Origin of the sequence: Comamonas sp. MYb396 (genome assembly GCF_037479555.1) — a bacterium.
Lineage (GTDB): Bacteria > Pseudomonadota > Gammaproteobacteria > Burkholderiales > Burkholderiaceae_C > Comamonas.
Genome location: NZ_JBBGYU010000004.1, coordinates 211253 through 326595 on the forward strand (window position 1 = coordinate 211253; position 115343 = coordinate 326595).

General features: G+C 63.2%; 100 protein-coding genes, 2 tRNA genes, 1 other RNA gene and 1 pseudogene (1 of these 104 cut by a window edge). 49 read left to right on the top strand and 55 right to left on the bottom strand.

Going from position 1 to position 115343, the window contains the following annotated elements; all coding sequences use genetic code 11:
• Nucleotides 1-127: 127 nt before the first annotated feature.
• Together WH265_RS11240 and WH265_RS11245 are read right to left on the bottom strand one after the other, a co-directional pair.
• On the bottom strand, nt 128-1042 hold the full coding sequence (locus WH265_RS11240) for an SPFH domain-containing protein (protein ID WP_021028801.1): 915 nt from the start codon (nt 1040-1042) through the stop codon (nt 128-130).
• Nucleotides 1043-1245: 203 nt separating this feature from the next.
• Complete coding sequence (locus WH265_RS11245; protein ID WP_021028802.1) at nt 1246-1686, bottom strand: NfeD family protein; 441 nt, start codon at nt 1684-1686, stop codon at nt 1246-1248.
• A gap of 159 nt (nt 1687-1845) precedes the next feature.
• On the opposite strand from WH265_RS11245, the gene WH265_RS11250 reads away from it, so the two are divergent.
• The gene (locus WH265_RS11250; RefSeq protein WP_312989470.1) at nt 1846-4404 is read left to right on the top strand and encodes an arginine/lysine/ornithine decarboxylase; all 2559 of its coding nucleotides are present in this window, start codon (nt 1846-1848) and stop codon (nt 4402-4404) included.
• A 111-nt stretch (nt 4405-4515) separates the two neighbouring features.
• On the opposite strand, the gene WH265_RS11255 is transcribed toward WH265_RS11250, so the two are convergent.
• Both WH265_RS11255 and msbA read right to left on the bottom strand, forming a co-directional pair.
• Entirely contained in the window at nt 4516-5412 is an 897-nt protein-coding gene (locus WH265_RS11255) for a DNA ligase (RefSeq protein ID WP_339558343.1), read from the bottom strand.
• 141 nt (nt 5413-5553) lie between these two features.
• The gene (gene msbA, locus WH265_RS11260; protein WP_339558497.1) at nt 5554-7284 is read right to left on the bottom strand and encodes a lipid A export permease/ATP-binding protein MsbA; all 1731 of its coding nucleotides are present in this window, start codon (nt 7282-7284) and stop codon (nt 5554-5556) included.
• 211 nt (nt 7285-7495) lie between these two features.
• Between msbA and tolB the strand changes: the two genes are divergently transcribed.
• The 5 genes from tolB (at nt 7496) to WH265_RS11285 (ending at nt 11128) form a co-directional block, all read left to right on the top strand.
• Nucleotides 7496-8809, top strand: a complete 1314-nt coding sequence (gene tolB / locus WH265_RS11265) for a Tol-Pal system beta propeller repeat protein TolB (RefSeq protein ID WP_339517932.1) — start codon at nt 7496-7498, stop codon at nt 8807-8809.
• A gap of 59 nt (nt 8810-8868) precedes the next feature.
• Nucleotides 8869-9405 (top strand): peptidoglycan-associated lipoprotein Pal, encoded by a 537-nt coding sequence (gene pal, locus WH265_RS11270; RefSeq protein WP_312989465.1) that lies wholly within the window; start codon nt 8869-8871, stop codon nt 9403-9405.
• 9 nt (nt 9406-9414) lie between these two features.
• On the top strand, nt 9415-10176 hold the full coding sequence (ybgF, locus tag WH265_RS11275) for a tol-pal system protein YbgF (RefSeq protein ID WP_027011353.1): 762 nt from the start codon (nt 9415-9417) through the stop codon (nt 10174-10176).
• A 1-nt stretch (nt 10177) separates the two neighbouring features.
• Nucleotides 10178-10978: a tRNA threonylcarbamoyladenosine dehydratase gene (locus WH265_RS11280; protein ID WP_339558344.1), complete on the top strand. Its 801-nt coding sequence runs from the start codon at nt 10178-10180 to the stop codon at nt 10976-10978.
• 74 nt (nt 10979-11052) lie between these two features.
• Nucleotides 11053-11128, top strand: a tRNA-Lys gene (locus tag WH265_RS11285).
• Nucleotides 11129-11760: 632 nt separating this feature from the next.
• Here WH265_RS11285 and WH265_RS11290 read toward each other — a convergent pair.
• From WH265_RS11290 to WH265_RS11300, 3 genes are all read right to left on the bottom strand, one after another.
• On the bottom strand, nt 11761-12084 hold the full coding sequence (locus WH265_RS11290; RefSeq protein WP_339558345.1) for a helix-hairpin-helix domain-containing protein: 324 nt from the start codon (nt 12082-12084) through the stop codon (nt 11761-11763).
• A gap of 299 nt (nt 12085-12383) precedes the next feature.
• The gene (locus tag WH265_RS11295; protein ID WP_339558346.1) at nt 12384-12677 is read right to left on the bottom strand and encodes a hypothetical protein; all 294 of its coding nucleotides are present in this window, start codon (nt 12675-12677) and stop codon (nt 12384-12386) included.
• A 590-nt stretch (nt 12678-13267) separates the two neighbouring features.
• Nucleotides 13268-13486: a hypothetical protein gene (locus tag WH265_RS11300; RefSeq protein ID WP_021028274.1), complete on the bottom strand. Its 219-nt coding sequence runs from the start codon at nt 13484-13486 to the stop codon at nt 13268-13270.
• 392 nt (nt 13487-13878) lie between these two features.
• Between WH265_RS11300 and WH265_RS11305 the strand changes: the two genes are divergently transcribed.
• A complete protein-coding gene (locus WH265_RS11305; RefSeq protein ID WP_021028273.1) occupies nt 13879-14088 on the top strand; it encodes a hypothetical protein in 210 nt (69 codons plus the stop codon).
• Nucleotides 14089-14252: 164 nt separating this feature from the next.
• On the opposite strand, the gene WH265_RS11310 is transcribed toward WH265_RS11305, so the two are convergent.
• Nucleotides 14253-14462, bottom strand: coding sequence for a hypothetical protein (locus WH265_RS11310; RefSeq protein ID WP_339517939.1), 210 nt, complete (start codon nt 14460-14462; stop codon nt 14253-14255).
• Between the two features lie 720 nt (nt 14463-15182).
• On the opposite strand from WH265_RS11310, the gene WH265_RS11315 reads away from it, so the two are divergent.
• The 5 genes from WH265_RS11315 (at nt 15183) to WH265_RS11335 (ending at nt 20064) form a co-directional block, all read left to right on the top strand.
• Entirely contained in the window at nt 15183-16307 is a 1125-nt protein-coding gene (locus WH265_RS11315; protein WP_116927355.1) for a branched-chain amino acid ABC transporter substrate-binding protein, read from the top strand.
• 89 nt (nt 16308-16396) lie between these two features.
• A complete protein-coding gene (livH, locus tag WH265_RS11320; protein WP_027011204.1) occupies nt 16397-17320 on the top strand; it encodes a high-affinity branched-chain amino acid ABC transporter permease LivH in 924 nt (307 codons plus the stop codon).
• Nucleotides 17317-18549, top strand: a complete 1233-nt coding sequence (locus WH265_RS11325; RefSeq protein WP_373604934.1) for a high-affinity branched-chain amino acid ABC transporter permease LivM — start codon at nt 17317-17319, stop codon at nt 18547-18549. Before livH ends, WH265_RS11325 begins: the two co-directional genes overlap by 4 nt.
• Before the next feature lie 37 nt (nt 18550-18586).
• Complete coding sequence (livG, locus tag WH265_RS11330) at nt 18587-19354, top strand: high-affinity branched-chain amino acid ABC transporter ATP-binding protein LivG (protein ID WP_021028268.1); 768 nt, start codon at nt 18587-18589, stop codon at nt 19352-19354.
• An 8-nt stretch (nt 19355-19362) separates the two neighbouring features.
• A complete protein-coding gene (locus WH265_RS11335; protein WP_116927423.1) occupies nt 19363-20064 on the top strand; it encodes an ABC transporter ATP-binding protein in 702 nt (233 codons plus the stop codon).
• Between the two features lie 89 nt (nt 20065-20153).
• On the opposite strand, the gene WH265_RS11340 is transcribed toward WH265_RS11335, so the two are convergent.
• From WH265_RS11340 to WH265_RS11395, 12 genes are all read right to left on the bottom strand, one after another.
• On the bottom strand, nt 20154-21017 hold the full coding sequence (locus WH265_RS11340) for an LOG family protein (protein WP_339558347.1): 864 nt from the start codon (nt 21015-21017) through the stop codon (nt 20154-20156).
• 154 nt (nt 21018-21171) lie between these two features.
• Complete coding sequence (gene crcB / locus WH265_RS11345) at nt 21172-21555, bottom strand: fluoride efflux transporter CrcB (RefSeq protein ID WP_027011202.1); 384 nt, start codon at nt 21553-21555, stop codon at nt 21172-21174.
• A 69-nt stretch (nt 21556-21624) separates the two neighbouring features.
• Nucleotides 21625-23445, bottom strand: a complete 1821-nt coding sequence (locus tag WH265_RS11350; protein ID WP_339558348.1) for a peptidase M14 — start codon at nt 23443-23445, stop codon at nt 21625-21627.
• Between the two features lie 134 nt (nt 23446-23579).
• Nucleotides 23580-23957 (bottom strand): monovalent cation/H(+) antiporter subunit G, encoded by a 378-nt coding sequence (gene mnhG, locus WH265_RS11355; protein ID WP_021028263.1) that lies wholly within the window; start codon nt 23955-23957, stop codon nt 23580-23582.
• Complete coding sequence (locus tag WH265_RS11360; protein WP_021028262.1) at nt 23954-24232, bottom strand: K+/H+ antiporter subunit F; 279 nt, start codon at nt 24230-24232, stop codon at nt 23954-23956. The genes mnhG and WH265_RS11360 overlap by 4 nt, the downstream gene beginning before the upstream one ends.
• The gene (locus WH265_RS11365) at nt 24229-24717 is read right to left on the bottom strand and encodes a Na+/H+ antiporter subunit E (protein WP_021028261.1); all 489 of its coding nucleotides are present in this window, start codon (nt 24715-24717) and stop codon (nt 24229-24231) included. Before WH265_RS11365 ends, WH265_RS11360 begins: the two co-directional genes overlap by 4 nt.
• The gene (locus WH265_RS11370) at nt 24714-26486 is read right to left on the bottom strand and encodes a monovalent cation/H+ antiporter subunit D (RefSeq protein WP_339558349.1); all 1773 of its coding nucleotides are present in this window, start codon (nt 26484-26486) and stop codon (nt 24714-24716) included. Before WH265_RS11370 ends, WH265_RS11365 begins: the two co-directional genes overlap by 4 nt.
• Entirely contained in the window at nt 26486-26851 is a 366-nt protein-coding gene (locus tag WH265_RS11375) for a Na+/H+ antiporter subunit C (RefSeq protein WP_021028259.1), read from the bottom strand. The genes WH265_RS11370 and WH265_RS11375 overlap by 1 nt, the downstream gene beginning before the upstream one ends.
• Nucleotides 26852-26863: 12 nt before the next feature.
• A complete protein-coding gene (locus WH265_RS11380; protein WP_339537921.1) occupies nt 26864-29788 on the bottom strand; it encodes a monovalent cation/H+ antiporter subunit A in 2925 nt (974 codons plus the stop codon).
• A gap of 474 nt (nt 29789-30262) precedes the next feature.
• Nucleotides 30263-31429 carry a lipopolysaccharide assembly protein LapB gene (gene lapB / locus WH265_RS11385; RefSeq protein ID WP_339517951.1) on the bottom strand — a complete coding sequence of 389 codons (1167 nt, stop codon included), beginning with the start codon at nt 31427-31429 and terminating at the stop codon, nt 30263-30265.
• Nucleotides 31419-31730, bottom strand: coding sequence for a LapA family protein (locus tag WH265_RS11390; RefSeq protein ID WP_312988353.1), 312 nt, complete (start codon nt 31728-31730; stop codon nt 31419-31421). Before WH265_RS11390 ends, lapB begins: the two co-directional genes overlap by 11 nt.
• Nucleotides 31731-32098: 368 nt before the next feature.
• Entirely contained in the window at nt 32099-32494 is a 396-nt protein-coding gene (locus WH265_RS11395; protein ID WP_339558350.1) for a hypothetical protein, read from the bottom strand.
• A gap of 202 nt (nt 32495-32696) precedes the next feature.
• On the opposite strand from WH265_RS11395, the gene WH265_RS11400 reads away from it, so the two are divergent.
• Nucleotides 32697-33305 carry a recombinase family protein gene (locus WH265_RS11400; RefSeq protein WP_339558351.1) on the top strand — a complete coding sequence of 203 codons (609 nt, stop codon included), beginning with the start codon at nt 32697-32699 and terminating at the stop codon, nt 33303-33305.
• Between the two features lie 448 nt (nt 33306-33753).
• Here WH265_RS11400 and WH265_RS11405 read toward each other — a convergent pair whose 3' ends face one another.
• Both WH265_RS11405 and ffs read right to left on the bottom strand, forming a co-directional pair.
• Nucleotides 33754-35523, bottom strand: a complete 1770-nt coding sequence (locus WH265_RS11405; protein ID WP_339558352.1) for a DUF6538 domain-containing protein — start codon at nt 35521-35523, stop codon at nt 33754-33756.
• Between the two features lie 115 nt (nt 35524-35638).
• Nucleotides 35639-35734: signal recognition particle sRNA small type (ffs, locus tag WH265_RS11410), an RNA gene on the bottom strand.
• A 156-nt stretch (nt 35735-35890) separates the two neighbouring features.
• Between ffs and dnaX the strand changes: the two genes are divergently transcribed.
• The 4 genes from dnaX (at nt 35891) to WH265_RS11430 (ending at nt 40931) form a co-directional block, all read left to right on the top strand.
• Nucleotides 35891-38161, top strand: a complete 2271-nt coding sequence (gene dnaX / locus WH265_RS11415; protein WP_339558353.1) for a DNA polymerase III subunit gamma/tau — start codon at nt 35891-35893, stop codon at nt 38159-38161.
• Nucleotides 38162-38225: 64 nt separating this feature from the next.
• Complete coding sequence (locus WH265_RS11420) at nt 38226-38558, top strand: YbaB/EbfC family nucleoid-associated protein (RefSeq protein WP_021028254.1); 333 nt, start codon at nt 38226-38228, stop codon at nt 38556-38558.
• 101 nt (nt 38559-38659) lie between these two features.
• Nucleotides 38660-39250: a recombination mediator RecR gene (gene recR / locus WH265_RS11425; protein ID WP_021028253.1), complete on the top strand. Its 591-nt coding sequence runs from the start codon at nt 38660-38662 to the stop codon at nt 39248-39250.
• A 367-nt stretch (nt 39251-39617) separates the two neighbouring features.
• Nucleotides 39618-40931, top strand: coding sequence for an MFS transporter (locus WH265_RS11430; RefSeq protein WP_339517953.1), 1314 nt, complete (start codon nt 39618-39620; stop codon nt 40929-40931).
• A gap of 97 nt (nt 40932-41028) precedes the next feature.
• Here WH265_RS11430 and WH265_RS11435 read toward each other — a convergent pair whose 3' ends face one another.
• Nucleotides 41029-42150 carry an EAL domain-containing protein gene (locus WH265_RS11435; RefSeq protein ID WP_339558354.1) on the bottom strand — a complete coding sequence of 374 codons (1122 nt, stop codon included), beginning with the start codon at nt 42148-42150 and terminating at the stop codon, nt 41029-41031.
• A 232-nt stretch (nt 42151-42382) separates the two neighbouring features.
• Nucleotides 42383-43189 (bottom strand): ferritin-like domain-containing protein, encoded by an 807-nt coding sequence (locus WH265_RS11440; RefSeq protein WP_339517957.1) that lies wholly within the window; start codon nt 43187-43189, stop codon nt 42383-42385.
• A 114-nt stretch (nt 43190-43303) separates the two neighbouring features.
• Between WH265_RS11440 and WH265_RS11445 the strand changes: the two genes are divergently transcribed.
• Nucleotides 43304-43831, top strand: coding sequence for a gamma carbonic anhydrase family protein (locus tag WH265_RS11445; RefSeq protein WP_339517958.1), 528 nt, complete (start codon nt 43304-43306; stop codon nt 43829-43831).
• A 67-nt stretch (nt 43832-43898) separates the two neighbouring features.
• Nucleotides 43899-44888 (top strand): Hsp33 family molecular chaperone HslO, encoded by a 990-nt coding sequence (hslO, locus tag WH265_RS11450; RefSeq protein ID WP_339517959.1) that lies wholly within the window; start codon nt 43899-43901, stop codon nt 44886-44888.
• A gap of 24 nt (nt 44889-44912) precedes the next feature.
• Here the strand turns inward: hslO and WH265_RS11455 are convergent, their stop codons facing one another.
• The 6 genes from WH265_RS11455 to WH265_RS11480 form a co-directional block, all read right to left on the bottom strand.
• On the bottom strand, nt 44913-45512 hold the full coding sequence (locus WH265_RS11455) for a hypothetical protein (protein WP_339558355.1): 600 nt from the start codon (nt 45510-45512) through the stop codon (nt 44913-44915).
• Nucleotides 45513-45560: 48 nt separating this feature from the next.
• The gene (locus WH265_RS11460) at nt 45561-45839 is read right to left on the bottom strand and encodes an FtsB family cell division protein (RefSeq protein WP_021028246.1); all 279 of its coding nucleotides are present in this window, start codon (nt 45837-45839) and stop codon (nt 45561-45563) included.
• A gap of 60 nt (nt 45840-45899) precedes the next feature.
• Complete coding sequence (eno, locus tag WH265_RS11465) at nt 45900-47186, bottom strand: phosphopyruvate hydratase (protein WP_021028245.1); 1287 nt, start codon at nt 47184-47186, stop codon at nt 45900-45902.
• A gap of 98 nt (nt 47187-47284) precedes the next feature.
• Complete coding sequence (locus WH265_RS11470) at nt 47285-47575, bottom strand: DUF1330 domain-containing protein (RefSeq protein WP_021028244.1); 291 nt, start codon at nt 47573-47575, stop codon at nt 47285-47287.
• Nucleotides 47576-48433 carry a 3-deoxy-8-phosphooctulonate synthase gene (gene kdsA / locus WH265_RS11475; RefSeq protein WP_021028243.1) on the bottom strand — a complete coding sequence of 286 codons (858 nt, stop codon included), beginning with the start codon at nt 48431-48433 and terminating at the stop codon, nt 47576-47578.
• A gap of 111 nt (nt 48434-48544) precedes the next feature.
• Nucleotides 48545-50200 (bottom strand): CTP synthase, encoded by a 1656-nt coding sequence (locus WH265_RS11480; protein WP_021028242.1) that lies wholly within the window; start codon nt 50198-50200, stop codon nt 48545-48547.
• A gap of 189 nt (nt 50201-50389) precedes the next feature.
• Here WH265_RS11480 and coaBC point away from each other — a divergent pair, with 189 nt between their 5' ends.
• Nucleotides 50390-51604, top strand: coding sequence for a bifunctional phosphopantothenoylcysteine decarboxylase/phosphopantothenate--cysteine ligase CoaBC (gene coaBC / locus WH265_RS11485; RefSeq protein ID WP_339558356.1), 1215 nt, complete (start codon nt 50390-50392; stop codon nt 51602-51604).
• A 57-nt stretch (nt 51605-51661) separates the two neighbouring features.
• Here coaBC and WH265_RS11490 read toward each other — a convergent pair whose 3' ends face one another.
• The 3 genes from WH265_RS11490 to WH265_RS11500 all read right to left on the bottom strand — a co-directional run bounded on the left by WH265_RS11490 (nt 51662) and on the right by WH265_RS11500 (nt 53883).
• Nucleotides 51662-52687, bottom strand: a complete 1026-nt coding sequence (locus tag WH265_RS11490; protein ID WP_339558357.1) for an Ldh family oxidoreductase — start codon at nt 52685-52687, stop codon at nt 51662-51664.
• A 12-nt stretch (nt 52688-52699) separates the two neighbouring features.
• On the bottom strand, nt 52700-53284 hold the full coding sequence (locus WH265_RS11495) for a peroxidase-related enzyme (protein ID WP_339558358.1): 585 nt from the start codon (nt 53282-53284) through the stop codon (nt 52700-52702).
• An 89-nt stretch (nt 53285-53373) separates the two neighbouring features.
• Complete coding sequence (locus WH265_RS11500) at nt 53374-53883, bottom strand: DUF192 domain-containing protein (protein WP_021028239.1); 510 nt, start codon at nt 53881-53883, stop codon at nt 53374-53376.
• A 250-nt stretch (nt 53884-54133) separates the two neighbouring features.
• Between WH265_RS11500 and icd the strand changes: the two genes are divergently transcribed.
• The 9 genes from icd to WH265_RS11545 all read left to right on the top strand — a co-directional run bounded on the left by icd (nt 54134) and on the right by WH265_RS11545 (nt 62809).
• Nucleotides 54134-55399 (top strand): NADP-dependent isocitrate dehydrogenase, encoded by a 1266-nt coding sequence (gene icd / locus WH265_RS11505; protein ID WP_339558359.1) that lies wholly within the window; start codon nt 54134-54136, stop codon nt 55397-55399.
• A gap of 61 nt (nt 55400-55460) precedes the next feature.
• A complete protein-coding gene (locus WH265_RS11510) occupies nt 55461-56099 on the top strand; it encodes a trimeric intracellular cation channel family protein (RefSeq protein WP_312988337.1) in 639 nt (212 codons plus the stop codon).
• A 31-nt stretch (nt 56100-56130) separates the two neighbouring features.
• The gene (locus WH265_RS11515) at nt 56131-56682 is read left to right on the top strand and encodes a DUF1439 domain-containing protein (protein ID WP_339537930.1); all 552 of its coding nucleotides are present in this window, start codon (nt 56131-56133) and stop codon (nt 56680-56682) included.
• Between the two features lie 118 nt (nt 56683-56800).
• A complete protein-coding gene (locus WH265_RS11520) occupies nt 56801-57805 on the top strand; it encodes a sulfate ABC transporter substrate-binding protein (protein WP_021028235.1) in 1005 nt (334 codons plus the stop codon).
• Nucleotides 57806-57877: 72 nt separating this feature from the next.
• The gene (gene cysT / locus WH265_RS11525) at nt 57878-58750 is read left to right on the top strand and encodes a sulfate ABC transporter permease subunit CysT (RefSeq protein ID WP_021028234.1); all 873 of its coding nucleotides are present in this window, start codon (nt 57878-57880) and stop codon (nt 58748-58750) included.
• A gap of 12 nt (nt 58751-58762) precedes the next feature.
• Entirely contained in the window at nt 58763-59728 is a 966-nt protein-coding gene (gene cysW / locus WH265_RS11530; RefSeq protein WP_312988335.1) for a sulfate ABC transporter permease subunit CysW, read from the top strand.
• A gap of 23 nt (nt 59729-59751) precedes the next feature.
• Nucleotides 59752-60885: a sulfate/molybdate ABC transporter ATP-binding protein gene (locus WH265_RS11535; protein ID WP_021028233.1), complete on the top strand. Its 1134-nt coding sequence runs from the start codon at nt 59752-59754 to the stop codon at nt 60883-60885.
• Nucleotides 60886-61019: 134 nt separating this feature from the next.
• The gene (locus WH265_RS11540) at nt 61020-61517 is read left to right on the top strand and encodes a disulfide bond formation protein B (RefSeq protein ID WP_021028232.1); all 498 of its coding nucleotides are present in this window, start codon (nt 61020-61022) and stop codon (nt 61515-61517) included.
• A 218-nt stretch (nt 61518-61735) separates the two neighbouring features.
• A complete protein-coding gene (locus WH265_RS11545) occupies nt 61736-62809 on the top strand; it encodes an alcohol dehydrogenase (protein WP_339558360.1) in 1074 nt (357 codons plus the stop codon).
• Nucleotides 62810-62901: 92 nt separating this feature from the next.
• Here WH265_RS11545 and WH265_RS11550 read toward each other — a convergent pair whose 3' ends face one another.
• On the bottom strand, nt 62902-63222 hold the full coding sequence (locus WH265_RS11550) for an FHA domain-containing protein (protein WP_084635905.1): 321 nt from the start codon (nt 63220-63222) through the stop codon (nt 62902-62904).
• Nucleotides 63223-63737: 515 nt separating this feature from the next.
• Between WH265_RS11550 and WH265_RS11555 the strand changes: the two genes are divergently transcribed.
• Both WH265_RS11555 and WH265_RS11560 read left to right on the top strand, forming a co-directional pair.
• Nucleotides 63738-63920, top strand: coding sequence for a CsbD family protein (locus tag WH265_RS11555; RefSeq protein WP_339558361.1), 183 nt, complete (start codon nt 63738-63740; stop codon nt 63918-63920).
• Between the two features lie 31 nt (nt 63921-63951).
• A complete protein-coding gene (locus tag WH265_RS11560) occupies nt 63952-64338 on the top strand; it encodes a PRC-barrel domain-containing protein (RefSeq protein WP_445228524.1) in 387 nt (128 codons plus the stop codon).
• A gap of 165 nt (nt 64339-64503) precedes the next feature.
• On the opposite strand, the gene WH265_RS11565 is transcribed toward WH265_RS11560, so the two are convergent.
• From WH265_RS11565 to WH265_RS11580, 4 genes are all read right to left on the bottom strand, one after another.
• Nucleotides 64504-64580, bottom strand: a tRNA-Arg gene (locus WH265_RS11565).
• A 310-nt stretch (nt 64581-64890) separates the two neighbouring features.
• A complete protein-coding gene (locus WH265_RS11570) occupies nt 64891-66705 on the bottom strand; it encodes a M14 family metallopeptidase (RefSeq protein WP_339558363.1) in 1815 nt (604 codons plus the stop codon).
• Nucleotides 66706-66919: 214 nt separating this feature from the next.
• Nucleotides 66920-68032, bottom strand: a complete 1113-nt coding sequence (locus WH265_RS11575; protein WP_339558364.1) for an endonuclease/exonuclease/phosphatase family protein — start codon at nt 68030-68032, stop codon at nt 66920-66922.
• A 124-nt stretch (nt 68033-68156) separates the two neighbouring features.
• Entirely contained in the window at nt 68157-69932 is a 1776-nt protein-coding gene (locus tag WH265_RS11580; RefSeq protein ID WP_339535010.1) for a DEAD/DEAH box helicase, read from the bottom strand.
• A 254-nt stretch (nt 69933-70186) separates the two neighbouring features.
• Between WH265_RS11580 and ettA the strand changes: the two genes are divergently transcribed.
• From ettA to WH265_RS11615, 7 genes are all read left to right on the top strand, one after another.
• Complete coding sequence (gene ettA / locus WH265_RS11585; protein ID WP_027010548.1) at nt 70187-71848, top strand: energy-dependent translational throttle protein EttA; 1662 nt, start codon at nt 70187-70189, stop codon at nt 71846-71848.
• 63 nt (nt 71849-71911) lie between these two features.
• Nucleotides 71912-73939, top strand: coding sequence for a DUF1631 family protein (locus WH265_RS11590; protein ID WP_339558365.1), 2028 nt, complete (start codon nt 71912-71914; stop codon nt 73937-73939).
• Nucleotides 73940-74147: 208 nt separating this feature from the next.
• Nucleotides 74148-75170 carry a tripartite tricarboxylate transporter substrate binding protein gene (locus tag WH265_RS11595; protein ID WP_021025452.1) on the top strand — a complete coding sequence of 341 codons (1023 nt, stop codon included), beginning with the start codon at nt 74148-74150 and terminating at the stop codon, nt 75168-75170.
• A gap of 136 nt (nt 75171-75306) precedes the next feature.
• Complete coding sequence (recC, locus tag WH265_RS11600; protein WP_339558366.1) at nt 75307-78939, top strand: exodeoxyribonuclease V subunit gamma; 3633 nt, start codon at nt 75307-75309, stop codon at nt 78937-78939.
• Complete coding sequence (gene recB / locus WH265_RS11605) at nt 78936-82769, top strand: exodeoxyribonuclease V subunit beta (RefSeq protein ID WP_339558367.1); 3834 nt, start codon at nt 78936-78938, stop codon at nt 82767-82769. Before recC ends, recB begins: the two co-directional genes overlap by 4 nt.
• An 11-nt stretch (nt 82770-82780) precedes the next feature.
• Complete coding sequence (recD, locus tag WH265_RS11610) at nt 82781-85015, top strand: exodeoxyribonuclease V subunit alpha (protein ID WP_339558368.1); 2235 nt, start codon at nt 82781-82783, stop codon at nt 85013-85015.
• Nucleotides 85016-85487: 472 nt separating this feature from the next.
• A complete protein-coding gene (locus WH265_RS11615; RefSeq protein ID WP_021026027.1) occupies nt 85488-85817 on the top strand; it encodes a hypothetical protein in 330 nt (109 codons plus the stop codon).
• Nucleotides 85818-85902: 85 nt separating this feature from the next.
• On the opposite strand, the gene WH265_RS11620 is transcribed toward WH265_RS11615, so the two are convergent.
• Nucleotides 85903-86298 (bottom strand): nuclear transport factor 2 family protein, encoded by a 396-nt coding sequence (locus tag WH265_RS11620; RefSeq protein WP_339558369.1) that lies wholly within the window; start codon nt 86296-86298, stop codon nt 85903-85905.
• Nucleotides 86299-86416: 118 nt separating this feature from the next.
• Here WH265_RS11620 and WH265_RS11625 point away from each other — a divergent pair, with 118 nt between their 5' ends.
• The 3 genes from WH265_RS11625 (at nt 86417) to WH265_RS11635 (ending at nt 89024) form a co-directional block, all read left to right on the top strand.
• Nucleotides 86417-86839, top strand: a complete 423-nt coding sequence (locus WH265_RS11625) for a winged helix-turn-helix transcriptional regulator (protein ID WP_339558370.1) — start codon at nt 86417-86419, stop codon at nt 86837-86839.
• Nucleotides 86840-86912: 73 nt separating this feature from the next.
• Nucleotides 86913-88487: a 23S rRNA (uracil(1939)-C(5))-methyltransferase RlmD gene (gene rlmD / locus WH265_RS11630; protein WP_339558371.1), complete on the top strand. Its 1575-nt coding sequence runs from the start codon at nt 86913-86915 to the stop codon at nt 88485-88487.
• 129 nt (nt 88488-88616) lie between these two features.
• Entirely contained in the window at nt 88617-89024 is a 408-nt protein-coding gene (locus tag WH265_RS11635) for a GlcG/HbpS family heme-binding protein (RefSeq protein ID WP_116925544.1), read from the top strand.
• Between the two features lie 101 nt (nt 89025-89125).
• Here the strand turns inward: WH265_RS11635 and WH265_RS11640 are convergent, their stop codons facing one another.
• The 7 genes and pseudogenes from WH265_RS11640 to WH265_RS11670 form a co-directional block, all read right to left on the bottom strand.
• Nucleotides 89126-90211, bottom strand: coding sequence for a metallophosphoesterase (locus tag WH265_RS11640; protein ID WP_339558372.1), 1086 nt, complete (start codon nt 90209-90211; stop codon nt 89126-89128).
• 133 nt (nt 90212-90344) lie between these two features.
• Nucleotides 90345-90860, bottom strand: coding sequence for a dihydrofolate reductase (locus WH265_RS11645; RefSeq protein WP_339558373.1), 516 nt, complete (start codon nt 90858-90860; stop codon nt 90345-90347).
• Complete coding sequence (locus tag WH265_RS11650) at nt 90857-91936, bottom strand: acyltransferase family protein (protein ID WP_339558374.1); 1080 nt, start codon at nt 91934-91936, stop codon at nt 90857-90859. Before WH265_RS11650 ends, WH265_RS11645 begins: the two co-directional genes overlap by 4 nt.
• 112 nt (nt 91937-92048) lie before the next feature.
• A complete protein-coding gene (locus tag WH265_RS11655; protein WP_339558498.1) occupies nt 92049-92696 on the bottom strand; it encodes a glutathione S-transferase in 648 nt (215 codons plus the stop codon).
• Between the two features lie 321 nt (nt 92697-93017).
• Nucleotides 93018-93674: pseudogene (trhO, locus tag WH265_RS11660) on the bottom strand (oxygen-dependent tRNA uridine(34) hydroxylase TrhO); the annotation flags it as partial.
• Between the two features lie 311 nt (nt 93675-93985).
• A complete protein-coding gene (locus WH265_RS11665; protein WP_312987551.1) occupies nt 93986-94516 on the bottom strand; it encodes a DUF3617 domain-containing protein in 531 nt (176 codons plus the stop codon).
• A 147-nt stretch (nt 94517-94663) separates the two neighbouring features.
• Nucleotides 94664-95560 (bottom strand): LysR substrate-binding domain-containing protein, encoded by an 897-nt coding sequence (locus tag WH265_RS11670; RefSeq protein WP_339535029.1) that lies wholly within the window; start codon nt 95558-95560, stop codon nt 94664-94666.
• Nucleotides 95561-95676: 116 nt separating this feature from the next.
• On the opposite strand from WH265_RS11670, the gene bla reads away from it, so the two are divergent.
• Nucleotides 95677-96567, top strand: coding sequence for a class A beta-lactamase (bla, locus tag WH265_RS11675; protein ID WP_445228518.1), 891 nt, complete (start codon nt 95677-95679; stop codon nt 96565-96567).
• A 133-nt stretch (nt 96568-96700) separates the two neighbouring features.
• Here bla and argA read toward each other — a convergent pair whose 3' ends face one another.
• Nucleotides 96701-98047, bottom strand: coding sequence for an amino-acid N-acetyltransferase (gene argA, locus WH265_RS11680; RefSeq protein ID WP_021026037.1), 1347 nt, complete (start codon nt 98045-98047; stop codon nt 96701-96703).
• 264 nt (nt 98048-98311) lie between these two features.
• On the opposite strand from argA, the gene WH265_RS11685 reads away from it, so the two are divergent.
• From WH265_RS11685 to hrpA, 4 genes are all read left to right on the top strand, one after another.
• Nucleotides 98312-99307 (top strand): tripartite tricarboxylate transporter substrate binding protein, encoded by a 996-nt coding sequence (locus WH265_RS11685; RefSeq protein WP_027010698.1) that lies wholly within the window; start codon nt 98312-98314, stop codon nt 99305-99307.
• 79 nt (nt 99308-99386) lie between these two features.
• Nucleotides 99387-99992 carry a flavin reductase family protein gene (locus WH265_RS11690; RefSeq protein WP_339518004.1) on the top strand — a complete coding sequence of 202 codons (606 nt, stop codon included), beginning with the start codon at nt 99387-99389 and terminating at the stop codon, nt 99990-99992.
• A 48-nt stretch (nt 99993-100040) separates the two neighbouring features.
• Entirely contained in the window at nt 100041-100799 is a 759-nt protein-coding gene (locus WH265_RS11695) for a glycine-rich domain-containing protein (protein ID WP_339558376.1), read from the top strand.
• A gap of 81 nt (nt 100800-100880) precedes the next feature.
• Nucleotides 100881-104951: an ATP-dependent RNA helicase HrpA gene (hrpA, locus tag WH265_RS11700; RefSeq protein WP_339558377.1), complete on the top strand. Its 4071-nt coding sequence runs from the start codon at nt 100881-100883 to the stop codon at nt 104949-104951.
• A gap of 55 nt (nt 104952-105006) precedes the next feature.
• Here the strand turns inward: hrpA and WH265_RS11705 are convergent, their stop codons facing one another.
• Genes WH265_RS11705 through WH265_RS11720 form a run of 4 tightly spaced genes read right to left on the bottom strand, consistent with a single transcriptional unit; the run spans nt 105007 to nt 108357 of the window.
• On the bottom strand, nt 105007-105672 hold the full coding sequence (locus WH265_RS11705; protein ID WP_021024937.1) for an isochorismatase family cysteine hydrolase: 666 nt from the start codon (nt 105670-105672) through the stop codon (nt 105007-105009).
• A 34-nt stretch (nt 105673-105706) separates the two neighbouring features.
• Nucleotides 105707-106549: an ABC transporter permease gene (locus WH265_RS11710; protein ID WP_339558378.1), complete on the bottom strand. Its 843-nt coding sequence runs from the start codon at nt 106547-106549 to the stop codon at nt 105707-105709.
• Between the two features lie 2 nt (nt 106550-106551).
• A complete protein-coding gene (locus tag WH265_RS11715; RefSeq protein WP_021024935.1) occupies nt 106552-107340 on the bottom strand; it encodes an ABC transporter ATP-binding protein in 789 nt (262 codons plus the stop codon).
• 9 nt (nt 107341-107349) lie between these two features.
• Nucleotides 107350-108357: an ABC transporter substrate-binding protein gene (locus tag WH265_RS11720; protein ID WP_021024934.1), complete on the bottom strand. Its 1008-nt coding sequence runs from the start codon at nt 108355-108357 to the stop codon at nt 107350-107352.
• Nucleotides 108358-108600: 243 nt separating this feature from the next.
• Between WH265_RS11720 and WH265_RS11725 the strand changes: the two genes are divergently transcribed.
• Nucleotides 108601-109206: a hypothetical protein gene (locus WH265_RS11725; RefSeq protein WP_339535041.1), complete on the top strand. Its 606-nt coding sequence runs from the start codon at nt 108601-108603 to the stop codon at nt 109204-109206.
• A gap of 69 nt (nt 109207-109275) precedes the next feature.
• Nucleotides 109276-111018, top strand: a complete 1743-nt coding sequence (locus tag WH265_RS11730) for a long-chain fatty acid--CoA ligase (RefSeq protein ID WP_339558379.1) — start codon at nt 109276-109278, stop codon at nt 111016-111018.
• 45 nt (nt 111019-111063) lie between these two features.
• Here WH265_RS11730 and WH265_RS11735 read toward each other — a convergent pair whose 3' ends face one another.
• From WH265_RS11735 to WH265_RS11745, 3 genes are all read right to left on the bottom strand, one after another.
• A complete protein-coding gene (locus tag WH265_RS11735) occupies nt 111064-111288 on the bottom strand; it encodes a hypothetical protein (protein ID WP_339535044.1) in 225 nt (74 codons plus the stop codon).
• Nucleotides 111289-111366: 78 nt separating this feature from the next.
• On the bottom strand, nt 111367-111681 hold the full coding sequence (locus WH265_RS11740; RefSeq protein ID WP_339558380.1) for a cupin: 315 nt from the start codon (nt 111679-111681) through the stop codon (nt 111367-111369).
• A gap of 22 nt (nt 111682-111703) precedes the next feature.
• Entirely contained in the window at nt 111704-113752 is a 2049-nt protein-coding gene (locus WH265_RS11745) for an ABC-F family ATP-binding cassette domain-containing protein (protein ID WP_339558381.1), read from the bottom strand.
• A 264-nt stretch (nt 113753-114016) separates the two neighbouring features.
• Here WH265_RS11745 and WH265_RS11750 point away from each other — a divergent pair, with 264 nt between their 5' ends.
• The gene (locus WH265_RS11750) at nt 114017-114904 is read left to right on the top strand and encodes a ferritin-like domain-containing protein (protein WP_339558382.1); all 888 of its coding nucleotides are present in this window, start codon (nt 114017-114019) and stop codon (nt 114902-114904) included.
• 18 nt (nt 114905-114922) lie between these two features.
• Here the strand turns inward: WH265_RS11750 and prmB are convergent, their stop codons facing one another.
• Nucleotides 114923-115343, bottom strand: the final stretch of a protein-coding gene (gene prmB, locus WH265_RS11755; RefSeq protein WP_339558383.1) for a 50S ribosomal protein L3 N(5)-glutamine methyltransferase. 491 nt of this gene lie beyond the right edge of the window; the window shows 421 of its 912 coding nt (coding positions 492-912); the start codon falls outside the window, past its right edge; the stop codon is at nt 114923-114925.

Genomic DNA, 115343 nt, shown 5'->3' on the forward strand with positions numbered 1-115343 from the left:
ACCTCTCCAGTCGGTGAAGCGTGTATTCTAGCCTGAAATTTGTCGCCTTCCAGCAAAGCGGGGCCTTGTTTGGCAAAAATGCAGCGCGGCTCAAGGGGCACGTGCTGCATTTGCGTTGGCCAAGCGGTTACTGGCCCTTGCCGGTCTGGATCATGCGCATGGCCGAGGTGATCAGGCTGGAGACCTCGGTCATGTTGCTCGGGACGACCAAGGTGGTGGTCGCGTCGCTGGCCAGCTTGCCGTAGGCATGCACGGCCTGCTCGGCCACCTTCAGCTGCACGGCTTGCTCGCCGCCGGGCTGGCGGATGGCGGTGGCAATGCGCTCCAGCGCCTGGGCGGTGGCATCAGCCACCGCAGTGATCGATGCGGCCTCGCCTTGCGCCTTGTTGATCGCCGCTTGCTTCTCACCTTCGGAGCGGGCGATGAAGGCCTCGCGCTCGCCGGTGGCGATATTGATCTGCTCCTGGCGGCGGCCTTCGGAGGCGGCAATCAGCGCGCGCTTTTCACGCTCGGCGGTGATCTGGGCTTGCATGGAGCGCAGGATTTCTGCCGGTGGCGTCAGATCCTTGATCTCGTAGCGCAGCACCTTCACGCCCCAGTTGAGCGCGGCCTCGTCGATCGCCGAGACGATCTGCGCATTGATCATGTCGCGCTCTTCAAAGGTCTTGTCGAGCTCCAGCTTGCCGATCACGCTGCGCAGCGAGGTCTGGGCCAGTTGGGTGACGGCCATGATGTAGTTCGATGAGCCGTAGCTGGCGCGCATCGGGTCGGTCACCTGGAAGTACAGGATGCCGTCCACCTGCAGCTGGGTGTTGTCGCGCGTAATGCAGACCTGGCTGGGGACATCCAGCGGAATTTCCTTCAGGCTGTGCTTGTAGGCGACTTTGTCGACAAAGGGAATGATGAAGCGCGGGCCGGGGGCCAGGGTGCCGGCGTAACGGCCCAGGCGCTCTTTGACCCAGGCGTGCTGCTGGGGCACGATCTTGACGGACATCGCAATGAAGATGATGGCGATGACAAATATGATGATGGCGACTTCCATGGGCTCTCCTCATGGACGCACTGCTTTGTACAACGCGCCCGTTTTTCAGTGACTGGCTGGGGGCGGGCCCCTGGCTCAAAGGTCCTGGCCATTACACCATGCGGGTGTGACGGGCCAGGCGGGGGTGTGGGGCATGGATTTGGCTGCGTTTGTTATGTTTGCCATGCCCCGGTGATTGGCATCTGGTTGACGGGAACCAGTGGTTAGTGCGCGGCGGGCTCGGTGGGTTCCACCAGCAGGCGGTTGCCCTCCAGCCGCACCACGCGGTAGGCGCCGGGCAGCGCAGGGTGTTGGCCCAGCAATGCAGCCGTCCAGGGCGCGCCGCGGTAGCGCACCTGGGCTGTGCGGTCGGCCTCCCAGTGCTCGATCTGGACCTGCTCGCCAATGTCCAGGTGCATGTCCTGCTCGCGCTCACCGGAGAGCAGCGAGCCACGGCGCTTTTGGCGCAGGTAGCAGGCCAGCACGGTGGCCGCCCCGACGATGGCGGCGACCAGGATCTGCACCACTTCGTTGGCACCCAGGTGCGCAGCGATGGCAGCGGCAGCCATGCCAATGGCGACCATCAGCAAATACAGCGTGCCGGTGAGCAGCTCGGCGACGACGGCCAGGCCGGTCAGCAGCCACCACACGGTTGACATCTCCATAGCTCCCTCCTTGTTCGATTAGGTTTGTTACCCGATTGTGCGATATGCCGACCAATTTTGCGGCAATTGATGCAGGATACATAAAAAGGGCGTGCAAATTCCGTACACTTCGCGCCTGTTTCGATTGTTTTAGTGAGGCCCGCCCCTGCGGGAACGCCCATGAAGTTTCGCTTTCCCATCGTCATCATTGACGAGGACTTTCGCTCGGAAAACACTTCCGGCCTGAGCATCCGCGATCTGGCACATGCCATCGAGGAGGAGGGCTTTGAGGTGCTGGGCGTGACCAGCTATGGTGATCTGAGCCAGTTTGCGCAGCAGCAAAGCCGCGCCAGTGCCTTCATCCTGTCGATCGACGACGAGGAGTTCCAGCTGGGCGGCGGTGATGACCAGATCGTGCACAACCTGCGTGACTTCATCACCGAAGTGCGCCGCAAGAACCCGGATGTGCCGATCTACATCTATGGCGAGACCAAGACCAGCCGCCACCTGCCCAACGACATCCTGCGCGAGCTGCATGGCTTCATCCACATGTTCGAGGACACGCCCGAGTTCGTGGCCAAGCACATCCTGCGCGAAGCCAAGAACTACCTCGAAGGCATTCAGCCGCCATTCTTCAAGGCGCTGCTGGACTATGCCGAAGACGGCTCCTATAGCTGGCACTGCCCCGGTCACGGCGGCGGTGTGGCCTTCTTGAAGAGCCCGATTGGCCAGATGTACCACCAGTTCTATGGTGAGAACATGCTGCGCTCCGACGTCTGCAACGCCGTCGAAGAGCTGGGCCAGCTGCTGGACCACAACGGCGCGATTGGCGAGAGCGAGCGCAATGCGGCGCGCATCTTCAATGCCGACCACTGCTTTTTTGTGACCAACGGTACCTCGACCTCGAACAAGATGGTTTGGCACCACACGGTGGCGCCGGGCGATGTGGTGGTGGTGGACCGCAACTGCCACAAGTCCATCCTGCACTCCATCATCATGACGGGTGCGATTCCGGTGTTCTTGAAGCCCACGCGCAACCACTTCGGCATCATCGGCCCGATCCATGAGAGCGAGTTCTCGCCCAAGACCATCGAAGCCAAGATCGCTGCCAACCCGCTGCTCAAGGGTGTCGATCCAAAGGCCGTCAAGCCTCGTGTGCTGACGCTGACGCAATCGACCTACGACGGCGTGCTCTACAACACCGAGACCATCAAGCAAAAGCTCGATGGCTACGTGGACAACCTGCACTTTGACGAAGCCTGGTTGCCGCATGCGGCCTTCCACCCCTTCTATGGCAGCTACCACGCCATGGGCAAGAAGCGCGCGCGCCCGAAACACTCGGTGGTGTACGCGACCCAGTCCATCCACAAGCTGCTGGCCGGTATCAGCCAGGCATCGCATGTGCTGGTGCAGGACAGCCAGACGCAAAAGCTGGACTTCAACCTGTTCAACGAGGCGTACCTGATGCACACCTCGACCAGCCCGCAGTACAGCATCATCGCCAGCTGCGACGTGGCCGCTGCGATGATGGAGCCGCCCGGTGGCACCGCGCTGGTGGAAGAGTCGATTCTCGAAGCGCTGGACTTCCGCCGTGCGATGCGCAAGGTCGACGATGAGTTTGGTGAGGACGACTGGTGGTTTCAGGTCTGGGGCCCGGAAGCCCTGGCCGACGAAGGCGTGGGCTCGGCCCAGGACTGGATCATTCGTGGCCCGGACGCATCGCGCAAGACCAAGGGCAAGAACGGCAAGGAGTTCGACAACTGGCACGGCTTTGGCGATCTGGCCGATGGCTTCAACATGCTGGACCCGATCAAGTCCACCATCGTGACGCCGGGCCTGGACCTGGACGGTGACTTTGACGAGACCGGCATCCCCGCGTCCATCGTCACCAAGTACCTGGCCGAGCACGGTGTGGTGGTCGAGAAGACGGGCCTGTACTCGTTCTTCATCATGTTCACCATCGGCATCACCAAGGGCCGCTGGAACACCATGCTGACCGCGCTGCAGCAGTTCAAGGACGACTACGAGAAGAACCAGCCGATGTGGCGCATCCTTCCCGAGTTCTGCCAACAGCACAAGCGCTATGAGCGCATGGGCCTCAAGGACCTGTGCCAGCATGTGCACCAGCTCTACGCCAAGTACGACATCGCCCGTCTGACCACGGAGATGTACCTGTCGGACCTGACGCCTGCGATGAAGCCATCGGACGCGTTTGCGCACATCGCGCGCCGCAAGACCGAGCGTGTCGAGATCGACCATCTGGAAGGCCGCGTTACCGTGGGTCTGGTCACGCCATACCCACCCGGCATTCCGCTGCTGATTCCTGGCGAAGTCTTCAACAAGAAGATCGTGGACTACCTCATGTTCGCGCGTGAGTTCTCCAAGCTCTGCCCAGGCTTCGAGACCGATATCCACGGCCTGGTGGAGCTGGTGGACGAAGAAAGCGGCGAAGTGCGTTACTACGCCGATTGCGTGGCGCTGGACGCCAGCGACCAGGCCGTGCAAACCCAGGTGGTCTCTGCGCCGGTGGCTTCGTCCAAGAAGCGCAGCCCCATGCTGGAAGGCAAGGCGCCCGCCTCGTCGGCCAAAAAGCGCAGCACCGCTGCGATGAAGAAATCGCTCAAGGCAGAAAAGCCCATGGGTGATGCCAGCGAAGGTGTTGTGTCGCCCGTGGCCAAGACCCCGCAGGCAGCGCCCAAGCCACGCCGCGTGGCCAAGCCGCGCTCGCCCAAGGTCTGACCGGGCAGGTGAGGAGCGGCGGGGGACTTTGAGTCCTCTGCGTCACGCTCTCTTTAGCTCAAAAGCAGCGCCCATGCGCTGCTTTTTTTATGCCCGTTCATCGCTCATGGCTCATGGCGTGCTTGCCACTTCGGCAGTTGGGGAGGGCGGCATGCCTTCTTCCCGCACGCGCCAGAAGGTGGCAAAGCGCGGTATACCGCTGTCGTGCAGGCCGCGGTAGCGGTAGGTCACCCAGCTGCCAATGGCAGGTGGATCGCGGCGCTGCGCATCGCTCAATCCACTGCCGAGTTTGAAGTCGATGCCATCGGCCGTGCGGACCAGCAAGGCGCCTGTCATGCCTTCGTATTTGCCACGCCCGGGTGCATAGCCCATCACCTGGGCCTCGGCATCCTCATGCGGTTTGAGCTTGAGCACATCGCCGCTGCGCCCACTGCGGTAGACGGCGCTGGCCCTGTGCAGCATCAGCCCTTCACCCCCTTCGCGCACGATGCGCCGCATCTGTGCCATCAGGCGGGCCTCGTCGGTCTCTCGCCATTGCGGTGCAGCCTGTACCCAGGGTTGCTGCACGGCAGCCACAAACTGCGCAATGGCTGGCAGGCGCTCATTAAAACTGCCTGGTGCTGCGGGTGCGTCAAACACCATAAAGCGCAGGCCCTGCCAGTCGGTATCTTCGGGTGTGGCTTTGCTGGTGATGGATTGCGCGCGGGCAAACTGGCCGCGCCCGGCCCATAGCTCGCCTTCCATCGGCGTGGCGGGCCAGCCGGCGGTGTACCAGGCGGGTGCGTTGATGGCGGTGCCTTGGCGTGTCGAGAGCGCTTGGCCATCCCAGTAGCCGCGCACGCCGTCGTATTTCTCGCTCACCCAGTACTGCTGCAGATCCAGGCCGCCGGGGTATTTTTGCGCAAGCCACAGCGCGGGTGGGTTATTGGCCTGTGCCAGCACAGCCCCGCAGCAAAGCAGGGCGGCCAGCCACAGCTGGCGCCACCAGGGATGGATAGGGACACGCATGCAGCCTCCTCGGGCAGCGGCCGGGATGGCTGCCTATCCGCATGCTAGCGGCGATAGTCCACACCTGCCAACCGCCGCTGTGGTTTGGCGCGGTAAGCAGATGTTGGGGTTGCGCGGGGATGCCTTGGTGGCCTTGCTTGACTAGTGCGGGCGAGATTGCAGGCGCGCGTACAGGCCGCCCAAGTCGATCAGCTGCTGGTGCGTGCCTTGCTCGACCACCTGGCCGCGCTCCATCACCACCACACGGTCGGCATGTTCGATGGTGGACAGACGGTGGGCGATGACCAAGGTGGTGCGGCCCTGCATCAGGCGCGAGAGGGCTTCTTGCACCAGGCGCTCGGATTCTGTATCGAGCGCCGAGGTCGCTTCATCGAGGATCAGGATCGGCGCATCTTTGTACAGCGCCCGGGCAATCGCCAGCCGCTGGCGCTGGCCGCCAGACAGCTGGTTGGCATTGTGGCCGACGATGCTGTGGATGCCCTGGGGCTGGCGCTCGACAAAGTCCTGCAGGTTGGCGGCAGCCAGGCATTCGAGCAGGCGCTTTTCATCGATGTCCTGGCCCAGCGCCACGTTGGCAGCGATGCTGTCGTTGAACATCACCACATCCTGGCTCACCATCGCAAACTGGCTGCGCAGGCTGTGCAGGTCCCAATCGGCCAGGGCCACACCATCGATGCTGATCTGGCCGTCGCTGGGTTCGATGAATCGCGGCAGCAGGTTGACCAGCGTGGTTTTGCCAGCGCCCGAGGGGCCCACCAGCGCCACCACTTCACCGGGGTGTATGGTCAGGCTCAGGTGGCGCAGTGCCGGGGCCTTGTCTTCGCCAAAGGCCACGCTGACATCCTGCAGCGCAATGGCGCCACGTGCTTGTGCGGTCTTGTAGCCGCCGCCTTGCTCGGCGGGGATCTCTTCGAGCAGGCCCAGGCCGCGCTCCAGCGCGGCAACGCCCCGGGTGAGCGGATTGGCCACATCGGCCAGGCGTCGGATCGGGGCAATCAGCATCAGCATCGCCGAGATAAAGGCCACAAAGCCGCCAACGGTCACATCCTTGGCATTGATGCCGGTGGTGCGGCTTTGCCACAGAGCGATGCAGATCACCGCCGACAGCGCAACAGCAGCCAGCAACTGGGTGAGCGGCGTCATCGCCGCCGATGCGATGGTGGCCTTGATGGCCAACTGGCGCAGCTTGCGGCTCAGAATCTGGAAGCGGCCCGACTGGCTGGCCTGGGCAGCGTGGATGCGCACCATGCGGTGCGCGAGCACGTTTTCTTCGACCACATAGGCCAGCTCATCGGTGGCTTGCTGGCTGGCCTTGGTGATGTGGTAGAGGCGCTTGGAGAGCTTTTTCATGATCCACGACACGCTGGGCAGCAGCACGGCCACGATCAGGGTCAACTGCCAGTTGAGGTAGAGCAAATACATCAACAGCGCAATGACGGTGAAGCCATCGCGCGAGAGCATCAGCAAGGCCTGCACGATGAGGGTGGAGCCGTTTTGCACCTCATACACCACGGTGTTGGACAGCGCACTGGCCGACTGCTTGGTAAAGAGCCCCAGGTGCGCATCGAGCACCCGGCCAAAGAGGTTCTCGCGCAGGCGCATCATGCCGTCATTGGCGATGCGTGCCAGCGCATATTGGTTGATGAACTGCGCCAGGCCGCGGATGAAAAAGACGCCAACGATGGTCACCGGCACGGCCCACAGCGGCAAGGTGCCGCCGGTAAAGCCCTGGTCCAGCAAGGGCTTGAGCAGCGCCGGGATGGCGGGCTCGGTTCCGGCTACAACGATGGTCGCGAGAATGGCGAGCACCCAGGTCCAGCGTTGGTAGCCAAAGTAGGGCGCCAGGCGCGACAGGCGTGCGCGCAGTGGCATCTGCGCAACGCTGCCAGCGGGTTTGGAGCCCTCGGTGCTGGCAGATGCCTCAGATGCACGTGCAGAAGATGGTTTTTCAGTTGTGGACATGTAGAGGTGATTCTAAAATGCACGGCTGTCGACGTTGGACGATAATAAAGAATTTGTGGGGTGTGTAACATCCTGCAGCCTTCAAGGCTTGTCATGCATAGCGCATTTATGATGGTCGGTAATGACTAAAACACGCTTCCCATCTCTCATCTCGGAGGCGGCCAAGCCGCTATTCCATCGTCGTCACGTTTTGGGTGCTGCGCTCGCAGCCCCTGCAGTTCCCGCCCTGGCGCAGTTCCGGGTTGAGATCAGTGGCGTTGGTATCAAGCAAATCCCCATTGCCTTGCCCAAGTTCCGGGGCGAAGATGCGTCGCCGCAAAAGATCTCTGCCATCGTGCAGGCCGATCTGATCCGCAGCGGTCTCTTCAAGCCCGTCGATGCATCGGGCGAGCAGCTGGACGAGAGCTCGCGCCCCGATGTGGCCAAGTGGTCGGCCGCCGGTGCCGAGTACCTGTCGGTGGGCAGTGTGAGCCGTGGCGCCAATGGCTTTGATGTGCGCTTCCGCTTGTGGGATGCGGTCAAGGGCGCCGACATGGGCGGTCAAAGCTACAGCGTGCCGCAGGCCGATCTGCGCTTGGTCGCGCACAAGATCTCGGACTACATCTACGAAAAAATCACGGGCGAAAAGGGCGTGTTCTCGACCCGTATCGCTTACGTGACCAAGGCTGGCCCCCGCTACACCTTGTGGGTGGCCGATTCGGACGGCGAGAATGCGCAGTCGGCACTGGCCAGCCCCGAGCCTATCATCTCGCCCACCTGGTCGCCTGCCGGCACGCAACTGGCCTATGTGTCGTTCGAGTCGCGCAAGCCCGTGGTCTATGTACACGAGGTCTCGTCCGGCCGCCGCCGCCTGATCGCCAATTTCCGGGGCTCCAACAGTGCGCCGGCCTGGTCGCCCGATGGCAGCACCTTGGCAGTGACCTTGAGCCGCGATGGCGGCTCGCAGCTCTACACCATTCCGTCGAGTGGTGGTGAGCCTCGCCGTCTGATGCAAAGCAGTGGCATCGACACCGAGCCCACGTATTCCAAGGATGGCCGCTATATCTACTTCGTCAGCGATCGCGGCGGTGCGCCGCAGATCTACCGCGTGGGCGCCCAAGGCGGCAGCGCAGAACGCGTGACGTTCAGCGGGTCCTACAACATTTCTCCTTCCATCAGTCCTGATGGCAAGACACTTGCTTACATCACCCGCGCCGGTGGTGGATATAAATTGCAGGTCATGGATCTGGCTTCCAGCACCGTGTCGTCGGTGACCGACACCACGAGCGATGAAAGCCCCAGTTTTGCTCCGAACAGCCGACTCATCGTCTATGCAACCCGCGAAGGCGGTCGTGAAGCCCTCATGACCACGACGCTGGACGGCAAGATCAAGGCACGACTGGCAGGGCAGAGCGGAGACATACGGGAGCCCGATTGGGGCCCATACCAGCCCTAAGATTGGTTTTTGGCGAGTCAATTATTTTTATACGAGAAATTCGTTTCGGAGAGTTTTACATGTTGTCATTGAAGAAAGCTTCGCTGGCCCTGGTGGCCGCTGCCGTGTTGGCTGGTTGCAGCTCTGCGCCTCCGCTGGATAACGCACCTGTGGAAGACAAGGGTGCTGCTACCGCCGGTCAAGGCGCTGGTGCCGGTGGTGCTGGCCAAAGCACCGTCGGTGGTGTGGACCTGAACAACAGCGCAGCCAACGGCCAAGGCCCTGTCGGCGTTGCACGCATTGTGTACTTTGACTTCGACAGCTACTCGGTCAAGCCCGATGCGCAATCGATGCTGGATGCACACGCACGCTTCCTGAAGGCCAACCCATCGCGCAAGGTCATGCTCGAAGGCAACACCGACAACCGCGGTGGCCGTGAGTACAACCTGGCCCTGGGCCAAAAGCGTGCTGAAGCCGTGCGCCGTTCGCTGAACGTGCTGGGCGTGAGCGACAGCCAACTCGAAGCCGTGTCTTTCGGCAAGGAAAAGCTGGCTGCTGAAGGTAACTCGGAAGACGCGCACGCCCAAAACCGCCGCGTTGAACTGAACTACCGTTAATAGGGCTCCATGAACCTCACTCGCAGTACTCCCCGTTGGATTGCACTGGCCGCCTTGATGGCCTGTGCAAGCACCTCCCAAGCCGCTTTGTTTGAAGATGGCGACGCGCGTCGCGCCATCATTGAACTGCGCCAGCGTGTCGATCAGCTGACGCAAGGCAACAACCAAAATGGTGAGGACACCTCGCAAGTGCGTCGCAGCCTGCTGGATTTTCAATCGCAGATTGAATCCATGCGTGGCGAGATGAACAAGTTGCGCGGTGAAAACGAGACGCTGCGACGTGAGGTTGCCGATCTGAAGCGCGGTCAGACTGATTTGGCCAAGGGCGTTGAAGCCAGGCTCCAGCAGTTTGAACCCGTTTCGGTCACCGTAGATGGGCAGGAGTTCAAAGCCGATCCTGCCGAAAAGCGTGATTTTGAAGCCGCGCTTGGCGTGTTTCGCACTGGCAAGTTTGCCGATGCCGCCGGCGTGTTCAGCAGCTTCATCCAGCGCTACCCCAAGAGTGGCTATGTGCCATCGGCACGCTTTTGGCTGGGCAACGCGTACTACGCCACCCGCGACTATAAGCCCGCCATCGATAATTTCAAGCTGATCCTGGCCCAGGCGCCCGAGCATATGCGCGCGCCTGATTCGGCACTGTCCATTGCCAACTGCCAGATCGAGCTCAAGGACACCAAGGCCGCCCGCAAGACCTTGGAAGACCTGATTGCTGCCTACCCGCAAAGCGATGCGGCAGCGGCCGCTAAAGAGCGCCTCTCCAAGCTGAAGTGATATGAGTGCACCGTCTCCATCGGCGCCCGATCGGCAGGACGCCGAGGCGGACGTTGACACACAAAGGCGCTTTGGCGGCCTGGACCGCCTGTTTGGCGTAGCACCTGCCGCGCAAATGCGCGCAAGCTGTATTGCAGTCATCGGCATTGGGGGCGTGGGCTCCTGGACTGCCGAGGCACTGGCCCGCAGTGGCGTTGCCCGCCTGCGCCTGATCGACTTGGACAATGTGGCCGAGTCCAACATCAATCGCCAGATCCATGCGCTGACCGACACCATTGGCATGGCCAAGGTCGACGCGATGCGCGACCGCATCCGCCAGATCAATCCCCATTGTGAAGTCGAGGTGGTGGAAGACTTTCTCACTGCCGAGAACTGCGCCGCGTTGCTGGATGGCGTTGACGGCTTTGTCGACGCCTGTGACCAGGTGCGTGCCAAGGCCGCGATGGCCAACTGGGGGCGGCGCAACCAGCGGCCTTTTGTCTGCATCGGTGCTGCGGGTGGCAAACGCCTGGCCTGGAAAGTGGAGCAGGCTGACCTGTCGCAGACCACGCACGACCCCTTGCTGGCCCAGGTGCGCTACCGTATGCGCAAAGAATATGGTGCCCCCAAGGATGGCAAGAAGATGCATGTGGCCTGCATCTACAGCCAGGAGGCTGTTGCCGGCCCTGATCCCTCTTGCGCGGTCGATGGTGATGGCTCGCTGAACTGCCATGGCTATGGCTCGTCGGTGGCAGTGACGGCGACCTTCGGCATGTGCGCAGCCAGCTGGATTTTGGAAAAATTGGCGCATTCCCCAAAATGACAAAAAACCTACGCTATAATCTAAGTCTGTTGTGAGCAAGACCAGTTCTTAAGAATTTGTCAAGCAAACGCGGCGGGTCTTTAGCTCAGTCGGTAGAGCAGCGGACTTTTAATCCGTTGGTCGCGAGTTCGAATCTCGCAGGACCCACCATATAAAATTTAAAGAAATCAAGCCCCTGTGCGAATAGCGCAGGGGCTTTTTTCTTGGCGGCTGATCCGTAATGCTCGGCAGTGTTGCGCAAGGCGTTTGCCGCGTTTGATCAGGCGTGTGACGCGGAAAAAAAAGCCACCGGCTGGGGTGGCTTGAATGCCCGCAGGGTAACGGGCGGGAGGGAGCTGTGCAAAGGACTGATGTGGCAGCCAGCCCGATGACTTCAGCTGATCCTATGCAAGCGCTTGGGCAGGAGTTTGTCCTGGGTGTGAAGCACCATGTAACTTTTTGAAACTTTGGCAGTTTGCCCGAAGGAGCCCCGTCTCGCCTGTGCATGGGCAAGGTTGCCGTGTTTAATATGGGAAAGTGCGCTAAGCGGAGCCGTGGGCGCTTGGGCGCAGTCAGGAGGGGCAACTGGTACGAGCCCTTGTCCATGAGCATGCCACGCGGAGGGTGGGCGTTGCAGTCCATCGGCGGTATGGAACGGCCGTGATGGCGGTGCAGGGATTTGCAATAGCCAAAGCCATGAATGCGATGGCAACACAAGGGTGCAGGCTTGTAGATATTGGGTTGGCCGCAAAGCGCCGGTCTGCGCAAGGTCTCCAAGCGCTGTCACCCAAGCGCAGCCTTGGCTACTTGAGGTCGTGCCGCCTCAGGGCATTCTGGGTGCGTCTGAAAAAGGGCAGGGCTTTGGATGGCTGGTCCAGATCGGTCTGTACAACATAGGCCTGCCGGGGGGGTGCATAGCGCTTGCCAGGAAACAGGCTTTCCTCTATTTTTCTAAAGGTCCTGGGGCCCACGCTGGGCATTTGCAGAAGCTTTTCCGGGTAGCTCTGGGCTACCTGTTCAATGGTGGTAATGCCATTTCTTGCGAGCACTCGCCACAAATGAGGCGGAAGCAAGCCTTGCAAGGTAGTGGCCGCATGGAACGATGGGTGTGCAGTGCTGGTATTCATCTCTCGCCATCCAACAAAGTGGAACTGATACTCAGCAGCCGCCTGCACGCGGAGGTGAAGGGCTGCTGAGTTTGAAGCATAGAGAGAGTGCGTAACAATTGTTATCACTGAAAATAGTGATTTTGTTATTGCAGGTGCAGAAAGACGCAGCACGCCCGGGCTGGGATGGGCACTGCGGACGCAGTGTGGCTGTGAGCACGCTGGAGGCTTTGCGGCGCTTGCCCGCAACGACGGACCGTCCACCACCGGTGCTGCCCAGCCTAAGGTACAGGCCGGCAACCCGCTCAGCAGGGCGGTACCTAAGGCTCCAGCCTGGCAGATCGGGAGAGCTGGTCGGTCAGGGTCAGCAGCGATGGTATTCGGTGCGCGCCTGCCATGCTGGCGACCCAGGCACTGGCTACCTGCGGGCTGACGCCGATCGCTGTCACAAACAAGGGGCGCTGCGACTGGCCACGGCGCACTTGAACCACATCCGGGCAGGATGCAACACCATGGAAGGCGGTCTTTGCGACGCCGATGACCGGAGCCGCGCCATCGAGGGCTTGGTAAAGGTGGGCACCCAGGCCGGCACGCTTTTCATCACCCAGCCACACATAGCCGTCGATGACGATGGCCTGGGGCGGAGCGGGCAGCGCTTCTGAACTTCAGCACTCGATGGCCGCAAAAAAAGGCCACCCGAAGGTGGCCAGAGGCGCTGTAAAAAGCCGTTCCTGATCGCTCAGGCATGTTCATGCAAATATAGAGAGGGAGGGAGGATGGTGCATGAATCCGGCAAAATCATTAGATATATTCTATAGATTGATATAAATCGATTTTGCAAGGGTATTCCCTTGGATTAAAAAAAAAAAGAGCCTGCGTTCAGCAGGCTCTCAAGGAATGACTAGCTAATACTTCGTTCTGGCACCCTCCCTATATCCATAAAATCATAAGCTATACCTATTGCCAGCGGGCCTTTGCAAAATAAACAACTGTCACGGCAAGCGTGTCAGAGTGTGAACTGGCGGCAGCGCAATGGCCGGCCTCACAGACCTTAGACTGCTGTGTCCGCTGAGGCCAGCCATTCCGAGGCCCCTTGGCACATCCATGCCGGTGGAACTGGCTAGCGAGCCCTCGTGTCCCCCTGGATGGGTAACAGCTCCTTGGCCTGGCTTGCGCCACCAGCAAACACGGTACTAGGCAAAAATCAACCCAGCAGCAAGCTGCCTGCGTCGAGGGCAGGCGGTCGCAAAAGATCGTCGTTGACCCCCATGGCCAGGCTTGCGCGCTCGATGGCCTGCCAGAGGTTGGGGGGCATTTGCAGAATTTCTTCGGGGGAGCTGGACTGGTCAATCCAGGCGCTGATCTCGCCATGTTGGTCGTGGGTAAGCAGGTCCAGGCTCAGCATTTCGTCGATGGTTTTCATAAGGCTCAAGCGGTGTGCATGGCGAGATAACCGGAGTCACTCGCCCGTCGCAATCAAAAGGGAAATCCGGGCGGAGCGTAGAGAGGGCTAGGCCTGCTGCGAGTGCCAAGGAGGTGCTGCTGACGCAGGCTGGTATCCATGTGCTTGCGTGTCCGGGCTTCGGTTGCGTTGCGCTTGGGTGACCATGGAATCCTCCTTGAGCTATGCCCCACTGTAACCGGTTCCGGCTTGCGTGCAGGCGCATTGGCTGCCATGCAACACAATCGGAGGCAGCAAAGGCTGGGAGCACTGTCGCCAGGCGCGATACAGACCCTGCGTTAGCGCAGGGCGATGCCCATGAACGGGAGGCATTTCGCCCGACAATAGCGGCTGTAGAAAGACAAGGAAAAGCTGTGAGCCCTTCCCAAGAACATGCTGCGTTGATGGCCAGTTACCAAAAGCTGGTGGCCGAGGTGAACCAGAAAACGGCCCTGGTGCGTGTCGCATCGCTCAAAGGGCCTCAAGCCATGCGTGCTGCGATGGCGACTGCCGCAAAGGCTGAACGCCGGCGCGATGTGCTGGCCTCCAAGCTGGCAGCGCTCGGGGTGGTGGTGGGTGACTGACGCCAAACTGGCGCGTGCAGCCAAAAATCTGCCCGTGCCGGCAATGAAGGCGGTGCTGCAGCAAAAGCGCATAGGCGCTTGCCTTGGCGCAGCGATGCGCAAGAGCGGCATGAGCCCGGCGCAGCAGACCGGCACTTGCGGCCAGCGCGCAATGCCCGCAGCGCTTAGGCTGGCGTGCAAAACGCCCGGTTGGGGTAGAGAATATCCGTGAGCACATGGTGTCCACGGGTCTGCAGCAGGTAGGTGCCTGGCCCGCCGTCAGCAATGGCCTGCTCCAGCAGTTGCAGAAATTGCTGGCGATGGTGGGCGTCATCGGGCAGCCAGGCAGAGGCGGCCACGGCGTTGTCCGCGCCGCTGCCTTTGGAATTGATCAACCTAATCTCTTTCATGTTGAACAATTCTCCATACGTGATTGACATTGTGCAAGCAGTTTTTGCTTGAGTTAGCAATGGTTAAAGAATCTCCGAATGAAAACATTCACATGCTGTCAGGTTGTGGCAGCCCCATAAGCCCCTGTGTATTCAGCGTTTTTCGCGTTTCTTGGTTTTTGATCAGTTTTCTGGGCAGTGATGAGTGGCGTGGCTTTTGATTGCGGATGTAACAATAAAACCTGTGGGCTGAACCCGCTATGCCGATCTTGGCTGGGCCTCAATGTGTTTGGGCAGCGCTGAATGCGCGCGCGGCAGGATTTTTCGCGCACAATGCTGCCTCTCGCAATGGTGTGCTTGTATCCTGGGCTTTGTGATGGCCACTAGGCTGTTGGCAAGGGGAGGGGGCAAGCACGCGGCGGATGCCGGGGTGCGCAGGGTTCCATCTGATGGATGGAAAAAATGCATTTGAACGGAGAAGGGCTCAACCACTGCTTGCGGTGGCTTTAGAGACATTTGCACACATTTGGTGCAAAGATGCCGATGGATGCCTCGCATAGGTGCAAAGGTCACTGTCTGCTAGCACATACGTGACATATTTGGCAATCCTTGGCATCCCTCTTGTGAGAGTTGGTTAGACCTATATGCTGTCTCCGCATCGCACTTGATAGTTGCTCTATTGGCAATGGTTGCGATCCATAGCTCGATTAAAAAAAGGATTCCGATATGAAGGTACCGTTTCGCCTCAACTCGATGGTGGTTGCATTTGGTTTGGCCGGCAGCATGCTGGCTGGCGCCGCCCAGGCTCAAAATATCAAGATTGGCGTGGTGATTCCTGCGACGGGTCCGCTGACCCAGTACGGCGACATGGTCAAGGAGGGTGTGGATACGGCGCTGGAGCAGATCAATGCCGCTGGCGGCGTCAATGGCAACAAGCTTGAGGCGGTGATCGTTGACGACGCCTGCGAACCCAAGCAAGGCCCAGTGGCTGCCAACCGCGTGGTCAATGCCAAGATCCATTACGTGGTCGGCCCCGTGTGCTCGGGCGCTGCCATTGCTGCAGCTCCGATCTACAACAACGAAGGTGTGGTGGTCGTGACCCCATCGGCCACGTCGCCCGCACTGACCGAAGGCAAGAACTTCAGCTCGATCTTCCGCACCATTGGCCGTGACGACCAGCAAGGTCCTTTCGCTGCCAAGTTCATTGCCCAGAACGTCAAGCCCAAGAAGGTTGCCGTGCTGCATGACAAGCAATCCTACGGCCAGGGCATTGCCACGGCCGTGCGTGACACGCTCAAGGCCGACGGCGTGAACGTCGCGCTGTTCGAGGGTATCAACGCCGGTGACAGCGATTACTCGGCCGTGATCACCAAGCTGAAAAGCGCTGGCGTGGACTTTGTCTACTACGGTGGCTACCACCCAGAGATGGGCCTGCTGCTGCGCCAGTCGGCCGAGCAAGGCCTGAAGGTCCGCATCATGGGCCCTGAAGGCGTGGGCAATCCTGAAATCAACGCCATCGCCGGCCCTGCCGTGGAAGGCATGCTGGTGACCTTGCCTGCGGACTTCGCTTCCAACCCCAAGAACGCCGCCATCGTGAAGGCCTTCAAGGACAAGAAGCGCGATCCTTCCGGCTCGTTCCAGATGGGTTCGTACACCGCCGTGCAAGTCATTGCTGACTCGATCAAGGCCGTGGGCAATGATGGCGCCAAGGTGGCCAAGCACCTGCATACCGCAACCTTCGAAACCCCACTGGGCAAGCTCGCCTGGGATGCCAAGGGTGACCTGAAGTCCTACGACTTCCAGGTGTTCAGCTGGCACAAGGACGGCAGCAAGTCGCCTGCAACCAAGTAAGTGTTTGGCAAAAGCATGGCTCTAAAACATAGAGCCATGCTTTTTTATTTTGGCGGCCACAAGCGCCAATGGAATTGGGTTGGTACGGTATGAACGATTTTTTGCCCCAATTCATACAACAGTTGTTCAATGGTCTGTCACTGGGCGCGATCTACGCGCTGGTGGCCATTGGCTACACGATGGTGTATGGAATTATCGGAATGATTAATTTCGCCCACGGCGAGATTTATATGATTGCGGCCTATATCGGCCTGGTGACCTTGTCGGCCATCGGCACGCAAAGCGGGCTGCCGGTCTTTGTGGTGATTGGTGCCATGCTGCTGGTGGCCGTGGTGCTCACCGGGGTCTATGGCTATGTGGTCGAGCAGGTGGCCTACAAGCCCTTGCGCAGCAGCCCCCGTCTGGTGGCCCTGATCTCGGCCATCGGTATGTCGATCTTCTTGCAGAACTGGGTGGCCCTGGGCCAGGGTGCGCGCGATATGGCGGTGCCTTCGCTGTTGCCTGGTGCATTCAACTTTCACATGGGTGATTTCGAGGTCTTTGTGCCTTACACCCGCGTCTTGATCATTGTGGTGGCCGTGGTGCTGATGGCCGCGCTGACCTTCTACATCCGCCACTCGCGCATGGGCCGCGCCTCGCGCGCCTGCTCGCAAGACATGCAGATGGCCAATCTGTTGGGCATTGACACCAACAAGGTGGTGTCGTTCACCTTCATCCTGGGCGCGGTGCTGGCTGCCGTGGGCGGCGTGCTGATTGCGCTGGCGATTGGCAAGCTCAACCCCTATATCGGTTTTGTCGCGGGCATCAAGGCCTTTACTGCAGCCGTGCTGGGCGGTATCGGCAGCATTCCGGGTGCGATGCTGGGCGGCGTGCTGCTGGGCATTGCCGAGACCATGGCTGCCGCCTATATCTCGTCCGAGTACAAGGACATCGTCGCCTTTGGTCTGCTGGTGCTGATCCTGCTTTTCCGCCCCACGGGCCTGTTGGGCAAGCCTGAAGTGGAGAAAGTCTGATGGTGAAAGCGAACATCAAGAACGCCATCATCTCGGCCGTGCTGGCCGCTTTGGTGGTGGTTCCCATCTTTGGCCTGCACCTGGAGCGCAAGGGCGGCCAGAACTACATTGAGCCGCACTGGAACCTGGTGATCTGGGGCTTTGTCATCGTGCTGGTGCTGCAGCTGGTCAAGCCACTGCTGGGTAAGCATATGGCCCGGGTGCAGGCGCCGCGCCTGCCCGAGGTCAGCGCCCGCATGCGCATGACATTGATGTGGCTGGTGATTGTGGCGGCCATTGCCTGGCCGTTTTTCAGCGGCCGCAACGCGGTCGATATCGCCACCCTGGCGCTGATCTATGTGATGCTCGGCCTGGGCCTGAACATCGTGGTCGGCTTTGCCGGTCTGCTGGATCTTGGCTTTGTCGGCTTTTATGCCGTGGGCGCCTATACCTACGCCTTGCTGTTCCACTGGGCCGGCTGGTCGTTCTGGGAAGCGCTGCCGCTGTCCGGCGCAGCCGCTGCCTTGTTCGGCTTTTTGCTTGGCTTTCCGGTGCTGCGCCTGCGCGGCGATTACCTGGCGATCGTGACCTTGGGCTTTGGCGAAATCATCCGCCTGCTGCTGGTCAACCTAGTGGACTTCACCGGCGGGCCGGATGGCATCTCGAGCATTCCCAAGCCCACCTTCCTGGGCTTTGAGCTGACCCGCTCGGCCTCGCAGGAGGGTGCGCAGACCTTGCAGCAGTTCCTGGGCATCGAGTTCAACACCATGCACATGGTGGTCTTTCTGTACCTGCTGGCGCTGGGCCTGGCCCTGGTCACCTTGTGGATCAGCAACCGCCTGATCCGCATGCCGATTGGCCGCGCCTGGGAAGCGCTGCGTGAAGACGAAGTCGCTTGCCGCTCGCTGGGCATGAACCCCACCAAGATCAAGCTCTCGGCCTTCACCTTGGGCGCGATGTTTGCCGGTTTTGGCGGTGCATTCTTTGCCGCGCGCCAGGGCATTGTCAGCCCCGAGTCGTTCAGCTTTATTGAGTCGGCGCTGATCCTGGCCATCGTGGTGCTGGGCGGCATGGGCTCGCAGATCGGCGTCGTCGTGGCCGCGATCCTGATCACGGTGCTGCCCGAGCTGGCACGCGAGTTCTCGGAATACCGCATGCTGATTTTCGGCCTGGTGATGATCTTGATGATGGTCTGGCGTCCGCAGGGCTTGTTCCCGATGAAGCGCCACCATGAAGAGTTGAAGCAATGACCGTAAACACGGAAAACGCAAACAGGGAGAAGTGTTTATGAGTCAAAGCATATTGAAGGTCGACGGCCTGTGCATGCGCTTTGGCGGCTTGCTCGCGGTCGACCAGGTCGCGCTCGATGTCAAGCCGCAAGAGGTGTTCGCCATCATTGGCCCCAATGGCGCGGGCAAGACCACCGTGTTCAACTGCATCAGCGGTTTCTACAAGCCCACGGCCGGTACCGTGTCGCTGGGCGGGCAGTCGATTGCCGGCCTTGCCAGCCATGAGGTGGCCAACCACGGCGTGGTGCGTACCTTCCAGAACGTGCGCCTGTTCAAGGGCATGACGGTGCTGGAAAACCTGCTGGTGGCCCAGCACCAGCAGATCAAGCGCAATCTGCTGTCGGGCCTGTTCAAGACCAAGGCCTACCGTGCGGCCGAAGAGCACGCCAAGGAGCAAGCGGCCCACTGGCTGGATGTGATGGGCCTGCGTGCCTTTACCAACCGCGAGGCGGGCAACCTGGCCTATGGCCACCAGCGCCGGCTGGAGATTGCGCGCTGCATGATCACCAAGCCCAAGCTGCTGATGCTCGACGAGCCTGCAGCGGGCCTGAACCCGCAGGAAAAGGTGGAGCTGCAGCACCTCATCGACCGCTTGCGCCGCGAATACGGCGTGACCGTGCTGCTGATCGAGCACGACATGAGCCTGGTGATGGGGGTGTCCGAGCGCATCCTGGTGATGGAGTATGGCAAGCCGATTGCACTGGGTGTGCCGGAGGTCATTCGCAATGACGAACGCGTGATCAAGGCATACCTGGGAGAGTCCTGATGCAGCCGATGTTGGAAATCAAGAATATCAGCACGCATTACGGTGCGATTTGTGCAGTCAACGATGTGAGCCTGCATGTCAATGAGGGGGAGATCGTCTCGCTGATTGGCAGCAATGGCGCGGGCAAGACCACCTTGCTGATGAGCGTCTGCGGCAACCCCTGTGCCACCACGGGCTCGATCAAGTTCGAGGGCGAAGAGCTGGTGGGCCAGTCCTCGCACCTGATCATGCGCAAGGGCATTGCGATCTCACCCGAAGGCCGCCGTGTGTTCAAGGATCTGACCGTCATGGAGAACCTGCAGATGGGCGCGTTCTTCTTGAACAAGCAGGAGATTGCGCACGGCATTGACTATGTCTACGGGCTCTTTCCCCGCCTCAAGGAACGAGCCGAGCAGCGCGCCGGCACCATGTCGGGCGGCGAGCAGCAAATGCTGGCCATTGGCCGGGCGCTGATGAGCAAGCCGCGCCTGCTGCTGCTCGATGAACCTACGCTGGGGCTGGCGCCGCTGATCATTGCGCAGATCTTCGAGATCATCAAGGCCGTGCGTGAGCAGGGCGTGACCGTGTTCCTGGTCGAGCAAAACGCCAACCAGGCGCTGCAGATCGCCGACCGGGGCTATGTGCTGGAGACCGGCAAGGTCACCTTGGAGGACTCTGGCGTCAACCTGCTGCGCAACCAAGACATCCGCAAGGCCTACCTGGGCGGCTGATCCGCGCAGCGGCACGCTCCCGCTACCCAAAGCAAAACCGCTCCTGGCTGCATGGCCAGGAGCGGTTTTTTGATGGTCTGGGCGCTGCGTCAGCGCTGGTAGTAGGCCTGGATGATGCGGCAGGCCTCATGCACATCGTCGGTGATGTGGAAGAGCTTGACGTTCTCGGGCGAGATGGTGCCGTACTCGATCATCACATCGAAGTTCAGCATGCGCGACCAGAAATCCACGCCAAACAGCACAATCGGCACGCCCTTGGCCTTGTGGGTCTGCACCAGGGTCAGCACCTCGAACAGCTCATCCATCGTGCCAAAGCCGCCGGGAAACACCACCAGGGCGCGCGCGCGCATCATCAGGTGCATCTTGCGCAGCGCAAAGTAGTGGAACTTGAAGCACAGCGCCGGCGTGATGTAGCGGTTGCCCGACTGCTCATGGGGCAGGGTGATGTTCATGCCGACATTGGGCGCGTGCTCTTCGGAGGCGCCGCGGTTGGCCGCTTCCATGATGCCGGGGCCGCCGCCGGTACAGATGTAGAGGCGGTCTTCGAGCTTCTGGGTTTCGCTGAACTTGGCCACCAGGCGCGCAAAGCGGCGCGCGGCATCGTAGTAGCGGCTGGTGGTGACGGCGCGCTGCGCCACGGCAATCGCCTGGGCATCGCCCTGGGCCTGGGCGGCAGCCAGCAGTACCTCGGCCTCTTCGGGCGCGACAAAGCGGGCGCTGCCAAACACCACCACGGTGTTGTTGATGCCCTGGGCGGTCAGCTCCAGATCGGGCTTGAGCATCTCGAGCTGAAAGCGGATCGAGCGGGTCTCGCGGCGGCTCAGAAACTCGGGGTCGGCAAAGGCCAGGCGGTAAGAGTCGCGCTTGGCAGCCTGCTCTGGCGACATGTCGGCGCCGAACAGGTTCCAGTCATGCGCCATGACTTGTTCGTCGAGTTGGGTGTTGGCGTCCATGGTCTTCTCCAGCTTTCACAATGCCAGTGCCCGGCAGGCACCAGCGTTCACAAAAAACACAAGCAGCGCAAGCGGGGCCTGCGCTGCTACTGAATATAGAGCGATTTGGGCATGCGCTTGCGCCAATGCCTTAAAAAATACGCCTTGAGGATCCTCAGCGCCCGCCCCACAGCGCCTGGCCGGTCGCCAGGCCCAGGGCTGTCAAGGCCAGCGAGCCCAGCAGGTGCAGGCTGCATTGCAGCAGCGCCAGGCCGTAGCGCTGGGCCTGCAGCATCGATACCGTCTCGGCAGAGAAGCTGGAAAAGGTGGTGAGGGCGCCCAGAAAACCGGTGATCAGCACCAGGCGCCAGACCGGGTCAATGCCCGGTGCGTTTTGGAACAGGGCCACCAGCAGCCCGATGGCATAGCCGCCCACCAGGTTGGCTGCCAAGGTGCCCCAGGGCAGCAAGGCATAGGGCTGGTTGAGCCAGCGGCCCAGTTGCCAGCGTGCCAGCGCGCCCAGGCAGGCGCCAATCGATATGCCAAGTACATTCCACATGGCAGGCAGCTTAGCAGGGCGCAGCTGCACTGCGTGAAAATCGGTGCCAGGCCAGTGATGCTCACCAGCTCAGCGCGTTTGCACAATGTCCTGCCAGGCGGCATAGGCGGCGAGCACCGCAGCGCGTTGCACGGTATGCGCAAATACCAGCGCATCGCCCACCACCGTCTGGTCCGGGAACTCGGTGATCAGGCTCACGGGGGCCAGGCCATGGTTGTCGACCTGCATGGTGCAGGGCGTGCCGTGCCGCAGCTCAAATGGCTGGCGGCCGGAATGGCGTTGGTACAGCGCCAATTGGCGGCGGTTGTATTCTGGCAAACCTTCTACCTGCAGCAAGGCCTGCGCGACCCGCTCGGCGAGAGCCTCTGCCTGCGGCTGCCAGTCTTCCTGGTAGCGCAGAATCAGGAAAAAGCCCTTGGGAATGGTCCAGAGGTCAAAGCCCTGCGGTACATAGCCAGACAGGGGCCGCGTCCATTCATGGGCCGGGTAGCCATGCAGGCTCAGGTGCAACTGCGCGCCACTGGCGGCAATCGCATCACGCCGCAGCGCGCCTTCATACCAGGGGGCATGGTCGCGGTAGGCCAGGTCATCGCCCAGCGCGGTGTAGCGCGCTGCATGGTGCATCTGCTCGGGGGCATAGCGGCAGTACCACTGGTGCAGGTCGTAGCCGTCGGGGTTCTCGACGGGGATATAGGCAAAGTGGCTGTCCGCCTGCTGCGCCAGTGCCAGCGCACCGCGCAGCGCGCCTGTCACGCCCGATATCTCGTTGGCATGCTGGCCGCCACTCAGCACCACCGGGTGCTCGCTGCCCTTTTTGTAGGTGGCGGCAATGCGGCGGCCTTGCACGCTCTGGCCCTGGCAGGCGCTGCCATAGGCGGCAAACAGCGGCTGGACCAGCGCATCCATCTGGGCCAGGCTCGGCGCGCGCTGTAGCTGCGCTGCGGCTGCATCGGCCTGGGCCATGCTGTGGGGGCTGAGGGCAGCCGCTGGCAGGCCGTTATCCACCTCGGGCAAAGGCTCGCTCAGGGCCAGTGCGCGGATCTGCAAGCCCACCGTTGTCAGCTCCAGCGGATGGGACTGGGCGGCGATGCGGATATCGGGCACGATCTGGCCCGGTTGCAGGCGGCGGTCACCGGCTGCGCGGCCTGACAGCTTTTGGAAATGCTCCAGCAGCGAGAAATACAGGTCCTCGTGCATGGCTTCGGGCGTGCTCATGGTCTCGCCGGTGCCGGCAATCTGCTGCTCAAAACCAGGCAGCTGCATGGCAATGTGCAGGCGGCCAAAGAAGGGCTCGGTCTTGGGCCAGGCATGGTGCTCAATGGCCTGCATCGCTTGGGCATAGGCCGCTTCATAGTCGGTGAGTACAGCGGTATCGTGCACGATGCGCCCCTGGGCATCATGCGCCTGTTGCCAGCCGCAGGGGGTGATGCCGCTGCTGCCGTGCGCCGATTCGAAAGCCCGGTTGGGCGCGAACACCTGCAGGCTTTGTGTACGCCCATCCTGGTAGCGCAGCGCCAGTGTGTAGCTGCTGTTGGGCTGGCCAGCCTCCATCTGCAGATCGACACCGGGCGGCAGCATCGCGGCCAGCGGGTAGGCCTCCAGCATGAAGCGGTTGGCGGCAGCATCTGCATGCAGCGGGTAGTACAGCTGCAGGCTTTGCAGCCCGGTGGTGTCCAGATCTTCCAGCACCGCATGTACCAGCGGCTTGTAGGCGCTGCGGATGCGGGCGCTGATGCCCTGTTTGGCCAGTTGTTGCTCCGCCGCCCGGCGCGCATCAACGCCTTCAAAACACCAGAGCTGCCACGCCAGCTCGGGCTGCGGATGGGCCAGGCGTTCAGCCAGCCATTGGCTGAGCGTGCGGTTGAGGGTGTGGGAGAGCAAAAGCGTCATGGCGGGGCCTGGGGTGTGGATGCGGGTGGTCCACCAGCATAGAACAAGCGCGCTCTTCCTGCTGTCCCCTGGCGCTTATTCCCCAATGCGCCTCGCCCGCCGTGGTGGCTTAGCCGTCTATCGCCATCGCCGGCTCAGGCGTCGTTGCCTTCCGGGTTGGCCGAGACGATGCGGCTCAGGCTGGGCGGCACATCCTTGCCCATGCGCCGGTCGCGGAACAGTGCCGCACGCATCAAGAAGATATTGGTGATGGGGACAGCCACCGACAGCAGCACGGCGATCAGCAAGGTGTGAAAGCTGGGCTTGTGCGACTGCAGGCTGAAGTAGAAGACCGAGCTCCAGACAATCAGCCAGCAGCCGGCGCAGGCGATGATCGACGGGGTGTGCACGCGTTCGTAGTAGCTGGGCAGGCGAAACAGGCTGAGCGCGCCGATCAGGGTGATCAGGCAGCCAGCGAGCACCAGCACCGACACGAGAATCTGCACCCAGATGGGCAGGTCGATTTCCGTCATTCGATCACCTCCCCGCGCAGCAGGAACTTGGCCATGGCTGTGGAGCTGACAAAGCCAAACAGCGCGATGAGCAGGGCCGCTTCAAAGTAATTGACCGATGCATAGTGGATGCCCAGCACCAGCATGGCGAGCATGCCGATCAGGTACATGCAGTCCAGGGCCAGCACGCGGTCCTGGGCCTGCGGGCCCTTGAGCAGCCGGATCATCGCAAACAGCATCGCCAGCAGCAGGATGAACAGGGCTGCCGGCATGGTCCAGGCAAGAATATTGTTCATTCAAAAATCTCCATGAGGGGCCGTTCATAGAAGGCCTTGATGTGGTCGATGACGCCCTGCGGGTCATCTGCCTCCAGCACATGCAGCAGCAGGATGGAGCGGTCACGCGATATCTCGGCCCAGGCGGTGCCCGGGGTGATACAGACGATCATCGCCAGTACCGCCAGACCATTGGGGTCGCGCAGTTGCAGGGGCACATGCACAAAGCCGGCGGGCTTTTTGCGGCTGCCCGGCATCAGCAGCAGGCGCAGCACGGCGCCATTGGAGCGAATCGAATCGGCCGCCACGCGCAGGCCCAGGCGAATGATGGTCCAGGGCTTTTTGATGCTGACCGAGCGGGGGCGCAGGCCTTGGGTCAGCACCGGGATCAGCAAGCCGAACAGCACGCCCAGGATGATCTGCCCGGGGCTGATGCTGCGGTTGAGCAGCAGCCACACCAGGCACAGCAGTACGGACAGCAGGGGGGCAGGGAAAAGGCGCTTCATAGCTCGCTACCTCCTGCAGGGGTTGCATCTGGCGCCGCTGTAAAGCCTGATTCAGGCAGCACGGTCGGGATCTCGGGCGCAACCACGGGCTTGGCCGTGGGGGAGGGCTTGGGGCTGGTCTCCAGCACCGCGCGGATGTAGTTGCCGGGCGAGTGGAGGTTGTCGGCCGCGCGCTGGGTAAAGCGCATCACGCTGGCGCCATGGGTCACCATCAAAATGCAGCAGCCCAGCAAAATGGCCAGGGGCAGGCCTTCGATCACCTTGAGCTCGGGCGTGTTGCGGCTGATGCTGGACCAGAACTCGCGAATGCCGATGCGCACCAGGGCCGTCAAGGCCATCAGGCCCGTGGCGATCAGGATGGCCATGAACAGCCAGCCCAGCCAGCCGATCTGTGTGCCGGCCGACGAGCCCAGACCCAGCGGATTGAGCAGCGCCGAGAGCATCGCGAACTTGCCGATAAAGCCCGACAGCGGTGGCAGGCCGGAAATCACCAAGGTGCAGACCATGAACGACAGGCCCAGGAAGGCCATGGCCGCCGGAATGGCCCGGCCAATCAGCACTTCCTCGTCCTCGTCGAGGTTCAGGCCCTCGCGCGGCAACAGCTCTGCCGTCAAAAACGGCGCCTCCTCATCCTCAAAGCGGACACTGGCGCCGTCGGTCGTGCGCCAACGCTCGATCAGGTCGGTGACCAGGAACAGTGCGGCCACGGCCAAGGTGGAGCTGGGCATGTAGTACAGCAAGGCGCTGGTCATCAGGTTCTGGCCAAAGCCGGCAGCGGCGAGCAAGGTGCCGGCCGACAGAATGGCTGCATAGCCCGCCACATAGCCCAGGCGCTGCGTGCCCAGGATGGATACGGCCGCGTACAGCATCGTGGCCAGCCCGCCCAGGATCAGCCAGGCGCTGCCAAAATGGGCCGACGGCCCGGCCTCGCTGCTGAACATCAGGGTCCATAGCCGCACAATCGTGTAGATGCCCACCTTGGTCATCAGCGCAAAAATAGCGCCAACAGGGGCGGTGGCCGAGCCATAGGCGGGCACCAGCCAGAAGTTCAGCGGCCAGACCGCCGCCTTGATCAAGAAGGCGGTCGCCAGAATGCCCGCTGCGGTATGCAGCAAGCCCCGGTCCGCGCTGCTGACGCTGGGGATGATGCGCGCCAGATCGGCCATGTTCAAGGTGCCGGTGATGCCGTAGAGCATCGACACGCCAATCAGGAACAGCGACGAGGCCGCCAGGTTGATGGCGATGTAGTGCAGGCCATGCTGCACCCGTGATTTGCCCGAGCCGTGCAGCAGCAAACCGTAGGATGCCGCCAGCATGATCTCGAAGAAAACGAAGAGGTTGAACAGGTCACCGGTCAGGAAGGCACCGGCCAGGCCCATCATTTGGAACTGGAACAGCGGGTGAAAATGCACGCCCACCCGGTGCCAGCGCGCGCCGGAATAGACTACGGCGCAGAGCGCGACCACGCTGGTGGTGAGCAGCATCAGGGCCGAGAGCCGGTCGAGCACCAGCACAATGCCAAACGGCGCGGCCCAGTTGCCCGAGAGGTAGACGCTCATCGAGGTGGCCATGCCATCCTGGTTGCTCCATTTGACCAGGGCCATCGCAATGACCAGGCCGATCAGGCAGGAGCTGATGTTCATCAGCAGTTTGGTGCGTTGGTACTTCTCGCCCAGGGTCAGCATCAGCGCTGCGGTCAGCATGGGCAGCAAAATCGGTGCCAGCAACAGGTGCGGCATCAGGCGCTCAGTCAGCATCATCAGCGACATCAAGGCGCCTCCTGCACATCGTTGGACAGGGAGCCGTCCACGTGGTCAGTGCCCGTCATGCCGCGCGAGGCGAGCAGCACCACCAAGAAGAGCGCGGTCATCGCAAAGCCGATGACGATGGCCGTCAGCACCAGGGCCTGCGGCATGGGGTCGGCGTAATGCATCAAATCGGTGGGCACACCGGGCTGCAGTATCGGTTCGCGGTCGATCGCCAGGCCCACGCGGCCCATGCTGAAGATAAACAAATTGACCGCATACGACAGCAAGAGCAGACCCATGATGATCTGAAAAGTCCGTGGGCGCAGCAACAGCCAGACGCCGGAGCCGGTCAATACGCCAATGGCAATGGCCAGTACGATTTCCATTTGGTATTGTCCTTAGGGTTGAGAAGCGGAGTCGCTGCGCTCGCCTTGCTGGCGCTCGTGGAAGCGGAATCCCCGGACGGATTGGTGGGCAATGCTGGTGAGCATCAGCATGGTCGAGCCGACCACCAGCGAGAACACCCCAATATCAAAGAACAGCGCGCTGGCGACATGGATCTCGCCCACCACGGGCAAGGTCAGGTGTGCGGTGTGGCTGGTGAGGAAGGGGTAGCCAAAGTACCAGCTGCCCACACCCGTGCCCAGCGCGAACAGCAGGCCGGCGGCGATCCAGCGGCGCGGGTAGATCGGCAGATGCGATTCCACCCAGTGCGTGCCGGAGATGATGTACTGCAGCAGCAGGCCAATGGCCAGGGTCAGGCCGGCCACAAAGCCGCCACCGGGCTCGTTGTGGCCGCGCATGAACAGATACATCGCCACAATCGCGGCAAACGGCAGCAAGAGGCGCACCAGCACCGCCGGCACCATCAGGTAGCCCACAGCGGTATCGGTCGCGCTGCGCGGGTTGAGCAGGTCGGTCTGCAAGTCAGCCGGCAAAAAGCGCTGCTGCTCAGGCACATCCATGGCCTCGGGTGCGGGGCGGAAGCGGCGCAGCAGTGCATAGACGGTGAGCGCCACAATGCCAAGCACAACGATCTCACCAAAGGTATCAAAGCCCCGGAAGTCGACCAGCATGACGTTGACCACGTTGGTGCCGCCGCCCTCGGGCAGGGCACGCTCCAGGAAGAAGGTCGAGGTGCTCTCCGGGAAAGGCCGGCTCATCATCGCAAACGACAGCCAGGCCATGCCACCACCAGCGAGCAGCGCAATCGCCAGGTCACGCCAGCGGCGCAACGTGACCAGTGCACCATGCTGGGAGACTTTCTTGAGCTTCTTGTCGCGCTTGGGCAGCCAGCGCAGGCCCAGCAGCAGCAGCACCGTGGTGACCACCTCGACCACCAGCTGGGTCAAGGCCAGATCGGGTGCAGAGAACCACAGGAAGGTCATGCAGGTGGCGAGACCCGCGCCGCCCAGGGTGACCAGGGCCGCCAGACGGTGGTACTTGACCAGGAAGGCCGCTGCCAGCGAGCAGCTGATACCGATCAGCCACAAAATGCCAAAGGCGGGCGACAGCGGCTGCAGGCCCCGGTTGCCCAGTTGCAGGCCGTGGATCAGCAAGGGCAGGGTGGCGGTCAGCAAGGCGGCCAGCACCAGCCACAGCGCCTGCCACTGCCAGCGGCGCGTGCCCAGCCAGCGGCGCAGATGGCGCGCGCCGTTGGTGATGATCGCCATCACCGCCTGGAACACCCATTGGCCATTGACGCGGCCAACCAGCGGCGCATCATCGAGGTATTGCTTGGATCGCAACAGGCGCAGCAGCAAATACAGCAGGATGCCCGCCAGCATCGCGATGATGCTCATCACCAGCGGTGCATTGATGCCATGCCACAGCGCCAGGCTGAACTCCGGCAAATTGCCGCCCACCACCGGCGAGGCAGCTGCATCCAGGTAGCTGCCCACCGCCCAGGCCGGGAAGATGCCCACCAGCAGGCAGATCAGCACCAAGAGCTCGACCGGCACGCGCATCCAGTGCGGCGGCTCATGGGGCTCATGGGGCAGATCGGTGGCCGGAGGGCCAAAAAACACATCGACCGTGAAGCGCAGCGAATAGGCCACGCTGAAAATGCCGGCCAAGGTGGCGGCCACTGGCAAGGCGGTGGTCAGAAACGGCGTGGTGTTGATGTACACCGTTTCGGCAAAGAACATCTCTTTGGACAAAAAGCCGTTGAGCAGCGGCACGCCGGCCATGGCCGCACTGGCCACCATCGCCAAGGTGCCGGTGATCGGCATCATCTTTTGCAGGCCGGAGAGGCGGCGGATATCGCGGGTGCCGGATTCGTGGTCCACAATGCCGGCGGCCATGAACAGCGAGGCCTTGAAGGTCGCATGGTTCATGATGTGAAAGACCGCAGCGACGGCCGCCAGCGGGCTGTTGAGGCCCAGCAGCAAGGTGATCAGGCCCAGGTGCGATAAGGTGGAGTACGCCAACAGCGCCTTCATGTCGTGCTGGAACATGGCGATATAGCCACCCAGCAGCAAGGTGATGGCGCCGGCACCGCCAACGAGCCAGAACCATTCCTCGGTACCGCTGAGCGCAGGCCAGAGGCGGGCGAGCAAAAAGACCCCCGCCTTGACCATGGTGGCCGAGTGCAGGTAGGCCGAGACCGGGGTGGGGGCTGCCATCGCGCGCGGCAGCCAGAAATGGAAGGGGAACTGCGCGCTCTTGGTGAGCGCGCCGAGCAGGATCAGCACCAGGGTGACGCGGTAGAGCTCGTGGTTGCGGATCTGGTCGCCTGCGGCCAGCACATTGTCGAGCTCATAGCTGCCCACAATGTGGCCCAGCAGCAGCACACCGCCCAAGAGGCACAAGCCCCCGGTGCCGGTCACGGTGAGCGCCATGCGCGCGCCCATGCGGGCATCCTTGCGGTGGTGCCAGTAGCCGATCAGCAGGAAGGAGAACAGGCTGGTCAGCTCCCAGAAGAACACCAGCTGGATCAGGTTGCCCGAGAGCACCACGCCCATCATCGAGCCCATGAAGGCCAGGAAGAACGAGAAAAAGCGCGGCACCGGATCGGCTTGCGACATGTAGTAGCGCGCATACAGCACGACCAGACTGCCGATACCCAGCACCAGGATGGAGAACAGCCAGGCAAACCCGTCCATGCGGAAGTGCAGATCCAGGCCCAGCTGGCCCAGCCAGGCAACGTTGTGGTGCACGACGCCGTTGTTCTGCGTTTCCGGGAAAAGCATGGCGACCTGAACCACACAGAACACCGCTATGGCCCCAGCCAGCGTGGACTCGGTGTTACGCGCGTTGGCAGGCAACAGCGCTGCAATTGCGCTGCCGATGAAGGGGAGGAGGATCAGGTATGAAAGTGCCATTTCTTTGTAAATTCTACAAGCTGGCCCGATCCCAGCTGCTACTAAAACCCGAGCAAGTTCAGGATATTGGTCATGGCTTATCGATAGTCAATACCCCATGTTAGTGACTGCAAATGCGCGAGCAGAGGTGTTTTCTTGATGCCTGTTTTGGGTATGCGCCCATGCATGCTTTGCATGAATAGCCCGGCGCTTGCCCATAGCACAACACTGCAGGCTTGCTGCAGTGTCGGGTGGCTGGTTCAGGGGGAGGCGATGGCGGCGCCGCAGGCCAAAAACACCGGTTGGGCGTGGCGGAAGCGCATATTGCGCCGCTGCTGGCGCATGGCTGCAGAGCGGTGCGGGCGGGGCTGGGCTGCGTGGGGTCCGGTGCCGTGGCATATCAGGGCTCCTGCGCCCCAGGGCAGGGCGTTTGTGCATCCTAGCAGAAGCGACTGGGAAGTCCTATCGCTGTTTGGATAGGTTTAGAACAGGCGCTTACTGTTCTTCCACCCGGCGTGGCGGGTAGCTGTCCCAGGATTGGCAGCCGGGGCACTGCCAGAAGTGCTGGCGCGCCTCAAAGCCGCAGGCAGCGCAGCGGTAGCGGGTGAGAGGCTTGGCGGCATTGTCCAGTGCGCGCTGAATGGCCGGGTGGTGCTCTTCGTGGCTGAGCGATTCTTGCGCGAGCCAGCGGCCGGCTGCAACCAGCGAGGGCTCATGGCGCAGGTGCTCGATGTACCAGTCGCGCCCCACCGGGCCCTCGGCTTGTTCCACGCCGGCAAATTCGTCCAGCTGCACCAGGCTTTGCATCACATCCAGCGATGGCGCGCTTTGGTAGTTGGCCTCCAGCAGCGCACGCACCTGGGGCTTGCGCTCGTCGCTCTTGACCAGCTCCAGCATCAGCGGTGCGACCAGGGGTACCGATGAGGGCGACACCGAGGCCAGCTCCATCAACGATCCCAAGGCCAGCGCGGGATGGCCGCTCTTGTGCTGCAGATGGGCCAGCTCGATCCGGGGGCGCGGCGCGTGCGGCGCCTCGGACTGGGCTTGCTGCAGCAAGTCCTGCGCGGCGTCGAGCTGTCCTTGTGCCAACTGGCCCAGCGCCTGTTCGCACAGGTAATGGGCAATGCGTACGCTGTAGTCGCCCTGGTTGTGGCTGTGCATCAGGCGCGCGATCTGCACGGCTTGCGGCCAGTCATGGGCGCGCTCATAGATCGCCAGACGCGAGAGGCGTGCCTCGTTCTCGTAAGGGGTGTTCTCCAGCCGGGCCAGCGCATCTTCGGCGCGGTCCAGCAGGCCCGCTTTCATGAAATCCAGGGCCAGCGCATGCTGGGCGCGCTCGCGCTCGGGCTTGCTGATGTCGGCGCGCGAGAGCAGGTGCTCATGCACGCGCACCGCGCGGCTGTATTCGCCCCGGCGGCGGAACAGATTACCCAGCGCAAAGTGCAGCTCGGCGGTATCGGGGTCGTTCTGCACGGCCTCGATAAAGGCATCGATGGCCTTGTCCTGCTGCTCGTTCAAGAGAAAGTTCAGCCCCTTGAAGTAGGCCTTGGGGGCGCTGCGGTTCTCGCGGCGGATCTGGCGCAGATCAAAGCGCGAGGCCAGCCAGCCCAGCACAAACGCTGCGGGGAAACCCAGCAGGATCCAGGAGATGTCAAATTCCATGAGGTGGCAGCGGGGTGGTCTCGTCCGCAGGGGCGTTGGTGGAAGGGGTGGGCTCGCCCGCAGCGGTTTGCGCCGCCGCTGCACGCTGCGCGGCTTTGCGGTGCTTCCACCAGCGCGGCACCATGCCGATGATGCCGACAATCACGCCCGCGCTGAAGGCGAGCAGCACCACCAGAACCAGCGGCGCCTGCCATTGGGTGCCAAAAAACAGATGCACCACCACATCCCGCTGGTTATTGAGCGCAAATGCAAACAGGGTGAAGAAGATGACAGCTTTGAGCAGCCACAGCAGGTATTTCATGGCAGTGACAGGAATGGCTTGGGCGCCATTCTACGTGGATTCCCACGCCTGGCCTGGAAAAGCAAATGCCAGCGCGAGGCTGGCATTGGTCGAAAGAAGGTGACGAGCCTGACCGCTGTCAGTTTGCGATAACACCTTATGCAAATCAATGACTTGCAGCATACCCTCTAACCTCAACGTGCACAGTGCTGGGTCACGGTTAAGAAGCGTAGTCTAGCAGGTTGTAGGGGTGAGCCAGTGGAGGATTCCTGGAATGCAAATCTTGGAAAAACTCTCCGAGGGCTTCTCAATAAGACCTTGGGCTCAGATTCCCCCGTGTGCGGTCCTGAGGATGCCCCTCAAGACTTGAAGGGGGACGGGCTAGGGGTCTAAGCTATGTGTTCGAGATAAATGGTCCTAGCCATCTGAATTAACGAAACGTCTCTTGAGTCAAGCTTGAGGGTGCTGCCAGAAGCAGAAATCTCCTTCATGACTGAACTAAGACCGGACATCGCAAGTCTCCTCATCTCTGGCTGGTTGGCTTGCTCCATTGCAACTACAGCGAGCCCCATGCTAATCGCGACTAGAGCTAGCTTGTGGGGTATTGCATTTGATTCTGCGATGTATCGTTCCCAAGCTGTGTCGACCATTTTGTTTGCGGCGTATGAAGGAGATAAGCCGTCAGGAAGATTGCCCAGTTTCTGCTGAAGTTCAAAGAATTTTTGGATTGAAGCAGCCGCCCCTGCTTTGGACCAGTTCGCTTTAACTCCTGAGATGAAACCCATTTTTACTCCTATTCTTCAGGTGTTCATTTGTTTTTAAGTGTACTTTCTTTCGATCTAGTAGCTCTTTTGATCCGCATAGGCGACCACAATCGGTCGTTTACGGTCAGGGGTTCAGAGGGTGTCCAAAAGATAGGGTGACAATGTTCTGTACATGGTGTATATTACGGACATCCATTTAGTACACCCTGAGGAGCCCCTTTCGATGTCCACCAGCGCCAGCAGCACCCCTAGAGTCTTCGCTTACTGCCGTGTCTCTACCTCAGACCAGACTACCGCCAATCAGCTACAGGAGATCGCTGGAGCGGGCTTTGAGGTCTCCCCTAGGAGAGCTATCACTGAGACCGTTAGCGGCTCTGTAGCGGCCTCTGAGCGCCCTGGATGGGCCTCCCTGGTTGCCAAGCTGGAGGCTGGAGATGTAGTGGTGGTCACCAAGCTGGATCGCCTCGGGAGGAATGCTATGGATGTCCGTACTACTGTGGATGATCTTGCTGCTGAGGGGGTCAGGGTCTATTGCCTAGCCCTTGGTGGGATGGACCTCACGAGCCCAGCGGGTAGGATGACCATGGGGGTTATTGCCGCAGTAGCTGAGTTTGAGAGAGACCTGCTGATCGAGAGGACTCAGGCAGGGCTATCCAGAGCGAAGGCTGAGGGCAAGAGCCTGGGGAGGCCCAAGAGCTTGACTGATGAGGAGACTCAGGAGGTCCTCAGGAGGCTTGCTGCTGGTGAGGCTGTAGCTTCAATCGCTAGGGCCATGGGGACCAGTCGGCAGACCGTGATGCGGATCAGGCAGGGTAATCTAGAGGCGGTCTAAACTGCCCCACTGGAGGCCTCCAGGGGCTGCCTGTGAGGCTCTGGGGTCTAGCTGGTGGGGTTGCCTACATGCACGGCTATTGGTGCTCCTGAGGGCTTCCTGTGGGGCTGCCGATTAACCCACACCATTGGTAGGCGTGAGACCCTTCCAGAGGAGCCCAAAGGCACCGGAGTCCCTGTAGAGAATGACCATCATCAGATGAAGCTAGTCAGTCTTGAGGAGAGCCCGTAGTCCAGAGGATAAACCTACAGAGAGACCCAATGGAGTCCATAGGAGCCCTATAGAGAGATGACCATACAGAGATGACCATCACTAGAGGAGAGTCTAGACCCAATGGAGAGCCCTTAAGAGTACCTATAGGGGGCATTTAACCCACACCATAAGGGACTTGAGGCCAATTAGGGTCTCCATCTGTAAAGGCATCAGTACTCCTGAGGAGACTCCTTATCTAGTCTTCTTTGGTCTTGACCTTGTAGCCCTTCTGGCGGCCTCTGGAGGCCTTCTCCAGGCGTGGCGAGGTGTAGACCCTCGGGAGGCTAAAGGAGCTGTAGGAGAGGCTTAGGATGGCTTCTAGCCGGTCCTCTAGGTCAATACCTTGGTAGACCCTGGTTCCTATGCTGCCCTGCGTCTCGTGTCCTGTGATGGCATCCTGGACCTTCTCTGGTATCTTGGCCTTGGACATGCGAGTCCTCACCAGATGCCTGAAGGAGTGGAAGTCTGGATAGGCTTCAGTTAGGCCGCTATCCCTGCGGTATTGACCGAACCAATTGGAAATGTTGAGCCCTGGTCTCTCTGGTGGCAATGTGAGGATCGGCCAGAGGCTTGCATGACCTGCCTTGCGGATGGCTTCCGCATACTCCAGCAGGCCTAGCCGGATCAGTTCGGGGTGAATGGGGATGGACCTCCGAGAGGCATCTGTCTTTAGTCGTTTCCCGTCCTCATCCGTGATGCGCAGGACTGGGGTTCCGTCTTCATCTGTGATGTCTGTGGTCCGTAGCTGCGCCAGCTCTCCTATGCGGGCTCCGGTATAGAGACCTAGCAGGGGAATCCAATAGGCTGAATCGCTTCCACTTTTGGAGCCCTTGGGGGTGTCATAGGCTTGGAATAGGGGTTGACCAAATAGGGTCTGTAGCTCCTCATCCTTCCAGCTCCTTCGGGTGGGAGTTCTGGGGGTCTTGATGTCCAGGCCTTCCCAGGGTTGTTTGTCGATCAGTCCCAGTTCCCTGTAGGCATAGACCAGTAAAGACTTTATGGCCGTGAGTCTGTCCCGAGCGGTCTTCTTGCTGATTGCTCTATCTGGCTCCTGCAGCCATGCCCTGAAGGAATCCCCCTGTTCTCTGGTCATTCGTTGGACATACAGAGGCTTGCCTAGATGCTCCTCGCACCACTCTTCCGCCAGCTTGTAAGCCTGTTCTGTTGACTTGGTTCGGGTCTTGATCTTCAGCCAGCGGCCATAGACCTCCATGAGGGTGGTATTAGTGTGGCTTTTGGAGGCCGCTAGAGCCCCTGTGGAGTCCTTTGGTGCAAAGGTGAGGGGTAGGGGGTTATCCGTCTCAATAGGCTCTCCTGCGTCCCTCTGGGTGGCTTCCTGCCAGCCCATGCGGTAGGCTGATAGGTAGGCATAGAGCGCCTCCTTCAGGCCTCCGGTCTCCCTGGTAACGGTGAAGCCCATGGCCAGAGCATCAGCCTGAAGGAGTGGCAAGACAGATCGGAGATTCATCCGAGCTAGGTCCTCCCCAGCCTCCTGAAACTGCCTGCCGTTCAGTACCTCTAGGCCGATTGTCTCCCATAGCGAGAGACCATCCAGAGGGTCCCTCTCGGGCAGAGTAATGGAGCCATCCGGATTCGGCATGAAGGGGAGCCGGGATAGGGCTGCCTGGGATAGAGCATTGAAGATGGGGTCATTCCCCTGCCTTCGGCTCCGGTCTCCCTGGAGGACTCTACGGCGTGCACCATTGGCTAGGACCTGCGCCAGCTCCGGAGTGATGACCTCCAGAGTCTGGGGATTGAGGGCTTTGCGCTTGGCCTCGAACTCCTCTAGTAGCTCCGTGCGCCTGCGATTTGCCTTGAGGATTGCCTCTTGCCGGTTGGAGGTATGAAGGCTCTCCCGAATGCGGTCAGTGCCGTAGATGCTCATGAGGTCTTCGGGTACTGACGCACGGAACTGGTAAATGGAGGAGTCTTTCCGTAGATGGAGGCCCACCGCTCCTCTTGCCATGTCGTTTCCCTGTCTAGATTTAGATGGAAGTGACACAGCGAAAGGGCACAGTTGAGGAGGTCTAAGTCCTTGCTAGGACTCAAGTTCTTGATCTGAAAGAACTCTAAGGAATGAAGGTGACGAGCCTGACCCCGGCACTGGATCCACAGTTAGGGCTGCTTGGTTCCCCACCTGACCCGGTTGGCCGCTTCCCCATGCGAGGAGGCCCGTCAGCTGTCGATTGTACCTAAAGAATGGGACCCCCTTGGCCAAGCTGGCCAAAAAGTCCTTGTTCGCCTATGCGGCCAGGGCGCAGCGGCCAAAAGTATTGCAAGCTGCGCGCAGCCAGTGCCGCCCATGGCCGTGACTGACCGTAGAATGCGATGCTATGTCTTATCTTGTTCTCGCTCGCAAATACCGTCCGCGAAATTTCTCTGAAATGGTAGGCCAGGAGCATGTGGTGCAGGCGCTGTCCAATGCGCTGGTGCAGCAGCGCTTGCACCATGCCTATCTGTTCACGGGAACCCGGGGTGTGGGCAAGACGACGGTCTCGCGCATTCTGGCCAAGTCGCTCAACTGCACGGGCACTGACGGCCATGGCGGCATCACCGCTGCGCCCTGCGGCGTGTGCCCGGCCTGTACCGAGATCGACAGCGGACGTTTCCCCGATTACACCGAGCTCGATGCCGCCTCCAACCGCGGCGTCGATGAAGTGCAGGGCCTCCTGGAGCAAGCGGTGTACAAGCCGGTGCAGGGGCGCTTCAAGGTCTTCATGATCGACGAAGTGCACATGCTCACCAATACCGCCTTCAATGCGATGTTGAAGACGCTGGAAGAGCCGCCCGAGTACCTGAAGTTTGTGCTGGCGACGACCGACCCGCAAAAGGTGCCGGTCACGGTGCTGTCGCGCTGCCTGCAGTTCAACCTGCGCCCGATGGCGCCAGAGACCATCCAGGAACACCTGGGCCGCGTGCTGGTGCAAGAGCAGATTGCGGCCGAGCCGCAAGCCTTGCGGCTGCTGTCGCGCTCGGCCCGTGGTTCGATGCGCGATGCGCTGTCGCTGACCGACCAGGCGATTGCCTTTGGTGGCGGCCAGCTGCAGGAAGCCAGCGTGCGCCAGATGCTGGGCGCCGTCGATTCCAGCCATGTGTTTCGCCTGATCGATGCGCTGGCGCGCGGTGATGGCGCCGAGGTGGTCGATACCGTCAACCAGCTGCGCCACCAGGGTCTCTCGGCCGCATCCACCCTGGAAGACATGGCCGTGCAGCTGCAGCGCATGGCCGTGTTCCAGGCCGTGCCGGACAAGGCCCAGGCCGCCGGCGCGCAAGACGATGCCGAGCAGCAGGAGCTGCTGCGCCTGGCCCAGCAGATGCCTGCGGACGAGACCCAGCTGCTCTACAGCATTGCGCTGCATGGCCGGGGCGAGCTGGGTTTGGCACCGGATGAATATGCGGCCTTGACGATGGCGCTGCTGCGGCTGCTGGCCTTCAAGCCTGCGGGCTCGGCTGAAAAAAAAACTCTGAATAGTGGGGCTGTGGCCCCGGTGGCTGCTGCGCCCAAGCTAGCAGCTGCGCCGATTGCTGCGCCTGCCCTGGCTGTTGCTCCGCCCGTGGTGACGCCGGTTGCCGCGTCTCCAGCGCCGCAGGTCGCCCCTGCGGTGGATGCGCCCGTGGCGGTTGCGGCGCCTGTTGTTGCTGCTCCGCCATCGGCAGCCATTTCTGCGCCTGTTTCTGCACCGGTTTCAGCGCCCACACCTGTGTTCGCGCCTGTGCCCACACCGGCACCTGTGGCGGCTCCTGTGGCCCAGCCAGCAGCTCCGGCTTCGGAGCCTATCGCCGCCACGCCCACGGTGGAAGCCGTCAAGCTGCCGGTGCGCAGCGCAGAAGATTTGATTCCCGCACGCGCCGCTGCCACAGTGGCGCCTGCCGCGGCCGAACCGCCGACCCCCGCCCAGACCGAAAAAGAGCTGGTGGAAGAGGAGCAGCCGCAGTCCCATGACGATGATGCCCTGCCCGAGCCGGACAGCGATGCCGAGGACGAGACCGCAGCGCCGTACTTTGACGAGGTACCGATGGAGGCCTATGCGGATGACGAGCCAGCAGCGCTGGCCGATCTGCCGGATGCAGCGCCCGCCGCGCAGCTGCCCGCTGCAGCGGCCCCTGACCGTGCCAGCCTGATCGCCTTGCCGGTGCAAACGCCGCAAGCCAGTGAGCTGGACCGGCCAGCGGCCAACTTTGGCGAGAACCTGGGCCGTGTGCCGCCCGAATTCGAGGACACCGAAGAGGGCCGATTCTGGAACGACACGGTCACCGGCCTGGTGCAGGCCGAAGCCATCACGGCGGTGGCGCGCCAGTTGGCGCTGCGCTCCCAGCTCATCAAGCGCGAGGCCGATGCCTGGTGGCTGCGGGTGGACCTGGAGTCGCTCGCCCAGCCCGGCACGATCGAGCGCCTGCGCACCGCGTTGGTGGCCGCCGGTCTGGTGGGCAAGATCCAGGTGTCGGTGGGCGCCGTGAGCGACTGCCCGGCGCGGCGCAAGGCCCATGCCGTGCAGGCCCGCCAGCGCGCGGCCGAGGACACCGTGCGCCAGGATCCCTATGTCCAGTCTTTGATACAGCAATTTGGCGCGAAAATAGTGCCCGGTAGCATTCAGCCTCTATGATGCGGCGTTCGCTGGCAGATGGGCCTCCCCGCCTGCCGCAGGTTTTTATACAAAAGGATTTTCCATGTTCAACAAAGGACAACTCGCTGGTTTGATGAAGCAAGCCCAGGCCATGCAGGACAACCTCAAGAAGGCCCAGGACGACCTGGCCAACATCGAGGTCGAAGGCGAGTCCGGTGCCGGTCTCGTCAAGGTGCTGATGACCTGCAAGCACGACGTCAAGCGCGTGACCATTGACCCCAGCCTGCTGTCCGAAGACAAGGACATGCTCGAAGACCTGGTGGCTGCCGCCTTCAACGCTGCCGTGCGCAAGGCCGAAGAGACCAGCAACGAGAAGATGGGCAAGATCACCGCTGGCATGCCAGGCCTGCCCGGCGGCATGAAGTTCCCGTTCTAAGCTAGTCACTTTGTCGCAAGCTTTTATCGCTACCAAGCCCTTGGCTGCTCTGCACGGCCAAGGGCTTGTCTGTCTGGTGCAGCTGCTGATGGGCCCTGGCCATGTCTGATACCGGCACCCTGGAGGCGCTGGTGCAAGCGCTGCGCCGCCTGCCGGGCGTAGGGGTGAAGTCGGCATCGCGCATGGCGTTTCACCTGCTGCAAAACGACCGCGAGGGCGCCGAGCTGCTCTCGCGTGCCTTGCACGAGGCCAGCAGCCGGGTGCAGCACTGCGAGCGCTGCCACACCTTTACCGAAAACAGCATCTGCGACACCTGCCTGGACGAAGGGCGGGATGCCGCGCGCCTGTGCGTGGTGGAGACCCCGGCAGACCAGGCGGCGCTGGAGCGCACTGGTGCGTACAAGGGCTATTACTACGTGCTGATGGGGCGCCTGTCGCCGCTCGACGGCATTGGCCCGCGCGACATCGGTGTGCAGCAATTGCTGCAGCGCGCGAGCGACGGCGTGGTGCAGGAGGTGATCCTGGCCACCAATTTCACCGCCGAAGGGGAGGCCACCGCCCATGTGATCAGCGAGGCCTTGCAGCGCAAGGGCATTGGCTTTACGCGTCTGGCCCGTGGCGTGCCCATCGGCAGCGAGCTCGAATATGTGGACCTGGGCACCATTGCCCACGCATTGGCCGATCGCCGCTAAGGCCTTGGTGACTGGTGCGGTCAGCGCCTTTTCCCAGTAATTCAGGGGTTTGCGCCGCCTTTGGCGCTGGGCCTCCCGCAGACTGGGAAACGGGGTTTTCCTGCACCGCCGGCAGGGCTAAATCCCGCTGTGGCGCCCGGCGCGCTGCTTGCGACCGATTACAATTCAATGCTGATCTTTATGGTTATTTATGCATTTCATGCATGAATTGACCCCGGTGCAGTCTGTGTTTTCCTGGATTTGCCCGCTTTTCTGTCTCGCACGCCTGCTTCTCTGGCCGCACCGTTGCAAAGATCATTCTCCGTTCTCGTTATTGCATCTAGCCGTGTTGCTGCCGGCTGTGCCTCGTGTTTTTTAGGATTTTTGCGTGCAATCTACTGCTGTATCCAAGCGAAATATTCTGGCCGCTGTCATTGGCAATGCGCTCGAATGGTATGACTTTCTGGTCTTTGCCTTCATGACGCCCATTGTGGCCAAGCTGTTCTTCCCCTCCAACCCCAACGATCCGGGCGATGACCTCAACCGCATCCTGATGACCACGGCCGTGTTTGGCGTGGGCTTCTTCATGCGCCCAGTCGGCGGCATTCTGCTGGGCCTGTACGGCGACCGCAAGGGCCGCAAGGCGGCGATGGTGATGGTCACCGGCATCATGGCCGTGGCCATTGCGCTGATCACCTTTGCGCCCACCTACCAGGGCGTGGGCATCTGGGCGCCAATCTTCATCGTGCTGGCGCGCCTGCTGCAAGGTTTTGCCGCAGGGGGAGAGTTTGGCACCTCGACCGCCTTGCTGATCGAGCTGGCGCCCAAGGGCAAGCGGGGCTTCTATGGCTCTTGGCAGATGACGGGCCAGATGGCGGCGCTGCTGATCGGTGCAGCCGTGGGTACCTTGATCACCGACTTCTTTACCCAGGAGCAGCTGATGTCCTGGGCCTGGCGCATTCCATTCGCCGTGGGCCTGTTGATCGTGCCGGTGGCCATCTATATCCGCCGCCATGTGGAAGAGCCAGAAACCTTTGTGAAGATGCAAGCCGCGCAAAAGGCCGGCACGGTCAAGCAAGTCGGTGTGCTGGAGATGCTGCGCACCCATGCACGTGAAACCCTGGTCGGCATGGGCCTGGTGGTAACGGCCACGGTGTCGATCTACATCACCTTCACCTACCTGGTGACCTATTCGACTGTCACCTTGAAGCTGCCGCTGCACGATACTTTCATGGTGCAGATGGCCGGCGCTGCGCTGATGGTGGTGCTGATGCCCTTCATGGGTGCCTGGTCGGACCGTGTGGGCCGCCGCCCCTTGATGATTGGCTCGCTGCTGGGTTACCTGCTGGTGCTGTACCCGCTGTACGCCTGGCTGACCGATGGCCCGACCATTGCCAAGCTGATGACCGTGCAGGTGGTTGTGTGCCTCTTTGTGTCGGTGTTCTTTGGCGTCTTCAGCACGGTGATGGCTGAGCTCTTCCCCGCCAATGTGCGCTCTGTCGGCATGTCCATGGCCTACAACATCGCCGTGATGGTGTTTGGCGGCTTTGCCCAGTTCATCGTGACCTGGCTGATCAAGACCACGGGCTCGACCATGTCGCCTGCCTTCTATGTGATGTTTGGCGTGACCCTGGGTCTGATTGCGGCGTTCTTTATCCGTGAGCGCGCACACGACGACAACCTGGACGGCGAGATGGTCTGATCACCTGGCCCAGCACCCGCTGCGGTGTGGGCAACGGTGCCAAAAAAAAGCCCGGTGCTGCATCAGCATCGGGCTTTTTATCTGGGGGCTATGTAGCCTAGGCCAGCACGGGCAGCAAGGCCTGCCACTCCTGGGCCAGCAGGCACGCCGATGGGGCCAGCGCCCCGGGCAGCAGCTGGTTGGCGGTTTGCGCAACGCCCATGCCCAAAATATGGCCGAGCAGCAAGGCACCGGCCACCAGTTGCAGGTTGCCGGCGGGCACTTGCGGCCAGAGCGCCTGGGCCTTGGCTGCCAGCTCTGCGCTCAGGCGCGGGTAGAGCTTTTCGCAGTGCTGGATCTGGGGCAGCTGCGGAATCTTGGCCGCCACGGCCTGCAGCATGGTCTCCCAGGCCTTGAGGTGTTCGGCCGGGTAGGCCTGGACCAGCTCGGGCAAGGACAGGTAGGGCGCGCGCGCCTCCAGGTTTTGCGACTGCGCCATGCGCAGCAGATTGAATAGCAGGGCGGGGCGGTGCTGCAGCAGCTCGACCAGGGTGGCGGTATCGGCCTTGTTGTTCAGCGCCTGCGCCAGTGCGGCGACATCGGCGGTGCTGGGCAGCACGACCCGGGCGGGAATGGGCTCGGGGCGGCTGACCGCATAGCCTTGGAGCAGATGGGCCTTGTTCTCCTGCGCCAATTGCAGCTGCGCAGCGGACTCGATCTTGTCGGCGATCAAGGTGGCGCCAGATATGCGGCGTGCCCATTGCAGCATCAGTACCGCGCGCTCGGCAGACAGCACCGAGAAATCGATCTTCAGGTAGTTGACCAGGTCGTGCCAGGGCGCGTAGGCCGAATCGAGCACCGAATGGTTGAACGCAAGCGCAAAGCCCTTGGCGCGCAAGGCTTCCAGCGCAGGGCGGCGTGCCAGTGCCTCTGACGATGCGGCATGGCCCAGCGACGGGATCTCCAGCACCACCTGGCTTGCAGGCAGCAGATTCAGATGGCTGCCGCGCAGGCTCTCGAACGTGGTGTTCAGAAACAGCAGGCCATCGCCCAGCAAGGGGGCGGGCTCGATGTGCGAGAGCACGGCATGCGTCAGCGCCAGGTCCGATTCCAGCGTATGGGACGACGCGCTGCGTGAGCGGTTGAATATCTCGTGGCCGATGACGGCACCGTCGGCATCCTTGATCGGCTGCCAGGCAATGGGGGGTGCGGGTGACGTGAACACCATGGCAGCTGCCATGGAGGGGGGTGTTGAAGGAGGCGCGCTCGTGTGTTGCATGTACGGCTGAACCATTGCATGCATCAGTGGTGCCTCACCAGCAACTGGCGCAAGCAATGTCTGCATTTCGTTATCTCGGGATCGACGTGCATTGTCCTTCATATCAGGCATTTCACGCGTCTGTGGAGAGAGTGAACCTGCTGGTTTTGTAGCAAACTGCACACGCTTTTGGCGTATAAAAAGCGTCTGTTTGTTACAGTTGCCCCTGCAGCCAGTCCAACTCGCTCTGGCTGAACCCGGCTTCGCGGCGGGCAGACAGGTTGATCGGCGGGCGGGGGCGAGGTGCCTCGTAGTGGCTCACAAGCCAGCTGTAGTGCCGCTCCGGGTCCAGATCGCGCTGCGCGCAAAGAAACCGGTACCAGTGGTTGCCGATCGCCACGTGACCCACTTCTTCGCGCAGGATGATGTCCAGGATCGCGACTGCCTCCAGGGCGTCTGGCGCAGCCGTTTGTTGCAATTTTGACTGGATCTGGGGAGTTGCATCCAAACCACGGGCCTCCAGGGTGCGGGGCACCAAGGCCATGCGCGCAACGATGTCATCGGCGGTTTTCTCGCACATGGTCCACAGGCCCTGGTGCGCCGGGTAGTCGCCATAGTCATGGCCCCATTTGCGCAAATGGGCGCGCAGCAGCCGGAAATGCTTGGCTTCCTCGCCCGCCACCTGCAGCCAGTCCTGGTAGAAGGCCTCGGGCATGCCGCCATAGCGCCAGATCGCATCGAGCGCCAGGTTGATGGCGTTGAACTCGATATGGGCGATGGCGTGCAACAAGATGGCGCGGCCCTCGGCCGTGGCGGGCGAGCGCCGGCCCATGGCGGTGTGGACCTTGAGCTCAGGTCTGGCCGGGTGGCCGGGCAGGCTGGTGCCCTCGGGAACAGCCAACTGCGCCTGGGGTGCTATTGAAATAGTGGCTCTTTGCGCATACATGGCAAGGGTGAGCGCGGATTTTTCCTCGGCATCGGCCACACACAGGGCCTGCAAGGCACATTGACGTAATTCCATCCCTACAATTATGAGGCTGGCGCCCCCATGGCGGCGTGCAAGGCAGGCATGGCCCGCGCTGCTGCGAGCACCAAGGGGGTGCTTGACCCAGAACCATAACCCGATGGAGACATGATGGCGAAATATGAACTCGATGGTGTGCAGCCGCAGGTTGCCGCCTCGGCATGGATTGCAGACAGCGCGCAGGTGATCGGCCGCGTGGAGATGGCCGCAGACAGCAGTGTGTGGTTTGGTGCCATCCTGCGGGGGGACAATGACCCGATCCGCATTGGCGAGGGCAGCAATATCCAGGACGGCAGCGTGCTGCACACCGACAAGGGCAAGCCGCTGGACATCGGTAAGCACGTCACCATTGGCCATAACGTCATCTTGCATGGCTGCACGATTGGCGATGCGTCGCTGATCGGCATGGGCGCCATTGTGCTCAACGGTGCCAAAATCGGCCGCCATTGCCTGGTGGGTGCTGGCGCGGTGGTGACCGAGAACAAGGAGTTTCCTGAAGGCAGCTTGATTGTGGGCAGCCCCGCCAAGGTGGTGCGCCAGTTGAGCCAGGAGCAGATCGAGGGGCTGCGGCGCAGTGCAGAGGGCTATATGGCCAATGCGCGGCGTTTCAAATCGGGTCTGCGAAAATTGCCGGATTGAGGCGCTGTGCCCCGGGTGTGAAGCCCGGGCGCAGCAGGCCTGCATGTATTGAATTGGAAGAATTACAGTGTCTGAACTGCATAAATTTTTGTTTGATGGGCTGCCCGTGCGGGGAGCCATTGTTCGACTGACCGATGCCTGGCAAGAGATCTTGCAGCGCCGCGCAGTCAATACCAGTACCGGCCCGTACCCGCTACCGGTGCAGGAGATGCTCGGCGAGATGACCGCCGCTGGCGTGCTGATGCAGTCCAACATCAAATTCAACGGCGCGCTGGTGTTCCAGATCTCGGGCGATGGCCCGGTGAAGCTGGCCGTCACCGAGGTGCTGACCAACCTGAGCGTGCGCTCCACCGTCACGATGATTGGTGATCTGCCCGCCGATGCGACCTTGACCGATATGGTCAATGTGCATGGCAAGGGCCGCTGCGCGATCACCCTGGACCCCAAGGACAAGCAACCCGGCCAGCAGCCCTACCAGGGCGTGGTGCCGCTGGTCGATGTGGATGGCCAGCCGCTCGAGAGCATGGCCGCCATCTTGCAGCAGTACATGCGCCAGTCCGAGCAGCTCGACACCGTGCTAGTGCTGGCAGCCAACGACAAGGTGGCCGCTGGCCTCATCGTGCAGCGCATGCCGATCAAGGGCGAGGCCAATCTGGCAGCGGGTGCGCAGAATACCGAAGAGGTCGACCAGATCGGCCTCAACGAAGAGTACAACCGCATCGCCCACCTGGCGGCCAGCCTGACCCGCGATGAGCTGCTGAACCTCGACGTCGAGACCATCCTGCACCGCCTGTTCTGGGAAGAAAAGCTGCTGCGCTTTGTCCCTGAAGACGGCGAAGGCGGCCCGCACTTTGCCTGCACCTGCAGCCGCGAGCGCGTGGGCAATATGCTGCGCAGCCTGGGCCAGGAAGAGTCCGACAGCATTCTGGAAGAGCAGGGCATGATCGAGGTGGGCTGCGAATTCTGTGGCCAGCAGTACCGCTTTGATGCGGTCGATGTGGCGCATCTGTTTACCGAGCGCGGCAATGACCCGCCGGCCTCCAACCTGATGCAGTGATGCCGGGCGCCGCTGGCCGCGCGCTTAGCTGGCTGGCGGTGTGATCAGGCCCTGGAACAGGCGCAGCTCGCAATCGGGGTCGCTGCATTTTTCGCAGTTCCAGCGCGCACGCGCGCCTGGGTTGGCCTGGCGCAATGCCGTGCGCAAAGCCTGCAAGCCCGGCGCCTGCGGGAACCAGTTGCACAGTGCCGCAAGTGCTTCCTGCTCCCGCCGGTGCCCCTGGCTGAACAACAATTGAAACGCCTGTCCCTGGGCCACCAGGTGCAGGCGTGCTTGCATCAGCAGGGTCTGCGCCGGATCGGTTTGGCTGGCGCTGTCACGCATTGGTGGCGCCAGCAGCAGCACGGCGTCATGCCGCGCCAGGACAGCGGCTGGCATATCTGACGTTGGCGAGGCGGTGAGTTGCGCAAAGCTGCAGGCCTGCAGCACCCATGCCGGGGGCGATGCCGTATCGCCCTGTGCCAGATAATGCGCCAGTTGCTGCGCGAGTTGTGCTGCATCCTCACAAGCTGCCGAGGCCAGATAGACCGTCGGTGGCAAGTCCTGGGGGCAGGGCATCATGGCAGAGGAGGGCGTCGCAGGCATGGCGGCGATGATACGGCCAAAGCCAGGGGCGGGCGACAAAAAAGCGCCTCCGAAGAGGCGCTTGCTGGGGCTGGGCGCTGCGCTGCTTTATTTGCGCGTGTACTGCACAAACACTTCATTGGGCTTGACCATGCCCAGCTCATTGCGGGCCTTGCCTTCGACCATGTCCATGCCTTGCTTGAGGTCGTTGACCTCGGTCTCCAGGCGCACGTTCTCGCGTGTGGCCGCTTCGTTCTCTGTTTTCTGCGTGGCGATTTGCTGCTTCATGTCCTTGACGTAGGGAACGCTGCCGCGCCCACTCCAGAGCTGGGCATGGATGCTGACCAAAATGGCCAGCAGCACAAAGGGAACAATGCGAGAGATCATGGCAAACAGGGCTCGAAAGGGCTGGCGGGGCAGGGCCTGAGGCCATGCCCCGCAGCAGGCTTAGCGCAGATTGTAGAAGGCGGCGCGGCCAGGGTACACGGCCACTTCGCCCAGGTCTTCTTCAATGCGCAGCAGCTGGTTGTACTTGGCCATGCGGTCCGAGCGGCTCAGCGACCCGGTCTTGATCTGGCCCGCATTCAAGCCCACGGCGATATCGGCGATGGTGCTGTCTTCAGTCTCGCCCGAGCGGTGCGAGATCACGGCGGTGTAGCCGGCGCGCTTGGCCATCTCGATGGCGGCAAAGGTTTCGCTCAAGGTGCCGATCTGGTTGATCTTGATCAGGATAGAGTTGGCGATGCCCTTGTCGATGCCTTCCTTGAGGATCTTGGTGTTGGTCACGAACAGGTCGTCACCCACCAGCTGCACCTTCTTGCCCAGGCGCTCGGTCAGCACCTTCCAGCCATCCCAGTCGCCTTCGTGCATGCCGTCTTCGATGGAGATGATGGGGTACTTGTCGCACCATGCGGCCAGCATGTCGGTCCATTGCTCGGCCGTGAGGCTGATGCCGCCTTCGCCTTCGAGCACGTACTTGCCGTCCTTGTAGAACTCGGAGGCAGCGCAGTCCAGCGCCAGAGCGATCTGCTCGCCGGCGGTGTAGCCGGCCTGGTCGATGGCTTCGAGGATCAGCTGGATGGCGGCTTCATGGTTCTCGACCGATGGCGCAAAACCGCCTTCGTCACCCACGGCGGTCGGCATGCCACGGCTGTCGATGATCTTCTTCAGGGCGTGGAACACTTCAGCGCCCCAGCGCAGCGCTTCGCGGAAGCTCGGCGCGCCCACGGGCACGATCATGAACTCTTGCAGGTCCAGCGAGTTGTTGGCGTGGGCGCCGCCGTTGATGACGTTCATCATCGGCACGGGCAGCTGCACACCGCCCATGCCGCCAAAGTAGCGGTACAGCGGCAGACCGGCTTCTTCGGCAGCGGCGCGGGCCACGGCCATCGACACGGCCAGCATGGCATTGGCGCCCAGGCGGCTCTTGTTGTCGGTGTTGTCCAGGTCGATCAGGGTCTTGTCCAGGAAGGCCTGCTCGGCGGCATCCAGGCCCAGAATGGCTTCGGAGATTTCGGTATTGATGTGCTCGACGGCCTTGAGCACGCCCTTGCCCAGGTAGCGGCTCTTGTCGCCGTCGCGCAGCTCGATGGCTTCACGCGAACCGGTCGAGGCGCCCGAGGGGACGGCCGCGCGGCCCATCACACCCGATTCCAGCAGCACATCACATTCCACGGTGGGGTTGCCACGCGAATCCAGAATTTCGCGGCCAACGATATCAACAATTGCACTCACTTTAGAGCCTTTCAGAGATTGAGAAAAGGGTTGGTGCGCTGCAAACGGGTGGACTGCAACTGCACGGAATCAAGGGGTTTGGCAGGGCGATGCAGCGCTTAAACGCCTTCGACCAGCACCATGCGCATGATGGCAGCGCCGGCACGTGCCTCGCGCGCCTTGCTGTATTCGGGGGAGTCGTAAAAACGGCGGGCTTGCTCGCTGTCCTTGAACTTCAGGATCACGGTGCGGCCAGGGTTCCAGTCGCCCTCGATCACCTCGACCTTGCCGCCGCGCACACAGACCTCGGCGCCATAGGTTTGCATGGCGATGGTGCTGTACTTGCGGTACTCCTCGTACTGCTCGGGGTTGGTGACGGTGACCGATGCAATGATGTATGCGCTTGGCATTTAAGCTCCAAAATTGTTTTCCAGGAAACCGTTCTTCTTGGTGATGCTGTCCAGCGCCACCATGGTTTCGAGCAAGGCCTTCATGTGCTTGAGCGGCACGGCATTGGGGCCATCGCTCAGGGCGTTGCAGGGGTCGGGATGGGTTTCCATGAACACGCCAGCGACGCCCACGGCAATCGCTGCACGGGCCAGCACGGGCACCATCTCGCGCATGCCGCCACTCGACGTGCCATTGCCGCCGGGCAGCTGCACGCTGTGCGTGGCGTCAAACACCACGGGCGCATTGGTTTCGCGCATGATGGCGAGCGAGCGCATGTCGCTCACCAGGTTGTTGTAGCCAAAGCTGGCACCGCGCTCGCAGGCCATGAAGCTGTCTTCGGGCAGGCCCACTTCCTTGGCGGCAGCGCGGGCCTTGTCGATGACATTCTTCATGTCATGGGGCGCCAGAAACTGGCCCTTCTTGATATTGACCGGCTTGCCCGATTGGGCGACCGCACGGATGAAGTCGGTCTGGCGGCACAGGAAGGCCGGCGTCTGCAGCACATCGACGATGCTGGCCACGTAGGGCACTTCGGCTTCGGTGTGCACATCGGTGAGGATGGGCACATTCAGCTCTTTTTTCACCTTGGCCAGAATCTCCAGGCCCTTTTCCATGCCGGGGCCGCGAAAGCTCGTGCCCGAGCTGCGGTTGGCCTTGTCAAAGCTGCTCTTGAAGATAAAGGGGATGCCCAGGCTGGACGTCATTTCCTTGAGCTGTCCGGCCACATCCATCTGCAGCTGCTCGGACTCGACCACGCAGGGGCCGGCGATCAGGAAAAACGGTTTATCAAGCCCGATATCAAATCCGCACAATTGCATGGACGGTGTTCCTTAAGGATGGGGTGAGAGCAAAGACGCCATGAAAAACGCAGCGTTGGTGGATGCTTTGTTTGTCATGGCTTCTGTGTGTGCCGCAGCGTGGCCGCAATTTTACTTGGCTGCCTGCTTCTTGCGATCGACTGCCGCCTTGATGAAGGCATTGAACAGCGGATGGCCGGCCCAGGGGGTGGACTTGAACTCGGGGTGGAACTGCACACCGATGAACCAGGGGTGCACCGCCTTGGGCAGCTCGACAATCTCGGTCAGGTGCTCGCGCTGGGTCAGCGCCGAGATCACCAGGCCCGCCTTGCGCAGCTGGTCCAGGTACTGGGTGTTGGCCTCGTAGCGGTGGCGGTGGCGCTCGGTCACTACATCGCCATAGATGCTGTGGGCCAGCGAGTCCTTTTGCACATCGGACGATTGCGCGCCCAGGCGCATCGTGCCACCCAGGTCCGAGTTCTCGTCGCGGGTCTTGATGGTGCCGTCGGCATCCTTCCACTCGGTGATCAGCGCGATCACAGGGTGGGGGGTCTGGCGGTCGAACTCGGTGGAGTTGGCGTTGTCCAGGCCCGCCACATGGCGGGCGTATTCGATGGTCGCGACCTGCATGCCCAGGCAGATACCCAGGTAGGGCACCTTGCCTTCGCGGGCAAACTTGGCCGTCGAGATCTTGCCTTCGACACCGCGCGAGCCAAAGCCGCCGGGCACCAGGATGCCGTCATAGCTCTTGAGCAGCTCGGCCGCATCGCTGTCGTGGATGGTTTCCGAATCCACGTGCGTGATCTTGACGCGCACATGGTTTTGCATGCCAGCGTGCTTGAGCGCTTCGTTGACGGACTTGTAGGCGTCCGACAGCTCGACATACTTGCCCACCATCGCGATGGCCACTTCGCCCTTGGGGTGCTCGGTCTCGTAGACCAGGTCATCCCAGCGCTTGAGGTTGGCCGGTGGCGTGTTCAGGCGCAGCTTGTCGCAGATGAGGCCATCGAGGCCCTGCTCGTGCAGCATGCGGGGCACCTTGTAGATGGTGTCCACATCCCACATGCTGATGACGCCCCAGGACTGGACGTTGGTGAACAAGGAGATCTTGTCACGCTCTTCCTCAGGGACGGCATGCTGGGCGCGGCACAGCAGCGCATCGGGCTGGATACCGATTTCGCGCAGCTTTTGCACCGTGTGCTGGGTGGGCTTGGTCTTGAGCTCGCCGGCCGCTGCAATGTAGGGCAGGTAGGTCAGGTGCACAAAGGCCGAGTTGTTCGGGCCGAGCTTGAGCGACAGCTGGCGCACCGCTTCCAGGAAGGGCAGCGACTCGATATCGCCGACCGTGCCGCCGATTTCGCAGATGGCGACATCGACTGCGTGGTCGGTGCCGATGCCGGCGCCGCGCTTGACGTATTCCTGGATCTCGTTGGTGATGTGCGGGATGACCTGCACGGTCTTGCCCAGGTAATCACCACGGCGCTCTTTTTCAAGAACGCTTTGGTAGATACGGCCGGTCGTGAAGTTGTTGGTCTGGCGCATGCGCGTTTCGATGAAACGCTCATAGTGGCCCAGGTCCAGGTCGGTCTCGGCGCCATCGTCCGTCACAAACACTTCGCCGTGCTGGAAGGGGGACATGGTGCCCGGATCCACGTTGATGTAGGGATCCAGCTTGATCAGGGTGACTTTGAGTCCGCGCGATTCCAAAATCGCTGCAAGGGAGGCTGAGGCGATTCCCTTGCCCAGGGAAGACACCACACCGCCAGTAACGAAGACAAATTTGGTCATGTCTTTTAGGGAGGTGGGAAATTCTGATTATAAAGGCGTATGCCCGCCTGTGCGGACAGCTGCGGTAAATGGGCTTCAACGGCCACGGGTTTGCGGCGCAGCAACCGCCGCCAACATAGCCGCTCTGCCACTGCTCTCTTGTCTGCTGCAGTGCAGCGGCCGCGCTGTGCCTCTGCTACATTGGCGGGCATGAACCAGCTCCATGGAAAACATATTGTCCTCGGCATGTCGGGTGGCGTTGCCGCATTCAAGTCTGCCGAGCTGTGCCGCCGATTGACCAAGGCGGGCGCGACCGTGCAGGTGGTCATGACCGAGTCGGCCACCCAGTTCATGACGCCCGTCACCATGCAGGCGCTCTCCAACCGCCCAGTCTATACCTCACAGTGGGATGCGCGCGAGCACAACAACATGCCGCACATCAACCTGAGCCGCGAGGCCGATGCGATTGTCGTGGCGCCTTGCAGCGCCGACTTTATCGCCCGCCTGGTGCAAGGCCGCGCCGATGAGCTGGTGAGCCTGTTGTGCCTGGCGCGGCCCATTGATACCGTGCCCTTGATCCTGGCCCCCGCGATGAACCGCGAGATGTGGGCCCACCCTGCGACGCAACGCAACCTGCGCCAGGTGCAGGCCGATGGTGCCGTGGTGCTGGGCGTGGGCAATGGCGACCAAGCCTGCGGCGAGACTGGCGACGGCCGCATGCTGGAGGCCGCCGAGATTGAGGAAGAGCTGCAGTATTTTTTCAGTGCCAAGGCGCTGGCAGGCAAAAAACTGCTGATCACCGCCGGCCCCACGTTTGAAGCGATTGACCCAGTGCGGGGCATCACCAACCTCTCGAGCGGCAAGATGGGCTTTGCGATTGCGCGTGCGGCGCAGGCGGCTGGCGCCGAGGTCACGCTGGTAGCCGGCCCCGTGCATGTGCCCACGCCGCGTGGCGTGCGCCGCATTGATGTGCAATCGGCGCAAGACATGCTGCAGGCGGTGCTGGCCAGCGTTGAAGGCGCCGATGTGTTTGTCGCCACCGCTGCGGTGGCCGACTGGCGCCCAGCCCGCGCGGCGGATCAGAAGATCAAGAAAGACGGCAGTGGCGAGGTGCCGCAACTGGCCTTTGTCGAGAATCCGGACATTCTGGCCACGGTCGCGCAGCTGCCTCGCGCCAAAAGCGGTGCTCTGTACTGCGTGGGTTTTGCCGCTGAGAGCGAAAACCTGTTGGCTAATGCAGAGGCCAAGCGACTGCGCAAGCAGATTCCGCTCTTGGTCGGCAATATTGGCCCCGCCACCTTTGGCAAGGACGATAACGCCTTGCTGTTGGTGGATGCGCAAGGCCATAAGGAGCTGCCCCATGCCAGCAAGGCAGTCTTGGGCGAGCAGCTGGTCGCCGAGATTGCCAAGCGCATCGCGCGCTAGTCCGGCCACATGCTTCGCAGATTGCAGCCGCCAAGATGGGCGGCTGTTTGCTGTGCATCAGTTCAACAAGGCCAGGATCTCGGCGTGCAGTTGGCGTGGCAGGCGGATGCCTTGCTGCGCACTCAAAGCCCGCGCGGCATAGCGCCGCTCGGAGGGCAGGCGTGCCCCCTGGCCTTTGATCGCGGCAAACAGGGCCTCGGCACGCGCCTGGTGGCCGGGCCAGTCTTCGCCAGCAAAGCGTTCAGGGTCAAAAGCCAGCACCAGGTGGCCATGGCAGGGCATGCCGCCGGCACCGGCGTCCAGCGCCATCGATTCCTGGCTGCCCAGATCTCCAATCAGCATGCCGGCCATCAACTCGACCATGGTGGCCAGGGCCGAGCCCTTGTGGCCGCCAAAGGTGCGCATCGCGCCCTGGGCTACGGCGGCCGGGTCGGTCGATGGCTGGCCCTGCGCATCGATGCCCACGCCTTCGGGCAGCGGGGTGCCGGCGCGGCGGTGCAGGTCCAGATCGCCGCGCGCAATGGCGCTAGTGGCGAAGTCAAATACATAGGGGTAGGGGCCCGGCCGGGGCCAGCCAAAGGCAATCGGGTTGGTGCCAAACACCCCTTTGCTGCCGCCGGCCGGGGCGACCCAGGCATGGCTGGGTGTCATCACCAGCGCGGCCAGGCCTTGGTCGGTGAGCATCTCCACCTCCGGCCACAGCGCCGTGAAGTGGCAGCAGTGGTTGATCACCAAGGCGCCCATGCCCAGCTTGCGCGTGGCAGCCACCAAGGGCGGCAGGCCCACTTCCAGCGCCCAGGGCGAGAAGCCGCGCTGGGCATCGACCCGGGTAATCGCGCCTTGCGTGGGCTGCAGCAGAGGAGGGGCTTGCAGGTCCACCAGGCCGGTGCGGATGGTGTGGGCCGCGCTCAGGATGCGGTAGGCGCCATGGCTTTGGCAGGCATCGCGCTGGCCTGCGACCACGATGCGGGCGATGGCCTGGGCATGGTCTGCGCTCAAGCCCAGGTGCTGCAATACCTGCAGCGCCAAGAGGTGCAGGTCGCTCTCGCTGATCAGCAGGCAGTCTTCTTGTCCTTGATCCATTCTTTTGCCGCCTCAGGCCTTGCTGCGGGGAATGCGGCCCATCAGATAGAACTCGTCATTGGGCTGCATGCCGGCAAAGCTGGCCATGCGGTTGCTCAGGCCAAAGAAGGCGGTGATGGCCGCAATGTCCCAGATGTCTTCGTCATCAAAGCCATGGGTGTGCAGGGCGCTGAAGTCCGCCTCGTCAATCTCCTGCGAGCGGGTGCAGACCTTCATCGCAAAATCCAGCATCGCGCGCTGGCGAGCCGAGATATTCGCCTTGCGGTAGTTGACGGCCAACTGGTCGGCCAGCATCGGGGCCTTGTCGTAGATGCGCACCAGCGCGCCATGCGCGACCACGCAGTACAGGCACTCGTTGTGCGCGCTGGTGACGGTGACGATCATCTCGCGCTCGGCCTTGCTCAGGCTGCTTTCCTCGCGCTCCATCAGCGCATCGTGGTAGGCAAAGAAGGCGCGCCATTCCGCCGGGCGGCGCGCAAAGGCCAAAAACACATTGGGGATGAAGCCGGCCTTCTCCTGCACCTGGGCGATGCGGGCCTGGATGTCTTGGGGCAGGCTCTTGAGATCGGGCAGGGGGTAGCGCGCAGTTGCAGCCATGGTCTTGTCTCCACAGGGTTGTTCTGCGGACCATCATAGAGGCAAGCCCTGCGCTGGGCCTGCCTGTTGGTGACTACTGCAGGGGATGGTCAGTTTGCGCTAAAAGGGCGGCCGCGCAGCTTGGTGCCGGGCGCAATGCCCTTTTGCTTGAACCAGCCCTGGTTCATCTCCAGCACATAGCGCACCGGCTTGCTCGAGCAGTGCGAGTCTTCCGTCATCGGCTGCATATCGGCCAGGTTGACGATGGTGCCGTCGTCACTGACAAAGGCGGCGGTCAGCGGCAGGATGGTGTTCTTCATCCAGAAGCACTGGGTGCCGGGGCGGTCAAACACAAAGAGCATGCCTTCGTTGGCCGGCATCTCCTTGCGGAACATCAGGCCGATTTCCTTCTCGCGTGCCGTCTGCGCCACCTGCGCATGGATGCGGTGCATGCCGGCGGTCAGCTCGGTGCGGGCCAGCTGCATCTGGGGCTCCCCGGTGGGCGCCGCCTGCTGCGCCGCAGCCGGCAAGGCCGCAGCCAGTGCGCAGGCCAGGGCCGATGCGGCAAGGCAGCGCTGAGCGAGGCGGGAAGAACGGATGGCCAAGGGGGTGGGGAACATGGTGGTCAGGACTCTCACAAAGCAGGGTGCACGAGATGTGCCGTGGCGGCGCAGCGCGCCATAGCCGGTTTTATACACCATGCCAGCCTTGCTGCACGCCCGCTGTGCCATGCCCGGTGCCGGGTTCAGATGTCACAGTTTGTGCAGCCGGGCCCGGCCGGTATTTGTCGATAGAATCGTTGGCGGTAACACATGCGCCTGGTGCCTGGTGTGGGGCTGGGCGAAGAATCAGATTGGGAGATTTGTGACAATGCGTGCTCAACATATCCAGCAGCCCGAGGGCGGACAGGCCATCACGGCCAATGCAGACCACAGCCTGTGCGTGCCCGACCAGCCCATCATCCCCTTTATCGAAGGTGATGGCGTGGGCTGCGACATCACGCCGGTGATGCGCAAGGTGGTGGATGCAGCGGTGGCCCAGGCCTATGGCGAGGCCCGCCGCATTGCCTGGATGGAAGTGTTTGCCGGTGACAAGGCAGTTGGCCTGTATGGCGAGGGCCAAAGCCTGCCCCAGGAAACCATGGATGCCATCGGCCAGTACCTGGTTGCCATCAAGGGACCATTGAATACGCCGGTGGGCGGCGGCATCCGCTCGCTCAACGTCACCCTGCGCCAAACGCTGGACCTGTATGTCTGCCTGCGGCCGGTGCGCTACTTTGAAGGCGTGCCTTCGCCGGTGCGCGAGCCCCATAAGACGCATATGGTGATCTTCCGCGAGAACTCCGAAGACATCTATGCCGGTATCGAGTTTGCCGCAGGCTCGGACCTGGCCGTCAAGCTGATTGCCTTTTTGCAGCAAGAAATTGGTTCGCAGAAGATCCGCTTTCCGCAAAGCTCGGGCATCGGCATCAAGCCCGTCTCGCGCGAAGGCACCGAGCGCCTGGTGCGCCAGGCCATCCAGTACGCGATCGACCATGACAAGCCCAGCGTGACCTTGGTGCACAAGGGCAACATCATGAAGTTCACCGAAGGCGCGTTCCGTGACTGGGGCTATGCGCTGGCCAAGAAGGAATTCGGCGCCGAGGTCATCGACGGCGGCCCCTGGATGCGCCTCAAAAGCCCCAAGGATGGCTCCGAGATCATCATCAAGGATGTGATTGCCGATGCCTTCTTGCAGCAGGTGCTGCTGCGCCCGGCCGATTACTCGGTGATTGCCACCCTCAACTTGAACGGCGACTACATCTCGGATGCGGTGGCCGCGCAGGTGGGCGGCATCGGCATTGCGCCGGGTGCCAATCTGTCGGACCGGGTCGCGGTGTTCGAGGCCACGCATGGCACGGCGCCCAAGTATGCGGGCAAGGACTATGTCAACCCCGGCTCGCTGATCCTGTCGGCCGAGATGATGCTGCGCCATATCGGCTGGAGCGAAGCGGCGGACCTGATCATTGCCGCGATGGAGGCCACCATTGCCTCCAAGCGCGTGACCTATGACTTTGCGCGGCTGATGGATGGCGCCACGCAGGTCAGCACCTCGCGCTTTGGCGATGAGATGATCAGCAATATGCAAGCTGCCTGACCTTCCACCGGTGGGGCGCGCATCTGGCCGCGCCCCGCCTCTTACCTTGTTGCCCATGGCCATGGACACACCGCACATCATCGACACTGCGCGCCAGGTGCTGGAGATCGCCGCGACGATTGCGTTTGCGCTGTCCGGGGTGATCAAGGCGGCGCACAAGAAGCTCGATGTGGTCGGCGTCTGCGTGGTGGCCTTTGTGGCCGCGTTTGGCGGCGGCACCTTGCGCGATCTGCTGCTGGACCAGCGGCCTTTTTTCTGGGTGCGGCAGGAGACCTTTGTCTGGGTGATCCTGGGCATCAGCCTGCTGGCCATCATTTTTTTGCGGCAGCGCCATTTTGCGCTGACCGAGCGCGCCATGCTCTGGCCCGATATGCTGGGTCTGGGCCTGTTTGCCGCGGTGGGTGTGGACATGGCCGCCGAGCAAGGGCTGCCCGCGCTCATTTGCGTGATGATGGGCGTGATCACCGGGGTGTTTGGCGGGGTGTTGCGCGATGTGATGTGCGGCGAGATCCCGCAGGCTTTCCGTGACCACCAGCCCTATGCGGTCTGCGCTTTTGTCGGCGGCTGGGTGGATCTGCTGCTGCGCAGCTCGCCCGTGCCCGAGATGGCGCCGATGCTCGGCTGCGTGTTCGTCACCGCCGGCCTGCGCGCGATTGCGCTGTGGCGGCACTGGCGGCTGCCGAGCTGGCGGGTGGAATAGGCAAGGTTGTAGCAAGAGGAGTTGTGCAGGCATGGGAAAAAAATTTGCATGGTCACTGCTGGCGCTGCTGGCCTTGGTGGGCGCCGCTGCCATCTGGTACCTGGCGGGCAAGACCTATGAAATCCGCATCAGCCAGGCGCAGCTTGAGCAAAAGCTCGCCGAGCGCCTGCCGCTGACCCAGCGCTACCCGCTGGTCTCCGTCACCATGGCGCAGCCCCGGGTGCATTTGAATGAGGACAGCGAGCGGGTCGACTTCGGGCTGAACATGACCGTCACCACCAACACGAGCGGCAGCCAGCTGCTGGGCGCGCAGATCGATGTGTCTTCCTCCTTGCGCTATGACGCCGAGCGCGGCGCGATCTTTCTGGACCAGCCGCTGATGGACAAGCTGGTGGTGCAGGGCCTGGATGAGCGGCGCACGGCGATGGCGCAGGTGGCGCTGGAGGCCGCCATGGCCTCGTACCTGGCCCAGCAACCGATCTACACGCTCAATGCATCGGACACGCGCCAGCGCGTTGCGCGCATGGCGGTGCGCGATATCAAGGTTGACAAGGGCGTGCTCGTCATCATTCTGGGCCTGTGATGCCGCGCTTTTTCTATATTCTCAAAACACCATAAATTAACAAAAATATATTCGTTTGAGTTTTAAGTACAAAAGTCCACAATTTGCTACATCACTTCATACAAACGGGTAGCAGAACATGAAACTGGGTGGATTGAAATCTTTGGTGGTTGCCGCAGCGGTGGTGGCCAGTGGTTCGGTGCTGGCACAAAACCAGCTGCTCAATGTCTCGTATGATGTGGCCCGCGAGTTCTACAAGGACTACAACACGGCCTTTATCGCCCATTACAAGAAGACCAAGGGTGTCGACATCAAGGTCGACCAGTCCCATGGTGGCTCCAGCGCTCAGGCGCGTGCCGTGTCCGAAGGCCTGGCCGCCGATGTGGTGACCTTCAACACCACGACCGACGTGGAGTTCCTCGCCGAAAAGGGCGTGGTTGCGAAGGACTGGGCCAAGAAGTTTCCCAACGACGCATCGCCCACCACCTCGACCATGCTGTTTCTGGTGCGCAACGGCAACCCCAAGGGCATCAAGGACTGGGATGACCTGATCAAGCCTGGTGTGCAGGTGGTGGTCGTGAACCCCAAGCTGGGTGGCAATGGCCGCTACGCCTATCTGGCCGCCTGGGGCCAGGCCCGTGAAAAGGGTGGGTCGGACGCCGATGCGCAAGCCTACATCAGCAAGCTCTACAAGAACGTGCCGGTGCTGGCCAAGGGTGGGCGCGATGCGACGGCCGCCTTCCTGCAGCGCAATGTGGGCGATGTGCTGATCACCTTTGAATCCGAAGTGGTCTCCATTGACCGCGAATTTGGCAAGGGCAAGGTCGATCCGGTCTACCCATCGGTGAGCATCACCGCTGAAAACCCGGTTGCCGTGGTCGAGCGCACGGTCGAGAAAAAGGGCACGGCCGAGCTGGCCAAGGCCTACCTGGACTTCCTCTACTCCGATGAAGGCCAGGAAATCGCCGCCAACCATGCGATCCGCCCCCGCAGCGAAGCGGTGCTGAAAAAGCACGCCGATGTGTTCAAGCCGATCAAGCAGTTCACCGTGGGCAAGTACTTTGGCAGCCTGGGTGAAGCGCAGAAGACCCATTTCAGCGACGGCGGCTACTTCGACAAGCTGTTCACCGAACCCAAGAAGTGATGAGCCAGCAGCAGCGCCCGCCAGCCGGGCGCTGACTGCGTATTTCCTGTAGATTTTTGCCGATCGGAATCCATGTCAGCTGCCATCACTGCCCCGGCCAACGCCGTGCCCAGTGCCAAACGCCGGAGTGCCAAACGGGTACTGCCAGGCTTTGGGCTCACCCTGGGCTACACCATTTTCTACCTCAGCATCATTGTGCTGATCCCGCTGGCGACCTTGCTGTTCAAGACCTTTGAGCTGACCTGGGACCAGTTCTGGACCACGATCTCCGCCCCCATTGCCGTGGCCGCCTACAAGGTCACCTTCGGTGCCTCACTGATCGCCGCGCTGGTGAACCTGGTGTTTGGCATGCTGATCGCCTGGGTGCTGGTGCGTTACAAGTTTCCGGGCAAGAAGATCGTCGATGCGCTGGTCGATCTGCCTTTTGCGCTGCCCACGGCCGTCGCTGGCATCTCGCTGACCGCCTTGCTGGCCGACAACGGCTGGATTGGCCAGTACTTTGCGCCGCTGGGCATCCAGCTGGTGTTCAACCGCGTCGGTATCGTGTTTGCGCTGATCTTTATTGGCTTGCCGTTTGTGGTGCGCACGGTGCAGCCGGTGCTGGAAGATTTTGAAAAAGAGCTGGAAGAGGCTGCCGGCAGCCTGGGCGCCTCGCGCTGGCAAACCTTTTACAAGGTGATCCTGCCCGCGATCGGTCCCGCCTTGCTGACCGGCTTTGCGATGGCCTTTGCCCGCGCGGTGGGCGAGTATGGCTCGGTCATCTTCGTCTCCAACAACATCCCGATGGAGTCGCAGATCACGCCTTTCGTCATCATGGCCAAGCTGGAGCTGCATGACTATGCCGGTGCCACCGCCATTGCGATGGTGATGCTGGTGATCTCCTTCGTGCTGCTGCTTCTCATCAACGGCCTGCAAAGCTGGCAGCGCAAGCGTGCGGGGATTTAAACCATGCCAACCATGTATCTCGTATTGATTGCCATCGTGGTGGTGGTGCTGGGCACAGTGCTGGCGCGCTACCAGTATGTGGCCCGCCATGTGCCCGAAGTGCAAAGCACCGTGACCGAGCCGCGCTGGGTGCGCTGGACCCTGACCGGTATTGCACTGACCTTCATGCTGCTGTTTTTGCTGCTGCCGCTGGTGGCCGTGTTTGTCGAGGCGCTGCGCAAGGGTTGGGACACCTATGTAGCAGCGCTCACCGAGCCCGATGCCTGGTCGGCCATCAAGCTGACCTTGATCACCGCGCTGATTGCGGTGCCGCTGAACCTGGTATTTGGCGTGGCAGCCGCCTGGGCGATTGCCAAGTTCGAATTCAAGGGCAAGGCCTTGCTGACATCGCTGGTGGACCTGCCGTTCTCGGTGTCTCCTGTGGTGGCGGGCCTGACCTATGTGCTGCTGTTTGGCGCCAATGGCTGGTTTGGCAGCTGGCTGGAGGCCCATAACCTCAAGGTGATCTTTGCCGTGCCGGGTATTGTGCTGGCCACCGTGTTCGTGACCTTCCCCTTCATCGCCCGGGAGCTGATTCCGCTGATGCAGGCCCAAGGCAATGACGAGGAGCAGGCGGCCATTGTGCTGGGCGCATCGGGCTGGCAGACCTTCTGGCGTGTGACCCTGCCCAATATCAAATGGGGCCTGTTGTATGGCGTCATCCTGTGCAATGCGCGGGCCATGGGCGAGTTTGGCGCGGTCTCGGTGGTCTCGGGCAGCATTCGCGGCCAGACCAATACCATTCCGCTGCATGTCGAGATTTTGTATGCCGACTTTCAGTCTTCTGCAGCCTTTGCAGTGGCGTCGCTGCTGGCCTTGCTGGCGCTGGTGACCCTGGTGCTCAAATCGATCGCCGAGTGGCGTGCCGAGAAAGAGCACAAAGAGGCAGCCAGCCTGCCGCCCGAGCGGCCGCGCGATGACAGCGCAGCCACGGCATAAACACGGTATTTTCGAGGTCGGATATGAGCATTGAAATCCAAAACATTTCCAAGTCGTTTGGCAGCTTTAAAGCGCTCAATAACGTCAACCTGGACATCAAATCCGGTGAACTCATCGCGCTGCTGGGCCCCTCGGGCTGCGGCAAGACCACCTTGCTGCGCATCATTGCGGGCCTGGAGTCTGCCGACCAGGGCACCATCCAGTTCAGCGGTGAAGACACCACCGATGTGCATGTGCGCAACCGCAATGTGGGCTTTGTTTTTCAGCACTACGCGCTCTTTCGCCACATGACGGTGTTCGAGAACGTGGCCTTTGGCCTGCGCATCAAGCCGCGCAAGGAGCGCCCGAGCGAAGCCCAGATCCGCGAGAAGGTGATGAGCCTGCTCAAGCTGGTGCAGCTCGACTGGATCGCAGACCGCTACCCCTCGCAGCTGTCGGGCGGCCAGCGCCAGCGTATTGCGCTGGCCCGCGCGCTGGCGGTGGAGCCCAAGGTGCTGCTGCTCGACGAGCCCTTTGGCGCGCTCGATGCCAAGGTGCGCAAGGAGCTGCGCCGCTGGCTGCGCCGCCTGCACGATGAGCTGCATGTGACCAGCATCTTTGTGACCCATGACCAGGAAGAAGCGCTGGAAGTGGCCGACCGCGTGGTCGTGATCAACAAGGGCCAGATAGAGCAGGCCGGCACGCCGCAGGAAGTCTGGGACAGCCCGGCCAGCCCCTTTGTCTACGGCTTTCTGGGCGATGTCAACCTGTTCCATGGCCGCGCCACCGGCGGGCATACGGTGGTCGAGGGGGGCGTGCAGATCGATTCGCCAGAGTTCGCCTCGGCCAACAATGCCCAGGCGCTGGCTTATGTGCGGCCCCATGAGCTGGATGTGGAGCGCTATTCGCCCGGCCAGGAAAAAGACGCCGATGGCCGCCAGCGCGGCATCGTCGCCCAGCTCGACCGCGCGATTGTGGTCGGCCCCATCGCCCGTCTGGAACTTATTGCCATTGGCGGGCACCAAGCCCAGGGTGCCGAGGCTTCGAACAGCGACAAACTCATCGAGGCGCAGATTTCTGCGCAGCAGTTCAAAGCCATGGGCCTCAAGGAAGGCGAGACGCTGGTGGTGACACCACGCCAAGCCCGAGTTTTTCTCGATCAAGCAGCCAATATCTAGTGCCCTGACGCTCGCGCCTGCGCCTGAAGCTGTGAGACCCGGTTCTGCCCTTTGGGCGGGGCCGGTTTTCTGGTTTCAGGCCCCTGCAGGTCTGTACGCGTAAGATGGCGGGGTTGGCAGCATAAGGACATGACTTGAACTGGATCTGGAACGCACCGCGCCGCACCTTGGCGCTGATTTTTGTGGCCTGTGCGGCCATGATGGCCTTTGGCATGTATTTGCAGCACGTGGTGGGGCTGGAGCCCTGTCCGATGTGCATCGTGCAGCGCTACTGCCTGATTGCGGTTGGTGTGCTGGCGCTGCTGGGCAGCCTGCGGCCCTCGTCGGCCGGCTGGTGGAAGAGCTTTGGCGGCCTGGCGCTGCTGTTCTCGGTCTTTGGCGCCTTCACCGCAGCGCGCCAAAGCTGGCTGCAATGGAACCCGCCAGAGTTCGCCACCTGCGGGCGCGACTTCTACGGCATGATCGAAAACTACCCGATCAGCCGCTCGCTGCCGATGATTTTCCGTGGCTCGGGCGATTGCACGGCCATCGACTGGACCTTCCTGGGTCTGTCGATCGCCAACTGGTCCTTCCTCGCCTTTGCCGCATTCAGCATCGTGCTGCTGCTGGCCTTGTTCAAGGCCAAGCGCTGAGCTGCTGCGATCTGCCGACCAACGCCCCTTTCTAGGGGCGTTTTTTATGGCCGCTTTGGGTGGATGACGGCTTGGCTGCCCTTTATCGCCAATGCGACTGGTGTGCGTGATAGCCAGCTTGTGCAGAAAAACGGCCGCACTAATATGCTGATCTGACAGGCATCGAGACAGGCCTGATGGCCCGGCTCATTACAACGAACAAGCAACAAGGAGATCGCATGATCAGCTATGACGTCACCGGCTTTGGTGAACCCCTGGTGCGCAGCGAGCGCCCAACCCCCGTACCGACCGGAGACCAGGTGCTGGTGCGCATCGAGGCCGCAGGCGTGTGCCACTCGGACCTGCACATCTGGCATGGCGAATACGACCTGGGCAATGGCAAGAAGCTGTCGATGGCCGACCGCGGCATGAAGCTGCCCTTGACCCTGGGCCACGAAATTGCAGGCGAGGTGGTGGCGATGGGCCCGGACGCCAAGGGTGTCGAGGTTGGCAAGCGCTATGTGGTCTTCCCCTGGCATGGCTGCGGCGAATGCAAGGTCTGCAAGCGCGGTGATGAGAACCTGTGCCTGGCTGGCAAATCGATGGGCGTGTACCAAAATGGCGGCTACGCCGACCATGTGCTGGTCAACCATGCCTACTACCTGGTGGACATCGGCGACATGCCCGCCGAGCGCGCTGCGCCCTATGCCTGCTCGGGCCTGACCACCTACAGCGCGATCAAGAAGATCTCCCCCCAGGTGTTCAAGGACGAGAAGGTCGTGCTGTTTGGCGCTGGCGGCCTGGGCCTGATGGCCATCTTGCTGATGAAGGCTATGGGTGGCGCTGGCGTCGTGGTGGTCGAGCCCGATGCCAGCAAGCATGCGGCGGCATTGAATGCGGGCGCCGATGTCGTCATCGATCCCAAGTCGGCGGACTTTATCGCGCAGGTCAAGCAGGCTGCCGGTGGTGCCGTCTGGGCCATCATTGACTGCGTGGGCTCGAGCCAGACCGTGCAGCAGGGCATCGACATGCTGACCAAGGGCGGCCACCTGGTGCAGATTGGTCTGTTTGGCGGCCATGTGGATCTGCCCACCCCCACGCATGCGATCCGCGCCATTACCTACCAAGGCACCTATGTGGGCAACCTCGGTGATCTGCGCGAGCTGATCGCGCTGGTGCGCGACAAAAAACTGAGCCCGGTGCCAACGACCTGCATGCATTTCAGCAAGGCGTTCTCGGCGCTGGTGGCGCTGGAGCAAGGCAAGGCCGTGGGGCGCCTCATGCTGACCCCCAACGAGGAAGCGGTGGCCTGATTCTCCGGCCGCTGAACCCGATTGCCACGGGCCAGGCCTTGGCCATGCAAAAAGTCCGCGAATGCGGACTTTTTTCGTGGAGCAGCAGGCGCTTATTCTTGCGTCTCCAGGGTCGGCACAGAGCCGGACTTGACGACGATCTGGAAAGGGCCGACGCTGACCTGGTCACCCGCATACAAAACCTGGCGCTTGACGCGGCGGCCGTTGACAAAGATGCCATTGGTGCTGTCATGGTCCTCAACCATCAACAGGCCAATATAGTAACTAAAGGCCCCATGGTCGCGGCTGATGCTCGGGTCGCTCAGGAAAAGACCGCTGCTCGGACCTCGGCCGATGGCCGTGCAACCGCGTTCCAGCTGGATGGCGCGGGGAGGGGATTGCAGATCAGAGCGAACAAGGATTTCCGGCAGCATGGTGAGCTCCTAGAGGAACTGGCTATTAAAAGGTCTGGGCGGATTATGCATCTATTATTCGCTCACAATTGATACACATTGCCAATCATTGTCATAGCTGTGCCAAATGCGCAAAAACTATGAAAAAAACCAAACAAAAACAAATAATCTAAAAGATGGGTGGGCGATTGTAGGGGTTAGTACCCGTCCTCGGTGCCGGCTTTGTGGCAATCCCTACTGTTTTGCTCGGCGGCCTGGGTCTTGGTTTGGCCCCGGTCCTCGGTAGCCCAGCAGCGAGCACGCATCTGCTGCCTCAATAGGCGGGTGGACAAGCTTGATACTTACGCTGTGCACCATCCGCCTTTATCACCACTGCCCAGCAGCCCGCATATGCAAGGGATACGCTGTCCGATAACAAGCGGCTGTAAGCCTTTCCCCACTGCCTGACAAGTGGTGCACCTAACTTTTTCCATTGGGTCGCGCGCTATCGTTGAGCCGTCCCAACGTTGCTTTGCAACACCACTGAAGGAAAAAGCATGAACAAGAACCAAGTTGCAGGTGCCGTCAAAGATGCGGCCGGCAAGGTCCAGCAAAAGGTCGGCGAGGTGGTCAACAGCCCCGAGCAGCAGGCCAAGGGCATTGCCAAGCAGGTGGCAGGCAAGACCCAGAAGGCAGCGGGCCATGTGCAAGAGGCGGTCAAGGACGCCGCCAAGCAATAAGGAGCTGACGATGAAATCCAAGTCTATTTTGATGCTGGGCGCATTTGCGGTCACGGTGGCTGCGGGCTCCGCCTTTGCGCAGACGCAAGTGCCCGTCGCCGGTGGCGTTAGGCTGGGTGTGGAGCAGACCGAGATCCAGGCCGTTGCCACGGGTTGGAGCCTCAAGAAGTCGGTTCTCGGCAAGAGCGTCTACAACGAAGAGGGCAAGTCCGTGGGCAAGATCGACGACGTGATCGTTGCGCCCGACAAGGCCGTCTCTTATGCCATCATCGGTGCTGGTGGCTTCCTGGGCGTTGGCAAGCATGATGTGGCGATCCCTGTGGGCCAGTTCCGCGTGCAAAATGACAAGATCACATTGCCGGGTGCGACCAAGGATGCGCTCAAGGCATTGCCTAAGTTTGAGTACGCCAAGAAATAATTGCTGCGTCGATGATCAGACATGAAAAGCCCCGAAAGGGGCTTTTTTGCATTGCATGACTCTTGCCATCTGACAGCTGCCATTGCCTGACCCATCGCTGTAGCCTTATCAGCGTTTGGGGATGCGATTTTTGGGATTGCGACTGCAGCCTGCCATAGGAGAATATGGCCTGCCCGACTGGGATCGAACCAGTGACCCACAGCTTAGAAGGCTGTTGCTCTATCCAACTGAGCTACGGGCAGATGCTTGATTGATGGAGGTGCCTGCCTTGATGGGCTTTACCTCAACCGAAGATTTGCGGAGCGGTCCGCACTGGTCATCTTTGCTTATATGACTGGGCGTCATTATGCACTGAATCAACCTCTCCAGACTCGCCACAGAGGCGGTCAAGCCAAAAGAGGGAGAGGGCTTGGATTACTAGGCTTGTTGCAGCCAGCGGCCAGCGGCCAGCTGGAAAAAGCAATGCCCGCAGTTCCAAAATACTGCGGGCATTTTCTACGCTGGAGGCAGCCATGCACCGGTCAATGCATAGCGCCCAGGGTCGAGTAGCGCTTATTCGGTCTCTTCGTAAACCAGCGAGGGGTTGTTCATCGAGCGGGCCACATCGTTGAGGCTGGAGATGATGTGGTTGGCGAAAAAGCTGCTTTGCGTGTCGGGCTCCAGCGCCGCAATCGCCACATTGGCCAGCGACTGGTTCAGCGGCACGTAGTAGCTGCCTTCGGGCACATCGATGGCGACGCGCTCCAGGCCGACCTTGACGCGCTCCACGCTTTGCTGCCCTGGACCTAATACATCGCTCTTGGCGCTGCTGCTGCGTTCTTGCTCCTGGTAGGTGTCGGCCAGCAGATTGCCGGGCTCGGCCACGCGCAGCACTTGCAGGCCCAGCGCGCGCAGTTTGTCGACAGCGTCGGTGGCATGGCCCGCCAGCCAGTAACCGCAAGGGCGTGCGCGCTTGGGGCCGGGGTTGAGCTTGACGGAGGAGTGCCAGTCCACTTCCTGCTGCATCTCCTCACCCGTTTGCGGGTCGAGGAAGACCACGCGGCGCTTTTCCGTGGTTTGTTGCGCCTCCAGCGTGAACTCGCCCCGGCAGGCCTGGGAGGCGATGTCGCGGTTTGCGTAGTTGCGTACCTGTTCGAGCTCCTTGGTGCGCTGGGCGGTGGTCTGCAGTGCAGAGGCGAGCGCCACATACTGGCTGTGTACGCGCCGCTGGATATGCGCGCGGCCAATGCCGACACCCCGGGTCTCGACCAGCATCGTCGCGGCGTTCTTGAGCGCGTTCACATTGCGGCCCGTATCGGGGCGCACACCGCCCATGGACAGTGACAGGTCTTGCGGGTCGCGGGTGGTGGTGTAGTACCAGTTGGTGCTCTGTCCTTGCTCGGTCAGCGCCTTTTGCATGGGCAGCAAATACCATTCCGTCGACGCCTTGGCGATGAACTCATGCACATTGGCGGTGGTCGGCGTTTGCAGCAGCGCGTCATAGCGCTGCACGCCCTTGAACTTCTCCAGATAGCGGCCAGCCACGGTGAACTCATGGGCATCAAATACCGCAATGGGGCGGTAGATGCGGCTGAGCTTGGCCAGCGCCTGGGCCTCGGGCGTCTGCAGCAGCAGATGGTCGCGGTTCATGTCCAGGCCATTGGCGGTGCTGCGCCGGCCAGCGGCTGCGCCATCGGGGTTGGCGCGGGGCACCAGCAGCACGTTGATCTTGTCGAGCACTGAGGCCAGCGGGCCTTGCTTGAGGTCCTGGGCCAGGGCCAGCAGCGCTTCGCTGCCGGCAGGCTCATCACCGTGCTGCTGGCCAACCAGCAGCACGGTAGGGCGCTGGCTTTGGTCCAGGTCATGCAAGCTGGTGCTGGCAGCGCGGGTCAGCAGCAGCGCCAAAATGGGCTGGCCATCCTGCGAGGTGCCGGCGGTGACCAGCTCGGCCTTGGTGCCGGACTGGCCTGGCGTGGCCAGTTGGCGCAGCCACTGGCCCAGCTCGGCATTGCTGGTGTAGGTGGTGCGGCCTGCGCTCAGTCCTGGCGTGGCGTAGCTGCGCTCGGGATCGGGAAATCGGGCAGCGACTTCGTCGCTCTCCTTCCATCCGCCCAGAGGGCTGCCTTGCAGCGGAACCGTCTCGACTGGGGTGGAGACCACGCCGGCGCTGCCGATGCCCGGGATCTGCACGGGGCTGGGGCCGCTGGCCGGTTTGGTGGTCACCGTACCTGGCGCTGGCTGGCCGCCCGTGATGGGCGTGCTGTTCCAGGCTGGCAGCGGCGTGCTCGAGCAGGCCGACAGCGCGAGCGCTGCGGCGATGACAGTCAGGCTGGTCCAGCCTGGCATCGCGCGCTGGGTGGATGGGGATACTGCGTCGGGTTTCATCATCGTTGTTGTGCGTGACGAATCACGCCCCTCCTGAAAAATACGTTGCCATTATGCAAAGCCGCGTGGGGCTTTCACGTAGGATGGGTGCGAAACAATAAGTTTCCGTGCGTATCTTGAAACACACTGTGTCGGCGGCGCTATCAGCCGCTGCGGTGCCGCCTGGCGGGCGAGTTCCTCGGAGGCCCCCAAGGGTTCAGTTCCGCGTTGCAGCGAGCTAGGCGCCGTCGTTCGACCGCTCGAATGTACCAGCGGAATCCAGGTCGGGCGATAAATCCCCGGCACTTGCGCCGGGTGTCGTTGCCCGCATGCGCAGCAGCGCGCGCACAAAACCGTGGTCCGAGCGGCTGCGGTCGCGCCCTTCATGCAGGTGGTCGTTGAAGTAATCCACGCGGCGCACATCGCCCACGGCATGGCGGCTGCGTGGGTCGAATTCCTCGCTGACCAGAATCTGGTCGAGCACTGCGGGCGCCCCTTGGTGGATGTGGGAATAGGCCACATCTTTTTTCAGCGCGGCATCACCCAGCAGATCAAAGGCAGTGAACAGCGCACGATCGCGGGCCTTGCGGTCATAGGCCACTTCGGAGCTGGCAGAGATCATCTGCGTGGTGACGCTGTCGGGTGTGTCATTGAAGTCGCCCAGCACCACCAAGGGCATGCGCGTGTGGCGCAGCAGGTCGATCACCAGGCAGCGCAGCGCTGTGGCCTCCACGCCGCGCATCACCAGTGAGCGCAGGGAGGCCAGCGCGGCGATCTTGGGGTTGTCGCGGTCTTCGAGCGGATGGCCGTTGGCATCGAGCAGGAACTTGGGGCGCTTGGATTTGAGGTGGCAGGTCAGCACCGTGAGGATCTGGCCGCGCTTCATCTGCAAGGTGGCCACGAGCGGCGGGCGCTCAAAGCGGGTATGAACGCCCAAGCCCGGAATGGGCTGGCCCAGCCCGGCGGGAAAATCGGTGAACGAGCGCGTGGCCAGTACCTTCAGCCGCGTAGCCAGCCCCACGCGCGGGGTGCCGCTGGCGCCAGACCGGCCCTCGCTGTTTTCTGCACCGGGCACGGCCGCATAGTGGTAGTGCAGGCCGCTGGCGGCCAGCGCCTCGCTGAAGGCCGCTTCATCCCACACCTCCTGCACGGCCAAAATATCGGCGTTCAGCGTCTGAAAGCGGCCGCCCAACCACTGCACTTTGCGCTCGTACTGCGCTCTTGTGTAGGGCGCCTGGTTGGCGTAGAACTCCCGCTCGGGCAGCGCCAGATTGAGCACATTGCAGGTGGCGACCGTCAAGGTATCGGGGGCCAGGGCGGGTGCTGCAGGGTTGGCAGCAGAAGAGGGCATAGAAAAAGGCCGCATGAAACTCGCTTTCGAATGCGGCCTAACCCTAGCGGAATTGGGCGTCCAAATCAACTGCCATCAGCGATGGCGACAGAAATGCGACGACCCAGAACGCTGTTGACGCGATTTATCGCGAGAAGGAGTGGTTGCGGCCACCTCGGCCGCCACCACCGCCGCCGCCATTGCGGTTGCCACCGCCAAAGCCGCCGCGACGGCCGCGCTCGGCCATGCTGTCCACGCTGGTGCGCATCGGATCGGGCTGGGCCGCGCCGCTGCGGCGGTGGTCACGGCCGTCGACCGTGCCGCCAAACTGCGTGCCCAGGTGGGCATCAGCGCGTGGCTGGCGTTCGTTGTCCTGGCGCGGGCCGCGACCTGCACCGGCGCCTGCTGGGCGTGGGCCTTGCGATTGGCGCTGTGGGCCGCGTGCCTCAGCCGATGGGTGGCGTGGGCCTTGGCGGCCGTCGCGGCGTGGTGGGCGCTGCTCGCGGCGTGCCTGGTCCATGCCTTCGCCGCCAAACTCTGCACCGCCCTCGGCGCGCTCAGCGCGTGGGCCGGGGCTGCGCTTGGCATTGCCGCCGCGCTGGCCACCGCCCGCGTTGCCGCCGGGGCCACGTGCTACCTTGTTGGTGCGCACGCGTTCCATCATTTCCTGGCGCGCAGCCTTGGCTGCGGCCTGCATCACATCACGGCCAGGGGCCTTGCCTGCGCCGCCCCAGATGGTCTGGCGGCCCATGGCGATGGGCTCGGCCTTTTCGCCTTCTTCGGGACCAAAGCCTTCGAGCACCTGCACGGGAATGTCCTGCTTGGTGAAGCGCTCGATGTCCATCATGAAGCCTTCTTCATCCATGCACACCAGGCTCACGGCATTGCCTTCGCGGCCGGCGCGGCCGGTGCGGCCAATGCGGTGCACATAGTCTTCCGAGACATTGGGGATCTCGTAGTTAACCACGTTGGGCAGCTCGTCGATGTCGATACCGCGCGCGGCAATATCGGTGGCCACCAGCGCGCGCAGGTCGCCGGACTTGAAGCCTTCGAGGGCCTGGGTGCGGGCGCTTTGGCTCTTGTTGCCGTGCAAGGCCATGGCAGAGACGCCATTCTTGCTGAGGTATTCGGCCACATTGTTGGCGCCGAACTTGGTGCGGGTGAAGACCAGCACCTGGCTCCAGTTGTTCTCCTGCACGATGTGCAGCAGCACCTGCTTTTTCTTGCCGCGGCCCACGGGGTGGATCACCTGCTTGATGCGCTGCACCGTGGTGTTGCGCGGCGTCACCTGGATGGACTGGGGGTTCTTCAAGAGGCCATTGGCCAGTTCGCGGATTTCATCGCTGAAGGTGGCCGAGAACAGCAGGCTTTGTTTGTCCTTGGGCACCAGGGCCAGCACCTTCTTGACATCGTGGATGAAGCCCATGTCGAGCATGCGGTCGGCTTCGTCGAGCACCAGGATCTCGACCGTGGACAGGTCCAGAAAGCCTTGCTGCTGCAGGTCGAGCAGGCGGCCAGGAGTGGCCACCAGCACATCGACGCCCTTTTTGATGCGGTCGATCTGCGGGTTCATGCCCACGCCACCAAAGATGACGGTGGACTTGATGTCCAGGTGCGTCGCGTAGAGGCGCACGTTTTCTTCAACCTGGGCCGCCAGCTCGCGGGTGGGGGCCAGAATCAGTGCGCGGATGGCCTTGTTGCCCCATTTGTTGCGGCTGCCCTCGGATTGGGTCAGGCGCTGGAGCATGGGCAGCGTGAAAGCGGCCGTCTTGCCAGTGCCCGTCTGTGCGCCGGCCAGCAAATCGCAGCCTTGTAGCACGAGCGGGATAGCCTGGGCTTGGATAGGGGTAGGCGTGTCGTAGCCTTGTTCGCGCACAGCCTGCACAATGGCAGGTGCCAGATTCAGTTCTTCAAAGTTCATTGGATCAGATGCGTCCAACCTGGACGCTGGGTATCGGCCTCGTCTAAGCAATTTTTTGGAATAATTGCAGCCAGTCAGGTAGGCAGATGGGTTCAAAGAGGGAGCCCGGAACTGTGTCCATCGTCCCCAGCATTAGCGCTGAAGTCCTAGGCAACTGGAGCCTTTGACTGCAGGTATTGTCGCATGCACCGATAATCCCAGGGTGGCCGCGATCAAAAATCGCATATTTTTTTACTGATTTACCAAAAGAACACATGGCTCAATACGTTTTTTCGATGAACAACGTCACCAAGACGGTTCCTCCGAAGCGACAGATTCTGAAGGGTATTTCTCTGAGCTTTTTCCCGGGCGCCAAGATCGGTGTGCTGGGTCTGAACGGTTCGGGAAAGTCCAGCTTGCTCAAGATCATGGCGGGCGTCGACAAGGAGTTCGAAGGCGAAGCCATCCCGATGGCGGGACTGTCGATTGGCTACCTGCCGCAAGAGCCCCAGCTCAACCCCGAGCACACCGTGCGCCAGGCGGTTGAAGAGGCGATGGCCGAAGTCAACAATGCTAAGGCACGCCTCGAAGAGGTCTATGCCGCTTATGCCGAAGAAGACGCCGACTTCGATGCGCTCGCTGCCGAGCAAGGCCAGCTGGAAGCCGTGATCGCCGCTGCTGGCACCGACTCCGAGCACCAGCTCGAAATCGCGGCCGACGCGCTGCGCCTGCCCGCCTGGGATGCCATCGTCGGCCAGCTGTCTGGTGGTGAAAAGCGCCGCGTGGCGCTGTGCAAGCTGCTGTTGTCCAAGCCCGACATGCTGCTGCTCGACGAGCCGACCAACCACTTGGACGCCGAATCGGTGGACTGGCTCGAACAGTTCCTGCACCGCTTTACCGGCACCGTGGTGGCCATCACCCACGATCGCTACTTCCTGGACAATGCGGCTGAATGGATTCTGGAACTGGACCGTGGTCACGGCATTCCGTACAAGGGCAACTACTCCGATTGGCTGCTGCAAAAGGGCAACCGTCTGGAGCAGGAGCAAAAGGGCGAGGAAGCCCGCGCCAAGGCCCTGAAGAAGGAGCTCGAATGGGTGCGCCAGAACGCCAAGGGCCGCCAGGCCAAGTCCAAGGCCCGTATTGCCCGCTTTGAAGAGCTGAGCGATTACGAATACCAGCAACGCAATGAAACCCAGGAAATCTTCATTCCTGTGGCCGAGCGTCTGGGCAGCCGCGTGATCGAGTTCAAGAATGTCTCCAAGGCCTTTGGCGACCGTCTGCTGATCGACAATCTGAGCATGAACATTCCGGCTGGCGCCATCGTCGGCATCATCGGCCCCAACGGCGCGGGTAAGTCCACGCTGTTCAAGCTGATCGCCGGCAAGGAGCAGCCTGATTCGGGTGAGGTCGAAATCGGCCAGACCGTGAAGATGGCCTTTGTGGACCAGCACCGTGATGCGCTGGCCAATGAAAAGACCGTGTGGGAGGACATCTCCGGCGGTCTGGACATCATCAACGTGGGCAAGTTCCAGATGGCCTCGCGTGCCTATGCGGGCCGCTTCAACTTCAACGGCCAGGACCAGCAAAAGAAGGTGGGCAACCTCTCCGGTGGTGAGCGCGGCCGCCTGCACCTGGCCAAGACCCTGATCCAGGGCGGCAATGTGCTGCTGTTGGACGAACCCTCGAACGACCTGGACGTGGAAACCCTGCGTGCACTGGAAGACGCCTTGCTGGAATATGCGGGTACAGTATTGGTCATTTCCCACGACCGCTGGTTCCTGGACCGCATTGCGACCCACATCCTGGCGGCGGAAGGGGATAGCCAATGGGTATTTTTTGATGGAAACTATCAGGAATACGAGGCAGATAAGAAGAAGCGGTTGGGAGAAGAAGGGGCAGCGCCCAAGCGGATGCGCTACAAAGCCCTGAAGTAAACCCACACCGTACGCCCGTCGCTTTCGCCAAGCGCCGGGCGTTTCAACTGGGAGAGGTGAAGCGTGGAGCAACGGGCCGTATCGGTATTTGACACCTGTCTGGAGCAGGCATTGCATGAGGCCGAGCCTTTGATGGCCGCCATGGGCAATGCGGCTTTGGCGTCTCTGGCTGCGCAGTTGTCGTCTTACAGCAACGCACAAGATCAACAATTGTTGCTGTACGCGCAATCCCAGCTGGCCAGCAAGAAGGCGCAGCTGCCGCTCGCCTATGCACTGCGCCTGCGCCAGGCCGTGTTTGCGATTGCGGAGGGCAAGCGCGAGGACTACCACGCGCAGATGAGCGGCCAGGGCCAGGCCGGTGGCTTGCAGGAAGACCGCAACGCGCTGCGGGCCCAGATCGAATGGGGCCGCATGCAGATCAACCTGCTGCAGCAGACCGAGCAGAGCCTGACGGGTTTGGAGCGCGTCTACCGGCCCTTGCGCAAGATCACCCGCTACTGGCGCAATGGCAACCCCTTGCACCACACCGTCTACCTCGACAGCCTGCAGGCCACCTTGAGCGACGTGGAGATTTCTGCCGATGCAACCGCGCTGTTTCTGCCCGACATGGTGGGCGTCATGGCCGACCATCTGCAGACCAGCTACCAGCGCATCATGACCTTGGCGATGAACAGCTATGCCGAGCTGCTGGCCAAGGCCGAGCTCAAGCGCCGCGTCGCCAAAGACAACACCCGCAGCTTTGTGCAGCGGACCAAGACCTTGTTCGACATCCCCGCGCATTGCCCCGTGGGCGCCGTCCGGGCCTACAAAACACTGATTCCGGTGATGGAGCGCATGGCTGCGCAGGACAGCTCGTTCTGGACTGATGCCGACCACCCCGCCCGCATGCTGGTGCAGACCATTGTCGACAAGGCCACCGTGCTCAAGGAAGAGGGCCGTGCGCTGTCCGATCCGCAGTTCCCGCAGCTGGTGACCGAGACGGTCGAGACGCTGTCGGCCCTGGCCCAGCCCAGTGCGGCAGATTTCGCCCAGGCGCTCAGCCGCTTTGGCGTGCGGCTCAAGCCCCGGCTGTCATCGGCGCTGCAGGATGTCGATGATTCGGGCTACTCCAGCAGCATGCTGCTGGAGAGCCAGTGGGGCGCGTCGGGCCTGATCAGCATCAGCCCTGAATCCGACTGGGCGCAACTGGCCCAGATGCAGGCAGAGCGCGAGGTGCTCGCGCAGCCCGCACCCAAGCCCGGCTATCAGCCCGAGCCTGCGCTGCAGCCGGCGCCGCTGGCAGCCAGCGCCGCCACGCCAGGCCCTGGCGCGTCTGCCAACCTGGAGCAGATCGAGGCCGAAGTGATGCTGCGCCTGGCCACCAGCTTGCACAGCTTTGATGTGGACCCGGCGCTGCTGGCGGCCTTGACGGGCGCCTGGCCCAAGGTGCTGCTGCAGGCGGCCGAGCGCTCAGGCCAGGACTCATCGCATTACCGCGCCTACCAAGAGGCGGTGGACGATGTGTTGGCGCTGGCAGGGGCCAATGCCAGTGCCAGCATGCACAGCGATGCAGACATGCTGATCCCCTCGCTGCTCACGCGCCTGAAGGCCGGCCTGACCAGCATTGGCTGGATGCCCGAGCGCATTGCGCCGGTGCTCACGGCCGTGGCCCAGATGGCGCCCAGCGCGCTGGTGGAACTGCAAATGGTGCAGGAAGAGGGTCGCCATGCGGTGCCGGCCGTGGCCGCGCCATTGCCCGCTGCGGCGGCGGCCACGGCCTTGTCGCCTGCGCCAACCCCATCGGCCTGGGCGCAGCTGCCCGAGGCCGTGGACGCCATGGGTGAGGATGAGCCCGCCATCATCGTGACGGGCTCCATGCTCGATGCCCCCAAGCCCGACAGCGTGGGGCTGTGGATTGGCGGCAAGCGCCTGGAGGCCGGGGTCTGGCTGGAGTTCCTGGGTCAAGGCGGTGGCTGGGTGCCCAAGCAGCTGAGTTGGACCAATGCGCGCTCGACCATGTTCCTGTTTGTGGCCAGCGGCGGCGCGAGCCAATCGATCACGCGCCGCATGCTCGAGAAGCTGGCCCAGGAGCGGGCGGTACGGCCGGTTTGAGCGCTCGCGGACAGCGCTCGCAACTGCCCATTCGCCAACCGCTCATCGCCTAAAGGGTATCTGGGTTTCAGGCCTTTTGGCCGTGGCACAATCTCCGCTTTCGGGGCACCAAGCCCCAGGGGCATGCAGCCACACCAGGCTGCAGCCACCATAAGCCAATAAGCCAATCGCCTGGATGTGCTCAGCGTCCAGGTGCCAAGGAGACACCATGAGCCCATTCTCGCGCAGCCGCATTGCGGCCGCATGCCTGCCCTCGCGCCGCAACGTTCTGGCCGCCACCTTGCTGGGCGCCGCAGCCCTGCTGCCCCTGGCCTCGCAGGCCGCCGATCCCAAGAAGTACCCCGAGCGCGCCGTGCGTGTCGTGGTGGGCTTTTCTGCTGGCGGCACCACCGATGTGGTCGCGCGCATCATGGCCAAGGAGCTGACGGCCGAGCTGGGCCAGTCCTTCGTCGTGGACAACAAGCCGGGCGCCGGCAGCAATATCGCCACCGAGCAGGTGGCCCGCGCCGAGAACGATGGCTACACCCTGCTGTTTGTTGCAGTGACCAGCGCGATCAACCAGACCCTCTACCCCAAGGTGCGCTTTGACCTGGAAAAGGACTTTGCCCCGGTGGCCCTGGGCGCCAAGGTGCCCAATGTGCTGGTGGTCAACCCCAGCGTGCCGGCCAACAATGTGCAAGAGCTGATCGCCTTTGCCAAGGCCAATCCCGACAAGGTCTCCTACGCGTCCTCGGGCAGCGGCACCTCGATCCACATGGCAGGGGAGCTGTTCAAGCTGCGCACGGGCCTCAAGACCCAGCACATTCCCTATAAGGGCAGCTCGCCTGCGCTCACCGATCTGATGGCCGGCCAGGTGCAGTTCATGTTCGACAACATGCCGTCGGCCTGGCCGCATGTGAAGGCTGGCAAGCTCAAGGCGCTGGCCGTGACCACCACCAAGCGTTCGCCCACCGCGCCCGATCTGCCGACGATGGAAGAGAGCGGCATCAAGCCTTTTGATGTCTCGTCCTGGTTTGGTCTGATTGCGCCGGCCGGCACGCCGCCTGAAGTGGTGGCGAAGCTCAATGCCGCGATGAACCGCGCCTTTGACAAGCCCCAGGTCAAGGAAGCCTATGAAAAGCTCGGCGCCGTGGCCGAGAAGAACACGCCCGAGCAGTTTGGTGCCTTTATCAAGTCCGAAGTGGCGGCTTGGGCGCCGGTGGTCAAGTCCTCGGGCGCGACGGTGGACTGAGGCGGGCCCCGCACCACTTCGCACAGGCAGCTTCGGCTGCCTTTTTTCTTGCCCGCGCCGCGCTGGGAGACGCCAGCAGGCGGTGGCCTGCGTTACAGTCCCCAACTGGCACATCCTGACTGATCTTCCTCCTCTGATGCAATCCTCCCCCGTCCATGCGATGACCCCCGGCCTGATGGTGATACACAGCAACCATCCGGAGGCTTTGCGGGACCTGGTCGTGGCCTGGATGCAGCGCTACCCGCTCCGGCCCCTGGAGAGCGAGACGATTCTGGTGCAAAGCAATGGCATTGCGCAGTGGCTCAAGCTGTCGATGGCCCAGCCGGTGGCGGAGGGCGGCTGCGGCATCACCGCTGCTGTCGATGTGCAGCTGCCTGCGCAGTTCCTGTGGCAGGCCTACCGGGCGGTGCTGGGCAAGCACGAGGTGCCCGAGATATCGCCTTTGGACAAGCAGCCGCTCACCTGGCGGCTGATGCGCCTCTTGCCCGATCTGCTGGCCCAGCCCGCGTTTGCCGCGCTGCAACGCTTTTTGGCCGAGGACCATGACCAGCGCCGGCGCTACCAACTGGCCGAGCGCATTGCCGATCTGTTTGACCAGTACCAGGTCTACCGCGCCGACTGGCTGCGCGACTGGGCCGAGGGCCGCGACCAGCTGCGCAGCGCGCGCGGCGATGTCCAGCCGCTCGATGAAGAGCAGCGCTGGCAGGCGCAGCTATGGCGCGCGCTGCTGGACGATGTGGGCGCGGCCGGCATGGAGACCAGCCGCGCCGCCGTGCACCAGCGCTTTGTGCAGTACCTGCAGTCGCCGCAAGCGCCGCAAATGCTGCCTGTGCCTCAGGCGCGCAACCCCGGCCTGCCGCGCCGCGTGGTGGTGTTTGGCATCTCGTCGATGCCGGCGCAGACCTTGCAGGCGCTGGCCGCCATCTCGCGCAGCTGCCAAGTGCTGCTGTGCGTGCACAACCCCTGCCGCCACCACTGGTCGGACATTGTTGCCGACAAGGATTTGCTGCGCCACCAGTACCGGCGGCAGCAGCGCAAGGGCAGCATGCAGGGGCTCATCGATGACGATGACCTGCACCAGCATGCCCACCCGCTGCTGGCCGCCTGGGGCAAGCAGGGGCGCGACTACATCCACCTGATTGACGAGTTTGACCAGCCGGACCAGTACGCCTCGCTGCTGGGCCCCGTCAATGGCGGGCGCATTGACCTGTTTGGCGAGGCCGAGCCCAGCCACATGCTGGCCCAGTTGCAGGACGACATCCTGGACCTGCGGCCGCTGGCCGAAAGCCGCGCGCTGTGGCCGGCAGTGGACCCGGCGCAGGACAGCTCCATCCGCTTTCAGACCGCGCACAGCCCACAGCGTGAGATGGAGGTGCTGCATGACCAGCTGCTCGCCCGCTTGGGTGCAGATCCCAGCCTGCGGCCGCGCGACATCATCGTCATGGTGCCCGATATCCAGGTCTATGCGCCGCATATCGATGCGGTGTTTGGCCGCATCGCGCGCAGCGATGCACGCTTTATTCCGTATTCGCTGGCCGACCAGAGCCAGCGCGGGCGCGAGCCCATGCTGGTGGCATTGGAGCATGTGCTGGCCATGCCCGAAAGCCGCTTTGCGGTGAGCGAAGTGCTGGATCTCCTGGCCGTCGATGCCCTGCGCCAACGCTTTGGCATTGACCCGGACGACCTCGCTTTGCTGCACCGCTGGATTGAGGGCTCCGGCGTGCGCTGGGGGCTGGATGCAGCCCAGCGCGCCCGCATTGGCCTGGCGCAGGCGGGCGGAATCAACAGCTGGCGCTTTGGCCTGCGCCGCATGATGCTGGGCTTTGCGGTAGGCCGTGGCGAGGCGCTCGGCGACATCCAGCCCTACGACGAGATTGGTGGCCTCGATGCCGCTGCGCTGGGCGGCCTAGCAGCCTTGCTGCGCGCGTTGGAGCAGGCCTGCGATTTGTTGGCACAGGACCTGCCGCCCAGCACCTGGGTGGAGCGCGCCCGCGAGGTGCTGGCCTTGTTGTTTGACCCTCAGCAAGAACATGAAAAGCTGCTGCAGATGCAGCTGATCCAGGGCCTGGAGCGCTGGCTGGGCCAGTGCGAAGCGGCTGTGTTTGATGAGGCCCTGCCGCTGTCGGTCGCGCGTGAAGCCTGGCTGGCCGGCATGGATGCCAGCAGCCTGAACCAGCGCTTTATGGCGGGATCGGTGAGCTTTTGCAGCCTGATGCCCATGCGCGCGATTCCGTTTCGCATGGTCTGCCTGTTGGGCATGAATGACGGCGCCTACCCGCGCCCGGTATCGGTGCTGGATTTTGACCTGATGCGCCAGCAGTACCGGCCCGGCGACCGCTCGCGCCGCGATGATGACCGCTACCTGCTGCTGGAGGCCGTGCTGTCGGCGCGCGAGCAGCTCTACATCAGCTGGGTGGGGCGCAGCATCCGCGACAGCACAGCCAGGCCGCCTTCGGTGCTGATCGGCCAGCTGCGCGACCATCTGGCCCAGGGTTGGCAACTGGCCAATGCTCCCGCTGGCCTGGCAGGCCCTGCCGCTGGCGAAGCGCTGCTGCGCGCGCTCACGCAGGAGCACCCGCTGCAGCCCTTCAGCCCACGTTACTTTGCGCAGCCGCCCTCGCAGGCGGGCAGCGATGGCCTCTACACCTATGCGCAGGAATGGCATGGCGTGCATGGCGTGCATGGCGATGGCCTGCAGACCGAGTCGGGCGAAGACGCGCTGGAGGCCTTGCCCGAGATGGGGCTGGAGGCCGCGCTGAACCTGCGCCAACTGCAGGACTTTGCGCAAAAGCCGGTGGCTGCGTTCTTTCGCCAGCGCCTGCGTGTGTATTTTGAGGACGAGGACCTGACCGGCCAGGACGAAGAGATGTTTGCGCCCGATGGCCTGCAGGCCTGGGCCTTGCAGGCCAGCTTGCTGAGCGCCTTGGAGCCCTGGGTGCGTGACAACCCCGAAGCGGCGGGCGATGCGCCCCGCCTGCGCGCGCAGCTCGATGCCGCTGCCCAGCGGCTGCGGCTGGAGGGGCGCCTGCCGCTGCGTGCCTTTGCCGATTGCGCGCTGGAGCCCGCTTGCGACGCCGCCCAGCGTGCCTTGCAGGTCTATGCGGCGGCGCTGCGCTACTGGCCGCAGGCGAGCAGCGCAGCACTGGAGCTGCGCTACAGCGATGGCGCAGAGGGCCCAGCCGTGGCCGACTGGTTGCGCGGCCTGCGCTGGGCCGATTCCGGCCAGCAGCATGCCGCCAAGATCAGCCTGTCTGCCGGCCGCTTGCATGCTGGCGAGCAGCTGCGCTATGACCGCCTGGTGCGCGCCTGGGTCGAGCACCTGGCCTGGCACAACGCGGGCCAGGCGCTGACGACGGTGGTTTGTACCGAATCGGGAATTGCGGTGTTTCCCGCGCAGGCCGCTGGCGCTGCGCAAGCGGCCTGGCGCCAGTTGCTGGTACTGTGGCAGCAAGGCATGCGCGCGCCCTTGCCAGCCGCTGTGCGCACCTCCATCGCCAGCCTGGCGCCCACGGCATCGGCCGGCCAGCTCGCGGCGCTCTATGACGACAGCTACCGGGGCACCGGTGAGCTGCAGCGCTCGGCCGAACTGGCCCGGGTGTTTCCGGATTTTGATGCGCTGCTGGCCGCCGGTCTGCTGGATGTCGCCCAGCAGCTCTATGGCGACATGCTGAACCATGTGCAATTGGTCAATGGCCAGCATCCGCAGGCGCTGGCGCGCTTTGCGGAGGGTGATGCGGGCGATGCGGGTGATGGGGAGGGGCCGCAATGAGCGCGATGCCAAGCGATACCACCTTGCCACTCGAGCCGCTGCGCTTTCCGCTCTGGGGCAGCCGCTTGATCGAGGCCAGCGCCGGCACCGGCAAGACCTATACGATCGCCGCGCTCTACCTGCGGCTGGTGCTGCAGCATGGCGGCGAGCAGGCCTTTGGCCGGCCGCTGGCGCCCCCCGATATCCTGGTGGTGACCTTTACCGATGCCGCCACGCAAGAGCTGCGCGACCGCATTCGCCAGCGCCTGTCCGAAGCCGCCCAGCTGTTTGCGCAGAAGCCGGAAGAGACCGGTAGCGAAGCGGCAGCAGACCCCTTGCTGCTGGCGCTGCGCGCCGACTACCCCGCCAGCCGCTGGCCCGCCTGCGCCCGTTTGCTGCACGAGGCCGCGAACTGGATGGACGAGGCGGCGGTGTCCACCATCCACAGCTGGTGCTACCGCATGCTGCGCGAGCATGCGTTTGACAGCGGCAGCCTGTTCCAGCAAAGCCTCATCACCGACCAGAGCGAGCTGCTGACCCAGGTGGTGCAGGACTACTGGCGCCGCCAGTTTTATGACCTGCCCGCCACCTCGCTGCGCAGCCTGCTGCAGGTTGTTGCCACGCCGCAGGCCTTGCAAGAGGCCATCCAGCCCATGCTCAGTCGCCAGGATGCCGACTGGCGCTACGACGGCGCGGCGCTGGCGCCTGCCGACCAGGTCGATCTGGCCGCATTGCTGGCCCAGGCCAGCGAGGCAGCCGCACGCCACACCGCGCTGGAGAACAGCGCACGCCTGCTGTGGCAGCAGCACCGGGCCGAGCTGGAGCAGCTGCTGATTGCGCTCGTGCCGGGTCTCAACGGCGTCACCTATCCGAAGAAGGACGAACCGGGCGTGTTCGAGGCCTGGCTCGCCGCCATGGCGGCCTGGAGCGATGGCGAGCCGGCGCCCGCCAAGATTCGGGCCTTTGGCCAATCGGGTATCAAGGCCAAAAAGGGCGTGACCGTGCCCGAGCATGCGGCCTTTGCCGCCATCGATGCCTGGCTGGAGGCCGTAGCGCAAGACGCAGAGTTAGCCACACCACTCCAACCGCTGCTGCTGCGCCATGCGATTGCCCATGTGCAGCGCGCACTGGAGGCGGAAAAGCAGCGCCGCGCCGAGCTGGGCTTTGACGACCTGCTGCAGCGCCTCGATAGCGCCTTGCAGGCGCCCGGTGGTGAGGCACTGGCGCAGCGCATCCGCAGCCAGTTTCCGGTGGCGATGATCGACGAGTTCCAGGATACGGACCCGCTGCAGTACCGCATTTTTGAGTGCATCTACCGCATTGAATGCAACGACCCGGCGCAGGGCCTGTTCATGATTGGCGACCCCAAGCAGGCCATTTACGCGTTTCGCGGTGCCGATATCTACACCTACCTGCGGGCCCGCGCTGCCACCGAGGGGCGCCATTACTCGCTGGGCACCAACTACCGCTCCACGCAGGCGGTGGTGCAGGCCATCAACCACTGCTTTGTGCATGCCGAAGGCCATCCCCGCGCGGCCTTCCGCTTTCGCCAGGATGCGCAGCACAATCCTGTGCCCTTTGTCGCCGTCGATGCCAACGGCCGCCGCGACGCACTCTTTTTGCAGGGCGAGGCCACGCCAGCGATGACCTTGTGGACCCTGGATGCCGGCACACGAGCGCAGGCCGATGGCGCCGACGAGCAGGGCGATGCTGCGGCATCCGGCAAGAGCGCGCGTACCGGCGTGGCCGAGTCGGCCTACCGCCAGCGCATGGCGCAGTCGGCGGCCAGCCAGATCACGGCCTGGCTCAATGCCGCCCGGGCGGGCCAAGCCGGTTTTGGCCCAGCGGCGGATGCCTTGGGCCGGCCGCTGCGCCCAGCCGATATCGCCATTCTGGTGCGGGGCCGGGCTGAGGCCGAGCTGGTGCGCAATGCGCTCAAGGACCGGGGCCTGGCCAGCGTCTACCTGTCGGACCGCGACTCGGTGTTCCAGACTGCCGAGGCAGCCGACATGCTGCGCTGGCTGCGCGCCGTCAATGCGCCCGGCCATGATGGCCTGCTGCGCGTGGCGCTGGCCACTGCATCGATGGATTGGTCCTGGCAGGACCTGGAGCGGCTCAACCACGATGAGCAGCATTGGGAGCAGCTGGCGCTGCGCAGCCGCGTGTTGCAGCAGCTGTGGCAGAAAAAGGGCGTGCTGCCGATGCTGCGCCAGTGGCTGCTCGATTTTGACCTGCCCGCGCGCTGGCTAGCCCAGCCGGGCGGCGAGCGGCGCCTGACCAATGTGCTGCACCTGGCCGAATGGCTGCAGCGCGCATCGACCGAGGTGGAGGGCGCGCAGGCGCTGATCCGCCGCCTGGCCGAGCAGATGGACAGCCCCGAGGGCGAGGAAGAAATTCTGCGTCTAGAAAGCGATGCCGATCTGATCAAGGTGGTCACCATCCACAAGTCCAAGGGGCTGGAGTACCCGCTGGTGCTGCTGCCCTTCATCAGCAGCTGGCGCGATTTTGACGGCAAGAGCCGGGGCTATGCGCAGTACCACGATGCCGCATCGGGCGAGTTGGTGGTGGAGCTGAACAACAAGCACCAGGACGCCGTCAGCGCCCATAACGACGAGCGCCTGAGCGAAGACATGCGCCTGCTCTATGTGGCGCTGACGCGCGCCCAGTACGCGCTGTGGCTGGGCGTGGCGCCGCTGGCCAAGGGCATGAGCCGCGCGGGCAGCCTGGAGAAAAGCGCCGTCGGCTACCTGCTGGCCGGCGGGCAAAAATTGCCTGACCTAGAACTGCATGCCTACCTGCAGGACTTTGCCAGCAGCTGTCCGCAAATGGCCGTGCAGCCGGTGCCCGAAGTCAGCCCGCAGCGCTACCAGCCCGAGCGCCCGCCCGCTGCCTTTGCGGCGCGCCAGCCGCGCCGGCAGGCCGATGAGCACTGGTGGATCGCCAGCTTCTCGGCGCTGACCGAGCGGCTGGGCTATGCCGTGCCGGCGCCAAGCCTCTGGATCGAAGACGCGCTGACAGCCGCTGAGCCCGAAACCGCGCAGCAGGACCAGTACCTGGAGCCGCAAGAGCCCGCACCCGATGCGGCCGCACCGGGCCAGCCGGAGCCCGGCAGCCTGCATGCCTTCCCCAAGGGGCCTGACGCCGGCAACTTTCTGCACGGCCTGCTGGAATGGTGTGCGCAAGAGGGTTTTGCCACGGTGCTCAGCAGGCCTGCGGCATTGGATGGCATCATCGCCTACCGCTGCCAGGTGCGCGGCTGGGCCGATTGGGCCGAGCCGCTGCAAGGCTTTGTGCGGCAATGGCTGCAGACACCGCTGGTGTTGCAGGGCGTGCCTAGTGACTCCCCAACCGAGGCAGCTGCGGCACTGCAGTCGCTGGGCGACTACCAGGTCGAGATGGAGTTCTGGCTGTCGATCCACCGGGCCTCGACCGGCCAGCTCGATGCGCTGGTGCAGCAGCATGTGCTGCCCGGCCAGCCCCGGCCCGCGCTGCTGGCCAACCAGCTGCATGGCATGCTCAAGGGCTATATGGACCTGGTGTTCGAGCAGGGCGGCCGCTACTATGTGATGGACTACAAATCCAACTGGCTGGGCGCGGACAGTGCCGCCTACACGGCAGAAGCCATGGCCGCTGCCGTGCTGCAGCACCGCTATGACCTGCAGTATGTTCTGTACACCTATGCGCTGCACCGCCTGCTGCAGCAGCGCCTGCCCGGTTATGACTACGAGCGCGATGTGGGCGGTGTGCGGTATTGGTTTTTGCGGGGCGTCGGTGCGGACCACCAGGGCCTCTACCATGACAAGCCCCCGCGTGCACTGATGGATGCGCTCGATGCGCTGTTTGCGCAATGATGATGAATGCAATGACGACAGAACCCCAGGACGGCCTGCCAGAGAACGGCCAGGCTCAAGATGGCCTGCCCACCCAGCGATCGGCTGCCCGCACGCTGGCCGTGCCCAACGGCGCCACCGCCAGCCTGCTCCATACGGTAGAGCGCTGGACCGCCCATGGCTGGCTGCGCAGCCTGGACCAGGCGCTGGTGCTTTTTCTGCACGAACTCGATCCCGCCGCATCACCGCTGGTGCTGCTGGCCGCCGCACTGGCCAGCCACCAACTGGGCCGGGGCCATGTCTGTCTGGATCTGCAGGCCACCCTGGACAACAGCCGTTTTGCGCTGTCGCTGCCGCCCGATACCGTGGCGCAGGGCAGTGGCGCCACCGAGCCCACGCCCTTGCCGCTGCCCAGCGAGCTGCTGGCCCAGGTCAACCTGCTGCAGTGGCAATCGGCCTTGCAGGCGAGCGCGCTGGTGGCCGCGCCCGGCAAGCCCAGCCAGGGCGGCACGCCGCTGGTGCTGCAAGGCGATCGCCTCTATCTGCGCCGCTACTGGCAGTACGAGCAGGATGTGGCGCAGGCGATTGGCCAGCGCATCACCGCCAGCCAGCATCTGCGCCAGGGCCGCAGCGCCGCGCAAGATGCAATGCTGCGCCAGGCGCTGGACCAGCTGTTTGCACCGGCGGGTGACCAGGCTACCGATTCGCCCGACTGGCAAAAAATGGCCTGCGCCTTGGCGGCCTCCAGCGCCTTTTCCATCATCACCGGCGGCCCCGGCACCGGCAAGACCACCACCGTGGTCAAGCTGCTGGCGCTGCTGCAGAGCATGGCGCTGCAGCAGAACGGCCGGCCGCTGCGCATCTGCCTGGCTGCGCCCACCGGCAAGGCGGCAGCGCGCCTGTCCGAATCGATCGTGCAGGCCTTGCAGCGCCTGGCGGATGCGCAGCTGCCGGCGGTGCCGCCAGCGCCTGGCAGTGGCGAGGCGCGTAGCTTGAAACCGCTGATCCCGTCCGACGCCCAAACCCTGCACCGGCTGCTGGGCAGCCGGCCCGACAGCCGGCACTTCCGCCACGATGCCCAGCACCCGCTGGCACTGGATGTGCTGGTGGTCGATGAGGCCTCGATGGTCGATCTGGAGATGATGGCGGCCTTGCTGTCGGCCTTGCCGCCGCAGGCCAGGCTGGTGCTGCTGGGCGACAAGGACCAGCTCGCATCGGTGGAAGCCGGTGCCGTGCTGGGGGAGCTCTGCGCCCAGTCCGAGCGGGGCCTGTATTGGCACGAAACGGCGCAGTGGCTGCAGCAGGTCACCGGCCAGCAGGTGCCAGCTGAGCTGCAGGATATGGCGGGCAAGCCGCTGGACCAGGCGGTGGCCATGCTGCGGGTCAGCCACCGCTTCCATGCCGACAGCGGTATCGGCCAGCTGGCCAGTGTTGTCAATGCCGGGCGGCGCAAGGCGATCAAGCCGCTGCTGAAGGCAGGCTACCCCGATCTGGCCGCCTATGCGGTGCCGGATCTGACGCATTCGTCGCTGGCCCAGCTGGTGCTGGATGGCGGCGGCAAGCGCTTTGTCGACAGTGCCGCCAAGCGCGACGCGGGGCCGGTGGGCTATGGCCACTACCTGCAGGTGCTGCGCGAGATGCCGGCCAACCCCAGCCCCGAGGCCTTGAACCAATGGGCGCTGCGCCTGTTGAAAGCGCATGGCGAGTTCCAGGTGCTGTGCGCGCTGCGCAGCGGCCCCTGGGGCGTGGAAGGGCTCAATGAGCGCATTGCCCAGCTGCTGGCCCACCGCGAGCTGATTGCGCAAAGCAGCGGCTGGTATGCGGGCCGCCCGGTGCTGGTGACCCGCAATGACTACAGCCTCAAGCTGATGAATGGCGATATCGGCATCACGGTGCAGATGCCGGCGGGTCAGGCGCTTGACGCTGGCGGGGCCAGTGGCGCCGCTCTAGCGCAGGGCGCGCTGCGCGTGGTGTTTGCGACCAGCGAGGGCCTGCGCTGGGTGCTGCCCAGCCGGCTGCAGGCAGTCGAGACGGTGTATGCGATGACCATCCACAAATCGCAGGGCTCGGAGTTCAGCCATGCGGCCGTCGTATTGCCGCCCAGCCTGTCACCGATCATGACCCGCGAGCTGGTCTACACCGGCCTGACGCGGGCCAAGCGCTGGCTCACGGTTGTGGCCGGCGGCAGCAGCAATTTCGCGGTGCTGGAAGAGGCGACGGAGCGCCAGGTCAGGCGCTCGAGCGGATTGCGACAAGGCGAGTTGTAGCCCGTTGGTGCCAGAGCTTGGGGGGTGTTGTCGAGGTCGCAGGCCGGTGCAGCAGGGCAGGGCCGTTTTGAGCAAGGACCGTCGCAGCGGTTGCGGTGGGGAGTGCCCATCGGCTGCGCGGGTTTCATCGAAAAAATGCGTGGCTGTGCGAAAAGATCGTTGGCTGGCCAAAACGACCCTGGAGCTGAACGGGCCCCAAGAGTCGCCCCACGATGAAACAATCACAGTTGCGAGGGCGCTGGGCATGTGTACATGCGCAAGGCCCCTGACAGCGGCGATGGACGAATAATAACATTGAATGAGAATAATTATCAATACTGATATTGATAAATCCTGCTGACTTGCTTCATTTGTGTAAGTTTTTGTTTTTGGTTGATTTTTCTTGACCTTTTCCCTGGAAATGGGGATGCAGCGTTTAGGAAAATTTGGTAACTTCGCAGTATCGATAAAAAATATTGCGGGAGTTCCAACCATGTCCGGTTCCAGTTACAGCTTCAAATCCACAGCGCTTGCGATGCTGGCGCTCACGGCCTCGGCCTGGGCGCAGGCTGCCTGCTACACGGTCTATGACAGCAAGAACGAGGTGGTGTATCGCAGTGCTGAGCCTCCAGTGGACATGTCCAAGCCGCTGCACCAGACGGCAAGCGAGCTGCCCAGCGGCAGCCGTGTTGTCTTCACGCCCAACAATGCCGTGTGCGTCACCGAGGTGCATGCACTGCCCGGCGGCAAAAAGCTGACGTCCAGCAGCGCCAACATGGTCACTGACCAGTTGAGCCTGGGCAGCATGATCACCGCGCAGTAAGCGCATCACCAAATACCGAAGGGCAGCGTGGCTGCCCTTCGTGTTTTTGAAGCAGGCATGTACCATGCTGGCCTGCATAGCGCTGTTAGCCCCAGAAGGCGTCTTCTGCGTCCTGGTCCTCGGAGAACAGCCAGACCTCCCGGATGAGTCCGTTCTCAACCCGCAGCACATCAATGCCCGACATGGCGATGGCTGCACCTGGCTTTTCAGCGCAGAAGTGCAAGGAGGTGCTGACCAGATCGCCCTGTGCCATCAGCGGGCCGACCTTGTCGATGCGAAAGCTTCCCTGGCTGCGCTGCATGAACTGGCCCAGCAGCGCGAAGACGGCAGCCTTACCACGGTGCAGTCCAGATAACGTGCCCTTGCCGGGCTGGTGCCATTCAATATCGTCACTGAAAGCGGCGCCAACGCCGTCGAGATCGCCTCGTGCGACTGCCTCGAAGTAGCCGCGTACGACATCCATGTTCTGTGCTGTGTTCATAGTCATTCCTCGTTGAATAAACGCAAGCTGCATTGAGCAGATGCATGAAAATGATGAGCTTAAAGGTGGCGATAAATAGTTGCAATAAGACACTGAAAAGTGACATAGGAACCAAAAAGTGACCATCGACCCCTGCCGCCCCGCCTGGAACCCCTATCTCGCCACCTGCCCCACCAGACAGGTGCTGGACTGCGTAGCCGACAAATGGACGGTGCTGGTGCTGGGACTGCTGCGCGCAGGGCCGTGGCGGTTTGGGCAGTTGCGCAAGGGCATTGAGGGCCTGTCTCAAAAGATGCTGACGCAAACGCTGCGGGCGTTGGAGCGTGATGGCATTGTCCGGCGCGAAGTCTTTGCCTGTTCGCCGCCCAAAGTGGAATACAGCCTGACCCCGCTGGGCCAGTCGCTGGCTGCCACGCTGGATGCGCTGCGCCTGTGGGCCGAGCGGCACATGGATGAGGTGATGCGCCACCGGGACCTGTATGACGAGGCGGCAGCACAGCAAGACCCGGCATTGCCAAAGCTGATCTGGGCTCCACCGTGATTTTTTGCGCTCCCGCACGCCAAATTGCCAGAGGTTGGCCGCAGGCCATTGCCCAGCCTGCGAAAATACCGGGATGAGCCAAGCGCAGACCCCACAGAATATTCCCGAATCCCCCGATGCCGCCGAAGCGGCCCAGTTCCCCGCAGATGCTTTGAAGATCGTGTCCATGGACATGGACGCCCAGGGCGTGGCGCGCCGTGCCGATGGCAAGGTCGTCTTTGTCGATGGCGCGCTGCCTACCGAATGGGTGAGTGCCAAGACCCGGCGCAAGAAAAACAACTGGGAGCAGGCCGATCTGCTGCAGATCCACCGCGAGTCGTCGCAGCGCGTGCGGCCCGGCTGCCCCAACTTTGGCCTGCATGCCGGCGCCTGCGGCGGCTGCAAGATGCAGCATCTGCATGTGGGCGCGCAAATCGCGACCAAGCAGCGCGTGCTCGAAGACAACCTCTGGCACCTGGGCAAGGTGGTGGCCGAGACGGTGATGCGCCCCATCGAGGGCCCCAGCTGGGGTTACCGCTTCCGCTCGCGCCTGTCGGTGCGCTATGTCGCCAAGAAGGGCAAGGTGCTGGTGGGCTTCCATGAGCGCAAGAGCCGCTACATCGCCGACATGGAAACCTGCAAGATCTTGCCGCCCCATGTCGATGCCTTGCTGATGCCGATGCGCGCGCTGATCGGCAGCCTCGATGCCCGCGAGACCTGCCCGCAGATCGAGGTGGCCTGCGGCGACCAGGTCACCGCCTTGGTGCTGCGCCACCTGGAGCCCCTGAGCGACGCCGATATGCAGCGCCTGCGCGATTTTGCTGCAGCCCACAAGGTGCAATGGTGGCTGCAACCCAAGGGGCCGGACACCGTGCACCTGATGGATGGCGTGGGCGAGCAGCTGTCCTATGCGCTGCCCGATTTCGGCATCACGATGCCGTTCAAGCCCACCGACTTCACCCAGGTCAACCCGCACATCAACCAGGTGCTGGTGACGCGCTCGCTGCGCCTGCTGGATGCCAAGAAGACCGAGCGGGTGATCGACTGGTTCTGCGGCCTGGGCAACTTCACCTTGCCGATTGGCACGATGGCCGGCGAGGTGCTGGGCATCGAGGGCTCGGAGACCCTGGTGCAGCGCTCGCACGAGAACTATGCCGCCAACAATGCGACGCGCCCTGAAGGCAGCGCGCTGGCGCCCACGCGCTTTGTGGCCCGCAATCTGTTCGAGATGACGCCCGAGATGCTGATCGCCGACGGCCAGGCCGACAAGTGGCTGGTCGATCCACCGCGTGAAGGCGCGTTTGCGCTGTCCAAGGCGCTGGCCGACATCCACAAGGCGCGCCACCAGGTGCCCGATACCGCGCCGCTGCCTGACAGCGCCAAGGACTGGACACCGCCCAAGCGCATCGTCTATGTGAGCTGCAACCCCGCGACGCTGGCGCGCGATGCCGGACTGCTGGTGCACCAGGCCGGCTACCGCTGTGTGGCTGCGGGCGTGGTCAATATGTTCCCGCATACCGCCCACGTCGAGAGCATGGCCGTGTTTGAATGGGATGGCCATGCGCCTTCGGTCAAGACCGAGGGGGAGACGGCCAACGTGGAGACGGCCGCCGTGGAGACGGCCGACGCTGCCGAGCCGAGCGCTGCAGCAGAAAACGCAGCAGCCTGATGCCGCCGGGGGATTACCCCCGTTTTAGGCACAAATGCTGTGATGCATGTGATTGATTAGCGTGCTGGAATGCCGTTAAGCTGGCAGGCTGAACAACCGGGTTTCCCGAATTTTTTCCAAGGAGTCACCATGAAAACCAAAGCAGTGCTGGAGTTGGCCGACGTCAAGGCGGTGTTGAATGCGGCCGAGGCCGAAGCGGTCAAGAACCAATGGATCGTCAGCATTGCGGTGGTGGACGACGGCGGCAACCTGCTGGGCATGATCCGCCGCGACGGCGCAGCCCCCGTGTCGGCCCACATCTGCGTGGCCAAGGCCCGCACCTCGGCGCTGGGCCGCCGCGAGAGCAAGGGTTTTGAGGACATGATCAATGGTGGCCGCACCGCTTTCCTGAGCGCTCCGCTGATCGACGGCATGCTCGAAGGCGGCGTGCCGATCATCAAGGACGGTGAGTGCCTGGGCGCCGTGGGCGTCAGCGGTGTCAAGGCACCTGAAGATGCACAGATCGCCAAGGCGGGTATTGCGGCCCTGGGGCTGTAAGGCATAGCCCTTGCGCCTTGCCAAGGTGCAGAGGGCTTCGGCCCATCAACGACAAAGCGGCCATTGGCCGCTTTTTCGCGTCTGAATGTGTAGCTGGGGCGTCAAACCAGCGCCGGTGCGGGCGCCTGTAGAAAGTGCGTGGTGGGCGCTGCGCTGCCATCGTCGAGCATCAGCACCCGCTCGGGCCAGCGCAGCGCTGCGAGCTTGAAATCCTGCTCAGGCGGCTGGCCGGCGAGCCGGGCCGTCCAGCGCGCGCCCACGGAGAAGTCCACACAAAACACATTGCCGCGCAGGCCATGCCAGGCATGCGGGTTGATATCGGCGAACAAATCCTGGTCACCCTTGCCCAGCACCGAGCGGTCAAGCTCATGGATGCGGCGCCAGTAGTGGCCGACGATGACCGGCGTGTTGTCGGTATAGGCATCCCACCAGGCCACACGCTCGACAAAGCGCCATTTGCCGCCGGCATAGAAGGGCTCGCTGCCGCGGCGCTCCACACCGCAGCTGAGCACCTTCAAGGGGTTGTACTGGGATTTGTTCAGCTCGCTGTCCGCATGCGCGGGCATGAACGGCGGGCAATGGGCGCCGTCTTCCAGGTGGTAGGGCCAGGCCTGGTTTTCGGCCTTCAGCCGGGCCGGAATGCCCAGGGTCTTGGCGTGCAGATAGGCCTCTTGCTCCAGGCGGTCATAGTCCTGGGCGACATGGCCGGGCCGCAGTGCGCGTGCCTGGTTGATCTTGTCGTCGATCCAGGCGGCATGGACGATGCGCAGGTCGGGCCGCTCCAACGCGAGCGGCAGCTGGCGCAAAAAGGGCAGCATTTCGTCGTCAAAGGCCTGGTCCGCGCGCACATAGGGCGCGTATTTGGGATTGTCGGCCTCGATGCGCTCGTCAAAGTACCAGCCCGAGCCGTCCTTGGCATCTTCGCGCAGCAGGTTGATTTCATGGTTGCCGAGCACCGCGCAGGCATGGCCGTTTTCTACCCAGCGGCGCACCAGCGCCAGCACGCCGGGGCTGTCCGGGCCCCGGTCGCAGAAATCGCCGACAAACACCAGCGTACGGCCTGCCGGGTGGCCGCCATGGTCGTCATAGCCCAGATGCCGAACCAGCGACTCCAGTGCCTGGCGCTCGCCGTGCACATCGCCGATCACATCCAACGGGCCGGCGGGCAACGCTTGTACCAGGCTCATCGTCACAGTGTTCCGTCTTGTTGCAGCGCCCGGTGCTTGGGGCCCGGCGCGCCACAGATTGCTATTCGATGAAATCCATTTTGCATGAATTTGCTGCGCCGCACCAGCGTGGTGCCATCGGTGAGCGGCGCGCTCAGGCGGGCTGGCGCTGGTAGCAGACAAACGCAAAGGGCAGGCCGTTGCTGCTGGTGTGGCGCTCACGCGAGACCTCTTGCCACTGGTCGCCGAGCACCGGCGCATGGGCATCGCCGTCAAAGTCCTGGTCGATCTCGGTCACCCAGACTTCGTCGGCCAGGGCCAGCGACTGGGTATAGATCTGCGCCCCGCCAATCACCCAGACGGGCTGGCCCAGCGCCTGGGCCGTGCTGAGTGCCTGCTCCAGATCAGCGGCGACATGGACGCGTTCGCTGGCCGGGCTGGGCTGCCAGCCGCTTTGGCGTGTGACGACCACATTGTCGCGGCCTGGCAGCGGGCGAAAGCGCGGCGGCAGCGAATCCCAGGTCTTGCGGCCCATGACGACGGTGCCTCCCGCCGTCTTTTGCTTGAAAAAGGCCATGTCCTCGGGCAGGTGCCAGGGCAGTTGGTTGTCGCGGCCGATGACGCCATTGCGGGCGCGGGCAAAGATCAGATGGATACGGGCTGGTGTCATGGCGTGCGGGCCGCCCAGCGCGCAATGGCGCGCCGGCAGGCCTGGTAAATGGGGTGTTCGATCGCGTGGTAGTACAGGGCCGACAGCGCGACCAAGGCCGCCAGCACCAGCAGCAGGCTGAGCGAGCGGTGGGGAATGTCGAGCGCCATCGATGTGATGGCGCGTTGCACGAGCTGGAACACCAGCAGATGCAGCAAATAGATTGCAAAGGAATAGTCGCCGAGCTTGGCGAGCAGCTGCCATGCCCGGTGCTGGGGCATTGGCAGCAGCAAGGCTGCCGCCACCAGGGCGGTGGTGGCGCTGCCCACCAGCAGCGCGCGGTCCGCCCAGTGGTAAAAACCGACGATGCCAGGCGCATACAAAGTGGCGGTGTGGCTGTAGTACACCGCTGTGGCGCCCAGCAGTGCACTGGCCAGCAGCCAGGCGTACCAGCGCTGCTGCGGGTAGCGCTGCAAAAAGCGGTACATGAAGTAGCCGGCAAAGAATTCCAGCACCAGGGGCGCGGCATAGAACCAGATGAGTGGTGTGGTCTGCGCAAACATGTCCGGCCGGTAGCGGCCGGTGGCCGCGTAGTGCAGCACCAGCACCACCATGGTCAGGCCCCAGGCAGCGAGGGCCCGGTCGCGCCAGGGCTTGGGCAAGAGCAGGCTGGCGCCAATGAGCAGGTAGAAATACAGCTCAAAGACCAGGGTCCAGGTCACCGCATTGATGTGCAGGCTGAAATTGGCCGGATAGAGCAGCGCCGACGACAGCAGGTTCACATCCGGCGGCATGGCACCCAGCGCCTGCAATCCAACGACGTAGAGCAGCATCGCCGGCCACCAGCCGGTGTAGATGCGGGAAAAGCGGGTAGCAACAAATTGGGCGGAAGGACGCAGGCCGGTGGGTGTGTTGCTGGTGGCCAGCGCCATGATGACGCCGCTGATCACAAAGAAGATATCGACACCGACAAAGCCGCCCTCGGCAATGGCGCGCAGCCAGCCAGGAAGCTCGGGGAAGAAGCTATAGGTGCGCGCATGGTAGAGCGCCACCCACAGGGCGGCAGCAAAACGCAGAATCTGGATGGACTGGATCATGGCACGGTGGTGGGCGCAGGCGGTCAATGCCGGGCAAGCGCTGCAGCGGGCGCTGGGATGCGCATCCGCTGGCAGTGCTTGTCACTTGCGTGCCGGCAGGGGCGGTGTCCGTTCAGCGGAACAGCACGCCCGCTTCGTCCGGGTGCCAGGCAGGGTATTTTTCCATCACCTGCTCGAACAGTGCTGAATCGGTCAGACGCAGCAGCCAGGCTTGCAGATGGGGCCAGGGATGATTCTGCCATGCGGCCTCATCGATGCTGGCAAACTGGCGCACAAAGGGGCGGATGGCCATGTCGGCCAGGCTCGGGTCGCGGCCAAACAGGTAGCCGGTCGCAGCCAGCTGCTGGTTCAGTGCATCCAAAAAGGCCTGGGCAGTGGCCGCTGCGGCAGCGGAGTCTGCTTGCGGGTAGCGACTGGGGTATTTGCAGCGGTCCAGCGCGGGTTTGAATTCGCTGTCATGGCGGGCGATCAGCGCCTGCATCTCGCCCAGGCTGCCGGCGGTGGGGCTGAGCCACTGATCGGGGTCGTTCTGGCGCAGCGCCCAGAGCATGATCTCCAGGCTCTCTTCGAGCACCGTGCCATCGGCGAGCACTAGCACCGGCACGGTGGCCTTGGGCGATGCATCCAGCAGCGCCTGGGGCTTGTCCTTGAGGACGACCTCGCGCAGCTGGCAGGCGATGCCGGCATAGGCCAGCGCCAGGCGGGCCCGCATCGCATAGGGGCAGCGGCGGAACGAGTACAGCACCGGCAGGCCTTGCAAGGCTTCTTGCTGCGCGGCGATCTTTTGCTGGCGCGATTGCTGTGAGCTGGCCTGGGTGTGGCCCAGATGGGTGTCGCCGCGCTTCTGCGCCAGGTCCATCTGCCGCTGGCGTTCGGCCAGCGACTGCAGTTGCTCAGGCGTGCGGCTGCCATGGCAGTAGGGGCAGCTGACGCCGCGCACATAGTGGGCGTGGGCCAGCTCGGCTGCGCCCAGCGGCATGCGGCAGCTGCGGCACAGCTGGTGCGGGCCGCGCACCAGGCCGTGGCCGACCGAGACGCGCTCGTCAAACACAAAGCAGTCGCCCCACCACATCGACTCGTCCTCGGCCACCGTCTCCAGGTACTTGAGGATGCCGCCTTCGAGATGGTAGACCTGGTCAAAGCCCTGGGTCTTCATGTAGGCGGTGGATTTTTCGCAGCGGATGCCTCCGGTGCAGAACATCGCCACCTTTTGCTTGCCATGCAGCGCGCCGCCGGGCTGGGACTGCTCGGCCACCCATTGTGGAAACTCGGTAAAGCTCTTGGTGTGCGGGTTGATTGCGCCTTCAAAGCTGCCAATGCCCACTTCGTAGTCATTGCGCGTGTCGACCAGCACCACATCGGGCTGGCTGATCAGCGCATTCCAGTCCTCAGGCTTCACATACTGGCCGGCATTGCGCGCCGGGTTCAACTCGGGCACGCCCAGGGTCACGATCTCCTGCTTGAGGCGCACGCGCATGCGGTAGAAGGGGTTGCTGTCGGCATAGGCCTCCTTGTGCACCAGATGGGTCAGGCGCGGGTCGCGCTTGAGCCAGTCCAGCACCGCCTGCACATCGGCAGGCAGCCCGGCAATCGTGCCGTTGATACCTTCATGGGCGAGCAGCAGCAGGCCCTTGACCTGGTGCTGGTCACACAGCGCCTGCAAGGGCTGCTGCCACTGGGCAAACTCCGGCAGATCGATGAACTGGTAAAGCGCGGCGGTAAGGTATTGCTGGGACATGGAGAAAATCTGCGAAAAATGCGCGCCCGCAGGCCGTATTTTTCGGGGTAGTGCATAGGAAAAGCCAGGTGGACTGGAGGAGGGCCCTTCGATCCACCAACTTGGGGTGGCCCCATGGGGCTGGCACCGGCAGGGTGGCCTGCGCAGGCATCCTCATGGCGGGCGGGCCGCAGTCCAACGGCTGAACATCGTACTGTATCTGAATCGCCCATTTCTAGACCTGGATCAGCAAAATGGCCCAGCGTGCAGGCGTAAAAAAGCCCGGCAGGGCCGGGCGTGTTTGCGGCGCTTGCGGGCTTACCGCTGCCTGATCACTTGGGGCTCAGGCCCGTGATGTCGTAGAAGTTGATCTTGCCGCCGCCTTCAAAGACGCGGTCACCGGGGTTGATGCCGGCGGGGCAGGCGCCCAGATACTCGCCCTTGATATTGCGGGTGGTCTCTACCGTGCTGCCATCGGGCATCTGCTGCTTGGTGACCGACAGCACATGGAAGTTGTGCTGGAAGTCGCCGGTGATCTTGCGGCTGCTCTCGATGCGCTGCTCGGTCTGGCCGACCTTGCAGTTGGAGGTGAATTGCCAGCCATTGCTGTCCTTCAGGCTCGCGGTCTTGCATTGCTGCACATCGTACTTGGCCTTTTGCAGCTCACGGGTCTTGTAGAAGGTGTCCTTGTCCATGCAGTCCTGGAACTGGACGGTCTGGCCTTCCTGGTCCGTGGAGCTGATCTGCCAGTGGCCCGACTTGGGGCGGGGCAGGTCTTCGATATCGCCGGTGGTGGCGCAACCGGCGGCCAGCAAGGCGGCGGCCACGGCGGACAGGGAGGCGAGGTAACGGGTAGAAAGCATGGATGTCCTCTCGGTGGTTGTCATGCCGCATCGCTGCAGCGTGTTTTTGTACAAGAACGCGTCGTTACTTTATATCCTAGGCGGCGCGCTGCCCGCGCATTGTCTGACAAGGGCCGGGCCGCGTGTAGGAGAGCACCCGGCGGCGTGCTAGGGCAGCGCTGCAGCGCGCGTATCGGGGGGCTGCTCCTGCCCGCATTGCGCGAGCAGCCAGCGCTCGAAGGTCTGCATCGCCAACGTGGGGCTGCGCGATTTCAGCTGCGTGAGCCAGTAGCTGCCGGTGTCCAAGGTCTGCGCGAGCGGCGCGACCAGGCGGCCTGCCTGCAGGTCCCGGGAAAACAGGCGCAAGGGCAGCAGCGCGACGCCCAGGCCCTGCGCTGCCGCTTCGGCCAGCGTGAGCGATGAATCGAACACGGTGCCGCGCAGGCTGGGGCAGGCGAGCTTGTTCTGGGCGAACCAATGCTCCCACTCGCCTGCGCGGTAGGTGCGCAGCAAGGTCTCGCGCGCCAGGTCGGCCGGCTGCTGCAGGCGTGCGGCAATCGCTGGGGCGCACATGGGTGTGAGCGGCGCCTGCAGCAGCTGCCGGGCCGCCGTGCCATGCCAGGCGCCATCGCCAAAGCGGATCGCGCAGTCCCAGCCTTCACCCGCCAGGTCCACCCGGTTGTTGTGGGTGAACAGGCGCAGGTCGACAAAGGCATGGGCCTCCTGAAAGGCGCGCAGCCGGGGCAGCAGCCAGCCCACCGCAAACGTGCCCACGACGCCGACCGACAGCACCTCGTGCGGCCGCCTGTCCTGCACCTGGGCCAAGGCGCGCGACAGGCTGCCAAAGGCCTGGGCCACCGCCGGCACCAGGGCCATGCCTTCATCGGTCAACGCCAGGCCGCGCGGCAGGCGGCGAAACAGCGGTTTGCCCAGCTGGTCTTCGAGCTGGCGAATGTGCTGGCTGATGGCGGCCTGGGTCACATGCAGCTCCAGCGCCGCCCGCGTCAGATTGAGGTGGCGTGCTGCGGCATCGAAGGCGCGCAGGGCATTCAAAGGCAGGTGCATAAGCTATAAGTTTTTCTTGTGGGTTTTCTTGGTTTTCATCGTTGGTCAAGCGCGCGGGATCTCGGTAAATTGACGCCTGTCCACCGGATAACAACGAATTTTAAGGATTGAAAGCCATGTACAGAAGAAAGTTTTTCTTGACTATGGGTGCTGCCAGCCTGGTCGCCACCTCCGCACGCGCCTGGGCCGCTGCGCCATCGGCAGACAAGGCGGCAGAGCGCCAGTTTGCCCAGGCCATGCAGGCCCTCGAGCGCGCAGTGGGCGGGCGCCTGGGCGTGTCGGCGCTGAACACCGTGACCGGCGCGGCGCTGGGCTGGCGCCAGAATGAGCGCTTTGCGATGTGCAGCACCTTCAAGATGCTGCTGGCCGCCCAGGTGCTCTCGCGAGTGGATGCCGGCCAGGACCGGCTGGATGCCACGCTGACGTTTGACCGCTCGGTGCTGGTCGAGCATTCGCCGGTGACCGAGAAATTTGCCGGCAGGGCCCCGATGACGGTTGAGGCGCTGTGCGACGCCATCATGACGATCAGCGACAACGGCGCTGCGAACCTGCTGCTGGAGCGCGTGGGTGGCCCGGCCAGTTTTACCGCCTATATGCGCAGCTTGGGTGACCCGACCACGCGGCTGGACCGCATCGAGCCGGCGATGAGCGAATCCAAACCCGGCGATGTGCGCGATACGACCAGCCCGCTGGCGATGCTGAGCAGCATGCGCGCGCTGACCCTGGGCAAGGCCTTGAGCGCCGCCCACCGCGAAAGACTCGTCGGCTGGATGCAAGCCAATACGACGGGCGACCACTGCCTGCGCGCAGGTGCCCCGGGCTGGAAGGTGGCGGACAAGACCGGCTCGGGACCGGGCACCCGCAACGACATTGGCCTGCTGTGGGCGCCCGGTGCTGCGACGCCGATTCTGGTGACCAGCTACTTGACCGAATGCAAGGCCGAGCCCAAGGCGCGTGATGCGGCACTGGCCCGGGTGGCCGCCGAGCTGGTGAAGCTTTGGGGCTAACTGGGGATTGAATGGGGGATGGATCGGGCGCTGATCGCCCCGCTTCAAACAGAACTGCCCCTTGTCAGGGGCAGTTTGGGTCAAGGGCGCTGCCGGCGCGGGCAGGGCCCCTTGGCGCGTTAGCGCCGGGCGATCACAGGTACTTGACCAGCACCTGGCTCTTGCGGCTCCAGTTGTACTTGGCCTTGCGCTGCTCGGGCAGCCAGTCCGGATCCACCGGCTGGAAGCCGCGCTTGAGGAACCAGTGCATCGTGCGGGTGGTGAGCACAAAAATGCTCTTGAGGCCCGTGGCGCGGGCGCGTTGCTCGATGCGCTTGAGCAGCTTTTCGCCGTCACCCGTGCCCTGGCTTTGCGGCGATACGGTCACAGCAGCCATCTCGGCGGTGCCCGCTTCCGGGTAGGGGTAGAGGGCCGCGCAGCCGAAGATCACGCCATCGTGCTCGATGATGGTGTAGGCGGAGATATCACGCTCGATCTCGGTGCGGCTGCGCTTGACCAGGGTGCCATCCTTCTCGAAAGGCTCGATCAGCTGCAAAATGCCGCCGACATCATCGGGCTTGGCCTCGCGCAGCTCTTCGAGGCGCTCATCAATCACCATGGTGCCGATGCCATCGTGCACATAGACTTCCAGCAGCAGCGCGCCGTCGGTCGCAAAGGGCAGGATGTGGCTGCGCTCCACGCCTTCCTTGCAGGCCTTGACGCAATGCTGCAGATAAAAACCGACATCGGTGGGCAAGGTGGCGGGCGGCAACTGGGCAAGCAGCTTTTGCGCCACATCCAGCGGCAGCTCGGTGTCGACCGGGTTGTCTTCTCCTTCGGGCTCCAGCGGGTTCAGGCGGATGCCGGCCACTTCGGTGAGAAACATCAGCTTGTCGGCTTTGAGCTCAATGGCCACGCGCGTGGCCACCTCTTCCATGCTGAGGTTGAAGGCCTCGCCCGTGGGCGAGAAGCCAAACGGCGAGACCAGTACCATCGCGCCCATGTCCAGGGTGCGGTGGATGCCGCCGACATCGACCTTGCGCACCAGGCCCGAATGCATGAAATCGACGCCATCGACAATGCCGACCGGGCGCGCGGTGACAAAGTTGCCCGAGATCACGCGCACCGTGGCGCCGGCCATCGGCGTATTGGGCAGGCCCTGGCTGAAGGCCGCTTCAATCTCGAAGCGCAGCTGGCCCGCGGCCTCCTGGGCGCAGTCGAGCGCCACCGAATCGGTCACCCGGATGCCATGCGAGTAACGCGGCGCATGGCCCTTGGCCGCCAGCTGCTCATTGACCTGGGGCCTAAAACCATGGACCAGCACGATCTTGACACCCAGCGCCTGGATCAAGGCCAGATCCTGGGCAATCGATTGCAGCTTGCCCGCTGCAATCGCCTCACCTGTCACGCCCACTACAAAAGTCTGGTTGCGAAACTTATGGATATAAGGCGCCACCGAGCGGAACCAGGGCACAAAGGTGAAATTGAATACAGCGGACATGGGGGTGGGGTGTGGGGGTATTTCCTAGAAGCACGCCAGATCGGCGGTTTGCGGCTGCCGCTATTGTTATACAAACATCGCGCGCCTGCATGCAGTTGGCTGCAGATTTGACCTCAGCGCCATGGGAAAAATCCATCAGTGCTGCGCTGTCCATTTTGGCTGGCGCGAAGTGGAGGTTTCGCAATCACAAACGGCGCAGGTGTGGGCAAACCGGCGCGCCGGGCCGATGATGGCGGTTTTGCAAAAAATAGCCTGGAGACAAGCATGACCACCACCATCAACCGCCGCCAGCTGCTGGCGCTGGGCGCAGCGCCCCTGGCCGCCGGCCTGCCTTTGCTGCATACGGGGGCTGCGCATGCGGCCGACTATCCCAGCAAGCAGGTGAAATTCATCGTTCCCTTCCCGCCCGGCGGCCCGGTTGATACGACGGCGCGGGCTTTTGTGCCGCCGCTGGGCCAGCTCTGGGGCCAGGGCACGTTTATCGACAACCGTGCTGGCGGCGGCGGCATCATTGGCGCGGAGATGGCGTCGCGCCAACCGGCCGACGGCTACAGCCTGTTTGTCGGCGCAATCCACCATTCGGTCAACCCCTCGCTGCATCCCAAGCTGAGCTATGACATCCAGAAGGACTTTGTGCCGGTGAGCTTTGCGGCCATGTTCCCGGTGTTCCTGGTGGTCAACCCCAGCGTGCCTGCCAAGAATGTGCAGGAGCTGATCGCGCTGGCCAAAAAGCCGGGCAGCAACCTGGCCTTTGCCTCGTCGGGCAATGGCGGTGGCACGCACCTGGCCGGGGAGCTGTTCAACATGCATGCCGGCACCAAGCTCTTGCATATTCCCTACAAGGGCAGCGCCCCGGCGATGACCGATGTGCTGGGCGGCCAGGTGGCCATGATGTTCAGCGACGCGCCCACCGCCATCGGCCATATCAAGAGCGGCAAGGTCCGCGTGCTGGGCGTTGCCAGCCCCAAGCGCTCGGCGCTGATGCCCGAGGTGCCCACCATTGCCGAGCAGGGCTTGCCTGGCTACGAGGCCTATTCCTGGGCGGCGCTGTTTGCGCCGGCCGGCACGCCCAAGGAGATCGTTGCCAAGGTCAATGCCGATTTCAACCAGGTGATGCGTGCCCAGGAAGTGCGCCAGCGCCTCTATGTGGCGGGCGCCGAGGCCGACCCCGGCACGCCCGAAGAAATGGCGCAGCGCCTGCAGTCGGAGATCGACAAATGGGCGCGGGTGGTCAAGGCCGCGCAGATCCGCATCGATTGAGCGGGAGGCTGCGCGGCTTGATGCGCTCGGTGGTGCAGGCATGCACAATGGAGGCATCTTGTACTTGCAGACCGCCTCTATGGACCTGATCTCTGGCAGCGCCGACCCCCATTTCCAACCGGTGGCGCTGGAAAAAGCCTACCGCCTGCTCAACCACGGCCCCACGGTGCTCGTGTCCGCCACCCATGGCGGCGAGCGCAATGTGATGGCCGCCGCCTGGGCCTGCGCGCTGGACTTCACACCGCCCAAGGTGACCGTGGTGCTGGACAAGGCCACCCGCACCCGCGCGCTGGTCGAGGCCAGCGGCCGCTTTGCGCTGCAGCTGCCCACCGTGCCCATCGCCGCCTTGACGGTAGAGCTGGGCACGATCAGCGCGCTGCAGCAGCCGGGCAAGCTCGCCCAGTCGGGCGTGCAGCTGTTTGATGCCCCCGGTCAGCAGACGCCCTTGGTCGCTGGCTGCGCCGCCTGGCTGGAATGCCGCCTGCTGCCCGAGCCGCACAACCAGCACAGCTATGACCTGTTCATTGGCGAGGTCACCGGCGCCTGGGCCGATGACCGGGTGTTCCGGGAGGGCCACTGGCATTTCGAGACTGCGCCGCAAGACCTGCGCACTTTGCACTATGTGGCAGGCGGCCATTTCTATGCGATTGGGGAGGCGATTGATGTGCCCGCGCCCAAGGCTTGATCGCGCGCCTGGCTGCATCCGCGCCAGCTTTGGCGCTGGGTCGGCCTGATGTTTCCGATCTTCCTGGTCATCCTGGCGGTCGGCCTGGCCCTGCTGGGTTGGCGCACCCTGCGCAAACGCCGCCAGCTGCGCTTTTTGCAGCAATACCGCTTGGATGCCGCCTACCGCAAGGCGCTCTGGCGTGACTACCCGCATCTGAATGACGCGAGCCTGGCGCAGGCCGAAGAGGGGCTGCGCCAGTTTTTTATCATGCACTGGCTCGCTCCCCGCGCGCAGCTGCAGATGCCCTCACGCCTGGCCGATGCGCTCTGGCATGCCTTTATTCTGGATACGCGGCGCTACCAGCAGTTTTGCCAGCAGGCCTTTGGCCATATGTTTCACCACCTGCCCGCGCAGGCCGCCAGCGCTGGGCCATCACAGAGCCAGGCAGCAGCGATGCAGCCGAGCTGGAATGCGGCGATGCACACCCGGCGCTATATGGTGGGCGCACTGCTGGGCGGCATACCGCTGCTGTTTGCACTCGATGCCGCTGCCGCGATTGACGATGGCTGGCTGTACCCGCCGGGGTTGCTGGGCCAATGGGCCAGCGCATTTGCTGCAGGGCTTGGTGCCGGGGCTGCCGGCAGCAGTACTGATAACAGTACTAGCGCCAGCAGCGACAGCGGCAGCCACCGTGGCGACAGCAGCGCAGGCGATAGCTCCGATATGGTGAGCAGCAGCACCAGTGCGGACAGCGAGGGCGGCGCGTCCAGCTGCAGCGGCAGCAGTTGTGGCGGAAGCAGCTGCGGGGGCGGCAGCAGCGATTGAGTGGCAAAGCCTGCGTGGGCCCAAGGCGTTGTTGCGGCTTCGCAACCGGTGGGGGCCTGCTGCGGGGATAATGCTGCCCCTATGTCGCTCAAGATTACGTTTCCCGAATCCCTGCCAGTTTCCGCCCGCCGTGATGAAATCATGGAGGCCATGGACCGCCACCAGGTCATCATCGTCTGCGGTGAGACCGGATCGGGCAAAACCACCCAGCTGCCCAAGATTGCCCTGGCCCTGGGCCGCGGCAAGGTCAATGCCACCCCCAATGACAAGGGCGAGGTGCGCGGCCATTTGATCGGCCACACGCAGCCCCGCCGGATTGCGGCCAGCAGCGTGGCCAAGCGCATTGCCGAAGAGCTGCAGACGCCGCTGGGCGATGTGGTGGGCTACAAGGTGCGTTTTCAGGACCGTTTGTCCAAGGACGCCTCGGTCAAGCTGATGACCGACGGTATCTTGCTGGCCGAGACGCAGACCGACCCGCTGCTCAAGCAATACGACACCTTGATCATCGACGAGGCCCATGAGCGCAGCCTCAATATCGACTTTTTGCTGGGCTATCTGCGCCAGCTCCTGCCCAAGCGCCCGGATCTGAAAGTGGTGGTGACCTCGGCCACCATCGATGCCGACCGCTTTGCCAAGCACTTTGCCGGCCCGCAAGGCCCGGCGCCGGTGATCATGGTCTCGGGCCGCACCTTCCCGGTGGAGATGCGCTACCGGCCCTTTGAAGATGCCAAGGACTACGACCTCAACGATGCGATTGCCGATGGCGTCGATGAGCTGTGGACCGGTGGGGCTGGCGGCGACATCCTGATTTTTCTGCCCGGCGAGCGCGAGATCCGCGAGGCCGCCGACCATCTGCGCAAGCACCTGCAGCACTCACCGGTGCTGCGCAATGCCGAGGTGCTGCCGCTCTTCTCGCGCCTGTCGCAGGCTGAGCAGGACCGCATCTTTGAAGGCCATACCGGCCGGCGCATCGTGCTGGCCACCAACGTGGCCGAGACCTCGCTCACCGTGCCCGGCATCCGCTATGTGATCGATGCCGGCACGGCCCGGGTCAAGCGCTATTCCTTCCGCAGCAAGGTCGAGCAGCTGCTGGTCGAGCCCGTCAGCCAGGCGGCGGCGAACCAGCGCGCCGGCCGCTGCGGGCGCGTGGCCAACGGCATCTGCATTCGGCTCTATGACGAGGCCGATTTCCAGTCGCGCAGCCCCTTTACCGATCCGGAAATCCTGCGCTCGTCCTTGGCCGGCGTCATCCTGCGCATGAAGGCCTTGCGCCTGGGCGATGTGGTGAATTTTCCGTTTCTCGAAGCACCGTCGGGCCGTGCCATTGCCGACGGCTACCAGCTGCTCGCCGAGTTGGGCGCGGTCGATGAGCAGGGCGAGCTGCTGCCGATGGGCCAGGCCTTGTCGCGCCTGCCGCTGGACCCGCGCGTGGCGCGCATGATTGTCGAGGCGCGCGAGCGCGGCGCGCTGGCAGAGGTGCTGGTGATTGCCTCGGCGCTGAGCGTGCAGGATGTGCGCGACCGCCCATTGGAAGCGCAGCAGCAGGCCGACCAGCAGCATGCCAAGTTTGACGACGAAAAAAGCGAGTTCAGCGGCTACCTGCGCCTGTGGAAATGGCTGCAGGATGCGCGTGGCGGCAAGGTGGTGGCCAAGAGCCGCAAGGACATGGCGCAGCAAGCAGCCCCGGCCAAGGGCCAGGCGATAGGGCGCAATGCCGCCTTTTTGCCGGTGGCCCAGCGCAGCACGGGTGCGGCTGCATCGGTGGAGTCCGCCGCGCCGCTGGCTGCTTTCACACCGCAGGACAGCGTGTTGGTGGATGAGGCCAGCCACAAGCTCAGCAACCGCCAGTGGGAGCAGCTGCTGCGCCAGAACTTCATCAATATCCGCCGCGTGCGCGAGTGGCGTGACATCCATTCGCAGTTGCTGACGGTGGTCAAGGAGCAGCGCTGGCCGATGAATGAGGAGGCCGCTGGCTATGAGGCCGTGCATCTGTCGATGCTCTCGGGCCTCTTGGGCAATATCGGCTTCAAGACCGAGGAGGGCGATGGCTACCTGGGCGCGCGGGGCATCCGCTTCCACCCGCACCCCGGTGCGCACCTGTCCAAAAAACCCGGCCGCTGGATTGTGGCGGCCGAGCTGGTCGAGACCTCGCGCCTCTACGGGCGCGGCATTGCCGCCATCGAGCCCCAGTGGCTGGAGCAGGTGGGCGCGCATCTGCTGCGCAAGCAGTTGCTGGATCCGCACTGGGAGAAAAAGCAGGGCGAGGTCGCGGCCTATGAGCGCGCTACCCTGTATGGCCTCGTGGTCTACAGCCAGCGCCGCATCAGCTACGGCAAGATCGACCCGCAAGGCGCGCGCGATATCTTTATCCGCCAGGCGCTGGTTGAAGGCGACTGGGAGACGCGCCTGCCGTTCTTGCAGGCCAACCAGAAGCTGATTGCCAAGGTCGAGGAGCTGGAGCACAAGAGCCGCCGCCAGGATGTGCTGGTGGACGATGCGCTGATCTATGCGTTCTACGACCAGCAGATTCCGCAGGATATCTGCACCGGCCGGGCGCTCGAGCGCTGGGTCAAGGACGAGAGCGCGCGCAACCCCGATCTGCTGCGCCTCTCGCGCGACGAGCTGATGCGCCATGAGGCCGCCGGCATCACGACGGCTGCCTTTCCCAAGACCATCAAGATGGGCGGGGTCGATTGCACGGCCAGCTACCTGCACCAACCCGGTGACCCGCGTGACGGCGTGACCGTGACGGTGCCGCTCTTTGTGCTCAACCAGGTGAGCGAGGAACGCGCTGAATGGCTGGTGCCGGGCATGCTCAAGGACAAGATCCAGGCCTTGCTCAAAAGCCTGCCCCAGCGCCCGCGCAGCCGCTTTGTGCCACTGGCTGAAAACGCCCAGCGCCTGGCCGAGCTGCTGGGCAGTGCCGAGCGCTTTGGTGCGGGCAGCCTGGTTGAGGTGCTGCTCAAGCAGGCACGCGACGAGACCTCGCTGGACATCAAGCGGGCGGACTTCAAGCTCGACATGCTCAGCCCCCATCTGTTCATGAACTTCCGCATCAGCGACGAGCATGGCCGCCAGCTGGGCCAGGGCCGTAACCTGGGCGCCCTGAAGGCCCAGTGGGGCGCCAAGGCCCGCGGCGCCTTCCAGGCGCTGGCCGAGCTCAAGATCGCCCCGCAGGCCGATGGTGCTGCCGCCCCAGCGCCGGCGCAAGCACCTGCCGCCGCTGCCAAGCAAGGTGGCAAGGCGGCGCCTGCAGCCAGCGCTGCGGCGCACAGCAAGGCCCAGGGGCCCGTGCATGCGGCCGACAAGCTCTGGACAGATTGGGGCTTTGGTGCCTTGCCCGAGCTCATGGAGATCAAGAAGGGCAACCAGACGCTGATTGGCTTCCCCGCACTGATCGACCACGGCAATGGCGTCGGCATCGAGGTGTTTGACGAGCCCGAGGTGGCAGCCAGCCGCCATGCGCTGGGCCTGCGGCGTCTCTTTGCGCTGCAGATCCGCGATGCGCTCAAGTACCTGGAAAAGAACATCCCCGATCTGCAGAAGATGGCGGTGGGCTATATGCCGCTGGGCACGCAGGAAGAGCTGCGCGAGCAGATCATCAATGTGGCGATTGACCGCGCCTTCTTGCAAGAGCCGCTGCCGGCGGACGCCGAGCAGTTCAAGCAGCGGGTGCAGGAGGGGCGCGGGCGCCTGACCTTGATCGCCAACGAGGTCGCGCGCATGGCCGCTGGCGTGCTGCAGGAATACATGGCGGCGGTGCGCAAGATCAAGGACACCAAGAACGCGCCTGAGGCCATGGCCGATGCCCAGCAGCAGCTGCAAAAGCTGGTGCCCAAGAACTTTATCGCGATTGCGCCCTGGGCCCAGCTGGGACACTATGCCCGTTACCTGAAGGCGATCACCGCGCGCCTCGATAAGTACCGGGCCGACCCCGCCCGCGATGCCGCCAAGCTCAAGGAGCTGCAGCCATTGGAGCAGCGCTATTGGCGCCTGGTGGCAGAGCGCAAGGGCCAGGTGGATGCGCGCATGCAGGAGTACCGCTGGATGCTCGAAGAGCTGCGGGTGAGCTTTTTTGCCCAGGAGCTGCGCACGCCATACCCGGTCAGCAGCAAGCGGCTGGACAAGGTCTGGCAGCAGTTGCAGCAGTAAGGACTTAGGGATAACCGGCCATGCTGCCTTGCGCAACATGGCCGGTTTTTCTTTGTCAAACCAGGCGTTCCACCACCTCGTCCACCGTCAGCACATCGCCAAAGAACAGCATCCAGTTGTTGAGGCTGTGGACATGCTCATAGGGCGTGACGGCGGCCAGCGCATCGTCGACCATGATGGTGGCGTAGTCCAGCATCATCGCGTCGCGCGCGGTGGATTCGCAGCAGACATTGGTGACGGTGCCGCCGATCAAGACGGTGCGCACGCCCTGCGCCTTGAGGACGGCGTCGAGATCGGAGGCGCCGGGGGCCAGCGCGCTGTAGCAGCGCTTGACGACCGTGAGGTCGCCTGGCTGTACATCGAGCGCGGGCGGCATCGCAAAGCCGGCGTGGCCGCTGCCCAACTCCAGCAGCCGGCGCGCGCTGCGCTCGGGCGTGAGCATATGGCGGTGGTGGTGCGACCAGAACTGGTCGGCGCCATCGGCGCTGGTCTTGATCCACACCACAGTGCCGCCCTTGGCGCGCAGCGCGGCTGCCAGCTGGTTGACCTTGGCAAAGATCGCGCGCGCTGGCGCACATTCGCCCTGGTAGCCGGGCTGGGTGTAGTAGTTTTGCAAGTCCACGACGACAAAGGCGGTGGCCGCGGCGTCCAACTGGTCATAGGGGTGGAGCACCCCCTGGCGGGCCAGCACGCGCTCTTCAATCCAGGGCTCAAACTGCATGGGGCTATCTTTTCTGGTGTGGGTTTCAAAGGGCTCAGGCGTAGCGGTGCTGCACGCTTTTTTCCAGGCGGGTGACGGCCATGTACATCACGGCCGACAGCAGCGCCAGCACGACGATCGACGCCATCACCACATTGAGCTTGAACACCTGGCTGCCGTTGACGATCAAAAAGCCCAGGCCGGCGCTCGAGGACTGGAACTCGCCGACGATGACGCCGATCAAGGACAGGCCAATGTTCATCTTGATCGCGGCAATCACCGCGGGCACGCTGCCGGGGAAGACCACATACTTCATCACCTGGGCCTTGCTGGCGCCCAAGGTGGTGGCCAGCTTGATCTTGTTGGGGTCGATGGCCTGAAAGCCTTCGTAGACCACCATGATGGTGATGAACAGCGAGATGGCGACCGCCATGCCGTAGACCGAGTATTCCGAGCCCAGCCAGATGTAGAAGATCGGCACAAAGGCAATCTTGGGCATGGCATTGGCGATCACGAGGAAAGGATCGAGCACCTTTTTCAAAAAGCTGCTCCACCACAGCATGGACGCCATGCCGATGCCCAGCAGCATGCTGACGACAAAGCCGATCACCGTGGCCTTGAAGGTGATCCAGGTGTGGCCCAGCAGGTCGCCGTTGCGGGCCAGATCGACCAGGGTGGGCAGCACGGCAGACGGGTAGCTGGTGAGCATGGGGTTGAGGATGTGGCTGCGCGCGAGCAGTTCCCAAATCAACAGGAATGCCAGCAAGAGCCCTGCGCGGCTCAGTGCCACCAGGCGCTTGCGGCGCTGGATCTGGGCCAGCCACTGGCGGTATTCGGGGCTGCGGGTGTCGGCTTGGGCCGGGGCCGCCGTGTTGGTGGTGTTCATGACGGTGCTCATGCTTAGCCTTCCACGTGGGCGTCGATCTCGTCCCACAGCACATTGAAGTAATCGTTGAATTCCGGGCAGCCTCGGGCCTCAAAAGGCGTGGGCCGTTTGCCGCCCTGCGAGGGGAAGTCCATGTGGTGCACCGATTTGATGCGGCCGGGCCGGCGCGAGAGCACGATGACGCGGTCGGTCATTGCAATGGCCTCGCCAATATCGTGCGTGACCAGGATCACCGACTTGCCCTCGTCGCGCAGCACATCGACCACCTCATCGGCAATCGACAGGCGGGTTTGCGAGTCGAGCGCGGAGAAGGGCTCGTCGAGCAGCACCACATCCGGGTTGGTGACCAGGGTGCGGGCCAGGGCCACGCGCTGGCGCATGCCGCCCGAGAGCTGGCGCGGGTAGTGGTGCAGGTAGTCGCCCATGCCGCATTTGTGCAGCAGCTGCGTGGCGCGCTTTTCGGCGGCCGCCAGGTCCTTGTTCTGGATCTGGGCGCCCAGCAGGGTGTTTTCCAAAATGGTGCGCCACTCGAACAGGTAGTCCTGCTGCAGCATGTAGCCGATGCGCGGGTTGGGGCCGACGATGGTCTGGCCATCGACCAGCACCGTGCCGCTGGACGGCGGCAAAATGCCCGCCAGGATCGACAGCAAGGTGCTCTTGCCGCAGCCCGACTGGCCAATCAGGCTGATGAATTCGCCTGCCTTGACCGAGAGGTTGATGTTCTGCAGCGCTTGGGTCTCGCCCTGGGGTGTGAAATAGCGCAAGGAGACGTTGTCGACATGGACGCGGTAGGGGTGGGTCATCGCAGCTCCTTATTTTTGCGCCAGGCTCTGCACCAGGCCCATGTCGACAAAGCGGGCGTAGTCGACCTTTTTGCCGGCCTCCAGCACACCGCCTTGCACCAGCATGTCCTGAAGCTGGTCCATGGCTTGCTTCTCGACCATCGGCGTCTTCTTCCACAGCTGCAGCTGCTGGTAGCGCTCAATGGCACTGACCAGCTCGGCCTTGCTCAGGCCCGTGAAATAGCTGCCCACCAGATCGGCCAGCTCGCCCGCCGGTGCAGCAGCGGTGTACTGCTGGGCTTTCGCCACCGCCTGGGTCCAGGCCTGCACGGCGGCACGGTTTTTCTTCAGGTAGGCATCGGTGGTGGTGAACACGGTGTAGTCGACCATGCCCACTTCCTTGCCCACCGCGCCCAGCGGGAAGGCCTTGCCTTGTTTTTCCAAGCTGCTGGCCTCGGGCTCCAGAAAGGTGGCGTAGTCGTTTTGCCCGGCCAGCCAGGCGCCGGTGCGCGCGGCCGGGCCGATATTGCTGACCAGCGTGAGGTCTTTTTTCGGATCGAGCCCCTTTTTGCGCAAGGCCGCCTCCAGAAAGATATCGGGGTTGGAGCCCGGGCGGAAGGACATGATCTTGCTGCCCTTGAGCTTGCTCCAGTCAAAATTGGCATCGGGTTTGCGGCCCATCAGCAAGAAGCCGTCGGTGGCAGTCAGTCCGGCAAACACTATGGGTTTGACTGGCGACTCGCTGTTGGCGACATAGATCGAGGCCTCGGGGCCAATCAGCACAATATCGGCGCTGCCCGAGAGCAGGGCGGCCATGCCCTTGTCGGTGCCCTGCGAGGTTTTCATGCTCATCTCGATGCCCGCGTCCTTGAACATCCCCTTTTGGATGCCCACATACATGGGAACATAGAGCACCGAGCGCACCACCTCCTCGTAACGGATCTTGTGCGCTGTCTGCGCCTGGGCATGGGACAGCGGCAGCAGCGCCGCCAGCAGGGAGGCAATAAGGGCCGTACGGCGGCGAAACATGTTCTTCATACCCACTCCTTGTATACAGAAAATAGCGACAGATGAATAAAAACAGCTTCATGCAAGAACAATGCCGAAATAAATGCTGAAATTTCCGGATCAATGTCTTGTTATGTATTCAGTATCCAATTTATCGTGCATGCCGAGGATCGGTGTTAACCATCAGGACTGGAGCCCGGGATTGGGTGTAGGGCGAGGTGCGGTGAGGGCCGATGGCGGCGGCTTTGGGAGCCGGCCTTGATGCCGCGGCGCATGGCAGCGCGCTGGCCCCCCAGGTTGCGGCGCGCACTGTTTTGGTCCCGGCCGCTGACGGCCGACGAATGGGTGCTGCTGGCGCGCTATTTTGGCCAGCCGCAGCACCCGGGCTGGTCGCGCATGCGCCTCTACCTGCGCCGGCTGGGCGATACGCGCAGGGCGCTGTCGTTCAACGGCGGCTTTGTGTCGATGCCGGCGCACTGTTTTGCGGCGTCAGACCCGCGCCAGTGCCTGCGGCTGGCTGAGCCGCTGATTGCAGGATGGCTGGCCCACGAGGCCTTCCACCACTGGCAGCGGCTGCAGGGCAGGGCGGTAACCCGGCAGGCATTGGGCCTGCAATGGCGCTTTTGGCGCCATGGCATCAACCCCTATGCCTATACGCCCAGTGCATCGCCGGCAGAGTTGCTGGCCCAGTTCCAGCAGGCCCAGGTCGAGCAGCAGGCACAGATGTGGCAAGACGCGGTGATGGCCGATATCGCCTGGCGCCAGGCCGGGCCCGGTGCGGCGCGGGAGCGGCTGGCAGCCGCTGCCCAGCGCTGGCATGCGGTGCTGCACTGGGTGCAACAACAGGGCGCGCCACACCGGGGCTCGCCGGTCCCCTAAGCGACGGGCTGGTGCCTGGGCGGCTGGGCATACTGGACCGAAACTCGCTTTGAAAGTTCGGGACCCGCCATGACCGCTGCTGCAGACCTGCCTGCCTCCACTTCCACCTCTGTCCCGGTATCTGCCCCGATATCCGCCCATTGGCCCGGGCGTGTGCCCCGGCAGCTGACCTTGCCGGCCACCTCGGTCTGGGACAACCTGGCCGTCAATGCCCGGCGCTATCCGGACCATGCCGCACTGGTGTTTTTTGACCAGGCCATCAGCTATGGCCAGATGTGCGAACAGACCGAGCGCCTGGCCGCCCATCTGTACCAGCAAGGCGTGCGCAAGGGAGACCGGGTCATCCTGCTGATGCAAAACTGCCCGCAGCTGGTGCTGGCGCACTACGCGATCCTGCGCGCCAATGCGGTGGTGGTGCCGGTCAACCCGATGAACACCGCCGCCGAGCTGGCCCACTACATCAGCGATGCCGATGCGCGCGTAGCGATCACCACCGCCGATCTGGCCCCTGCGCTGTGCCAGGCCAGCAGCAGCCTGCCTTCCGAGCAGCAGCTGGCGCACCTGGTTATCAGCCATCTGTCGGACACCATGCCGGCCGATGCCGCTACGCAGCCGGATTTTCCGCCTGCCTGGCAGCCTTGGTTGCTGGGCGCGCAGCCTTTGCCGGGTGCCGATCTGCTGGGTGCCACCACGGTCAGCCGCTGGCTCGATGCCGTCGAGTGCCGTGCCGAGCCCCCCGCCGTGGAGGTAGCGGCCAGCGATATGGCGATCCTGCCCTACACCAGTGGCACCACCGGCCTGCCCAAGGGCTGTATCCATGCGCACAGCCATGTGCAGCATGCGGCGATGGCGGGCGTGCTCTGGGGCCGGCAAAGCACCGAGAGCGTGAACCTGGTCGTGGCGCCGATGTTCCATATCACCGGCATGGTGTCGATCATGCATGTGCTGATCTGCGCCGGAGCCACCTTGGTGATCATGCCGCGCTGGGACCGGCAGCTGGCGGCCGCGCTGATGGCGCGCTACCGGGTGACGCACTGGGCCAATATCCCGACGATGGTGGTCGATCTGCTGGCCAGCCCGAACCTGGCGCAAATGGACACCCGCAGCCTCGTCTACATGGGTGGCGGGGGCGCGGCGATGCCGCAGTCGGTAGCGCAAAGGGTCAAGGAGGTCTGGGGCCTGGACTATATCGAGGGCTATGGCATGACGGAGACCTGCGGCGCCTCCCATGCCAACCCCTACGAGCACCCCAAGCAGCAGTGCCTGGGGCTGCCCCATATCGGCATGCAGTCGCTGGTGATCGACCCCGAAACCTGGCAGCCCCTGGCCGACGGTGAGGTGGGGGAGATTGTGGTGCAGGGCCCGCAGGTGCTGCAGGGCTACTGGAAGCAGCCCGCTGCCACGGCCGCCAGTTTTGTCGAGGTGGGCGGGCAGCGCTTTTTCCGCACCGGTGACCTGGGTTACCGCGATGCCGATGGCTACTTCTTCCTGACCGATCGCCTGAAACGCATGATCAATGCCAGCGGCTACAAGGTCTGGCCCGCCGAGGTCGAGAGCCTGATGTACCGCCATCCTGCCATCCTGGAGGCCTGCGTGATCTCCGCCCGCGATGAATACCGGGGCGAGACCGTCAAGGCCGTGGTGGTGTTGCGCCAAGGCCAGCAGGGCCTTGTCAGCGCGCAGGACATTATCGACTGGTGCCGCGAACACATGGCGGTGTACAAGGCGCCGCGCCTGGTGCAGCTGGTAGACCAGTTGCCCAAGAGTGGCAGCGGCAAGGTGATGTGGCGCTTGCTGCAGGAAAAGGAGTAAAGGTGCCGTGGGATGCCTGCAGGCGCATAGGCAGGGAGGGATGCACTACCACCAGCGCATGAGGCGCAGCATCTTGAACCAAAACCCGTCGCCATACTGTACCGCTAGCCAGCCACAAACCACCGGGCAGACAACGCAGAGGATGGCCCAAGTCGTCCAGCTTGGGTAGGTTTTAAAGCCGATGACGCCCGCGACAAACAGGCCCAGCAAGATTCCAAAAAAGAGGCGAATATTGCGCTCGGCGCTGTCGCGGGGTGGGTCTTCATGCATGGCGTTCTGAGGCTCGTGGTGAGCCAGCCAGTGTAGGTGGGCGCAGCGGTCTCTGCCCAGCCTGATGTAGGGTGCAGGCTACACGCTTCCAGACTTTTCAATCACCAGGATCCTGGCCTCGCCCTGCGGGTGGGCCACATGCTCGCAGCCTACCCCGGCGTGGAAGATATCGCCGGCCTGCAGAAGGGCTTGCTTTTCTTCGCCCGCCTCGCGCCAGTGCATCACCACCATGCCCTGCATCACCGCAAAGACTTCCTCGCCGTCGTTGACATGCCAGATGTAGGGCTGGTCCGTCCAGTGCAAACGGACGCTGGTGCCGTTCATCTGGGCAATGTCCTGGGCGCCCCAGGGGCGCTCGGCGCTGAATTCCTGGCTGCGGATGATGCGTTGCATAGTGTCTCAGTGCAAAGGCACGTTAAGCGGTCGCGTTCAGCTCCTGGCTGATGGCCTCGATCTGCTCGGACAGCTCCAGCCAGCGCTCTTCGAGCTGCTCGATCTCGCCATTGACGGCGCTCAGCTGCTTGCCGGCTTCGACGATATCGGCACCCGACAGACCCGGGGTAGCGAGCTTGGTCTCCAGCGCATCGCGCTGCGCATTGAGCTGGGGCAGCTTCTTGTCGATCTGTTCGAGCTCTTTCTTGAAGGGCTTGGTCTTGTCGGCCAGTTGCTGGCGGGCGGCGGCGGCCAGGCGGCGGGCTTCCTTGGGGTCGCCCACGGGCTCGGCCTTGGCGGGCGCAGGCGCAGGGGCTGGCGCGGGTGCCGCAACCGGTGCCGCGACGGGCGCGGCCACAGGGGCAGGCGCTGCATCCTTGCTGCGCGATTGCATATCGGCCTGGCGCGCTTCTTCGCGCAGGCGCTTGGATTCGTCCAGCAGGTAGCGCTGGTAGTCGTCCAGATCGCCATCGAAGGGGCCGACCTGACCACGGCCGACCATCCAGAAGTCCTCGCAGACGGCGCGCAGCAGATGGCGGTCATGGCTGACCAGCATGACGGTGCCGTCAAAGTCGTTCAGTGCCATCGCCAGCGCTTCGCGGGTTGCCAAGTCCAGGTGGTTGGTTGGCTCATCGAGCAGCAGCAGGTTGGGGCGCTGCCAGACGATCATCGCCAGCACCAGGCGGGCTTTTTCGCCACCGCTCATGCTGCCGACGGCCTGCTTGACCATGTCGCCGCTGAAGTTGAAGGTGCCCAGGAAGTTGCGCAGGTCCTGCTCGCGCGCGCTGTTGCCTTCGCTGCCGATTTCCTTGGCCAGGCGGATCATGTGCTCGAGCGGGTTTTCGCTTGGGCGCAACACGTCCAGCTCCTGCTGGGCAAAGTAGCCGATATTGAGGCCCTTGCCCTCGGTCACGGTGCCGGCCAGGGCCTTCATCTCGCGGGCAATGGTCTTGACCAGGGTCGATTTACCCTGGCCGTTGGCGCCCAGAATACCAATGCGCTGGCCTGCCAGCACCGAGCGGTTGACGCCTTGCAAGATCGTGGTCTGCTTGCCGTCTTCGTCCTCATAGCCAAAGGCCGCGTCGGTGATCGCCAGCATCGGGTTGGGCAGGTTGGCCGGTTCCTTGAATTCGAAGGTGAACTCGGCCTCGGCCAGCACGGGCGCGATCTTCTCCATGCGGTCGAGCTGCTTGACCCGGCTTTGCGCCTGTTTGGCTTTGCTGGCCTTGGCCTTGAAGCGGTCAATGAACTTCTGCAGATGCGCCATCTTCTCTTGCTGCTTGGCAAAGCTGGCTTGCTGCAGCTCCAGCTGCTGGGCACGCAGCTCTTCGAAGCGGCTGTAGTTGCCGCCGTAGCGGGTCAGCTGCCCACCCTGGATCTGCAGGGTCACATTGGTGATCGCGTCGAGAAATTCGCGGTCATGGCTGATGGTGATCAGGGTGCCGGGGTAACGTTTGAGCCAGGCTTCGAGCCAGACCAGCGCGTCCAGATCCAAGTGGTTGGTCGGTTCGTCGAGCAGCAGCAGATCGCTCGGGCACATCAGCGCGCGGGCCAGCTGCAGGCGCATGCGCCAACCGCCCGAGAAGCTGTTGACCGGGTGTTCCAGCTCCTGCACCTTGAAGCCCAGGCCCAGGATCAGCGCCTGCGCGCGGGGCACGGCATCGTGGGCGCCGGCATCGGCGAGGTCCGCATAGGCCTGGGCCAGGGCCATGCCGTCGCCGGATGCCTCGGCCGCCTCCAGCTGCGCCTGTACTTCGACCAGGCGGGTGTCGCCCTCGAGCACAAACTGGGTGGCCGATTCGTCGGTTTCGGGCATGTGCTGGGCCACCTGGCCCATGCGCCACTGGGCGGGGATGTGGAAATCGCCACCGTCTTCCGTCAACGAGCCGTTGAGCAGCGCAAACAGCGTGGACTTGCCAGCGCCATTGCGGCCGACCAGGCCCACCGATTCGCCCGGGTTGATGGTGGTGGTGACGCCGTCAAGCAGCACTTTGGTGCCGCGGCGCAGGGTGATATTTTTCAGCGTAATCATGAATGGCCTCGATTATCGCCGCCCTGGGCTTGGCCCAGGGCCATGCAGGGCATAGCGGGCAGTGGTTGGCCGCACGGCTTGCGCCATTGGCGTTCGCCCAGGCGCCTGCTGCAAGCCCAGGTAGGCCAATGCCGCATGCCCTTGTAGGAGGCGGCAGGTGTTGGGCGCTGACACCGGCCTGGGCCTACCCAAGCCCCGGCCACAGGGCCATACTGCAATGTGCAAACGCCATATTTCAGTGATGGCAATCACAAGGACAGTGCTATGACAACAGCCTCTGAAATGCATGGACAGACTGCCGGTGACCGCCAGCCAGCACACAGCCTGGGCGCGGCTGCAGCGGCGCGGTCCCACTGGCAGCTGGCCGACATTCCCTATGCGCAGATCGACCATGGCGCGGTGGCCAACGACGAGGACATGTTCTACCTGCTGATGAGCGCCTCCTTTGTCGAGACCGGCTCGGACACCTATGCCGCCAACCTGGGCGCGCACTATGCGCGCTACCCGGACATCCAGCATTGGCTGGAGGACCGCTGGGAGCATGAGGAGCTGCAGCACGGCGCATCGCTACGGCGCTATGTGGAGGCGGTCTGGCCCAGTTTTGACTGGCAAAAGGCCTATGACAGCTTTTTTGCCGAGTATTCGCTGCTGTGCACGCAAGAGGCTTTACTGGAAGACCCGCGCCTGGAGATGGTGGCGCGCTGCGTGGTGGAGACGGGCACCACGGCCTACTACCACACCTTGCGCGCACTCAGCCAGGAGCCGGTGCTGACCGGGCTGCTGGGCCATATCCGCAATGACGAGGTCGGCCACTTCAAGCATTTCTTGAGCTACTTCAAAAGCCTGCAGGCCCAGGAGCCCGTTGGCCGGCTGCGCATTGCGAAGGCGCTGTACAGCCGCTTGAAAGAACTGCGCGAGAGTGATTCCGATGTGGCGCTGCGCCATGTGTTTGCCCACAAGGGCGCGCTGTTTGCCGACCGGCAGCGCAGCTTTGACGATGTCGCCCAGCGCATCTACCACCTGATCAGCAGCGGCCTGCCGGCCCAGCTGGCGGTGCAGATGCTGCTCAAGCCGATGCTGCTGCCGCCCAGGTTGGAATCCTGCCTGCACCGGCCCATCAGCCGGCTGGCCTGCAAAATGCTGGCCTACTGATGCAACGCAGAACCAGGCTCAAAGCTGGGTGGGTTGTTCCTGCGCCCAGTGCATCAGCGCTTCGCGGGTCAGCAGCAGCACCTGGTCGTCGCCCGCGCTGGTGTCCATCCAGAACACCGGCAGCCCAGGGAAGGCGGCTTCAAAGTAGGCGCGCTCGTTGCCAATCTCCAGCACCAGCACACCGTCTTCGCTCAGGCGCTGGGGCAGCTCCAGAATCAGGCCGCGCACAAAGTCCATGCCATCCTGGCCACCGGCCAGTGCCAGCACCGGCTCGGCCTGGTATTCCAGCGGCAGGCTGGCCATGCTCTGGGCGTTGACATAGGGAGGATTGCAGAGGATCAGGTCCCAGGGGCCGCGGGCGTTCGCCATACCGTCTGATTGAACCAGCTGCACGCGCTCTTGCAGGCCATGCTGGTCCACATTGATGCGGGCCACGGCC

Coding starts and splice junctions, on each gene's coding strand:
- WH265_RS11240 (WP_021028801.1), bottom strand. CDS start 1,042: ATGGAAGTCGCCATCATCATATTTGTCATCGCCATCATCTTCATTGCG.
- WH265_RS11245 (WP_021028802.1), bottom strand. CDS start 1,686: ATGGAGATGTCAACCGTGTGGTGGCTGCTGACCGGCCTGGCCGTCGTC.
- WH265_RS11250 (WP_312989470.1), top strand. CDS start 1,846: ATGAAGTTTCGCTTTCCCATCGTCATCATTGACGAGGACTTTCGCTCG.
- WH265_RS11255 (WP_339558343.1), bottom strand. CDS start 5,412: ATGCGTGTCCCTATCCATCCCTGGTGGCGCCAGCTGTGGCTGGCCGCC.
- msbA (WP_339558497.1), bottom strand. CDS start 7,284: ATGCCACTGCGCGCACGCCTGTCGCGCCTGGCGCCCTACTTTGGCTAC.
- tolB (WP_339517932.1), top strand. CDS start 7,496: ATGACTAAAACACGCTTCCCATCTCTCATCTCGGAGGCGGCCAAGCCG.
- pal (WP_312989465.1), top strand. CDS start 8,869: ATGTTGTCATTGAAGAAAGCTTCGCTGGCCCTGGTGGCCGCTGCCGTG.
- ybgF (WP_027011353.1), top strand. CDS start 9,415: ATGAACCTCACTCGCAGTACTCCCCGTTGGATTGCACTGGCCGCCTTG.
- WH265_RS11280 (WP_339558344.1), top strand. CDS start 10,178: ATGAGTGCACCGTCTCCATCGGCGCCCGATCGGCAGGACGCCGAGGCG.
- WH265_RS11290 (WP_339558345.1), bottom strand. CDS start 12,084: ATGAATACCAGCACTGCACACCCATCGTTCCATGCGGCCACTACCTTG.
- WH265_RS11300 (WP_021028274.1), bottom strand. CDS start 13,486: ATGAAAACCATCGACGAAATGCTGAGCCTGGACCTGCTTACCCACGAC.
- WH265_RS11315 (WP_116927355.1), top strand. CDS start 15,183: ATGAAGGTACCGTTTCGCCTCAACTCGATGGTGGTTGCATTTGGTTTG.
- livH (WP_027011204.1), top strand. CDS start 16,397: ATGAACGATTTTTTGCCCCAATTCATACAACAGTTGTTCAATGGTCTG.
- livG (WP_021028268.1), top strand. CDS start 18,587: ATGAGTCAAAGCATATTGAAGGTCGACGGCCTGTGCATGCGCTTTGGC.
- WH265_RS11335 (WP_116927423.1), top strand. CDS start 19,363: ATGTTGGAAATCAAGAATATCAGCACGCATTACGGTGCGATTTGTGCA.
- WH265_RS11340 (WP_339558347.1), bottom strand. CDS start 21,017: ATGGACGCCAACACCCAACTCGACGAACAAGTCATGGCGCATGACTGG.
- crcB (WP_027011202.1), bottom strand. CDS start 21,555: ATGTGGAATGTACTTGGCATATCGATTGGCGCCTGCCTGGGCGCGCTG.
- WH265_RS11350 (WP_339558348.1), bottom strand. CDS start 23,445: ATGACGCTTTTGCTCTCCCACACCCTCAACCGCACGCTCAGCCAATGG.
- mnhG (WP_021028263.1), bottom strand. CDS start 23,957: ATGACGGAAATCGACCTGCCCATCTGGGTGCAGATTCTCGTGTCGGTG.
- WH265_RS11360 (WP_021028262.1), bottom strand. CDS start 24,232: ATGAACAATATTCTTGCCTGGACCATGCCGGCAGCCCTGTTCATCCTG.
- WH265_RS11365 (WP_021028261.1), bottom strand. CDS start 24,717: ATGAAGCGCCTTTTCCCTGCCCCCCTGCTGTCCGTACTGCTGTGCCTG.
- WH265_RS11370 (WP_339558349.1), bottom strand. CDS start 26,486: ATGTCGCTGATGATGCTGACTGAGCGCCTGATGCCGCACCTGTTGCTG.
- WH265_RS11375 (WP_021028259.1), bottom strand. CDS start 26,851: ATGGAAATCGTACTGGCCATTGCCATTGGCGTATTGACCGGCTCCGGC.
- WH265_RS11380 (WP_339537921.1), bottom strand. CDS start 29,788: ATGGCACTTTCATACCTGATCCTCCTCCCCTTCATCGGCAGCGCAATT.
- lapB (WP_339517951.1), bottom strand. CDS start 31,429: ATGGAATTTGACATCTCCTGGATCCTGCTGGGTTTCCCCGCAGCGTTT.
- WH265_RS11390 (WP_312988353.1), bottom strand. CDS start 31,730: ATGAAATACCTGCTGTGGCTGCTCAAAGCTGTCATCTTCTTCACCCTG.
- WH265_RS11395 (WP_339558350.1), bottom strand. CDS start 32,494: ATGGGTTTCATCTCAGGAGTTAAAGCGAACTGGTCCAAAGCAGGGGCG.
- WH265_RS11400 (WP_339558351.1), top strand. CDS start 32,697: ATGTCCACCAGCGCCAGCAGCACCCCTAGAGTCTTCGCTTACTGCCGT.
- WH265_RS11405 (WP_339558352.1), bottom strand. CDS start 35,523: ATGGCAAGAGGAGCGGTGGGCCTCCATCTACGGAAAGACTCCTCCATT.
- dnaX (WP_339558353.1), top strand. CDS start 35,891: ATGTCTTATCTTGTTCTCGCTCGCAAATACCGTCCGCGAAATTTCTCT.
- WH265_RS11420 (WP_021028254.1), top strand. CDS start 38,226: ATGTTCAACAAAGGACAACTCGCTGGTTTGATGAAGCAAGCCCAGGCC.
- recR (WP_021028253.1), top strand. CDS start 38,660: ATGTCTGATACCGGCACCCTGGAGGCGCTGGTGCAAGCGCTGCGCCGC.
- WH265_RS11435 (WP_339558354.1), bottom strand. CDS start 42,150: ATGGCAGCTGCCATGGTGTTCACGTCACCCGCACCCCCCATTGCCTGG.
- WH265_RS11440 (WP_339517957.1), bottom strand. CDS start 43,189: ATGGAATTACGTCAATGTGCCTTGCAGGCCCTGTGTGTGGCCGATGCC.
- WH265_RS11445 (WP_339517958.1), top strand. CDS start 43,304: ATGGCGAAATATGAACTCGATGGTGTGCAGCCGCAGGTTGCCGCCTCG.
- WH265_RS11460 (WP_021028246.1), bottom strand. CDS start 45,839: ATGATCTCTCGCATTGTTCCCTTTGTGCTGCTGGCCATTTTGGTCAGC.
- WH265_RS11470 (WP_021028244.1), bottom strand. CDS start 47,575: ATGCCAAGCGCATACATCATTGCATCGGTCACCGTCACCAACCCCGAG.
- kdsA (WP_021028243.1), bottom strand. CDS start 48,433: ATGCAATTGTGCGGATTTGATATCGGGCTTGATAAACCGTTTTTCCTG.
- WH265_RS11480 (WP_021028242.1), bottom strand. CDS start 50,200: ATGACCAAATTTGTCTTCGTTACTGGCGGTGTGGTGTCTTCCCTGGGC.
- coaBC (WP_339558356.1), top strand. CDS start 50,390: ATGAACCAGCTCCATGGAAAACATATTGTCCTCGGCATGTCGGGTGGC.
- WH265_RS11490 (WP_339558357.1), bottom strand. CDS start 52,687: ATGGATCAAGGACAAGAAGACTGCCTGCTGATCAGCGAGAGCGACCTG.
- WH265_RS11495 (WP_339558358.1), bottom strand. CDS start 53,284: ATGGCTGCAACTGCGCGCTACCCCCTGCCCGATCTCAAGAGCCTGCCC.
- WH265_RS11500 (WP_021028239.1), bottom strand. CDS start 53,883: ATGTTCCCCACCCCCTTGGCCATCCGTTCTTCCCGCCTCGCTCAGCGC.
- icd (WP_339558359.1), top strand. CDS start 54,134: ATGCGTGCTCAACATATCCAGCAGCCCGAGGGCGGACAGGCCATCACG.
- WH265_RS11510 (WP_312988337.1), top strand. CDS start 55,461: ATGGACACACCGCACATCATCGACACTGCGCGCCAGGTGCTGGAGATC.
- WH265_RS11515 (WP_339537930.1), top strand. CDS start 56,131: ATGGGAAAAAAATTTGCATGGTCACTGCTGGCGCTGCTGGCCTTGGTG.
- WH265_RS11520 (WP_021028235.1), top strand. CDS start 56,801: ATGAAACTGGGTGGATTGAAATCTTTGGTGGTTGCCGCAGCGGTGGTG.
- cysT (WP_021028234.1), top strand. CDS start 57,878: ATGTCAGCTGCCATCACTGCCCCGGCCAACGCCGTGCCCAGTGCCAAA.
- cysW (WP_312988335.1), top strand. CDS start 58,763: ATGTATCTCGTATTGATTGCCATCGTGGTGGTGGTGCTGGGCACAGTG.
- WH265_RS11535 (WP_021028233.1), top strand. CDS start 59,752: ATGAGCATTGAAATCCAAAACATTTCCAAGTCGTTTGGCAGCTTTAAA.
- WH265_RS11545 (WP_339558360.1), top strand. CDS start 61,736: ATGATCAGCTATGACGTCACCGGCTTTGGTGAACCCCTGGTGCGCAGC.
- WH265_RS11550 (WP_084635905.1), bottom strand. CDS start 63,222: ATGCTGCCGGAAATCCTTGTTCGCTCTGATCTGCAATCCCCTCCCCGC.
- WH265_RS11555 (WP_339558361.1), top strand. CDS start 63,738: ATGAACAAGAACCAAGTTGCAGGTGCCGTCAAAGATGCGGCCGGCAAG.
- WH265_RS11560 (WP_445228524.1), top strand. CDS start 63,952: ATGCTGGGCGCATTTGCGGTCACGGTGGCTGCGGGCTCCGCCTTTGCG.
- WH265_RS11570 (WP_339558363.1), bottom strand. CDS start 66,705: ATGATGAAACCCGACGCAGTATCCCCATCCACCCAGCGCGCGATGCCA.
- WH265_RS11575 (WP_339558364.1), bottom strand. CDS start 68,032: ATGCCCTCTTCTGCTGCCAACCCTGCAGCACCCGCCCTGGCCCCCGAT.
- WH265_RS11580 (WP_339535010.1), bottom strand. CDS start 69,932: ATGAACTTTGAAGAACTGAATCTGGCACCTGCCATTGTGCAGGCTGTG.
- ettA (WP_027010548.1), top strand. CDS start 70,187: ATGGCTCAATACGTTTTTTCGATGAACAACGTCACCAAGACGGTTCCT.
- WH265_RS11595 (WP_021025452.1), top strand. CDS start 74,148: ATGAGCCCATTCTCGCGCAGCCGCATTGCGGCCGCATGCCTGCCCTCG.
- recC (WP_339558366.1), top strand. CDS start 75,307: ATGCAATCCTCCCCCGTCCATGCGATGACCCCCGGCCTGATGGTGATA.
- recB (WP_339558367.1), top strand. CDS start 78,936: ATGAGCGCGATGCCAAGCGATACCACCTTGCCACTCGAGCCGCTGCGC.
- recD (WP_339558368.1), top strand. CDS start 82,781: ATGACGACAGAACCCCAGGACGGCCTGCCAGAGAACGGCCAGGCTCAA.
- WH265_RS11615 (WP_021026027.1), top strand. CDS start 85,488: ATGTCCGGTTCCAGTTACAGCTTCAAATCCACAGCGCTTGCGATGCTG.
- WH265_RS11620 (WP_339558369.1), bottom strand. CDS start 86,298: ATGAACACAGCACAGAACATGGATGTCGTACGCGGCTACTTCGAGGCA.
- rlmD (WP_339558371.1), top strand. CDS start 86,913: ATGAGCCAAGCGCAGACCCCACAGAATATTCCCGAATCCCCCGATGCC.
- WH265_RS11635 (WP_116925544.1), top strand. CDS start 88,617: ATGAAAACCAAAGCAGTGCTGGAGTTGGCCGACGTCAAGGCGGTGTTG.
- WH265_RS11640 (WP_339558372.1), bottom strand. CDS start 90,211: ATGAGCCTGGTACAAGCGTTGCCCGCCGGCCCGTTGGATGTGATCGGC.
- WH265_RS11645 (WP_339558373.1), bottom strand. CDS start 90,860: ATGACACCAGCCCGTATCCATCTGATCTTTGCCCGCGCCCGCAATGGC.
- WH265_RS11650 (WP_339558374.1), bottom strand. CDS start 91,936: ATGATCCAGTCCATCCAGATTCTGCGTTTTGCTGCCGCCCTGTGGGTG.
- WH265_RS11665 (WP_312987551.1), bottom strand. CDS start 94,516: ATGCTTTCTACCCGTTACCTCGCCTCCCTGTCCGCCGTGGCCGCCGCC.
- WH265_RS11670 (WP_339535029.1), bottom strand. CDS start 95,560: ATGCACCTGCCTTTGAATGCCCTGCGCGCCTTCGATGCCGCAGCACGC.
- bla (WP_445228518.1), top strand. CDS start 95,677: ATGTACAGAAGAAAGTTTTTCTTGACTATGGGTGCTGCCAGCCTGGTC.
- argA (WP_021026037.1), bottom strand. CDS start 98,047: ATGTCCGCTGTATTCAATTTCACCTTTGTGCCCTGGTTCCGCTCGGTG.
- WH265_RS11685 (WP_027010698.1), top strand. CDS start 98,312: ATGACCACCACCATCAACCGCCGCCAGCTGCTGGCGCTGGGCGCAGCG.
- WH265_RS11690 (WP_339518004.1), top strand. CDS start 99,387: ATGGACCTGATCTCTGGCAGCGCCGACCCCCATTTCCAACCGGTGGCG.
- WH265_RS11695 (WP_339558376.1), top strand. CDS start 100,041: ATGTTTCCGATCTTCCTGGTCATCCTGGCGGTCGGCCTGGCCCTGCTG.
- hrpA (WP_339558377.1), top strand. CDS start 100,881: ATGTCGCTCAAGATTACGTTTCCCGAATCCCTGCCAGTTTCCGCCCGC.
- WH265_RS11705 (WP_021024937.1), bottom strand. CDS start 105,672: ATGCAGTTTGAGCCCTGGATTGAAGAGCGCGTGCTGGCCCGCCAGGGG.
- WH265_RS11710 (WP_339558378.1), bottom strand. CDS start 106,549: ATGAGCACCGTCATGAACACCACCAACACGGCGGCCCCGGCCCAAGCC.
- WH265_RS11715 (WP_021024935.1), bottom strand. CDS start 107,340: ATGACCCACCCCTACCGCGTCCATGTCGACAACGTCTCCTTGCGCTAT.
- WH265_RS11720 (WP_021024934.1), bottom strand. CDS start 108,357: ATGAAGAACATGTTTCGCCGCCGTACGGCCCTTATTGCCTCCCTGCTG.
- WH265_RS11725 (WP_339535041.1), top strand. CDS start 108,601: ATGGCAGCGCGCTGGCCCCCCAGGTTGCGGCGCGCACTGTTTTGGTCC.
- WH265_RS11730 (WP_339558379.1), top strand. CDS start 109,276: ATGACCGCTGCTGCAGACCTGCCTGCCTCCACTTCCACCTCTGTCCCG.
- WH265_RS11735 (WP_339535044.1), bottom strand. CDS start 111,288: ATGCATGAAGACCCACCCCGCGACAGCGCCGAGCGCAATATTCGCCTC.
- WH265_RS11740 (WP_339558380.1), bottom strand. CDS start 111,681: ATGCAACGCATCATCCGCAGCCAGGAATTCAGCGCCGAGCGCCCCTGG.
- WH265_RS11745 (WP_339558381.1), bottom strand. CDS start 113,752: ATGATTACGCTGAAAAATATCACCCTGCGCCGCGGCACCAAAGTGCTG.
- WH265_RS11750 (WP_339558382.1), top strand. CDS start 114,017: ATGACAACAGCCTCTGAAATGCATGGACAGACTGCCGGTGACCGCCAG.